The following is a 111,895-nucleotide window of genomic DNA, read 5'->3' on the forward strand; positions in this document are numbered from 1 at the left end:
GGGTTCGACGCCTGCGACTTTCAGCAGTTCTGCGACGACGCGTTCGTGGACGGCGCTGTTCTGGCGGAGGTCTAGCGTGGCGAGGTGGAAGCCGAACGTCTCGACTGCGCGGATCAGGCGGCCGAGCGCGCCGCCGGTCTTCAGCGCCGAGCCGAGGCCGTGCGCTAGCGTGACGAGATCGGCGCGGAAGTCGGTGGGGTTGGCGTAGGCGTGGCCGGAGAGGCGGCCGGGGCGGGGGGCGTGCTTGCCGGTGAGCGCGTCGTGCGTGGCGGACAGGCGAGCGTAGATGCCGGAAAGCGCGCGGCGATAGGGTTCGTCGGCGCGGCTGGCGGCGTTGTCGCCGCTGGCGTCGGCGAGCGCTTGTACGGCGGCATCTGTGGGCGTGTGTTCGGTCGAGATCGAGAGTTCGGCGCCGAGCGCGTGCACTGCGTCGCAATAATAGCCGAGCACGGCTTCGCTTGCCTTCGACAGCGCAGTTCGGAGCGAGTCGGCGGTGACGTAGGGGTTGCCGTCGCGGTCGCCGCCGATCCAGCTGCCGGGACGCAGGAAACTGGGCGTGCGTTCGCCGAGCGCGCGGTCCCAGCGCTGGTAGAGTGCGGGGAGTGCGGGGAGGAAGACGTCGCGCAGATAGCTGAGCGCGTTATCGACCTCGTCGGTGACGTAGAGGCGGTCGCGGCGGAGGACGCGGGTCTGCCAGAGCAGCGCGATCTGGCGGAGGATCGCGTCGTCGACGCTGTCGCCATCGGGCGTGGTGTCCCGGCCGAGATCGCGCAACGCCATCAGCTCGGCGATGCGGTTGCGGTGGTCGATCATGCTCTTGCGGCGGACTTCGGTCGGGTGCGCGGTGAGGACCGGGGCGATCAGCGCGTGATCGAGGAGCGCGCGGATCTGGGTGCGGTCGATGCCTTCGGCTTCGAGCGTGGCGATTGCGGAGGCTAGGTCGGCGCCGTCTTCTGCGGCGATGCCCTGACGGTCTTCGGCGAGGTTGGCGAGCATCGAGAACAGCATGAAGCCGCGGACGAAATCGAGTGTCTCGTCGAGACTGAGCTTTTCGAGGCTTAGATCGACGGCGGTGTTGTCGGCGTCCTTGCCTTCGGAGACGTGGCGGTGGCGCTCGACGGAGGCTTTACGGATCGCTTCTGTGGCTTCGAACAGGCGCTCGCCGCCGTAGGCGCGGATGACGTCTCCGAGGAGTTTGCCGAGGAAGCGGATGTCCGCGTTGTTCGCGATTGCGGGGAGGCTAGCCATGATTCCCTGCTGCGCTGCGGCAGGGATCAGGTCAACCGGGAATGGCAGGCGTTAGGCGTGAAATCGAATGCATTGCGCTGGCGCAGCGTAATATTATTGTTCTCGGGTCTCCCCGCGCGCCGATCGCAGGTTGGCACCTCCTACTCCGTTGTCCCAGCGAAAGCTGGGATCTCGCAGTGTGGCAGGTGTCCCGAACCACGAGAGATACCCCAGCTTTCGCTGGGGCGACGGGCCAGGACGGGCGTACGTCGCGCATCACGGGCATACTTTCAGCTTTCGCGGGGTGACGGCAATTTTCGATGATTTTCGAAGGGCACGCCGCGGACGCTCAGCGCTTCCGCGATTCCGCACGTTCTTCTGACGTCACCGTGCCGTCGTGGTTCAGGTCCATCCTGTCGAACCAGGCGAGCGTGCCTTCGCTCCACTCGATCGCGGTAATGACGCCGTCCTTGTTGCGGTCGAACGCCTTGATGCGCGTGTTGGGCGAAGGGAGTTCGTCCTTGGTGATGCGGTCGTCGCCGTTGCGGTCGAGCGTGCGGAAGCGGCGCTCCATGCTCGCACCGAAATCGAGCCGGGACGTCACCGACGGGGGCACGAAGCCGACTGCGTTGGCGTCGGCCTGTGCGCGCTGCTCATCCTTGTTGCCGCACGCGGACACCAGAATTCCCGTCGCGGCGAGTGCCGCTACCAGTTTCACCTGCATAATTTCTCCCATCGTAGCGAAGCCGATCAGGCTTCGAGCTCGATGTCCCAATAGAGCCAGTCGTGCCAAGTGTCGTGCAGGTAGTTGGGCGGGAAGCTGCGGCCGTGTTCCTGGAGATGCCAGTTGGTCGGGCGGATCGCCTCGATGTGGAGCGGCATCGCCGCCTGTTTTGGCGTGCGCCCGCCTTTCTTCAGATTGCAGGGCGAGCAGGCGGTGACGACGTTCTCCCACGTGGTACGACCGCCTTGCGCGCGGGGGACGACATGGTCGAAGGTGAGATCGCGCAGCTTGCCGCAATATTGACAGGTGAACTTGTCGCGCAGGAACAGGTTGAAGCGGGTAAAGGCGGGAAATTGCGACGGTCGGACGAACTGCTTGAGCGCGATCACCGAGGGCAGCTTCAGCGCGAAATTGGCGCTGCGCACTTCGCGTTCATAGGTGGCGACGATGTCGACGCGGTCGAGGAACACCGCCTTGACCGCGGTTTGCCACGGCCACACGCTGAGCGGATAGTAGGAGAGCGGCGTGTAATCGGCATTGAGCACGAGCGCCGGACAACCATCCGGATGACGCATCAGGTCGGGGTGAAACACGGCTCCTCCCACTCAGGCTTCGCAGAGCGCCCTATGGACGACAGCGATGACAGGTGCATGACAGCACGGCGCGTAGCGGTCGGTCAAGCATGCTGAGCGACGGACCGGTCGTAACGCGGTTCGCGCCGAGCCCGACGGGGCGGTTGCACCTGGGCCACGCGGTGTCGGCGATCCGGGCGCACGACTACGCGCGGGAGCGGGGCGGGCGGTTCCTGCTGCGGATCGAGGACATCGACGGGACGCGAAGTCGGCCTGAGTTCGTCGCGGGGATATTGGAGGATCTGGCGTGGCTCGGGTTGCGGTGGGATTCGCTGCTGTTCCAGTCGGAGCGGCTGGCGACGTACGATGCTGCGCTGGAGGGGTTGAAGGCGCGCGGGCTGGTGTATCCGTGCTTTTGTACGCGGGCAGAGATCGCGGCGAGCGCGTCGGCGCCGCAGGGGGATGTCGGGCCGGTCTATCCGGGGACGTGTCGGGGTTTGTCTGCGGACGCAGTAGCTGCGCGAATCCCTCTCGCGCATTGCTGGCGGCTGGACATGGCGAAAGCGGTGGCAGTTACCGGGCCGCTTGCGTGGCATGATGCGACTGTTGGGACGGTTGTCCCGAATCCACTGGCGCAGGGGGATATCGTGCTGGCGCGGAAGGATGCGCCGGCGAGCTATCATCTGGCGGTGACGCTGGACGATGCGGCGCAGGGCGTGACGGACGTGGTGCGCGGGGTGGACCTGTTCGCGGCGACGGACGTGCACCGGGTGTTGCAAGCTTTGCTGGGGTTGCCGGTGCCGGCGTATCATCATCATCCGCTGGTGGTGGATGCGGCGGGGCGGCGGTTGGCCAAGCGGGATGGGGCGTTGTCGCTGGCGGAGATGCGGGCGGCGGGGGAGGATGGAGTGGCCTTGGCGGCTCGGTTGCGCGGTGGTGGGGTGATGATCGGGGGGCGCTGCCGATCGTGAGCGGCGGAGTCGGAGCAAGATGTGCCGTGAAACGGATTGCAGCCCATCACTCCTTGTTCTCCCGCGAAGGCGGGAGCCCAGTCTGGATCCCGCCTTCGCGGGGAAACATTAGAGTAGGAGGGGGCGGCGCCTGTAACGTGTCACCACCCGGCGAAGGCCGGGACCCAGTTGGGGGACGTTGCCAACTGAACGCTGCGCTTCGTTACTGCGACCTTTCCAACTGGGCTCCGGCCTTCGCCGGGGCGGTGCTCTTGCTTGGAGCGGGTGCGCTACAACTCGATCCCCAGCCTCGGCGCCGCCCACGTCATCGCCGCATACAGCGCGATCGTCAGCACGCACCCCGCCACCAACGACACCCAGAACGGTGCACCGTGGCGGAGCATTGCCGGGATCAGCAGGAACATCGGCAGCGACGGCAGCACGTACCAAAAGGTAGCGCCAGCGTGCGCGGCCATGGTTCGCGGGTCGGGCTTGTCATGCCAGAGCCAGATCATGCCGAGCACCGATACGAGCGGCAGCGAAGCGACGAGCGCACCAAAGCCGGGGTACCGCTTGGCGATCTCCGACGCGGCGGCGATAAGAATGCCCGAGATCAAGGCTTTCAGCGTCAAGTATAACATGCAGCATTTGCGCGCGTCGTGAGGGGATTCGCAACACTGTTCCGGCCATTGCTAGCGAGGGTCGGTGCGCTTACATTCAGACGTATGAACACATTCCTCGTTATCCTCCTGATCGCGGCGATGATCGCGACCGTCGTGGCCCTGGTGCGGGGCGTCGTGTCGTTCCTGCAAGAAGGAACGGCGCAGGTGCGCGATGGCAATGGCCCGAGCGCGGCGTCACTAAAATCGAATCGGATGATGCAGCAGCGGATATTCTTCCAGGCACTGGCAATCCTGATCGTGGTGGTGATCTTGTTCGCAGCCGGGCGGAATTAGCGAAGAGACTGTCTCCACTCATGGGGGCCGGTCACTTCCGCAGTTGGTATGCGTCCGTCATCCTGACGAAAGTCAGGATCCAGAGTAATCGGCGATGCGCTCTGGGCTCTGGATCCTGACTTTCGTCAGGATGACGAGTCTTGGCGTTGGTGGGTAAAAATGGTCAAGCTGAACAAGATCTACACGCGAACGGGCGATGATGGCACGACGGGGCTAGTCGACGGGTCGCGCGTGTCGAAGGCCAGCGCGTTGATGCAAGCGATCGGCGATGTCGACGAGGCGAACTCCGCCATTGGTGTGGCAATAGTGGCGCTTGGCAACGATCCGCTCGCGGTCGTGCTGGAGCGGATCCAAAACGACCTGTTCGATCTTGGCGCCGACCTGGCGACGCCTGCCAGAGAGGGGGCGGGCGATGACGGGTTCGCGCCATCGGAGATGGTGTTGCGGATCGTGCCGGCGCAGGTCGAGCGGCTGGAGCGCGAGATCGATGCGATGAACGTCCACCTTGCCCCGTTGCTGAGTTTCATCATGCCGGGCGGGTCGCCGCAGGCCGCCGCGCTCCATCTGGCACGGGCGATTTCGCGCCGCGCGGAGCGATCCGCGGTCTCAGCGGCGCATGATATGCAACTGAACCCCGCGGCATTATCGTATGTTAACCGGCTATCGGATTTCCTGTTCGTGGCGTCGCGCGCGGTGAACCAAAACAGGGCCGGCGACGTTCTATGGCGACCGGGGGCTACGCGCGCGCAGGCGTGATCGGCGTTCGCGCGTTGCGGTACCGGGCGACGCATTGAAGGATAATCGATGCCGCAGCCCATTCGTCCAGATCTCATCGCTTTTCAGTCGTCGGAGCTAAGTGAGCGTTTCTCCGTCGTACGCGCGCTGACGCTGGCGCTCGCTGCACCGCTTTCGGATGCCGATGCGACGGTGCAGTCGATGCCTGACACATCGCCGACCAAGTGGCATCTGGCGCACACGACGTGGTTCTTCGAGACCTTCGTGTTGCGCGATCACGTCGCCGGCTATGCGCTGCATGACGAGCGGTTCCCGTTCCTGTTCAACAGTTATTACGAGGCCGAGGGGCGGCGTCATGCGCGCGATCGGCGCGGTATGGTGACGCGGCCATCGCTCGACGAAGTGCGGGCGTACCGCGCGCATGTCGACGCGGCGCTGCTCGATGCGTTGGCCGGGCTGTCGGAGGATGCCCAGGCGCTTGTAGCGCTTGGGTGTCATCACGAGGAACAGCACCAAGAATTGCTGGTGACCGACATCCTCCATATGTTTTCGGAGAACCCGCTGGAGCCGGCGATGTGGCCGGCGCCGCGGAAGGTGCCGGTGGAGATGCCGGGGCCGATCGGCTGGATCGCGCACGATAGCGGGATCGTCGAGGTCGGGCATGATGGCGACGGGTTCGCGTTCGATTGTGAGGGACCGCGTCACGCCGCGTTGCTGGCGCCGCATGCGATCGCGGACCGGACCGTGACGAACGGCGAATGGGCGGCGTTCATTGCCGACGGCGGCTATACGGAAGCACGACATTGGCTGGCGGATGGCTGGGCGTGGGTGAAGGCCAAGGGCATCGTCGCGCCGCTCTACTGGGAGCGGGACGGGGCGGGCTGGACGCGGTTCGGGCTTGACGGACGGCGTGCGATCGATCCGGCGGCGCCGGTGACGCATGTGAGCTTATTCGAGGCGGATGCGTATGCGAGCTGGGCTGGCGCACGGTTGCCGACCGAGTTCGAATGGGAGGCGGCGGCGGCGTCGCACGATGCCTCCGGTGGCAACCAGATGGATTTCGCGGGGCCGGTCGAGCCTCGGCCGGCGGCAAACGGTCCGGCGTTCTTCGGTGATGTCTGGGAGTGGACCGGCAGCGCGTACCGGCCGTATCCCGGATTCGTGACTGCGGCGGGTGCTGTGGGGGAGTATAATGGCAAGTTCATGAGTTCGCAGTTTGTTTTGCGGGGTGGGAGTTGTGCTACGCCGCGGGGGCATGTGCGGGCGAGTTACCGGAATTTCTTTTATCCGCATCAGCGGTGGCAATTTACCGGCGTGCGCCTTGCGAAAGATCTTTGATGTTGAAGCCTGAGATCGAGGACGGCGAGCGGACGCTGGCCGATCCGCAATTTCGTGCGGACGTGCTGGAGGGGCTCGCGCGGCGGCCTCGGGCTATTCCGGCACGGTGGTTTTATGATCGGCGTGGGTCGGAGTTGTTCGAGGCGATCACCGACTTGCCAGAATATTATCCGACGCGGACCGAGCGGGCGATCCTTGAGACGGCGTGCGTCGAGGTGGCCGCGATCGCCGGCGCGGGGCGTGCGGTGGTGGAGTTCGGGTCAGGATCTTCGACCAAGACGCCGATCCTGCTCGAGGCGGTGGCGCCGTCCGTCTATGTGCCGATCGATATTTCGGGGGATTTCCTGCGCGAGTCTTCGAAGGTGCTGGGCGAGCAGTTTCCCGATTTGCTGGTGCTGCCGTTCGAGGCCGATTTCATGCGGCCATTGAGCTTGCCGAAGACGATTGCGGACACACCGAAGCTCGGGTTCTTTCCGGGATCGACGATCGGCAACATGATCCCGTTGATGGCGGTCGATCTGTTGCGGGCGATGCGCGCATCGCTGGGTGTGGGCGCGATGCTGTTGATAGGGATGGACCGGATCAAGGGCGAAGACGTGCTGGTGCCGGCGTATGACGATGCGCAGGGCGTGACGGCGGCGTTCAACCTGAACCTGCTGGAGCGGATCAACCGCGAACTGGCGGGCACGATCCCGGTCGAGGCGTTTGCGCACAAGGCGGTGTGGAACGACGATGCGGCTCGGGTGGAGATGCATCTGGAAGCGACGCGCGACGTGGCGTTCGAGGTGGATGGTAGGCCGTTTGAGGTTGCTGCGGGTGACACTATCCACACCGAGAATTCGCATAAATATGGGGCTCGGGATGCTCGGATCTTGCTGAGGTCGGGGGGGTGGACGCCGGTGGCGGAGTGGACCGATCCTGAGGGGTTGTTTGGGGTTTATCTGGCTGAGGCTCAGGTGGAGCGGCCTGCTCCTTAGTTTCTTTCCCTCGGAGGGTGTTGCTTGGGGACGGGCCCCACCCCGACCCTCCCCTGAAGGGGAGGGAGTTTTGGTGCTGTGCGGAAATGGGGTTAGGGACCGCGAAAGATTTAGGAGAGCGACATGGGCGTGACGGGACAGGCGATCGGCGTGATCGGCGCGGGGCAGATGGGCGCGGGGATCGCGCAGGTTTCGGCGCAGGCGGGGTACCGTGTGCTGCTGGCGGACGTGTCGCTGGAGGCGGCCGAGAAGGGCAAGGCCGGGATTGCGAAGGCACTTGGCCGGCTGGTCGAGAAGGAGAAGATCGTAGGCGAGGCGCGCGATGCGGCGCTGGCGTTGATCGAGCCGGTGGCGAGCGTGGCGGCGATGGGCGAGTGCTCCATCGTGGTCGAGGCGGCGACCGAGCGCGAGGCGGTGAAGCGGGCGATCTTCGCGGAGGTCGGCAAGGTGCTGGGGGCGGACGCGATCCTGGCGTCGAACACGTCGTCGATCCCGATCACGCGGCTGGCGCAGGCGGCGCCCGATGCGGCGCGGTTCATGGGGGTGCATTTCTTCAACCCGGTGCCGGTGATGCGGCCGATCGAACTGATCCGGGGGCTGGCGACGTCGGACGCTACGGTGGCGGCGGTCGAGGCGTTTGCGGAGCGGCTCGGCAAACAGGTGGTGCATGCGAACGACGCGCCAGGCTTCATCGTCAACCGCGTGCTGATGCCGATGATCAACGAGGCGTGCTTCGCGCTGGGCGAAGGCGTGGCGAGCGTGCGGGACATCGACCTCGCGTGCCAGCTCGGGCTGAACCATCCGATGGGGCCGCTGACGCTGGCGGACTTCATCGGGCTGGATACGTGCCTGGAGATCACGCGCGTGCTGTTCGAGGGAACGGGCGATCCGAAGTTCCGGCCCGCGCCGGTGCTGGTGAAGTATGTCGAGGCCGGGTGGTTCGGGCGGAAGACGGGCCGCGGGTTTTATGATTATTCGGGCGCGGAGCCTGTACCTACGCGGTGAGGGGATGGGCGCAGCCGTTTCATTGGAAGCGGCTGCAAACCGTCGCAAAATAGCTCATCCTTCCGGTAGTCTTTAAAGCCTGCTGCTTTGCAAAGCGACCATCACGGCTTGGCGGAGGTCTTCGTCCGATACATCCCGCTGAGGCATCATTTCAGCTTCACGGCATGCAGCCCAGTCGTTGTAGAAATAATCAGGTAACCGTCTGGCGTAATGGCAAGGCCGCCGCCGAACGACGTTTTCCACGCGACCGGAAAGTTGCTCTTGGTCAGATCGACGGCAAACGTGGTGGTGGCACTCGAAACGAACAAATGGCTGTCAGACACCACCACGTTACCCGTTAGATTGTCGGTCCCGCCAACGTCGATCGAACTGGCCAACAGGCCAGTCGAGGCATCAATCAGGTCGACGATCGTGCTGGAGGAACGAATCGCGTAAAGCCGATCCCCGCGAACTGCGGGTTGGCCGGTATAGCTGTAGCCCGTGCGCCACAAAGGCTTGTCGTCGTTCAACGAGAATGCGGCAATCGGCAGAGACTTACCGATGGAATAATTATCCGTGAAGGTAAATATATGGCCGTTTCCATCGAGCATTGGTGCGCCGACGTACTCACCAAAATAACTAATCCCATTCTGGGAAAAGAATGGGTTTTCTATGGATTTCACCAAGGTTCCGCTTCGCGTTAATACCGCCAGTGAGCCAGCCTTGAAGAAGTATACATAGTTTTGGTCGACGGCGACGCTTTCACCTTGCATCACATAGCCACCATATTGACCGACGGCCTCCGTACGCCACAGTCTGGCACCGGTAGCGGCGTCCGCGTTGAAGACGACGTTGCCATAGTAGCCCGATGTAAAGAACAGTTCGTTACCTACTGGCGTCGCAACACTGCCGCGACTGCCCTGCGCATCAAAAGTCGGTGTGCTTATATACCCACCTGTGGTCGCGTTGATGACCTGTAAGGGAACAGCGCCTGAACTGTTATTCGACGTAATTGATGCAACCCGGTTGTTGGCATAAGATGGGGCAAATGGCTTGCCTGGGTAATAGCTGCCGTCACCCAGATCAAACACCCAGAGGGAAGACCCGTTCGAAGTCGAAACGGCGTGCGTATAAACGCGCAAGTCTGCATTGACGACATTGAAGAACACGGTGCCCGAGCGGGCCGCAACCTCGCTAGGGACTTTGGACGTGGCAATCGTCCAGGCATCAGTAAAGCTTGCGGTCGCGAAACTGGCCGCAACATAGCCGGTGTGCCCAGGATTGCCTTGTAAGGTGGACCAATTTCCGTCGCTAATGATCGGAGTAGGAGGAAGTGTGGGCGTGGGCGTGGGCGTGGGTGTGGGCGTCGGTGTCGGTGTCGGTGTCGGTGTCGGGGTAGGGGTAGGCGTAGGCGTCGGGGTAGGCGTGACGATTACGGCACCGCCTCCGGCTGGTTGGCCGCCATCGCTACCGCCGCAGGCGCTTGCCAACAACAGTACGGGAAGTGTCGCTAGTGCCGATATTTTCATGTGCCCACCCAGATACGATCAGTATAAATATTTGGCATATTAGTCTTCGTGGAAGAGTTCCGGCAAGCGCATCCTAAAAACATTGTTGACTTCAATGGTGATCATTGCCGATCCGCTACCATGCGGCGATCGACAAGGCAGATGGTTGATGCGGATCGTCGCCTGGTCTCATGATGCACTGGACGATCTGGCGGCGTAACTCGCTTATGTTGCAGCCAATATCTCCAGCGCCGTGCACAGGGCTGCCGCTCGCAACGGTGATGCGGGCGCATTCTCAGCATCGGGCATCGTGCTGGCGTCGTCAGGATCGGTGCCGTTCGGAGCGAAGGCGCGCTGAAACTCATTACGGGCTCCACCTCCTTGTTCTCCCGCGAAGGCGGGAGCCCAGGCTGGGTCCCCGCCTTCGCGGGGAAACAGGCTGCGCTCCTTCGGAGGGCCAGCAATCTGCCACGAACCAGATCGGTTAAATAGCTTGACATCGTCACGCTCGTTTGGTACATAACAGGAACGCTGAAGAATTGCGGGTCGGGCTGGGTGGCTCGGCGGAGAGAGGCCGGGACGGTCGGGGTGGGAGCCTCGGGTGTCGCCGGCCTCTTCGCGTTCTCGCGGGTGCTGGGTCGGGACGGGGGTGCTGTATGGTGAAACAGACAAGGGCGGGGGGGAGCGGTGTCGGTGTCGGTACCGCAAGCGACGAAGGGACGGGCGCTCTGCAGGAGGTGCCGCTTCGATTGCGCGGGATGGACGAGGCCCCGCGCGGAACAATCGCGCCGCTAACGATCCCATCGTCGAGGACTAAATCCCGCAAGATTGAAACGGATGACACCAGATCAGCGAGCTTCGATCCGAGCATTGCTCCGTCAAAGGGCAAGTCGCGCCGCTCCAAGACTACAGCCGGGGATGCGGGTGCCAAGATTGCGGGCGGCAAGATTGCGGGTGGCAAGAACCGGGTCGTGCAGATCAGGCAACCCCGCGCCAAGGAATGGACCGAGAAGACGCAGAAGGCGTTTCTCGACCAACTGGCGCTGACGGGCAACGTGACGACGTCGGTCGCGGTGGTCAATATGTCGGTGGGGGGCGCGTACAACCGACGTGCGCACGATCCAGCGTTTGCCGCGGGGTGGCATGCTGCACTGCTGCGTGGGTACGAGCGGTTGGAGGAATTGCTGTTGGCGACGACGCTTGCGGCGCTCGATCGCGGTGGTGTCGAAGGTGGGGGCGTCGAGGGTGGTGGCGTTGCAGACGGCGCGGACGATCAGGGTGACCAGGATCGGCGCGATGACGGCGCGTCCGACGATGCGGGGAGCGGGGCAGGGCGCGGGGCAGGGCGCGGGCCGGTAGGGCGAAAGTTCCAGAATGCGGCCAAGGTGGTTGCGGGGAACAAGGGACAGGCGGTGCCGGGCGCCGGGCTGATCCAGCTGTCGAGCGTGACCGCGATCCAGTTTGCGCTGGCCATGCTCAATCAGCATCGCGCCGATCAGGTTCGAGGTCGCAAGCGGAACCAGGTCCATCGGGCAACATCGGCCGAGACCGATGTCGCGCTGACCAAGCTGCTGGATTCGCTGGCGCGACGCCGGGCGCGAGAATCGTGATGGGCCATCCGAAGGGCCGCTCGAAGGGCAATGTGACGAGCGGGCAGAAAGGCCTGCGGCGAACGCCCGTACCACGTGGATCGGACTCGACCGATTCAGCGGCGATCGACCGGAACCTGGTGGAGGAACTCGCACACTTGCCGGTGGTACAGCGTGCGCGTGTCGTCCAGAAACTGACGGTCGGCCAACGCAACGAACTGCGCGATTGGTGGCTGCATTGGGCGCATGACGGGCAATATCCGCCGGAGGGCGACTGGCGGATCTGGTTGATCCGTGCGGGCCGCGGCTTCGGCAAGACGCGCGCGGGGGCGGAATGGGTTTGCCAGATCGCGCGCAATGACCCGAACGCGCGGATCGCGCTGGTCGGGGCGACGATCGACGATGTCCGGCGCGTGATGGTGCAGGGTGAAAGCGGGCTGATCGCGGTCGCGCGCGATAACGAGGATCTGGCGTGGCGGGGCGCGGTGGGCGAACTGCATTTTGCGAACGGTGCGCGGGCCTATGCCTATTCGGCGGAAGCCTCCGAAGCGTTGCGGGGACCCGAGCATGGCTGGGCATGGTGCGACGAGCTGGCGAAGTGGCGCTACGGCGATGCGACCTGGGACAATCTGATGATGGGATTGCGGCTGGGCGACAGGCCACGCGTGCTGGTGACGACGACGCCGCGGCCGATCGCACTGATGCGGCGGGTGATGGCGCTGCCGGACCTGGTCGAGACTCACGGGCGGACTGCGGACAATCCGCACCTGCCAGCGAGTTTCGTCGCGGCAGTGACGGCGTCCTATGCGGGGACGCGGTTGGGGCGGCAGGAGCTGGATGGCGAGCTGATCGAGGATGTGGCGGGGGCGCTTTGGACGCGGGAGCTGGTGGAGGATCGGCGGGTGGCTTTTGCGCCGGCTGTGACGCGGGTCGTGGTGGGGGTGGATCCTCCCGCTGGCAGTGTTTCCGGGGGGCCGGGGGATGCTTGTGGGATCGTGGTGGTGGCGCTCGGGGTCGATGGGTTTGCGTATGTGCTGGAGGATGCGAGCGTGTCCGGGGCTAGTCCTGAGGGGTGGGCTCGGGCTGTGGCCGAGTGCGCCGCGCGGCATGGGGCGGACCGGGTGATTGCGGAGGCCAACCAGGGGGGGAAGATGGTGGGGAGCGTCCTTGCCGGGGCGGATCGGGCGATGCCGGTGAAGTTGGTGCATGCTTCGCTGGGGAAGGTGGCGCGGGCTGAGCCGGTGGCGGCTTTGTATGAGTCTGGGCGGGCCTGGCATGTGGGGGCGTTTCCGGACCTGGAGGATGAGCTTTGCGGGCTGATTGCTGGCGGGGGGTATGAGGGGCCGGGGCGGTCGCCGGATCGGGCTGATGCGCTGGTTTGGGCTATGACCGAGGTGATGTTGGGGCCGGTGCGGCGGGTTTCTGTTCGGGTTTTGTAAGGTTTTTGCCCTCGCCCCTTCGGGGAGAGGGAAGGAGGAGCCTTGGCGACGGGAGGGTGAGGGGTGGTTGGGATTGGTGCCCTTAGCCTCACGCCCCTCACCCTCCCACGCGCAAGGGCGCGCGGGCCCCTCCCTCTCCCCGGAGGGGAGAGGGGCAGTTTTCAGGAGATCGGCATGAAATTGTTCGGGTGGAAATCCGGGCGCGATGAGTCGCGGCCGGTGTTGTCGCGGGCGCTTAGCGCGGCGGTTTTTGGGGATGTGCCGCTGGGGTATGAGGCTCAGGTGCGGGCGGGGTATCTGGGGAACGCGGTCGTTCAGCGGGCGGTGAAGCTGGTGGTGGAGTGCGTGGGGTCTGCGCCTTTGCTCGCGTCCGATCCGGCGCTCGTTGCACTGGTGAGTGCGCGGTCTGGGGGGCAGTCTTTGGTCGAGACGGTGGCGGCGCAGATGCTGTTGCATGGGAATGCGTATGTGCAGGTGTTGCGCGACGTGGATGGGGGTGCGGCGGAGTTGTTTGCTTTGCGGCCTGAGCGGGTGGCGGTGGAGGCGGATGCTGGCGGGTGGCCTGCTGCTTATCGGTATCGGGTGGGGGAGCGGGTTACTCGTTTGCACGCGGATCCGGTTCGACCGGAGGTGATCCACCTGAAAAGCTTCAATCCGGTGGATGACCATTATGGGTTGGGGTGTTTGGGGGCGGCTTCGGGGGCGGTGGCGATCCACAATGCGGCGGCGCGGTGGAACAAGGCGCTGTTGGATAACGCGGCACGGCCTTCTGGGGCGCTGATGTACGATCCGAAGGACGGCGCGGCCTTGTCGACGGAGCAGTTCGAGCGGTTGCGGACCGAGTTGGAGGCTTCGTTCTCGGGGGCGGGGAATGCTGGGCGGCCGATGCTGTTGGAGGGGGGCTTGCGGTGGCAGGCCTTGAGCTTGTCGCCGGCGGATATGGATTTCGTGGGGACGAAGGCGGCGGCGGCGCGGGAGATCGCGCTGGCGTTCGGGGTGCCGCCGATGTTGCTCGGGCTGCCGGGGGATAATTCCTACGCGAATTACCGGGAGGCTAATCGGGCGCTTTGGCGGCTGGGGGTTTTGCCGTTGGCGTCTTCGGTTTTGACGGGGATCGCTCAGGGGTTGAGCGGGTGGTTCGAGGGGGCGGTGATTTCGGTCGATTTGAACCGGGTGCCGGCGCTGGCGGAGGATCGGGAGCGGCTTTGGGGGATGGTTAGCGGGGCTGGCTTTCTCAGTGACGGCGAGAAGCGGGCGATGTTGGATATTCAGGAGGTGGCGTGATGGATGGGGCGGTTTTGGCGCAGTTGATGCGGCAGGGGGCTGAGCGGGGTGTGGACCTCGTGACGCTTCGGGCGATCGTGGAGGAAGCGGGGGAGTTGGGGGCGGCTCGGGCTTTGGCGCGGGTGGCGCTGAGTGACGAGCGGGCTCGGGAGGATGTGGCGGAGTTGCGGGAGCTGTTGGCGGCTTGGCGGGATGCGAAGCGGTCGGTTTGGAAGGCTGTTGTCGGATGGATTGTCCGGTTGGCTATGGCGCTGATGTTGGCTGGGCTGGCGGTGAAGCTGGGGTTTGCCGCGTGGTTGAAGTGAGTGTGGCGTTCGCTGGGTATGCGGCGGTGTTCGATGTTGTCGATCGGGCTGGGGATGTGGTGCGGCGGGGGGCGTTCCAGGGCGCGGGCGTGGTGCCTTTGTTGTGGCAGCATCGGGGTGTGGCGGTTGGTGTTTTGTCCGTCGTTGCGGAGGATGCGCGGGGCTTGCGGGTTGAGGGGGTGGTTGAGGATTTCGAATTGGCTCGGCTGGTTCGGGCTGGGGCGGTGGCTGGGTTGTCTGTTGGGTATCGGGCTTTGCGGGTGCGGCAGGGGGGGCGGCGGGAGCTGCTGGAGGTGGCGTTGGTGGAGGTTAGTTGGTGGCTGTTCCGATGCAGGCTTTGGCTCGGGTTGAGGTGGTCGACATCGTGGCGTGAGCGTTTCCTGCGGACGCAGGAAGGGTGAGACGCGTGTGACCCTGGGCTCCTGCGTTCGCAGGAGAACGGTGATTGGCGCGGGTGTCTTGAGCCTCACGCCCCTCACCCTCCCACACGCAAGGGCGTGCGGGCCCCTCCCTCTCCCCGGAGGGGCGAGGGTTCTTTTTGAGTTTCATGAGGCGTCCTGCGGGGCGCCTTTTTTTTGTTTCTGGTGAGGAGATGGGCATGAGTGTTGTTGACCGGCCGGTTTTGGAGGGGGCGGCTCCTTCTGGGGTGAATGCGGCGTTTGCAGGGTTCGTTCGGACCGGCGCTACGTTGGAGATGAAGGCGTTTACCGGGGTGACCGGCGACGCGGGCGGGTTTGCGGTGCCGCGGGAGATCGATGCTCAGATCGATACTTTGCTGAAGGCGGTGTCGCCGATCAGGGCGATTGCCAATGTCGTGAAGGTTGGCTCGGCTGGGTATCGGAAACTGGTTACGACTGGGGGTACGCCTTCGGGTTGGGCGGCGGAGAATGCGGCTCGGCCGGAGACGGCTTCGCCGGTATTCGTCGAGATCGCGCCGCCTACGGGGGAGCTGTATGCCAATCCTTCGGCTAGCCAGGCGATGCTGGATGATGCGGCTTTCGATGTGGAGGAGTGGCTGGCGGGCGAGATCGCGATGGAGTTTGCGAAGGCTGAGGGGGCGGCTTTCGTGTCCGGCTCTGGGGTGTCGCGACCGAAGGGATTTTTGACGTCTGCTACTGCGGCGACTGCGGATGGTGTGCGGGCTTTTGGGACTTTGCAGTATCTCGCATCGGGTACTGCTGGGGACTTTTCGGCTAATCCGCAGGAGCGGTTGATCGATCTGGTTCAGTCTTTGCGGGGGCCTTATCGGCAGGGCGCGAGCTTTGTCATGAATGCGGCGACGCTGGCGCGGATACGGAAGTTCAAGACTACGGATGGGGCGTTCGTTTGGGCGCCTTCGCTGGCGGCTGGGGTGCCGGCTACGTTGCTGGGGTATCCGGTGGTGGAGGCCGAGGACATGCCGGACATTGCGGCGAACGCGCTGGCGATCGCGTTCGGGAATTTCCGCGCGGGGTACATTATCGCCGAGCGGACCGAGACGGGGATCCTGCGCGATCCGTATTCGAACAAGCCTTTCGTGAACTTCTACGCGACGAAGCGGGTCGGTGGGTGTGTGACGAATTCCGAGGCTATCAAGTTGATGAAGTTCTCGGTGGCTTGAGCTTTCGGCCCTCTCCCCTTTGGGGGACAGGGAAGGAGGAGCACTTGCGACGGGAGGGTGAGGGCACGCGCTCTCGGCGGCGGCGTGCCCTCACCCTCCCACGACTTCGTCGCGGGCCCCTCCCTCTCCCCGGAGGGAGAGGGGTAGTTTTTGGAGATCTGGCATGGGTGGGTCGGCGATTTCTGCCGTGGTGATCGCTGAGGTGGTCGTCGCGGCTAGGGCTTTGTTGCGGGTGGAGACGGGGGAGGATTTGGTGCTCTCGCGGTTGGCGCAGACGGCGCTGCTGCTGGGGGAGGCTTTTCTGGGTGCTGCGCGGCGATGAAGGTGAGACAGCAGCGTCAATCAAGATGAGACTCCGTTTGGGGCTGTCGGCGTAGGGCGTAGCCCGGAGCCGACAGCCCCAAACGGAAGCCCTTTCGAAGGGCTTTGGTGGTCGTGACCGGCCTACATCTGGGCTTTTCCTTGGGGGAAGAGCGCAGGTGAGCGGTCGACACGTCAACGATCATCAAACGAGGCTCTTTATGAAACATCGTCAAAGCGACCCGGTGCCCGTGGCAGCGGCCAAGGCCGGTATCAGCCGGGCGACCGCCTATCGACTGCTCAAGGGCGGCAAACTCCCGTCCCAGAAGGCGGAGCCGCGAGGTCGGCGCCGACCAGACCCGCTGGCAGAGATCTTCGACACCGAGATTGTCCCACTTCTCCAGGCGGCTCCCGGCCTGCGGGCCGTTGCCATATTTGAGGAGATGCTTCGCCGGCATTCGGATCTGTCGCCCGGTATCCGGAGGACCCTGGAGCGGCGCATCCGGACATGGCGTGCGCGGCATGGTCAGGACCAGGAAGTCATTTTCCGTCAGACCCACGAGCCCGGCCACATGGGCCTGTCGGACTTCACCGATATGGGCGACCTCGATGTGCCCGTCACGGTCGCCGGCGAGCCGCTCAAGCATCTCCTCTATCACTTCCGGTTGGTCTGGTCGGGTTTCGAGCACGCCCATGTCATCCTCGGCGGCGAGAGCTATGTCGCCTTGGCCGAGGGACTGCAGAACGCCCTGTGGGCGGTAGGCGGCGCGCCACGCCTACACCGCAGTGACAGCCTGTCGGCCGCATTCCGCAATCTCGACGCTGACGCCAGAGTTGACCTGACGCGGCGATATGATGCGCTTTGCGAGCATTATGCGATGGAGCCGACGCGCAACAATCGCGGTGTCGCCCATGAGAACGGCGCTATCGAAAGCCCCCACGGCCATCTCAAATATGCCGTAAACGACGCACTGTTGATGCGCGGATCCGGCGACTTCGACGATTTGACCGCCTATCGCGCCTTCATCGACGAGATCGTCGCGCGCAAGAACCGACGCAACGCGGCTCGTATCGATGCCGAGCGCGCAACGCTGCAGCCGCTCCCGCAGCTTCGCACCGGCGACTATGAGGAGAGCATTGTCCCCGTCACCTCGACCAGCAGCTTCACGCTGAAGAAGGTCTTCTACACGGTCCCGTCGCGCCTCATCGGCCACAGGCTGAGGGTCCGCCTGTATGACGACCGCCTCGATATCTTCCTCGGCGCGACGCGTCTCATGACGCTCCGTCGCGGACGAACGCCCAGCGACGGCAAGCACGGACACGTCGTCGACTACCGGCACGTCATTCACAGCCTGCGGCGCAAACCTATGGCGCTGATGAACCTCGTCTACCGCGACCAGATCTTTCCGCGCGAAGCGTATCGCCGGACATTCGACCGTCTTATCGAACAACTGCCCGAGCGCGTCGCCTGCAAGATCATGGTCGAGTTGCTCTCGCTCGCGCATGAGCGGGGTTGCGAAGCAGAGCTGGCAGATGTTCTGGCAGCGGATCTGGACGCCAGGCGCCTGCCAGACCTCACGCAGCTACGAGCACGCTTCTCACCAGACCCGGCCAGCTTGCCGGTCGTCTCGGTGCAATTGCCCTCGCTTGCCGTCTACGACACTCTGCTGACGGGAGCGGCCGCATGAACCCCGCTGTCGACACCCAGCGCCTCGCATTCATCCTCAACGAACTGCGTCTGCCTGCCATCAAGCAGGCCTGGCTCCAGTTCGCTGAACGCGCCGACAAGGAGGCGTGGCCGGCCACCCGCTTCCTCGCCGCGCTCGCCGAGCATGAGATCGCCGAACGCGACCGGCGACGCATCGAGCGGCACCTGGCAGAAGCACGCCTGCCACCAGGCAAGACCCTCGACACCTTCGACTTCACCAACGTGCCGATGATCTCGAAGGCTCACATCATGGCGCTCTGCGCCGGCGACAGCTGGCTCGAGAAGGGGGCCAACCTCATCATGATTGGCGGACCGGGCGGCGGGAAGAGCCATCTCGCCGCTGCAATCGGCATGGCACTCATCGAGGCGGGCTGGCGCGTCCTGTTCACCCGTACCTCGGATCTCGTCCAGAAACTGCAGATCGCGCGCCGTGAGCTCGCCCTCGAAAGTGCGATCGCCAAGCTCGACAAATATCACCTGCTCGTGCTCGACGATCTCGCCTACGTCACCAAGGACCAGGCCGAAACCTCCGTCCTCTTCGAACTGATTAGCGCCCGCTACGAACGCCGATCAACCCTCATTACCGCCAACCAGCCATTCGGCGACTGGTCGCGCGTATTCCCTGACCCCGCCATGACGCTCGCCGCTGTCGATCGCCTCGTTCATCATTCCACCATCTTCGAGATGAACGTCGAGAGCTACCGACGCCGCGCAGCCCTCCAGCGACAATCAAGCTGAGACACCGTCTGTCGCGGAGCGGCGATCAAGACCAAAGTTGGCCTTGCATTGCCTGTCGCGCCGCGACAATCTCGCTCCCGTCACGGCCGCAGAGTCTCATCCTGATCGCCGCTACTGTCTCATCCAGATCGCCGCTCAATATCTGGGGGCGGCGGTGATCGTGCGGCCGTTCGAGGATGTGGTGACCAGTGCGGCGGGGTGGCGGCGGTTGATGGTTGCGCCCGTTACCGTGATTGCGGGGGTTACGGGGCTGCCTGTGGAGGGGGCTCCGTTCGTGTTGGCGGTCGGGGCTTATGCGGTCGATATCGATGCGGATGGGGTTGGTTGGGTTCGTATCCTGGCCGCGGGGTCTGCGGGGCGGGTGGCGGTGGCGTATTCTGCGGGGCTCGCGCTGAGTTTCGAGGGGGTGCCGGCGCCGATCGCGCAGGGGGTGGCGATGCTCGTCGCGCACCTCTTTGACCACCGGGAGAGCGATGTGGCGCCGCCGGCGGCGGTGGCGGCTTTGTGGCGGCCTTATCGGCGGATGCGGTTGGGCCTTGCGGTGCATTCATGAGTGGGCGGGTCGTTTTGCAGGCGGCTTTGGTGGCTCGGTTGAACGTGGTGCTGGATATCAGCGTGTTCGATGCGCCGCCGGTGCGTGGGGGGCTGCCTTATGCGGTGGTCGACGAGCCGGTGTTGTCGGACTGGAGCACGAAAACCTGGGTTGGGCGGGAGGGGCGCGTTGTTCTGACGCTGTTCGATGGTGGGGAGCGGCCGGTTCGGGTTCGCGCGCTGCTGGCGGCGGCGGAGGAGGGGTTGGAGGCGCTTCCGCCCGATCTTGGCGAGGGGTGGCGGGTGGTTCGGTTGGCGCTGGTTCGGTCTCGCGTGCTGCGGGTCGGGGATCGGTGGCGGGGGACGGCTGAGTTTCTGGTGCGGATGTACCGGGAGAGTTGAGCTTCGGAACTTGAGAGATGCGCCGCGAAGGCGCGGTGCAGGCTGGGTCCCCGCCTTTGCGGGGAAACGTCTTTGGGGGAGATCGATATGGCGGTGGAGAAGGGGAGTGCGTTCCTGCTGAAGGTGGGGAACGGGGCTGTGCCGGTGGTTTACGCCACGGTGGCCGGGCTGCGGACGACGCAGATGTCGGTGAATGGGGAGGCTATCGTTGTTACCACGAAGGATTCTGGTGGGTGGCGGCAGTTGCTGTCTGGGGCTGGGGTTCGGAGTGTTTCGGTGTCCGGCGCTGGGGTTTTTACCGGGTCGGTGGCGGAGTTGCGGGTGAAGGCTAGCGCCTTGACGGGTGTGCTCGATGATTATCGGCTGGCGTTCGAGGGCGGGGATACGATGACGGGGAAGTTCCTGGTGTCTCGGCTGGATTACGCCGGGGATTTCAATGGGGAGCGGTCTTATACGCTTAGCCTGGAGAGTTCCGGGGCTGTTGTCGTGGGTTAGCGGCTTTCCCTCTCCCCTGCGGGGAGAGGGACGGAGGAGCTCTTGCGACGGGAGGGTGAGGGGCTTTTGGGGCGGGTGTTCCGTGCCTCACTCCCCTCTCCCTCCCACGCGCAAGGGCGCGCGGGCCCCTCCCTCTCCCCGGAGGGGCGAGGGTTCTCTTTTCGGAGACTTATCATGGGCGATTTGGCGAATTCTGTTCGGGGGGAGGGGTCTCTTCGGGTTGGGGGGGAGACTCTTGTTCTTCGGCCTAGCTTTGCGGCTCTGGTCGCGGCGGAGAGCGAGTTGGGGCCTTTGTTTGCGCTCGTGGAGCGGGCGGCTGAGGGGAAGCTTGGGATTGGGGAGATGGTGGGGCTGTTCTGGCATTGCCTTCGCGAGTGCCCGGAGGGGGTTACTCGGGAGCGGTTGGGGGAGGCGGTGGTGGAGGCGGGGCTTTCCGCGGTGACGCCGGTTTTGCGGGTGCTGTTGCGGCAGATCCTGGCGGGGAAGTGACGTTTTCTGACAGCGCTGGGCGGTTGGCCGGGTTTGCGGGGGCGGTGTTGGGGTGGGCGCCGGACATGTTCTGGCGGGCTACGCCGGCGGAATTGGCGGGGGTTGTCGGGGCTTTGGTGGGGGACGTGACAGCGCCGCCGGATGCTTCGATGATCGCTCGGTTGAGGGGGGCTTTTCCTGATGGATGATTTTGATGCGGCGTTGGTGAGCGTTCGGGCGGATACGGCTGGGTTCTCGCGTGATGTGGAGGCGATGCGAGGGGAGTTGGAGGGGGTTCTCGGGGCTGGGGCGGAGCGGGCTGCGTTGCGGCTGGAGGCGGGGCTGTTGCGGGCGGTTCGGTCTGGGAAGCTGGGGTTCGAGGAGTTGAAGGGGGTGGCTCTGTCGGCGCTGGATGCGATCGCTTCGGCGGCGTTGAAGGCTGGGGTGCAGTCTGTGTTGAGTGGTGGGGGTTTGAGTGGGGTGCTGGCCGGGTTGGTTGGTGGGTTGCCTGGGCGGGCTACTGGCGGGCCGGTGTCGCCGGGGCGGGCTTATGTTGTGGGCGAGCGGGGGGCGGAGGTTTTCGTGCCGACGACCAGCGGGCGGGTTGAGGTTGGTGCTGGTGGCGGGGTTCGGGAGGTGAGGGTGGCGATCACCGTCAATGCTGCTGGTGGGAGTTCTGCGGGGGTGTTGGCTCAGTCTGGGCGGCAGGTGGCTCGGGCTGTGAAGGCGGCTTTGGCGGTGGAGTGAGCGTATCCCTCGCCCCTCCGGGGAGAGGGAAGGAGGAGCCGTAGGCGACGGGAGGGTGAGGGGCTTTGGGGCGGGGGTTCCTAGCCTCACTCCCCTCTCCCTCCCACGCGCAAGGGCGCGCGGGCCCCTCCCTCTCCCCGTAGGGGCGAGGGAATAGGAGAAATTTATGGCGCATTGGCTTTGCTCTGCTCGGACTGTGCAGGTCGAGGGGCTTGTCTCGCGGTTCGATCCTCGGTTTTGGACGGCGGATTTTCCTCGGCCGATGATGGCTTCGGTGGTGACTACCGGAGCGGATGCGCTGCGGGTGGATGCGGTGTTTTATAAGGCGGACGATCTGGCCGGGGTGATCTGGGAGGCGGTCGATCGCTTCGATCATCCTTTGTTGCAGTATGAGACTTCGCGGGATTTTCGGGGCTGTCGGCTGCGGTTTCGGTGGCGGTCTTCGGGAGTGATGGCGCTGGATGCGATCAATGGGCCGACCCTCACGATCGAGGGGCGGGATGCGGCGGGCGTGGTGCGGTCCTGGTATGTGCGGTTGTGGAATTATGCGGTGGGGACGCCGGAGGATGCGGTCGTTTCGCTGGATTTCGGCGCGATGGTGGGCGGGTTTGAGCTGCCCGAGGATAGCGATCAGGTTTGGGCGGGGGATATCGACCGGATGTTCGTGTCGGTGGTGCCGCCGGACTATTCGGGGGTGGACGTGGCCCTGGCCGCACCGCGCGAGGGGTGGGTCGAGTGGACCGATCTTGTCTGCGAGGGGCCGGGGTCGGTGTTGGCGATCGGCGATGCGGTGGTGCCGGAGCATGGGGTTCGGATCGCGGGTGGGTATGACGACAGCTATAATCTGACGCCGGCGCGGTTGCTGCGCAATGCGCTGCATCTCGGGTATCGGGGGAGCATCACGCATTATTTGGGCATGAGCCATTATTTCCGGCTCGAGGCGCTTGGCGGCGGGTTTTACGTGTCGGCGGCGGAAGGCGTTTTGAACGTTGCTTGTGCGGCGTGGCATCGGGATCTTGCGGCGCGGGCTAAGGCGCTTGGGTTGGATGTGATCTGGTCGCTGAGTTACGAGCTGTTTGACGCGCATTGCTGGAGCGACTGGAAGCAGCGGGCGGCGGACGGGTCGCCAGCGCTGACCGGGTGGGAGCCGCCTTCTACGTTGCTGTCGCCGGCGCATGGCGGGGCGATGGGGTATCTGCAGGCGGTGGCTCGGGCTTTCCTGGGGATCGCGGTCGCGGCTGGGTTGGCGCCGAAGTTTCAGGTGGGCGAGCCTTGGTGGTGGATCATGCCCGATGGGCGGCCTTGCATTTACGACGCGAGCGCGGTGGCGGCGTTTGCGCCGGTGGCGATCGGGAGCATCCTGGGGGTGAAGAACGCCGCGCGGATCGCGACGCTGGATGCGGCTGGGGTTTGCCTCGCGGCGTCGACTGCTGCGCTTGTGGCGGCGGCTCGGGCGGAGGCGCCGGGATGCGTCACGCATCTGCTGACGTATTTGCCGACCGTTCTGGATGCTGCTGCGCCTGAGGCCAAGCGGGCGAACATGCCGGTGGGGTGGGCTAGTCCGGCGTTCGATGTGCTGCAGCTGGAGGATTACGACTGGGTGACGGCGGGGGATTCCGCGTCGTCGGCCGAGGGCGTTGCGGTGGCTTTCGCGCGGCTGGGGTATCCGGTCGAACGGCAGCATTATCTGTCGGGGTTCGTGTTGCGGCCGGACCAGGCTGTGCAGTGGGGGCTGATCGAGGCGGCTGCCGAGGTGGCGCGTGCTCGGGGAGTGGCGGAGACGTTCCTCTGGGCCTTGCCGCAGGTGATGCGGGATGGGTTCGTGCATTTCGATAATTCCGAGGGAGACGAGGTCGTGGATGCGTTCGATGACGTGCTGTTTCCGTTGGAACTGGGGCGCGAGGCTGAGGTGGCGCCTGGGTTCTCGACCGCGATTTTGACGAGTGCCGGGGGGCGGGAGGCTCGGAATGCGGCCTGGGCTGAGGCTCGGACGTCGTATGACGTCGGGCCGGGGCTTCGGAGCGAGGCGGATATTGGGGTGCTGCTCGCGTTTTTTCGGGCGCGGATGGGGGCGGCGCGGGGGTTTCGGTTGCGGGATCCTTTTGATTTCGAGGCTGTGGGCGAGGTTGTCGGGGTTGGCGATGGGGTGGCTCGGCGATTTGCTCTGGTGAAGTCGTACGGTGCGGCTGAGCGGCGGATTACTCGGCCTGTTGCTGGGAGTGTTTCGGTGGCTGTGGGGGGCGTTGGGACTTTGGCGTTTTCCGTGGAGGCTGGAGGGTGGGTGGTGCTGGATGTGGCGCCTGCTCTTGGGGTGGTGGTGACTTCCGGGTTTGCTTTCGATGTGCCGGTTCGGTTTGCCGAGGATCGGTTGAGTGTGGCGAGAGCTACGTTTTTGGCTGGGGTGGCGGCGAGTGTGCCGTTGGTTGAGGTGCGGGAGGCGTGATCTTTCCCTCTCCCCGTCGGGGAGAGGGAGGGAGGAGCCGCTTGGCGACGGAAGGGTGAGGGGGAGTTGGGATTTAGGTCCCTAGCCTCACTCCCCTCACCCTCCCACGCGCAAGGGCGCGCGGCCCCTCCCTCTCCCCGGAGGGGAGAGGGTTTTCCTTGTGAGGAGACCTTCATGTTTCTGGATGCTGAGCTGGCGACGATCGCTCTCTGTTGGCGGATCGAGCGGCGGGATGGGGTGGCGGTGGGGTTGACCGCGCATGATCGGGATCTGGTGGTGGACGGGCTGGTGCACCGGGCGGCGCCGGGGATGACGCCTTCGGCGATCCAGCGGGCCGATGGGCTGGAGGCGGATACCATGGATGTGGCGGGGGCTTTGACGAGCGCCGCGATTGGGGAGCGGGATTTGTTGGCGGGGCGCTGGGATGGGGCTCGGGTGGTGCTGTTTGCGGTGGACTGGACGGATCCGGCTTCTCGGGTCGAGCTGGGCGAGGGGATTATCGGGGCGGTCGAGCTGGGGGATGACGGGTTCACGGCCGAGTTGCGGGGGGCGAGTGCTGCGCTGGATCGGCCGGTTGTCGAGGAGACTTCGCCGGAGTGTCGGGCGGAGCTGGGGGATCGGCGGTGTCGGGTGGCGATGGCGGGGCGGCGTCGGTTTGCTCGGGTTGTTGCGTGCGTGGGGGCGGTGGTGACGCTGGACTCCAGTGCGGAGGGGCTTGGGGGTGGGCTGTTGCGGTGGTTCGGGGGGGGGAATTGTGGGTTGGAGAGCGCTGTCGCTCGGGGTGCCGGGGTGGCGGTTACGTTGCGGGTGGTGCCGGCTTTCGTGGTCGATGTTGGTGCTCTCGTCGAGGTGGTGGAGGGGTGTGACAAGAGTCTTGCCACCTGTGCGGGGCGGTTTGGGAATGCGGTGAACTTTCGCGGCGAGCCGTTTTTGCCGGGGATCGATCTTCTCACCCGGTATCCGGGGGCTTGAGCGCCATCGCGGAGGCTGCCGTCACCGCGGTGGGGACGCGGTTTCGGTTGCATGGGCGGGGGCTGGATGGGCTCGATTGTGTCGGGCTGGTCGCGCTGGCCTTGCGGGCTGGTGGGTATGCCGGGGAGGTTCCGACGGGGTATTCGCTGCGGGGTGGCGATTGGGGTTTGCTCGATCGGGTGCTGGTGCGCGTTGCCGACGCTGAGGCGGGCGACGTGCTGCTGATGGCCGCGGGGCCGGGGCAGGTTCATCTCGGGATCAGAACGGCGGCGGGGTTCGTGCATGCGGATGCCGGCTTGCGGCGCGTGGTGGAGCGGCCGGGTCTGCCACCTTGGCCGATTCTGGGGGTTTGGCGGATGGAGGGGTGACATGGCGACCTTGGTATTGACGGCCGTGGGGAGCGCGGTGGGCGGGCCGATCGGGGGCGCGATCGGCGCTTTGATCGGGCGGTCGGTGGATGCCGCCGTGTTCGCGCCGAAGCGGCGGGAGGGGCCGCGGCTGGTCGAGCTGGCGGTGCAGACTTCGTCTTATGGCGCGCAGATTCCGAAATTGTTCGGCACCATGCGCGTGGCGGGGACGGTGATCTGGGCGACGGATCTGATCGAGAGTCGGGCCTCGTCTCGCAGCGGCAAGGGGCAGCCTAGCGTCTCGACCTATTCTTATGCGGCGTCTTTTGCGGTGCTGTTGTCGGCGCGCGCCATTCTGGGCGTGGGGCGGATCTGGGCTGAGGGGAAGTTGCTGCGGGGGGCGGCGGGGGACTTCAAGACGAGTACCGGGTTTCGGTTGCACCTGGGGGGCGAGGACCAGGCGGTGGATCCCTTGATCGCGTCTGCCGAAGGGACGTCGCCGGCGTATCGGGGGGCCGCTTACGCAGTGTTCGAGATGTTGCAGTTGGCGGATTTCGGGAATCGGATTCCTTCGCTGACGTTCGAGGTGATTGCGGACGAAGGCGTGGTGCTGGTGTCGACGATCGCGAAGGCACTGGCGGGAGAGGTTTCGGGGACGGCTGCGCTGGCGGTGGGCGGGTTTGCGGCGGCTGGCGGGAGCGTTCGGGCGGTGCTGGAGATGTTGGGGCAGGCTGGTGGTGCCTGGTTTGCGCCCTCCGGGGCGGGGCTGGTGATGCGGGATGCGGCGGGGGCTACCGTGTCCTTGGCCGATGAAGGGTTTGCGGTTTCGGGGAAGGGCGTGCGGCGGGCTCGCGCGGTGGCGGCGATCGAGACTGTGCCGCGGACGGTGACGGTCGGGTATTATGATGCGGCGCGGGATTACCAGGCGGGGGTGCAGCGGGCTCGGCGGCCGGGGGCGGGCGTGCGCGACGAGCGGGTCGAGGTGCCGGCGGTGCTGGAGGCGGGGGCGGCGAAGACCGTGGCCGAGGCGATGCTCGCGCGAGCCGAGGCTGGGCGGGTTCGCCGGACGGTCGCCGCCGGGTTTGGAGCGATGGCGATTGCGCCTGGGGCTTGCGTGACGATTGCGGGAGAGGACGGCGTCTGGCGGGTGGCGGACGTCAGTATCGAGGGGATGGTAACGACGCTGGGGCTGGTGCCGCTGGTGACGGCTTCGCTGCCCGCGACCGCGACGAGCGGGCGGGTGTCGGGGGCGGTGGATGCCGTCGTCGGGGCGACGATCCTGCGCGCGTTCGAGGTGCCAGGGGTTGGATGACTCGCCGTTGAGCGCGCCGCGGATGACGGTGGTTGCGGCGGGCACCGGGGCGGCTTGGCGGCAGGCGGCCCTGCTCTACAGTGTGGATGATGGCGTAAGCTGGATGGCGGCCGGGGCGACGGCTGCGCCTGCGGTGCTGGGGACGATCGCGCTCGTGGCGCCGGGCGCGCCGGCGACGCTGATCGATCTGCGGGGGGCGTTCGAGGTGACGCTGGCGCATGCGGACATGGAACTGGGCGATGCGGATGCGGCGGCGCTCGATCGGGGCGCCAACCTGGCGTTGCTGGGCGATGAGCTGGTGCAGTTCGGGCGGGCGGAACCGCTGGGCGGCGCACGCTGGCGGTTGAGCCGGTTGCTGCGCGGACGACGGGGGACCGAGGCGGCGAGCTTGCAGGTGGCCGGGGACCGGTTCGTGCTGATCGAGGCGGGGGCGGCGCGGGCGTTCGACCTGCCATTGTCGGTGCTCGGGCGCGAAGTGCGCGTGATGGCGTCGGGGGTGGGCGATGCGGCGCCGGTCGAAACGCGGTGCGTGATGCACGGGGCGTCCGTCGTTCCGCCTTCGCCGGTGCACCTTGGCTATCGCGACGAGGCGGATGGGAGTGCGACTGTGCGCTGGACGCGACGGAGCAGGGCGGGGTGGCGGTGGATCGACGGGGTCGATGCGCCGCTCGCCGAGGAGAGCGAGGCGTACCGCGTGACGATCACGACCGCTTCGGGGGCGCGCGACGTCGATGTGGTGGCGCCGTCCGTGTCAGTGACCGCGGCCGAGCGTACGGGGGCCGTCGGCGTCGTGGTGCGGCAACGTGGCATGTTCGGCGAGTCGCTGGCGGCGGAACTGATCGTACCGGCATGATTTCGGAACGGGGGAACGAATTATGAGCGACGACACGACACCGCGGCTGGCATTGCCGTTGTTGCAGCCTGGACAGGCGCAGAAGGAAACGACTCACAACGAGGCGCTCGCCCTGCTCGACTTGGCGGTGCAGGCAAGCGTGCTGGCAGTGGGAACCGATGTGCCGCCGGTCGCTCCGGTGGCGGGGGCCGCGTGGATCGTCGGCAACGCGCCGACCGGGGACTGGTCCGGGCAGGCGCAGGCGATCGCAGGATGGACGAGCGGCGGGTGGCGATTCGTCGTGCCGCGCGAGGGGATGACGGCGTGGAGCATCGCCGACGGGCTGGTCGCGCGGTTCGGCGGCGGGGCATGGGCGCTGGGCGTGATCGCCGGGAACCGCGTTTCGATCGGCGGGAACGACGTCGTGGGTGCCAGGCGTGCAGCGGTTCCCGACCCGGTCGGCGGAAGCGTCATCGACATCGAGGCGAGGGCGGCGATTGCGTCGATATTGAGCGGTTTACGGGGTCATGGGCTGATTGCGGGCTAAAACACCCTCAAAACTGTGTCGTTCCGGCAACACCCCCAACTTTTGTTAGCTTGCGTGGAAACAAGGCCGAGGATAGGGAGTTTGCGATGTCCGTGTGACACTCATGAAAGGGGATTTATATGCGGAAGCTTGCCGTCGTTCTGGCACTCGCCTCCACCGCTCTTGCTACTCCCGCCCTCGCCCGCGACAAGTCGTGGTACGTTGGCGTCGAAGGCGGTGCGATGATCGTTGAAGACATCGACTATGATATCGGCGCATTGAACAATGCCGGATCGGTCGATCATGACTATGGTTACGATGTCGACGCCATCATGGGCTACGACTTTGGCGGTTTCCGCCTCGAAACCGAAGTCGGCTACCGCAAGGCAACCGTGGACGGCTATTCGTCGACCACGACCACGCCAGTGTTCGGTGCAACCGGCGTTCGTGGCAACACGGTTGCTGGTAATTTCGACTACGCCGGTGGTTCGTCGTCGGCTCTCAGCTTCATGCTGAACGGCTTGCTGGACTTCGGTCCGGACGATGGCATCCAGGGCTTCATCGGCGGTGGTGTTGGTGTTGCTCGCGTCAAGGCGCAGTACGCTCTCAACACCAATGGCGACTTCCTGAACGACTCGGACACCGTGTTCGCGTACCAGGGTCTTGCCGGTATCCGCGCACCGCTGACCGACCACATCGACGCGACGCTGAAGTATCGTTTCTTCAACGCCGAGAACGTCAAGCTGGTCGACGTTTCGAACCGTCAGTTCGAAGGTCGTTACCGTTCGCACAGCATCCTTGGTGGTGTGACGTACAACTTCGGCGAGCCAGCAGCGCCTCCTCCGCCGCCGCCGGCACCAGCGCCTGAGCCGATCGCTCCGCCGCCGCCGCCAGCTCCGGAAGCAGTCGTCTGCTCGCCTGGTCCGTTCATCGTGTTCTTCGAATGGGACAAGTCGGACATCACGCCAGAGGCAGCGTCGATCCTCGACAACGCCGTCACGCAGTACCAGTCGTGCGGCAACGCACAGGTCATGCTGGCAGGTCACGCCGATAAGTCAGGTGCGGCTTCGTACAACGTCGGCCTGTCGCAGCGCCGCGCAGATGGCGTGAAGGCATATCTGTCTTCGCATGCCATCCCGGACAGCGTCATCTCGACGGAAGCATTCGGCGAGAGCCGTCCGCGCGTCGAGACCGCCGATGGCGTTCGCGAAGTGCAGAACCGTCGCGTGGAAGTCACCTACGGTCCGGGTTCGGGCCAGTAAGACTTCCGCCAGTCGGCCTTACGGTCGGCTACGGAATGAAGATCGGGAGGTCGGCGCGAGCCGGCCTCCCTTTTCTTTTGTCTGGCGGGTGGGATTGTTGCCGATGGCGAGTGCGTTGAAGACGTGCGGAGACTAGCAGCGGCCTGATCTGGCCGATTGCGGTGCTTTGGGAGGGGGCTCTCCCGATCCTGAGCGGTGAGAGAAGTGCCGTAGATTATGAAAGCACGAGGCCGATCAGCGTCGCGCCCAGATCCTTCGCACCACGATCCACGCTATTACCGCAACAACGACCGCAAGGATCAGCGCGCCCGCAACGGCGCCGGCGACCCGGAAGATCCCCCAGAACAACGCCTCGACGAAGCGGCCGACCGCGACCGAAAGGCCGATCATGCAAGAGGCTCGAAACGCGTCACGCCCCATCGGTACCCGGCAAAGGCTTGCGCGCCAAACCCCGTCTTCCTACGCCTGCCTCATGAAGAGTCAGCCGAGCCCTGCGGACATCGTCCCCGACAGCGAACACAAGGGTCTGGTCGGTCGCCTTCCGCCAACCCTACGCGGCTTGGCTCTCCTTGCCCGCCTTGATCGGCCGATCGGCTGGTGGCTGCTGTTCTGGCCCGGCGCCTGGGGCGTCGCGCTCGCCGGCGGCGCGGTCGCGCGCTGGGACCTGATCCTCTGGCTCCTGCTCGGCAGCATCGCAATGCGCGGGGCGGGGTGCGTGTTCAACGACATCGTCGACCGCGATCTCGACGCACAGGTCGCCCGTACCCGCGCCCGGCCTATCCCGAGCGGGCTCGTGTCGATCAAGCTCGCCTGGATCTGGCTCGTCGCGCTCTGCCTGATCGGGCTCGTCGTGCTGCTGCAACTCACACCGTTCGCGGCGATCGTCGCGCTCGCCAGTCTGGCGCCGGTAGCCGCCTATCCCTTCATGAAGCGCATCACCTGGTGGCCGCAGGCGTGGCTCGGCATCGTCTTTTCCTGGGCGCTGCTGGTCGGCTGGAGCGACACCGCAGGCGTACTCGATGCGCCGATGTGGCTGCTTTACGCCGGCTCGATCGCTTGGGTGATCGGCTACGACACGATTTATGCGCTGCAGGACCGCGAGGACGATGCGATGATCGGCATCCGCTCGTCGGCACTCCGCATGGGCGCGCACGTAAAGGCTGGCGTGGGTGGTTTCTACGTCGCGGCCGTCGTTCTGTGGGCCGCGGCATTCTGGCAGGTCCGTCCCGACCCGATCGCTATCGCAGCGCTCGTACCCGTCGCGTTTCACTTCGCGTGGCAGGTCGTAACGCTCAAACCCGACACGCAGGAGGGCGCAGGCACCGCCGCACTTGCCCGTTTCCGGTCGAACCGTTTCGCCGGACTGCTCATGTTCCTCGCCTGCGCGGTTGTCGGGACCAGCCTGCATCCTTAAGTCGCTGCTATGCTGACCTCAGACCAAGCCCGCGACCGCGCCCACGACATCGTCCAGCGCGCGAGGGCGGCAGGCGCCGACGCCGCCGACGCGGTCTTCGCCGCCGACGCCGCGCTCGACGTGTCGATCCGCCTCGGCAAGCTCGAGGATATCGGCCGTTCCGAAAGCGAGGACCTGGGCCTGCGCGTGTTCGTCGGCCAGCGTTCCGCCAGCGTCTCGACCTCCGACCTGTCGACCGCCGCGATGGATGCGCTGGTCGAACGCGCGGTCGCGATGGCGCGTGAAGTCCCCGAAGATCCCTGGGCCGGCCTAGCCCCCGCCGACCGCCTCCTCCACGGCCTCATCCCGATGCTTGGCCTCGACGACGGCGGCGAGGCCAGCCCCGAGCAACTCCGCGATGCCGCGCTCGAAGCGGAAGACGCGGCCCGCGCGGTCCCCGGCGTCTCGAACAGCGAAGGCGGTGGCGCGAGCGCGTCGCGCAGCGTCTGGGCGCTCGCCACCAGCCACGGTTTTGCCGGCGCCTATGCCGCGACCGGCTACGGCGTCTCGGCCAGCGTGCTCGCCGGCGAAGGCGGCGCCATGCAGCGAGACTACGCGCACAGCAGCGCCCGCCTCCGCGCGCATCTCGAAGCGCCAGACGCGATCGGCCGTCGCGCCGGCGAGCAGGCCGTCGCACGACTCAACCCCGGCCGTCTCGTCAGCGGGCCCACCACGATCGTCTACGACCGCCGCGTTGGCGGATCGCTGGTCGGCCACATGCTCGGCGCGATCTCCGGCCAGGCGATCACGCGGAAAACCAGCTTCCTGCTCGACTCGCTCGGCAGCCAGGTTTTCGCGCACGGCATCACCATCCGCGACGATCCGCACCGCCCGCACGGGCTGCGTTCGCGCCCGTTCGACGGCGAGGGCCTGCCGGTGTCGCCGAGCGAGATCATCGAGGACGGCATGCTCGAACGCTGGCTGCTCGACTCGGCGTCTGCGCGACAACTCGGCCTCGAACCCACTGGTCACGCAGCGCGCGGTGTCGGCGGCGGGCCGGGCGTATCGACCAGCAACGTGTTCATGGAACCGGGCCACGTCCCGCTCGAAACGCTGATCGCCGATATCGAATCAGGCGTCTACGTCACCGAGCTGATGGGCGGGGGCGCAAACGGCGTGACCGGCGATTACAGCCGCGGCGCCGCCGGCTTCCGCATCGAGAACGGCCAGATCACCACGCCGGTCGCCGAGTTCACCATCGCCGGCAACGTGAAGGACATGTTCCTCGCGATGACGCCCGCCAACGACCTCGAGTTCCGCTACGGCGTCAACGTGCCGACCCTGCGCGTGGAGGGGATGACGGTGGCGAGTGGCTGACCGGTTTTCCAGTTCTAGGCGATCCCCGGAGCGCTCACCCGAATGGCTGCGCGCGATGGCCGACGCCGTCGCGGGTATCGCATCGGAGGCCGGCGCGATGGCGCACGACCGCTTCGACACCGATTTCCAGCGCTGGGAGAAGACCCCTGGCAGCCCGGTCTGCGAACTCGACATCGCCATCGACCGGATGCTCAAGGCGCGGCTGTCGACCTTGCTCCCTGAGGCGGGATGGCTGTCCGAAGAGACCGCCGACAACGCTGACCGCCTCGCGCATGACCTGCTTTGGGTGGTCGACCCGATCGACGGTACGCGCGACTATATCCGCGCGAGGCCAGGCTGGTGCGTGTCGGTCGCGCTGGTCGATCGCGGCCGCCCGGTGATCGGCATCCTCGATGCCCCCACGCGCGACGAGCACTGGCGCGCCGTCGTAGGCCAGGGCGCGACCCGCAACGGCGTGGCGCTCCAGACCGGCAACCGAACCGACTTTGCCGGAAGCCGCACCCCCGTCGACGCCCTCCCCAAAGCCGACCGCGACCTTGTCATGGTCCACAAGCCCAACTCGATCGCGCTCCGCATAGCCATGGTCGCCGCCGACGAAGCCGACCTCGTCGCCACGCTCCGCTGGGGTAACGAATGGGACATCGCCGCGGCCGTGCTGGTCGCGAGCGAAGCGGGAGCGACGGTGAGCGATGCGCTGGGGGCGCCGCTGGTGTTCAACAAGCCGCGGCCGCAGGCGTTTGGGGTGCTGGCGTGCACTCCGGGTATTCACGCGGCGGCGGTCGAGCGGTTGGCTAACCGCGCGCGCACCGTGCTGGGGTGACGGCGATCATGGGGAAGGAAAGCTGCCGGTCCGCTTCTAGGCGCCGACCGGCGGTATAGCTCCGGAAATTACATGTTGATGGCGCGGACAAGCCGGACGCCCCAATCCTCGTCGGGATTGGTTGTACCGTCACCCAACCGCTCCTGCATCACGGCAACACCGAGGTCGCGCCGCTTCGGTAGCCGATCGCGCTCTGCGGCATTCAGAGCGGCATCGATCTCGCTGAGAGTAAGATCGGTGCAATAAACAGGCGCACCCGGCTGCTGGCGCCAAGAGTCCGCCAGCGTGCCGGCGTTATAGGCATCCAACCCAGTATCGTCGATCAGCGACATGGCGACCTCAAGATCGTGCCCGCGATCCGCGGCAACGGGTATAGCGATGCGGTCCGGTGCCCCTGCGGGCTTCGCCTTGTGGGCGAGGGAGGCTGACCCAATGGCATTCCAGGCCTTGGCGATCGGCCGTCCAAGCTGCTCGGCGACCCAAAGGCTCTCTGCCTGTCCGCTTTCGATGGCATCGATCTTCTCGTCCCGGAACGGGTAGTAGTTCGAGGTGTCGATAACGACCGTTTCTTCAGGAAGGTAGGCGACCAGTGTAGCGACACCGGGGATCCGGTTGAGCGGGATCGAAAGGATAACCGCTTCAACATCGACGAACGCCTCTTCAGTCGTGACGGCACGAGCGCCCGCCGACAAAAGCTCTTTGTCGATAGTTTCAGGGCCTCGTGAATTGGCGACTTTCACAACGTGCCCGGCCTCGCTCAATCGCGTGACCAGGGTCTTCCCGATGTTGCCCGTTCCCAAAATGCCGATTTTCATATGTCGCTCTCTGGATTGTTGCCTCGCCCCCCAAATTATGGGTACACCTTGGTATCGACAAGAACCCACCAAAAGGTGGGTATATCACCAGAAGGTAAGTGCGTGACGGTTCGTGACTGGCAATGTGAGGATCCGAAGCAGCAACTCGTATGGGCGGCTGCTACGAGCGAAGCGCTGCGCGTACTCGAAGGAAAGTGGAAGATCGTTATCATCTTCCAGCTTTTCGCGGCCAAGCAGCCGCTTCGCTTCTCGGAGCTCGAACGCCGGGTTGAGGGCGTCAACCAGAAGATGCTCATTCAGCAACTTAAAGAGTTGGAAAAGGACGGGATCGTCACCCGAACGATCTATCCGCAAGTTCCACCGCGGGTTGAATATGCGCTCGGCGACATGGGGCTAGCCCTCGGCCCGTCTATTGAAAGCCTGATCGACTGGACGTTCATGCGACGAGCGGTTCTCGACAGGATCGGGTGTGAGCCGTTACCTAAATGAACGAATGATCGTTTTAGGACGCGGGAGCGGATGCCCTGAACGGCCAACTTTGGGCGATGCCTACCGATGCCCTGAGAAAACGCGCTTGCCTTTCGTCCGGCTGGTCAGGTGGAAGTGCAGGCACCGGTCGCAGCGATACGTCCTGAGCGGTACGCGCCCGGTCTGCGCTACGGTCAACGCGTCGGATTCCGAGACGAAGCGCGCCTTCCGGCGGCAGACGCTGAGGCGGGTGCGCTTCACTTTCAGTCCTTGTACTTCATCTCCAGGAAGCGCCCCCGCGTCGACAGGTTGTCGAGGTCGCTTTGCGCCAAGCGTGCGGTCATTTCGCCGATTTCCTGTTCGATCAGCTTCAGGCCGTCGACGAGTTCGGCATCGGGCGTGCGGCCGTTGCGCGGGGTGGTGCGGAGCGAGGGCGGGACCTTCTCGTAATCCTTGACGAAGGCGGGGAGTTGTTCGCCGATCAGCTTCCGCACGTCGACCGCTTCCTGCGTGTTCGCGTCGAGCGTTGCCAACTGCGGCGTCAGCGTTTCGAGACGCAGGCCGATCCGGTCGACCAGCGTCATCGCCGGCGCAGGCAAGGCGGGGCGTTGCGCCTCCAGCCAGCGTTCGGTCTGTGCGGGGAGCGCGCGGATGTCGACTGCCGCCAGCCGTTCAGGGGTAGGCGCGCGCTCCGCCGGCCACACCGCGAACAGCACCGTGGCGGCGACCAGCAGCGCCATTACCAGCATCGCGCCGCCGATCCCGAGCGGCAGGATCCAGCCGATCACCATTGCCGCGATCAGGATCGAGACATCGGCGACTGCAATCCGGGTCAGTCGCTTGCCGATCGCCTGTGTCTGCCGCGCCCGCCCCCGCGACGGTGCGCGCGCGATGACGGTGCCCGTCCGGTCGTCGGAAATGCGCGACCAGGAGGCGCGGGCGCTGGCGATGGCGTCGTCGACTTCGCTCACGGCGGTTACATCGCCTCCAGCTTGAACGGGCTGGCGGAAGGTCCGCCGAGTTGGCCCTGCGTCGCGCCTTCAGCGCGCGCGATATAGCCGCGCGACTTGTCGACTTCGTTCGACAGCGCGCCGACCGTGACCTTCATCGAATCGAGTGCTTTCAGCTTGAACACGTCGATCGCGTCCATCGTGTCGTAGATGTTCTGGAACGCGCGTTGCAGCGTCTCCAGCGGGATCGTCGCCGATGCGGCCTGCTCATGGATCTGCGCGGTCTGCGATTTAAGCAGCTTGCCGGTTGAATCGATGATGTTCGCGGTCGTCGTGTTGAGCGCGGTGATCTGTTCGAGCACCAGCTTCTGGTTGGTCAGCGCCTGTGCCACCGTCACCGCGGTCCGCAGCGCCGAGACGGTCGTGGTCGAGGCGCGATCGACGCCCTTCACCAGCTCGACATTGTTCTTCTTGACCAGATCGAGCGCGAGATAGCCCTGCACGGTCACCGCCATCTGCGTCAGCAGATCCTGCGTCCGTTGGCGCGTGTAGAACAGCGCGGTCTCGCGGATCGCCTTCGCCTTGGCGGGATCGCTGTGGTCGAGGTCGTTGGCGACGTCCTCGAGCTTGGCGTCCATCGTCTTCGACAGATGGATCATCTGCTCCAGCCGGCCCATCGCCGCCCACAGGTTCGCGCGCTCGGTATCGATCGCGGCATTGTCCATCAGCAGCTCGTCCTTGCCCGAGCCGAGGCTCTTCAGGATTTGCGCGATGTGCGTCTGCGACGATTTATAGCCGTCGAAATAATTGCGCATCTTGCCACCGAACGGGATGATCCCGAACAGCTTCTGCGGCGCGGTCAGATTGCCCTTCTTGCCGGGATCGAGATCCTCGACGACGCGGCGCAGCTCGGCCAGATCCTTGCCGACGCCGGTCTCCTGATCCATCGCCTTGACCGGGCGATCGAGGAAGCGGTTCGACTGGCCGGCGGCCTCGCGGATTTCCTTCGCGCCCATCGCGGTGATCGCGTCGACGCGCTTGCCGAATTCGGGCGAATTGACGTCCTGCGCAACGAGATCGGTGACGAACCCCGACACGCGCTCCTCCAGCTGCGACTTCACGCCGGCATCGACCGGGACCAGCCCCGACGCTTTAGCAGCGGCGACGGTCGGCACCGGATCGGGCGGGGTCAGCACCAGGCTCGGTTCGTTCGTCAGCGTTTCCGGGGTCGTCGCCATACACGTGTCTCCGTTCGATAGGGCATGGTGGCTGCAACACGCCCGGCGTTCAAGTGGCGTATATAGATAATACACCCCGGTTGCCAACCTTACCTTGAAACTGGGCAGGTCCGTCGACAGCTTGGCAATCACATCACAGGAGTTCCAGTATGCGCGCAGTTGGCTACACCAAGTCGCTCCCGATCGACGATCCGCAGTCGCTGGTCGATCTAGACCTCCCCAAGCCCGAGGCGACCGGCCGCGACCTGCTGGTCGAAGTGAAGGCGGTATCGGTCAACCCCGTCGACACCAAGATCCGTCAGCGTCGCGAAGATCCCGACGGCAAGCCGCAGGTGCTGGGCTGGGACGCCGCCGGCACCGTCGTCGCAATCGGCCCGGATGTGACCGGCTTCGCGGTCGGTGATGACGTGTTCTACGCGGGCGCGATCGACCGGCCCGGTACCAATTCGGAGTATCACCTCGTCGACGAGCGCATCGTCGGCCACAAGCCGCAGTCGCTCGACTGGGCGCAGGCGGCGGCGTTGCCGCTGACCTCGGTCACCGCATGGGAGACGCTGTTCGACCGGCTCGACGTGCGCAAGCCCGTCCCTGGCGCTGCGAACGCGATCCTGATCATCGGCGGGGCAGGCGGGGTCGGCTCGATCACGATCCAGTTGGCGCGGCAGCTCACCGACCTGACCGTGATCGCCACTGCCTCGCGCGACGAGACGCGCGGCTGGGTCGAGGAGCTTGGCGCGCATCACGTGATCGACCACCGCAAGCCGCTCGCCGCGCAGGTCGAGGCGCTCGGGCTCGGCGCGCCGGGGTTCGTGTTCTCGACGACGCATACCGACGAGCACATCGCCGAGATCGGGGAATTGCTGGCGCCGCAGGGTCGGTTGGCGCTGATCGACGATCCGACGACGCTCGATATCGTGCCGCTCAAGCAGAAGTCGATCTCGGTGCACTGGGAGCTGATGTACACGCGCTCGCTGTTCCAGACTGCGGACATGGGCGAGCAGGGGGTGTTGCTCGACGAGGTCGCGCGGCTGGTGGATGCGGGGACTATCCGGACGACGCTGGCGGAGAATTTCGGGCGGATCGACGCGGCGAACCTGCGGCGGGCGCACGAGCGGATCGAGAGCCATACGGCGAAGGGGAAGATCGTGCTCGAGGGGTTCTGAGGCACCCCGTCATGCCGGGCCCTTCGGCTTCGCTCAGGAGAGCCTCGTTCCGGCATCCACCGATCCGCGCAACCGATGGTGGCGAGCGTGCGGAACGGTGGACCCCGGAACAGGTCCGGGGTGACGGAGTGGAGGGTATGGACGGGGGCGTGGGTCCCGGCCTTCGCCGGGGTGGAGAGTAAGTGGGCTTTCCGATCACCGCCCACCTCACGATCCTCCCCCGCAAGGGGGAGGTGGCAGGCTCTCGCCTGACGGAGGGGGAGGCAAGCGACCACGCCGGCTCCGTGTCCTCCCCCTCCGTCACCTTCGGCGACACCTCCCCCTGGCGGGGGAGGATTGCGATATCCCCTCTGGCGCCCCGGCGAACACGCGATACTCTACACCATGCTCCGCCCGCTGATCCTCGCGCTCGCTCTCCTCCCCGCGGCAGCCACGAATCGTTCCCCGCCAGCCGACCCGCTCACCGCGACGATCCACACTGAGGACGCCGACCGCTTCGCCGCGCTGTTCGCCAGGACGAAGGGCAAGCCTACCGCCGCGCAACTGAAACGCGACTATCTCGGCAAGGGCAGTTTCGGGATCGGCGTGTTCACCCCCGGCCGGATCGTCGACGCAGACACCCTCGCGCGCGCCATCGCCGCCAACCCGACCCGCTACGCACAGGCGATCAAGACGTGCCTCCCCGCCGCGAAGGCCGCGACCGCCGATCTCCGCGCGATCTATCTCGGCCTCCACGGCGCGCTGCCCGACGTGAAACTCCCGCAAGTCTATATAGTCTTCGGCGCGAACACATCTGGCGGCACGGCCAAGCCCGGCGCGCAGGTGCTCGGGCTGGAAGTCCTGTGCCGCATGTCGCCGACGCCCGAGAAACTCCGCCAGACGCTGCGGCATTTCTTCGCGCACGAGACGGTGCATTCGTTCCAGCAGGACGCCGGGATGACGCTCGCCCGCGACCCGCTGCTCACTGCGATCCTGGTCGAGGGTGCCGCCGATTTCATCGCGCAACTCGTCACCGGCGAGGAGCCGGACGCCGCACGCGCCGCCTGGGCCACCCCGCGCGAGGCCGAACTGTGGCGCCAGATGCAGGCGGACATCGCACTCACCCGCAGCCTCACCGACAAGGACGACCCGGAAGAAGGCTCGCCCCAGGCCAAGGCCTATGCCCGATGGATCGGCAACTACTCCACGCCGCCCGCCGGCTGGCCGCCCGAACTCGGTTATTGGATGGGCCTGCGGATCTGGCAGCGTTACTACGCCGCGGCACCCGATAAACGCGCCGCGCTGAGGGCGATGCTGGCGGTCCGCGATCCTCGGGCCATTCTCGCCGCCGGAACATACAAGCGCCGCGGAGGTTCCCTCTAAAGGCGACGAAATGCCGCTGCATCTTCCCGCGGCGCAACAATTACGCTATGGCGCGCGCCAACCCCGTTCCTCGATCAAGAGAATACATTCATGAGCCTCCGCAACGTGGCGATCATTGCCCACGTCGATCACGGCAAGACGACGCTGGTCGACCAGCTCTTCCGCCAGTCCGGCACCTTCCGCGACAACCAGCGCATCGAAGAGCGCGCAATGGATTCGAACGACCTCGAAAAGGAGCGCGGGATCACCATTCTCGCCAAGCCGACTTCGGTCGACTGGACTCCTCCCGGCGAGACCGAGAGCATCCGCATCAACATCGTCGACACGCCCGGCCACGCCGATTTCGGCGGCGAAGTCGAGCGCATCCTGTCGATGGTCGACGGCGTCGTCCTGCTGGTCGATTCGTCGGAAGGCGCGATGCCGCAGACCAAGTTCGTCACCGGCAAGGCGCTCGCGCTCGGCCTGAAGCCGATCGTCGTCGTCAACAAGGTCGACCGTAACGACGCGCGCATCCAGGAAGTGCTCGACGAAGTGTTCGACCTGTTCGTGTCGCTCGACGCGAACGACGAGCAGCTCGATTTCCCCGTGCTCTACGCATCGGGCCGCAACGGCTATGCCTCGACCGACATGGACGCGCGCGAAGGCACGCTGATCCCGATGTTCGAGACGATCGTGAAGCATGTCGCGCCGCCAGCCGTGGAAGTGGCCGGCGTGCCGTTCACCTTCCTCGTGACGCTGCTCGATCGCGATCCGTTCCTCGGCCGCATCCTCACCGGCCGCGTGAACTCGGGCACGGTCAAGACCAACCAGCCGATCCACGCGCTCGATAACGACGGCAAGATCATCGAGACCGGTCGCGCGTCCAAGATCATGTCGTTCCGCGGGCTCGAGCGCGTTCCGGTCGACGAAGCCAAGGCTGGCGACATCATCTCGCTCGCAGGTCTTTCGGTCGCCACGGTTGCCGACACGATCGCCGACATCACGGTGACCGAGCCGCTGCACGCGCAGCCGATCGATCCCCCCACGCTGTCGATGCGTTTTGCCGTGAACGATTCGCCGATGGCGGGCCGCGAGGGCACCAAGGTGACCAGCCGGATGATCCGCGAGCGGCTGTTCCGCGAAGCCGAATCGAACGTCGCCGTGAAGGTGACCGAAGCGGCCGACAAGGACAGCTTCGAAGTCGCCGGCCGCGGCGAGCTTCAGCTCGGCGTGCTGATCGAGACGATGCGCCGCGAGGGCTTCGAGCTGGGCATCTCGCGTCCGCGCGTGCTGTTTGGCGAAGACGAGAACGGCAAGAAGACCGAGCCGTACGAGACCGTCATCATCGACGTCGACGAGGAGCATTCGGGCACCGTCGTCGAGAAGATGAACATCCGTAAGGCCGAAATGACCGACATGCGGCCATCGGTCGGTGGCAAGACGCGCATCACCTTCTCGGCCCCTTCGCGTGGGATGATCGGCTATCACGGCGAGTTCCTGTCGGACACGCGCGGCACCGGCATCATGAACCGGCTGTTCGAGAAGTATGACTCGTTCAAGGGCAACATCGAAGGCCGCAAGAACGGCGTGCTGATCTCCAACGGTGCGGGCGAAGCCAATACCTATGCGCTGGGTCCGCTCGAGGAGCGCGGCATCCTGTTCGTCGGCCACGGCGAGACGCTGTACGAGGGCATGATCGTCGGCGAGAACGCCAAGCCGGATGACTTGGAAGTCAATCCGATGAAGACCAAGGCGCTGACCAACTTCCGCGTGAGCGGCAAGGACGATGCCGTTCGCCTGACGCCGCCGAAGAAGATGACGCTCGAGCAGGCGATCGCCTATGTCGACGACGACGAGATGGTCGAAGTGACGCCGAAGTCGATCCGGCTGCGCAAGCGCTACCTGGATGCGAACGACCGCAAGCGCGCTAGTCGCTCCAAGCAGAGCTCGTAAGCTCGGCATGGTGAGGCCGGCCAAGCTTACGAGCTCGGCCGGCCTCGCTAAAGCGAGGTCCGACGACGCGGCTTTGCCGTGTCGCGCTGGGTCGGAATGAAGAAGGGCCGGAGGGAAACCTCCGGCCTTTTTGTTTGCGCGCGAAAGCCCGAAGGCTGCATCTCCAAGCCGGCTGCAACGGGAACAGTCAGGACCCAAACCGATGCACCTCCCCGGCGGAGGCCGGGGTCCAGTTGCAAAGGTCGCAGTAACGCGGCGCTGCCCTTCGTTAGCGACGTTCCCCCAATTGGACCCCGGCCTTCGCCGGGGAGGTGCCTGCTTCTAGGATATGAGGCGTTCGAAAATCCGCTCCCACCGGGAGAGGAAGAGACGCCGAAGGCGGGGGCAAGGTGAGGGCAGGGTACCTCAAACTCGGAAACCGCGCACTCAAGCAGCCGTAATCCGCCCGCCTCGCTGCAACATCTCGCCACTCGTCACGATCACACGATCCCCGAGCTTCACCTGCCCAAAGATCAGCTTCGCAAACGCGGTCGGCACCCCGACGCAGCCATGCGTCGCGTATTTCCCGTTCATCAGCGCGCTGCCATGGATCGAAATCCCGTCATTGGTCAGCCGCAGCATGTACGGCATCGGCGCGCCGTACAGGTTCGACACGTGATGCGCGTCCTTCTGCGTGATCGTGAACACGCCGAGCGGTGTCGGCTTCTCGTCCGCGCCATAGATCACCGCCGCCGTCCCGATCTCGTACCCGGCACGAAAGATCGACAAGGTTTGCGCGACCAGATCGACGGTGATCACGATCGGCCCGTCGGGCACGCCCTCCGTATCCCAGTAATAGGCCCCGTGCCGCAGTGGCTCGGGAACGTTCAGCACCCGCTTCACGACATACGCATCGACCGGTTCCTCGGCGGCGACCGCTACGGGCTTCGGCGCCACCTTCGCAACCGGTGCAGCGACCTGAGCCACCCGAGCAGGCGCCTCGACCGCCCGCACCTTCACCGGCGACCCCGAGAGGGCCAGCCCACCGATCAACACCGCACTCCCGCCGAGCACGGCAAAGGCGATCGCTCGCATCGTCATGGTTTTGCGCATGGCGTCACCCTATCCCATATTCGTGAACGAAGCCCAGACGTGCGCCGTGATCGGACGTCCCGGCGCGGGACCACACAGGTATACCGGGGGTTAACGGCCCGTTCCGCACTGGTTCAGGCCGAATCGTCCAAAGCCTGAAACACGGTCGGACACTTATGCGTTTGTCCCAGGCGGACCGGGCGTAACTAGTAACGGAGTTCGGATGATGAACGGATTTTTGAAGAAGGCTGGGTTGGGTGTGGCCCTGGCCGCAACTGCGCTGACAGCCGCGGTACCGGCTGATGCACAGCGTTGGGGTCGGGGCGGCTATGGGCGCGGTTGGCACGGTCATCGTGGCGGCGGTAATGCGGCTGGTGCAGCCGTGCTCGGTGGTATCCTGGGCTTAGGCGTCGGCGCGGCGATCGCGAGCAGCAACAATCGCAACCGCTATTACGACCGCGGCTATAACAATGGCGGCTATTACGCGCCGCCGCCGGTGGCCTATTACAACCCGCCGGTTCGCACCTACTACCGCGAGGATTATCGTCCGCGGTGCTGGAACGAGTGGCGCGTCGATCCCTATTATGGCGACCGGGTATCGGTGCAGGTCTGCAGCTGACCTGGTTTGACGATCGCATGGAGGCGTCGGGAGCAATCCCGGCGCCTCTTTTGCATCAGGTGCCTTTTTTCTGGCGTGGGGCAGGCGCTTGCCGCTAGACGCGCGACCATGACCGACACGCCCAACACCCCCGAGACCGAAGCCGCCGCCACCCCGGCCGCAACCGGCGACACGCCCCCCGATCGCCTTTCGATCAACCAGCGCAGCCCGTTCTTCCAGCAGGAGCTGCTCGAACGCGGCATCGGCATCCGCTTCAAGGACAAGGTGCGCCACGACGTCGAGGAATATTGCATCTCGGAAGGCTGGATCCGAGTCGCGCTCGGCAAGAAGGTCGACCGCAACGGCAATCCTCTGACGCTGAAGCTGGTCGGCCCGGTCGAGGCCTGGTTCGAGCGGCCGGCAGCGGGCGCGGACACCGACGAGGGCTGAGCCCACGTGCATCTACCCTGACACTTACCTCGTCATCCTGGGCTCGACCCAGGATCTAGAGTTACGGGCGCCACCGTCTGCAACTCTGGATCCTGACTTTCGTCAGGATGACGGGGTGCAGGTTAAGCCTCCACCCCCTCCAACGCCTCGCTAGCCTCCAGCCACTTCGCCTCGCTGGCCTCCAGCTTCCCGTTCACCTCGGCGCGACGCTTGCTGAGATCGCCCATCGACATCCGCGAGAACCGGGGCTCCGCATTCGCCGGATCCACCATCGCGCGGTCGAGCGCATTACGCTCCTTGGTGAACTTCGCGGTCTGCTCCTCGATCTCGCGCAGCGCCTTCCGCAAAGCCGCATCATTGCTCTTCGCATCGGCCGCAGCCTTCTTGCCCGCCTTCTTGTCGGCCTTCGACGCCGCATCGCCCTTGCCGCTGTCGCCCTTCAGGACGAACGCGATGTAATCATCAAGGCTGCCGTCGAATTCCTTCGCCGTCCCATCATCGACCAGCACCAGCCGATCCGCGGTCAGCTCCAGCATATGCCGATCATGGCTGACCAGCACGACAGCCCCGGTGTACGCATTGAGCGCCTGCACCAGAGCCTCGCGCGCATCGACGTCAAGATGGTTGGTCGGCTCATCAAGGATCAGCAGATGCGGCGCATCGCGCGTGATCAACGCCAGCGCCAGACGCGCACGCTCGCCGCCCGACAGCTTGCCGACCTTGGTCGTCGCCTTGTCGCCGGAAAAGCCGAAGCGCCCCAATTGCGCGCGCACGGCGGCCGGCGTCGCGCCCTTCATCAGGTGCGACATATGCTCCATCGGCGAATCGGTCGGATCGAGTTCCTCGACCTGATACTGGGTGAAATACCCGACCTTCATCTTGCCCGACGACGACATCTCGCCGTCCATCGGCGTCAACTGCGCCGCCAGCAGCCGCGCGAGCGTGGTCTTGCCGTTGCCGTTGCGACCGAGCAGCGCGACCCGGTCGTCGGGATCGAGCCGCATGTTGAGCCGCTTCAGGATCGGCACGTCGGCATAGCCAACGGACGCCATGTCGAGCGTGATCAACGGCGGGCGCAGCTCGGTCGGGTTGGGGAAGCCGAACGACAGCGTCGGATCGTTGAAACTCTCGGCGATCGGCTGCATCTTCGACAGCATCTTCTGCCGCGACTGCGCCTGCTTTGCCGTGGAAGCCCGCGCGGAATTCTTGGCGATATATTCCTGGAGCTTCTCGCGCTGCACGTTCTGGTTCGCGCGCGCCGCCTCGATCTGCGCGAGTCGCTCCGCGCGCTGGCGCTCGAACGCGTCGTAGCCGCCGGGGTACAGCGTGATCTTGCCGCCCTGCAGATGCAGGATGTGATCGACCACGTTGTTGAGGAAATCGCGCTCGTGGCTGACCACCACGATCGTCGCCTTGTAGCCCTTGAGGAAGTCCTCCAGCCACATCACGGCTTCGAGATCGAGATGGTTCGAAGGCTCGTCGAGCAGCAGCAGGTCCGGCTGCGAGAACAGCAGGGCGGCAAGCGCTACGCGCATCTTCCAGCCACCCGAAAAGCTGTCGAGCGTCCGCGCCTGCATGTCCTCGTCGAACCCGAGCCCGAGCAAAATCTGCGCGGCGCGTGCGGGCGCGGTATAGGCGTCGATCGCGATCAGCCGCTCGTACACGTCGCCGAGTCGGTCGGGATCTTCGCTCGTCTCGCTCTCGATCATCAGCGCCGCGCGCTCCAGATCGGCTTCGAGGACGGTCTCGAACGGGGTCTTCACGCCGTGCGGGGCTTCCTGCGCGAGGTAGCCGATCCGCGCGCCCTTGGGCATGTCGGCGGAACCGTCGTCGGGCTCGAGCTGCCCTGCGATCACACGCACCATCGTCGATTTGCCCGCGCCGTTGCGCCCGATCAGCCCGACGCGCGAGCCAGGCGGCAACGCAGCCGTGGCGCCATCGAGGATAACGCGTCCGCCCAGGCGCACCGTGATATTGTTCAGATTCAGCATGGCGTGCCGTTAGCAGATGCAGCATGGTTTTGCGAGGGTTGGGGAAGCGGGGCGTGCTTCGGGTTGCTCTGCGAAGGTATCGGACGAACGAACCGACCTTGTTCCCCCGCGGAGGCGGGGGCCCAGGATCACAAACGCGTCCGCCCGAGATCCTGGACCCCCGCTTCCGCGGGGGAACGGGAAAAGGCTTCTTCAGAACCACGACCACCCCGCAATTCCACCACCCCGGCGAAGGCCGGGGCCCAGTTGGAAAGGTGGTCGTAACGAAGCACGGTCCGCAGTTAGCAACGTTGCCCAACTGGGCCCCGGCCTTCGCCGGGGTGGTGGTGTGTGGGGTTTAGGTTTCGTCCGAGACGATCGCGTCAGAGCCTTCGCCGCCGCCAAGCATCGCAGACGCTCGCCCGCCCACGTGAACCCGCACCCCCGAAACCAACCGCGTCTGCACGATCGCCGCACCCGCTATGGCCGAACCAGAGCGCGGCACCCCGCGGTGCACCGTCACCCCGTGCGGCGCATCGACCGGCTCCGCGCCCGAGTCCGCAACGACGTCCCGATTGCCATAATGCACCGAAACGCCAGCAACCTGCGCCGCCACCGGGGTAACGCTACTGCCACCAGAAAAGCCAGCATTCCGAACCCCAGGCTCAACCCCTGCATAGGCCTGCCGAAACGTCAGTGCCCGCTCGAGCGCCCCCTGCCAGCGATAGAACACATGCGCCCCAACCGTCGTGATCCGTGCAAGGCTGGAAGCCCACCACGGCAGGATGCTCGTCGTATGAAACGACGTCGCTGCCCCGACCGGCGCGTACACGCTCCCCCCAAGCGCCGCCGCCGCAACCGCACGCGCGCGATCCCAAGCCCCCGGCTCGCGCGCACGGTTCATCGAGCCGTCGCACGTAAAGCTGAACTGGCACCCGGTCCGCCGCTCGGCTCCCTGATACACGACCCCGCAAACGCTGTTCGGGAAAGCCCGGTCGCGCACCCGGTTCAACACGACCTGCGCCACCGCTCGCTGCCCATCCTCCGACTGCGACCGCGCCTCGTAATACACCGCCGCGGTCAGGCACTCGGCCGCACGGCTCGCGTCATCGACCGAGTTCGACGTGAGGAATGGCGGCGCAACGAACGGCGCCGCAGTCGCAAACGCCGTATCGGGCGCGGCAGTCACGATCTTCGCCGAGATGTCATCCGGCACATGCAGCGCCATCCGGCTCAGCAGCGCGCGCGAGTTCCGTTCCGGCTGGACCCGAGCGATCGCCGACGGCCGATCCACCGGCACGCACGACGTCGCCATCACCAACGCGGGCAGGCTGATCAGCGCGTGGCGATAAAGGCCGTAACCCGACGTCTTCATCCCCCCGCTCTAGGACGTGGGGTTTAGGGACTGGTTAATGGGTGCGCCCGCTAAAGGAGCGCACCCCCGCCATCCCGACGAAAGTCGGGACCTCGATCGGCAAGGACGGATCCTATTACCGGGAGATCCCAGCTTTCGCTGGGATGACGGTTGAGCTTCAGTGAACGAAGCGCGCCACCACATCGCGATATGACCGCGAAACCTTCACGCTTGCCCCGGAATTCAGCACCAGGAAGCATTCGCCGTTCGTATGCGGCTTGACCTGCTTCACCAGATCCAGGTTCACGATCGTCGACCGATGCACCCGCTGGAACCGGCGCGGATCCAATCGCTTCTCCAGATCCTTCATCGTCTCGCGCAGGATCAGCGTGTTATCGCCGGTATAGATGCACATGTAATCGCCGGCCGCATCGATCCGCTCGATCGTGTCGACATCGACGCGGAAGATCTGCCCGCGATCCTTGATGTTGATGAGCTTCTCGAACCGGTTCGCCGACACGGCATCCCCATCCGGCATGTCCGCCGCCGCATCGGGCGCGACATCGGCGAGCACTTCGCGCAACCGATCGACCTCCTCGACCCCGCGCTTCTCGCTCAACCGCTGCCGAACCCGCTCGATCGTGTCGGCGAGCCGCGATTCCTCGACCGGCTTCATCAGGTAATCGACCGCCTGCGCCTCGAACGCACGCAAGGCATGGTCTGAATAGGCGGTGACGAACACGAACAGCGGCGGCTCGACCTCCATCAGGCCCTGCACGACGGAGAACCCGTCGAACCCCGGCATCTGGATGTCGAGGAAGACGAGGTCGGGCTTGTGCGTCTTGATCGCGCGGATGGCCTCGCGGCCGTTCGAGCATTTTTCGATGATCTCGACGTCTTCATGGGCCTGGAGTCGGAGTTCCAGCCCCTGGATCGCCAGCGGCTCGTCGTCGACGAGAATGGTACGGATGGTCATGCGGCCTCTCTGTTCACGTCTTCAAGCTGATACGGAATCTCGATCTCGACCGAGAAGCCGCCAGCGGGCGTGGAGCGGGTTTCGAAACGGTGGTCGGGCCCATATGCCTGAGCCAACCTGTCTCTAATATTAGCGAGCCCCACGCCTGTCGAATGGCTTGAACCGATCCTGCCTTCGATCAAGCCCGGACCGGTATCGGATACGGCGATCTGCACCCGTTCCCCGGCAAGGCGCACTTCGACGCAGATTTCGGCGCCTTCTTCCTGCGGCGTGACGGCGTATTTGATCGCGTTTTCGACGAGCGGTTGGAGCAGTAGCGATGGCAGCCGGGCGCGTTCGGCGCGCGGATCGATGTCGAACTTCGGCCGCATCCGATCCTCGAAGCGCATCTTCTCGATCTCCAGATACAGCTTCAGCTGGTCCACTTCCTGCGCGACGGTGACGTGCGCGGTCGGCTCGTTCGCCAGCGTGTAGCGCAGGAACGACGACAGCCGGCTGAGCATTGCGTTCGCCCGCTCGGTCTGCTTGAGCAGCACCAGCGTCGAGATCGAGTTCAGCGTGTTGAACAGAAAGTGTGGGTTGAGCTGATAGCGCAGCATCGCCAGCTGCGCCGATGACGCCTGGTTCTCGAGATGCTCCATCTGGTCGATCTGCTGCTCGACGATCAGGTAGAAGTTGATCCCGAAATACAGCGCCGACCAGCCGAACAGCACCGTGAACGTGACGTATACCGACCCCAGCAGCCGCGTGAGGGTCACCCCCGGCGTGGCGGTCGCGATGAACGAGAAGGTGAACGCGTCGAGCACCGCATACAGGAAGGTCGCGGCCGCGAGCGTCGCGATCGTCAGGAACATGCCGACCAGCCGGTTCATTCCCCGGTACTGGCCGTACATCGTCGAGAGCAGCAGCGTGATGCAATAGCCGACGATCGCCTCGACGATCACCGGGATCACCCCGTCGAGCGACAGCCCGTTCGAGATCGACACCACACCGCGCAGCAGCAGATACCCGCTCCACCCGACCGCCTGGAGGATCCAGAACGCCCGCGATTTATTCTCGAAGAACGGCCGCGCAGTGAAGGGCAGGCGCCGGGTCTGGCCGGGGGGCGGGGCGGGGGAGGTAGCCATTATGGCCTGCGCTCTTACACGGCGAAACTAGACCACGCAAAACTTGGCGCGCGCAGCCCTACGCTGGCGCAATGCCGACGGTCAAAGTTCGTAGCGGCGGATCATCCGGCCACGGCGTAACGCCTGCGGCCTGTCCGCAGTGACGAAGCGGGCATCGCTTCCGGTGGCGCCGACAATAAAAAATCGCCGCCCCGTTTCCGGGACGGCGATCTTTCTCATCACGATGTCGAAGGCTCAGAAGCCGACGATGAGCGATCCGCTGATCGCACGCGGCGAACCGAAGTTCACGAACGCGCCGGTGCCGGCTTGCGCCAGGCTGCCGCTGAACGAACCAACATAGAACTCGTCGAACAGGTTGCTGACGTTGAGCTGCAAGTACGTCTTCGCGAGCCCTGCGCTTGCCAGCGAGTAACGGATGTCGAGGTCGACGACCGTGTAGCCGCCAAACTTCACCGTGTTGATATCGTTCAGGAAGCGACGACCCGTGTACTTGACCTGTGCGCCAAGATCGAGATCGCCGATGGTGCCCTGAAGACGTCCGCCGGCGAGCCAGTTCGGTGCCGCGCGCTCGTAGTTACCCGCGGTGGCGGCGAACGTCGCTGCCCCGGTGGCGACGTTGTCCTGGATTTCCGACTTGATGTACGAACCGAAGACATACGCCAGAACCTGCGGAACCGGACGAACCGACACGCTGGCATCGAAGCCATACTTCTTCACTTCGCCCAGATTGGTGTCGACCGAGCAATCGCAGTCGAGATCATAAGCCGATACGATGCGGTTCTTGTAGGTCGAGTACCAACCGGTCAGCGCTGCCTGGACGATGCTGCGCTGGTAGCGCAGGCTCAGATCGTAGCTGTTCGACGTTTCGGGCTGCGGCTTGGCTGCAGAGTTGGTCGCAGGAACGTACAGCGAGTTGTACAGCGTGTCCGTGCCGGGAACCGAGAGGTTCTGGGCAAAGCTAGCCGCGACGCTGACAGCCGGGGTGAGGCGGAACGTTGCGCCGACGTTCGGCAGGATCTTGTCGTACTTATACGTCCGCGACTGCGGTGGTGCCGCACCCCGCGGTGCACCGGTTGTCGTCGTCGTGTACGGATTGGCAGCCTGGAAGGCAGCCGCGTTGCCGCCGGCGACGCAGTTAACGTTGCCGCTGAGCGACGTCGTGTAGCAATACTGGTTGAGATCGCGCTTGTAGAACGGTGCGCTCACGCCAAGCAGCAGCGTCAGCTTCTCGTCGATGAACTGCCCGCGATACTCGGCAGCGACCTTGTTCAGGGTCGCGAACGACTTGCGGTCACGCTTTTGCACGACGTTGCCGGCGCCATCGGTCAGCGGATTGTTGACGGGGAACACGTCGGACGGCTCGCCGCCAATATCCAGCGCACCGGTTTCACCGGTCTGGCGATGGCGGGCGCGGTCATACGTATACGACAGGCGGACACGGTTGTTAGGATCCAGGTCGTACGCAAGGTTGGCAACGCCAGTATAGCGATTGGTCTGCGTCTGGCTTGGCTGCAGGACGGTCACCCGGCCGGTGGGGCTGATGATGCCGTCACCGTTGAGATCCGCATTATAGTACGGGATCGGTGCGCTGGTGTTGCCGATCGCCGACGGGAAATAGCCGGTGAAGCTCTGGCCGTTCTGCGTGAATGCGCTTTCGCGGGCCGACACGGTGCCGCCGCCGTTTGCCTTCACATACTGATACGCGCCGTCGAGCGACAGGGTCAGACCTTCGGCCAGCGTGTAGCGCGAATTGATGCGCGCATTGCCGTTGTTCGACGGATTGTACCGACGCTCGAACGACGTGCCGCACGTGTTCGGCGTGCCGTTCAAGCTGACGTTGCAGGGAATGCCGCCGGGAATGTCGTAGAACCGCACCGACTTGTCGGTACCGAACGAAGCGGCGTTCAGCGGCGAACCGCCGAAGTTGTTGCGGTTGACGTTGTAGTTGCCTGCCAGCGAGATGAAGTCGCCGTTGCTGCCGATGTCCTGGCGGATCTTGGCGTTGTACTGCGACTTCTGGACGACGCCGTAGTTCGCGAACGCTGCTTCGTTGTGCGCGTTCGATGCGGCGAACCAGGCCTTGGTGCCGTGGCCGGTTATGTCGCCGGTCTGGATCAGGCCGAAAATGCGCGTGTAGGGGCGGTCGCCGGCGCCGTCGGCAACGATGTTGCCATAGCTGGCGACTACCATGCCGCTCAGCACGTCGCTGGGGTTCAGCGTATTGATGTTGACGGTGCCACCGACTGCCGAGGCGGTCGGGCTGTCGACGTCGGTCGCGCCTAGGTTGACGTTGACGTTGGCAATCAGTTCGGGGTCGACCTGCTGATTCGTATAGATGGCGTAGTTGCCAGAATCGTTCAGCGGGATGCCGTCGAACGTCTGCGAGATGCGCGACGAATCGAAACCACGGATCGTGAACGAACCGCCTGACGAACCCCATGGATCGTTGTTCGTGAAACTGACACCGGGGACGAGGTTGATAATCTCGTTGACCGACTGGCCAGGGCGCTGGCGCTGGATCAGTTCGCTGGTGATGACGACCTTGGGCTTCGGCGAGTCGGGAATCTCGACGCCGCCGACAGCCCTATCCTTTTTGCCGCTGACGACGATCTCGCTGGATTCGTCGAACGACTGTGAGCCGGTCGACTGAGCGAAGGCCGCGGCTGGAAGCATGAGCGCGGCGAATGCAACGCCGCAAGCAAGCATGGTACGCATCTGAATAATGTCCCCTTAGAGCCCGTAGCTCTGGATGTCGGCTGTCCACCGCACATCCGTGCCCCTGCACGCCGGATATTTCGGTTATGTTACATTGGCGAGTCGCGAATTGTCACAGAGTCACTCGGTGATGGTGCGTTGCAAAAAAGCCACGCAATCGAACCGTTTCCGGTGGGCTGGAACCAACGCCGGCGACGGGCGTGAGCGTGCCTAGCTGGCGGCGACGATCTCGGCCCATTCGGCTTCGGTGATGACGCGGATACCGAGATCTGTGGCCTTTTTGAGCTTGGCCCCCGCGCCGGGACCAGCGATCACGAGGCCGGTCTTGCTCGACACCGATGCCGCGACGCGTGCGCCGAGCGCTTCGGCTTGTGCTTTGGCTTCGTCGCGGCTGAGCGTCTCCAGACTGCCGGTAAAGACCAGGATCTGCCCGGTTACCGGCGATTCGCGGGTTTCGTGGATGACGTCGGCGGGTTTTACTTCGCGCAGCAGGTCGAACACGACTCGGCGATTGTGCGGCTCGGCACAGAAGCCGACGAGTGCGCTCGCGACTTCCGGACCGATCCCGGCGGTCTCGATCGCGCCGACCAGAAGCTTGTCGCGGCGGAGGACGAATTTGCGTTCTGGTTCGCCGATCACCGGCTCGATCCGGCTGCGCAGGAATACCGCGTGGCGTAACACCGTACCCAGCGCCTTTGCCGACACATAGCGTCGCGCGAGGTCACGCGCGGTAATCTCGCCGACGTGGCGGATGCCGAGCGAGAACAGGAAGCGGTCGAGCGGGATCGTCCGCTTGGTCTCGATCGCCGCGATGACCTTCGCCGCCCAGACGCGCCCGTCCTTTTTCCGCGCGGCGAGCTGCTCCTCGGTGAGGCGGAAGATGTCGGCGGGCGACTCGATCAGGCCGTCGCGGAAGAACGCCTCGATCAGCGTCTGGCCGAGCCCGCCGATGTCGAACGCATGGCGCGAGGCGAAGTGAATCAGCCGTTCGACGCGCTGCGCCGGGCAGATCAGCCCGCCGGTGCAGCGATAGACGACTTCGCCTTCCTCGCGCTCGGCGGCGGACCCGCATTCAGGGCAGGTATGCGGGAAGACGTATGCGTCGCGCTCGGCGTCTGGCGTCAAATTCTCGACGATCTGCGGGATCACGTCGCCGGCGCGCTGGACCAGCACGCGGTCGCCCGGTCGCACGCCGAGTCGCTCGATCTCGTCGGCATTGTGCAGCGTCGCGTTGGTCACGACGACGCCGCCTACCGTGACCGGCGAGAGCCGCGCGACCGGAGTCATCGCACCGGTTCGCCCGACCTGGATGTCGATCTTTTCCAGCACCGTCTGCGCGCGCTCGGCGGGGAATTTGTGCGCGATCGCCCAGCGTGGCGCCTTGGCGACCTGGCCGAGCCGGCCCTGCCAGTCGAGCCGATCGACCTTGTAGACGACGCCGTCGATGTCGAACGGCAGGTCGGCGCGCTCGGCTTCGATCCGCCGATACACGTCGAGCGCCGCCGCCGTCCCCTCGACCCGCGCGAACCCTTCGGCGATCGGAAAGCCCCAGCCGCGCAGGGTATCCACGACCTCCGCCTGGGTCTCGCCCGGCACGACGCTGGCCTCGCCCCAGCCATGCGCGAGGAACCGGAGCGTTCGGCTCGCGGTGACGCTCGCGTCCTTCTGGCGCAGCGACCCGGCGGCGGCGTTGCGCGGGTTGGCGAACTGTCGCGCGTCCTTGCCGGTTTCTTCGGCCTCGGCGAGCAGGCGCGCGTTCAATGCGGCGAAGTCGTCCTTCGCCATGTAGACCTCGCCCCGGACCTCGAAAACTGCGGGCACTCCTGCCGATTGTTCTTGGCGGGAGAACAAGGTTTCGGGAATATCGCTGATGGTTCGGACGTTGGCGGTGACGTCTTCGCCGACCTGCCCATCGCCCCGCGTCAACGCCTGCACCAGCCGCCCGTCCTCATATCGCAGCGAACACGACAGCCCGTCGATCTTCGGCTCCGCGGTCAGCGCCACCGGCTCGTCCTCCGCCAGCTTCAGGAACCGGCGCACGCGCGCGACGAACTCCTCGACCTCCTCGTCCGCGAACGCATTGTCGAGGCTCATCATAGCCTTCGCATGCGCGACCTTGGCCAGATGCCCCGCAGGTGCCGCCCCCACGGTACGGCTCGGGGAATCGCTCCGCACCGCCGCCGGAAACGCCGCTTCGATCGCCGCATTGCGCCGCACCAGCGCGTCGTACTCGGCGTCGCTGATCTCGGGCGCATCGTCGGTATGATAGCGCGCATTATGATACGCGATCTGCGCGGCGAGCGCCTCCAGTTCGGCGGCGGCTTCGGTCTCGGTCGCGGGAAGATCAATCGGCATGGCGACGGGTTAGGGGAGGGGGCCGCGTTCCGACAAGACCTTGTGTATAGGTCAGTGAACATTTGGCCGACTTAAGCTTTGAGGTTCCAAGACAATCATCCGGGAACCGTGATCATGACAGACACCAGCCGACGCGATATCTTCAAGGGCGCCGCCGTCGCGGGTCTCGCCGCCGCGGCATCACCGGCTTTCGCCCAAGGCCAGGAGCGAAGCCAGGCGAAACTCGTCGATCCGCAGACGCGCTTTACGTCGGCACCCTTCCCGGAGCAGCGCCAGAAATGGCCGGCGTTGCAGCGTGACATGCGTCCCGTCCCCGACAGTGGCGAGGCGAGCTATCGCGGTTCGGGGCGCCTCGCCGGCCGCAAGGCGCTCGTCACCGGTGGCGACTCGGGGATCGGTCGCGCGGCTGTCATCGCGTTCTCGCGCGAAGGGGCCGACGTTGCGATCAACTATTATCCGACCGAGGAACCCGACGCGCAGGATGTGGCCAAGCTGCTCCGTGCCGAGGGGCGCAAGGTCGTGCTGATTCCAGGCGACCTGACCGATGCAAAATTCTGCAACGAGCTGGTCGCGCGCGCCAATCGTGAACTCGGCGGGCTGGACATCCTGGTCAACAACGCCGCGTACCAGCAGTCGAAGGCGTCGATCGCCGAGATCAGCTTCGAACAGTTCGACCGGACGATGAAGACCAACGTCTATGCGATGTTCCACCTGTGCAAGGCGGCAATCCCGCTGATGAAGCCGGGCGCATCGATCATCAACACGGGGTCGGTCAATTCCGTCGATCCGGGCGAGGAACTGCTCGACTATGCGACGACCAAGGGTGCGATCCTGATCTTCACCAAGGGGCTGGCGAAGCAGCTCGGCAAGAAGGGCATCCGCGTCAACATGGTCGCACCTGGGCCGGTGTGGACGCCGCTGCAGGTTGCGGGCGGGCAGCTGCCGGGCAAGATGGGCGAGTTCGGGCAGGACACGCCGCTCGGTCGCGCGGGACAGCCTGCCGAACTTGCGTCGCTCTACGTGACGCTGGCGGAGACGGGGACGAGCTTTACGAGTGGTAGCGTGTTCGCGGCGACTGGCGGCAGCGGGGTGCTGTAACGCGCCCGACAGCATTCCTGCCTGCCCGGCAACTCGCTCCACCCCGGCGAAGGCCGGGGCCCAATTGGCAAGGCCGTTGTAACGCGTGACCGCGTTCACCAATTGCTGTTTCCCAATTGGGCCCCGGCCTCCGCCGAGGTGGAGTGGGGCGAGGGTGCGATGAAGACGGCAGCTACACTGTTCGTGATGCTCTGCTCGGTGCCGGCCACGGTGCATTACGCGCACGTCTCCCGCGCCGGCCCCCGCGATCGGCTATGATTGGCACGACGTTCCTCGGCGGACAACCAAGTCCAGCAATCGCCATAGCCGCGCTTCGACGCCAGCGCAGCCGGGCTCGACGATATGATCCACGCCGCGATCCGCGAAGACGGCGCGTTCGGCAGCCGTGCGCTTCATGGCCTGCGGAGAGTCGGCGGCGGCTGCATCGTCGTGCCGGTGCTGAAGATCTGGGTCATCCGCGGCAGGCGATGCCCTGAGGTCAGCCTTTCGCGGCACTGTTCTCCCGCGAAGGCGGGAGTCCAGGGTTACGGGCGCTGTGGGTGGTATCCTGGGCTCCCGTCTCCGCGGGAGAACAATATCGGTGGTAAATCGACCTGAGTATGAGCGCGCTAAGCCCGCTCCAACAACCGCTCCGCCTGCGCCCGCGCCTCGTCCGTGATCTGCGCCCCCGACAGCATCCGCGCGATCTCCTCGCGCCGCTCCTCCTCCGACAAAGCGCGCACGCCCGTCCGCGTGACCGTCCCGTCGCTGCTCTTGGCGATCAGCAGATGCTTCGCCCCTCGCGCCGCGACCTGTGGGCTGTGAGTCACCACCAGCAACTGCGTGCTCAGCGCCAGCCGCGCGAGCCGTTCGCCGATCGCGCTCGCCACCGCGCCGCCGACGCCGCGGTCGATCTCGTCGAACACCATCGTCGACGCGCCGCCTTCCTCCGCCAACGCCACCTTCAGCGCGAGGATGAAGCGCGACAACTCACCACCCGATGCGATCTTGGTGAGCGCCGCAAAAGGCGCCCCCGGATTGGTCGAGATCTCGAACTCGACCCGATCTTTGCCCGCCGAAGACCAGCCTTCTTCGCCGAGCGCGGCGACCACGGTCTGGAACCGTGCCGCATCCAGCTTCAGCGGCGCGAGTTCACCCGCGACCGCCACGTCGAGGCGCTTGGCTGCGGCCAGCCGCCGCTTCGTCAACGCATCGGACGCCGTATCATACGCCTTCCGCGCCGCCGCCACCCGCGCCTCGATCTTCGCAATCCCGCCTTCACCCGCATCCAGCCGCTCAAGCCGCGCCCGCATGTCGTCCGCCAGCGCCGCCAGATCATCCGGCTGCACGCGGTGCTTGCGTGCCATCGCCCGCAGCTCGAACAACCGCGCCTCGTCATCCTCCAGCGCGCGCGGATCATACGCCATCTCGGCCCGTGCATCGCGCAGGCTCTCTTCGGCCACCGATGCTTCGATCACCGCGCGATCGACCGCTGCCAGCGCGTTACCGAGCGCGACATGATCCTCCGCGATCCGCTCCAGCACGCGCGCGGCCTGGCGCAGCTTCGCCATGCCGCCGTCCTTGCCCTCCAGGAAATCGTCGATCGCCGCCAGATCGTCGGCGATCTTCTCCGCGCGCTGCATCGAGCGCCGTGTGTCGGCCAGCGTCTCCTCCTCGCCGGCGACAGGCGCGAGCGCAGTCAGTTCGGCGACGGTATGCTCAAGCCACTCACGGTCGCGCGCCGCCGTCTCGATATCCGCGCGGGCGGCGGCGAGTTCGGCTTCGGCCGCGCGGAACCCGGCATACGCCTTGCCGGTAGCGCCCGGCTCGGTCCGCCCGAAAATGTCGAGCAAAGCCCGATGCCCGCGTGCGTTCAGCAGCCCGCGCTCGTCATGTTGCCCGTGGATCTCGACCAGATGCGGCGCCATCTCGCGCAGCAGGCCCGCGGATGCCGGCTGGTCGTTGACGAACCCGCGACTGCCGCCGTCCGCCTTGACGATCCGCTTCACGATCAGCGGCTCGCCGCGCTCGATCTCCAGCCCGTTCTCGTCGAACAGCAGCGCGAGCGGCGATTCGGGGGCAGGGGCATCGAACGTCGCAGTCACCACGGCCTGGGCAGCGCCATGCCGGACCAGCCCGCTGTCGCCGCGCCCGCCGAGCGCGAGGCCCAGCGCGTCGAGCAGGATCGACTTGCCCGCGCCGGTCTCGCCGGTCAGCACGCCGAGCCCTTCGCCGAATCCCAGATCCAGCGCCTCGATCAGCACCACGTCGCGAATGGAAAGTTCGGTCAGCATAGGATGTCCGCCATAGACGAACGGATGCGCAATGCGATCCCCCTATGTTCCAACCGAACCCTTAGCTCCCGGTGTTCGACGGCTGGCCAGCCGAACGCGGCTTGTCGGGCGTACGCACCGAAGGGCCGGTCGGCGTCGAACCCGGCTCGTCCAGCTCGACCATCACCGACGGCGTACCCTTGGTCCCCACCGGCACGACCATCTCGCCCGCGGGCAATGGCGGCACGGCCGGCACCTGATGCTTCTTCAACAGATCGTACGCATGCTGATACCAGTCGGTGCCGGGGTAGTTGCGACCCAGCACTGCGCCGGCCTTCTCCGCCTCGACGGGCACGCCGAGCGCCAGATACGTCTCGGTCAGCCGCATCAGCGCCTCGGGCGTGTGCGTGGTCTGCTGAAACTTGTCGATCACCGTGCGGAACCGGCCGTTCGCCGCGAGCCACTGGCCGCGCGTCTCGTAGAACCGCCCGATCTCCATCTCCTTGCCGGCGAGATGGTCGTTGACCAGATCGATCTTCAGCCGCGCATCCGACGCATAGCGCGTGTTCGGATAGCGGCGCATCAGCTCGCCGAGCGAATCGAGCGCTTGGCGGGTGATCTTCTGGTCGCGCGTCACGTCGGTGATCTGCTCGTAATAACCGAGTGCGATCAGATAATAGGCGTAGGGCGCGTCGCGGTTGCCCGGATGGACGGCGAGGAAGCGCTGCGCCGAACTGATCGACGCGGTGTAATCGCGCGCGAGATAATAGCTGAACGCCGACATGATCTGCGCACGGCGCGCCCAGATCGAATAGGGATGCTGGCGCTCGACCTCGTCGAACAGCTGGGCTGCCTCCTTGTAGCGGCCCTGGTCAAGCCGCTGCTTGGCGGTCGAGTACAGCGTACCCACGTCGCGCGCGACATAAGGCAGATCGCCCTTGGAAGCGCGACCGCTCGCACAACCGGCAATGGGGAGCGCAAGCGCGGCGATGAGCGTGACCGCGAGGGCACGAGACTGGGTGATACGCATCGGCATGATCCTTAGCGTAAGCGGATAGCCGCGAACAATCCTTTTCGCCGGACCGCGCTTGCCCCTTCACGCCGCCCGGATCGCACGGCAATAGTCATGCGTTCGCGTTACGCCATTCAGTCGAGGATCATGTCATGCCGGCCACATTGTTGCACACCCACCGCGTCGAAAAGCCATGGGGTCGCGACACGCTCTGGCCCGGTTTCGAAGACCCCGCCGCAGGATCGCCGCCGATCGGCGAAGTCTGGTTCCAGGAGCCCGGCGACACCACGCCGGACCTGCTGATCAAATATCTGTTCACGTCGCAGAAGCTGTCGGTGCAGGTTCATCCCAACGACGAGCAGGCGCACGAGCGCGGCCTGCCGCGCGGCAAGGACGAGTGCTGGACGATCCTGGCGGCCGAACCCGATTCGACGATCGCGGTCGGCACCAAGGAGCCGATCTCGAAGGACGACCTCCGCCATTCGGCGATCGACGGCACGATCGAGGACAAGCTCGACTGGAAGCCGGTGAAGCCTGGCGACTTCATGTATTGCGCGTCGGACACGATCCACGCGATCGGCGGCGGCGTGACGGTGATCGAGGTTCAGCAGAATTCGGAGACCACCTATCGCCTGTACGATTACGGCAGCGACCGCGAACTGCATCTGAAGGACGGCATCGACGTCGCCGATCCGACTCCGTACGTCCCCGTCGCGCCGCCGATCGAGATCGAGACCGGCCGGACGATCATGGTCGAGGGGCCGAAGTTCGTGCTCGAGCGCTGGAAGGGCGGCGACCACGTCGTCAACCTGCCCGAGGGTACGACCGGCTGGGTGATTCCGATTGCCGGTTCGGGCGAAGTCGCCGGCGTCGCGTTCAAGGCGGGCGAATGCGCGACGATGACGGGGAGCGAGACGGTCTCGACCAGCGCGGATGCGGATCTGTTGTTCGCGTATCCGCTGGCAAAGCGGATCTGAGCGAAGGGTAGATCGAATGGGGAGGGGCGCTTCCTCCCCTCCTTGTGCTCCCGCGAAGGCGGGAGCCCAGACTGGGTCCCCGCCTTCGCGGGGAAACAGGGTATCGTTAGGCAAACGCCCTCCCCAATCGCGACCACCCCGGCGAAGGCCGGGGCCCAAATGGGAAGGTGGAAATAACGGCGGACTGCACTTCGTTAGCGACGTCCCCCAATTGGGCCCCGGCCTCCGCCGGGGTGGTGTGTTTCAGCACCGGAATGTGTGAGAAGGCCGTTGGTCATCTCATTCCCCATTAACGCAACCGGCCTATACCCCGCGCAATGCTCCGCGTTCTCACTCTTTCCACCCTGTTCCCCGACGCCACCCGCCCGAACTTCGGTGGTTTCGTCGAGCGCCAGACGCTCGGCCTCGCGGCGCATCCCGACGTGGACCTGAAAGTCGTCGCACCGATCGGCCTCCCGCCCGGCCTCCTTCGCCACGTCCGTCATTATGCGCCCCTCGCGAAACTGCCGCACCGCGAAAGCTGGAAGGGCGTCGACGTCCACCGTCCCCGCTTTACCGCGCTCCCGTTCACGCAAGGGCGCCACCACGCCACAGCGCTGGCACGCGCGCTTGTGCCGGTGCTCGACGCGGTCCGCGCCGATTTCGCGTTCGACGTGATCGACGTATCGTATTTCTTCCCCGAAGGCCCCGCCGCGGTCGCACTCGGCAAGCGCTACGGCGTCCCCGTCTCGATCAAGGCGCGCGGCTCCGACGTCCATTATTGGGGCGAAGCGCCCGCGACCGCAGCGCAGGTTCGCGACGCAGGGCAGGGCGCCGCCGGCCTGCTCGCGGTCAGCGCGGCGATGAAGACCTACATGGTGGCGCTAGGCATGCCGGCCGATCGGATCTCGGTGCATCATACCGGCGTCGATCAGGACCGGTTCCGCCCCGCCGCCGACCGTGCATCGGCAAAGGCCAAACTCGGTGTGCTCGGCCCCCTTGTCATCGCGATCGGCGGGCTCTTGCCGCGCAAGGGACACGATGTCGTTGTCGAGGCGGTTGCGGCGCTGCCCGGAGTCTCGCTCCTGATCGCGGGGCATGGCCCCGCCCGTGCCGACCTGGAGGCCTTGATCGCTCGGCTCGGCGTAGGCGACCGCATTCGCCTGCTCGGCGCGTTGCCGCATGCCGATCTTCCGGCGCTGATCGCCGCGGCGGATGTCAGCGCGTTGGCGTCGGAGTCCGAAGGCCTCGCCAACGTCTGGGTCGAGTCGCTCGCCTGTGGTACGCCAGTCGTCGTCACCGATGCCGGGGGCGCACGCGAGGTCGTGACCTCACCCGAGGCCGGCCGCGTGACGCTCGGCGATCCGCTGGCGTTTGCGGCGGCGATCGGCGATCTGCTGGCCAATCCGCCCGCTCAGGCTGAAACACGCGCAATGGCGGCCGGTTTCACGTGGGAGAGAAACACCGCGACGCTGTACGCGCACCTCGCGGCGCTCGTCGCGGATCACCCTTCGAGAGGGTAGAGCGCGGCGACGATCCAGCGACCTTCGCCGCGCAACACCGCCCACGCACGAGCGGCGGCGCGACTGTCCATCGCCTCGATCCCGAACCCGCGCTTCTCGACCGCGCGCTTGAACGCGAGGGGGGGCTGGCGCAGCGTCGAACCGGTTCCAAGCAACAGGAACTCCGGCGGCGGATCGAGCGCGAGCAGCGCCGCCACGTCCGCCTCGGCAAGCGCCTCGAACGCCGGTGGCTCCCAGCCGTCCGCTCGCTCGGGACTGATCGACAACGCGGTGTAATACCCATCGTCGACCTTGAACCCAGCCCGACCGATCGCCGAGATCATCGGCCCATCGGTCTTCTCGCGGTCCATCCTCATTTAACGCTCGACCTTCGGACCAACCCGCTCGGCGCCGTCCTGAACGCCACCCTTGCGCGGTGCAGGATCGGCACGCAGGCCCAGCGTGATCAGCAGCGACGACGACACGTAGATCGACGAATACGTCCCCACGACGATACCCAGGATCATCGCAGCGGTGAACCCGCGCAGCACGTGGCCGCCGAGTATCAGCATCGCGACCAGCGCGAGCAGGATCGTCACCGAGGTCATCACGGTCCGGGGAAGCGTCTCGTTCACCGACAGGTCGATGATCTCGCGCATGTCCATCTTGCGGTACCGGCGCATGTTCTCGCGGATGCGGTCATCGATCACGATCTTGTCGTTGATCGAATAGGAGATGATCGTCAGCACCGCCGCGACGATGTTCAGGTCGACCTCGAAATAATTCCGCATCAGCGCGAAGAAGCCGAGCGTCATCAGCAGATCGTGGACGATCGCGACGATGGTCGAGACGCCGAACTGCCACTCGAACCGCACCACTGCGAACAGCGCGATGCCCAGGATAGACAGGCCGACCGCGAGAAGCCCCTTGGTGATCAGCTCGTCGGAGACCTTGCCCGAGATCGTGTCGTATTTTGAGAAGGTCGAGCCCGGGAATTTCGCCGCGATGTCGTCCGAAACCTTCTTCACCAGTCGGTTGGTTGCGCCTTCGTCACCGCTTTCCGGCAATGGCAGTCGGATCGACAGAGTCTTCGGATCGCTGAACGACTGGATCGAGGCCTCGCCGACGCCGAGTCGGTCGACCTCGGTCCGGACTGCCTCGATCGAAGGCGGCGTTGCGAAGTTCTGTTCGATCAGTACGCCGCCGACGAAATCGACGCCCATGTTCAGGCCACGGAATGCGACAAGGCCGACCGCGAGAAGTGAGAGGATCAAGGTCAGCCCGAACGCCCATTTACGGAGCGAAACGAACTTCAGGTTCGTGTTATCGGGTACGAGTTTCAGCAGGCGCATGGTTATCTCCCGCCTCAAATATTGATCGTGGTGGGGCGGTTCTTCCGCAGCCACAGCGCGACCATCATCCGGGTGAACAGGACGGCGGTGAACACCGACGTGCAGATCCCGATCAGCAGCACGACCGCAAAGCCCTTCACCGGACCCGAGCCGAGCATCAACATGATCACGCCGGTGATGGCGTGCGTCACGTTGGCCTCGAAGATCGTGCGCGATGCTTCCTTGTAGCCGAGTTCGACCGACTGGACGACGCTGCGTCCGCGTCGCCGCTCTTCGCGAATACGCTCGTTGATCAGCACGTTGGCATCCACCGCGGTACCGATCGTCAACACGAACCCGGCGATACCGGGCAACGTCAGCGTCGCGTTCAGCATCGCCATGACAGCGACGATGACCAGGATGTTGATGACCACCGCGAGGTTCGCATACAGGCCGAACCGTCCGTAAGTGACGAACATGAACACGATCACTGCGAGCGCCGCGATGATCGAGGCCAGTACGCCGGCGCGGATCGAATCCTTGCCGAGATCGGGGCTGACGGTGCTCTCGGCGATCGTCTTCAGTGCGACCGGCAACTTGCCCGAGCGCAGCGTGATCGCCAGCGCGTTCGCCGACTCGACCGTGAAATTACCCGAGATCGACGCGCGGCCACCAAGGATCGGCTCGTTGATGTTCGGCGCGGAGATCACCGAATTGTCGAGGATGATTGCAAACGGCTTGCCGGTGTTCTCGGTCGTCACCTTGGCAAAGCGACGCCCGCCGACCGCGTTGAACGTGATCGCCACCTGCGGCGCGTTGGTCTGCGGCTCGAACTCCTGGCGCGCATCGGCGAGCTGGTCGCCCGAGATGATCACCGAGCGCTTGACCGCAATGAACGGCACGCCCTGCGGATTGCCGGGGTAGGGGAGGACCTGGCTGCCGATCGGCGCGATGCCCTTGACCAGATCGGCCGGGTTCGCGGTCTCGTCGACCAGCTTGAATTCGAGCTTGGCGGTCTTGCCGAGCAGATCCTTCAGCGCCTGCGGGTTCTTCAACCCTGGAACCTGGACGACGATTCGAGTCGCGCCCTGGCGAACGATCGTCGGTTCCTTGGTGCCGAGTTCATCGATCCGGCGACGGACGACTTCGGTCGCATCGTTCATCGCCGTGTCGATCGCCTGGGTCAGGCCAGCCTCGGTCGGCTTAAGCACGAAGCGGCTCGTGTCGACGACGTTGATGTCCCATTCGCGCTGGCCGCTCATCCCGGCGCCACCGCCGGTGATCGCCAGCAGGCGCTCGCGGGCCGCATCGACCTGGCTTGGATCACGCAGCAGGAAGGTCAGCTGGCCGCCCCGCGTCGAAATGTCGCCGATCTCGATCCGCGGAGTCCCGTTCCGCATCGTGCCCGCCACGCTGTCGCGCATCGCCTCGATCCGCGTCGCGGCGAGGTCGGCAGTATCCGCCTCGAGCAGCAGATAGCTGCCGCCGGCAAGATCCAGCCCGAGATTGACGCGGGAATGCGGGATCCACCCCCATTTGCTCGTGGTGCTCTCGGGGAGGAAACTCGGGACCGCCAGCAGGCACAGTGCCGCCAGCAACCCGATGATCGACCCGATTTTCCAGCGCGGGAAGTCGAGCATCAGTCGTTTGCCGGCTTCGTGTTCGGGCTGGTGATGTCGGTCAGCGTCGACTTGACGACCCGCACGCGGACGTTCGGCGCGATCTCGACCTCGACGACATTATCCTCGACCTTGGTTACCTTGCCGAGAATCCCGCCCGACGTGACGACGCTGTCGTTCTTCTTCACGGCCGCGACCGACGCCTGCAGCGCCTTCATCCGCTTTTGCTGCGGGCGGATCATCAGGAAGTAGAACACGACGAACACGAGGAAGAGCGGCGCGAGGCTCAGGAACGAGGCGATCCCGCCCCCGGCCGTGGCGGCGCCGTCTGCGGCCTGGGCGTATGCTGGTGAGATGAACATGGAGTTCCGTATCTGTGAAGGGTGGCTCGGTTCGCGCGCCGCGCGGCCGGTCGCATTGGTCCGCCCGCTATCATCGCTTGGGGTCCCGTGCAACTGACGCAGGCGCGGACGGTTCGTGTAGGGACTACGATGAAACCGGGACGAAACAGGAGAGACGCGATGATTCTGGTGATGGGACATATCAAGCTGGCCGCAGGCGAAGGCGCGAAGATCGCCGATATTCTGATCGCGCACATGGCCGCGTGCGCCGTCGAGGACGGCTGCGAGTTCTACAATCTCGCGCTCGATCTGGTCGATCCCGACACGATCCGCATCTCCGAACGCTGGGCCAGCCCGGAAGCGATCGCCGCGCACGGCCAGGCCGAACACCAGAAGGCATTCGGCCGCGCGCTCGGCGGGTTCACCATCGAGCAGATCAGCGTGAAGGCGTATGAGGGCAGCTTCTGGCGCACGCTCATGGGCGACTGAAGCAATCTTCGCGAGGAAGCGGCGTTGCGACTTGCATCGCGCGCCGACCCTGCGTAGAGCGCGCGGCTCGGGCTGCTATGCGGCCCGTTCGGTCGGAGCGTAGCGCAGCCCGGTAGCGCACCACACTGGGGGTGTGGGGGTCGCAGGTTCGAATCCTGTCGCTCCGACCATTTTCTTACATCGTTGTTCGGCGGACTCGTACGGATCGCGTACGAGGTCATTGTGCTATTAGCTGTCATCCCCGCGCAGGCGGGGACCCATAAACTCGAACGTTGCCTGTAACCAAGCAACGCCAGCCCGTATGGATCCCCGCCTGCGTGGGGATGACTGAACTTGGAATAGGGCCGACTCTGACGCCGGCCCCGTCCAGCGACCTTACGCCGTCTCGCTCACCGTCGCTGCATGGCCCACGGCCACCGCGCTCAAATTCACGATCCCCCGCGCGGTCACGCTCGGCACCATCATCTGCAGCGGCTTGGCGAGCCCCAGCAGCATCGGCCCCAGCGGCAGCGACTCGGTCGACGCCGACAGCAGCGACACCGCGATGTTCGCCGCATCGATGTTCGGCATCACCAGCAAATTCGCCGAGCCCGTAAGCGGGCTGTCCGCGACCAACCGCCGCCGCAGCGCCTCCGACAGCGCCGCATCACCGTGCATTTCGCCGTCGAATTCGAACCCAGGTGCGAACTCCTTCAGCAACGCATGCCCGGCGCGCATCTTCTGTGCCGACGGCGAGCGCGACGCGCCAAAGCTCGAATGCGACAGCAACGCCGCCTTCGGCTCGATCGCGAACGCGCGGACTGCTTCGGCCGCCAGCATCGTCATCTCGGCGATCTGCTCGGCGGTCGGGTCGACCGTCACGTGCGTATCGCAGAAGAACAGGCTCCCGGTGCGCAGGATCACCGCCGACATCGCATACAGCCGCGAGACGCCCGGCATCCGCGGGATCAGCGGCATGATGTACGTCATCTGCGTCCACCAGTCGCCGATCCCGCCGCACAGTGCCGCATCGACGCGCCCCTCGCGCAGCAGCATCGCCGCCGCCACGCTCGGCCGCGTGCGCAGCGCACGCTCGGCGCTGTCGGGCGGCGTGCCACGACGACCGACCAGCGCATTGTAGCCGGCGAGCAACGGATCGAACACGTCGCGATCGGTACCCGGATCGAGCACTTCGACATCGGTGCCGATCGCCATCCGCAACCCGCTCGACTGGATCTTCTCGGCGATCACCTCGCGCCGCCCGATCAGCACCGGCCGCCCGATGCCCTCGTCGATCACCGTCTGCACCGCGCGCAGCGTCCGGTCGTCCTCGCCCTCGCCATACGCGATCGAGCGCCCCGCCTGCTTGGCGCGCGCGAAGATCGGCCGCATCAGCTGGCCCGAGCGATACACGAACACTTCGAGGTCACGCAGGTACGCGTCGAAATCCTCGATCGGTCGCGTTGCCACGCCCGAATCCATCGCCGCCTTCGCCACTGCGGGCGCGACATGCAGGATCAGCCGCGGATCGAACGGCTTCGGGATGATGTAGGTCGGCCCAAACACCGGAGTCGCGCCGCCGTACGCGGTGACCACCACGTCGGAAGCTGTCGCCCGCGCGAGCGCCGCGATCGCATCGACCGCCGCGACCTTCATCGCCTCGTTGATCTCGGTCGCGCCGACGTCCAGCGCCCCGCGAAAAATGAACGGGAAGCACAGCACGTTGTTGACCTGGTTCGGGAAATCCGAACGCCCGGTCGCGATGATCGCATCGGGACGGGTCGCATGCACCAGCGCCGGCTGGATCTCGGGCTCCGGATTCGCCAGCGCCAGGATCAGCGGATCCGGCGCGAGCAGATGCAGCCATTCCTGCTTCAGCACGCGCGGCGCCGACAGGCCGAGGAAGATGTCCGCCCCTTCCAGCACGTCCGGCAAGGTCCGCGCATTGGTCTCACGGGCATAACGCGCCATGTTCGGCGGCATCACGTCGCCGCGATCCTTGTGCACGACGCCCTTGATGTCGGTCAGCGTCACGTTCTCGGGGTTGAGCCCCATCGACACGAGCAAATCGACCGTCGCCAGCGCCGCCGCGCCCGCACCCGACGTCACCAGCTTCATCTGGTCGAGCCGCTTGCCGCGCAGTTCGAGCACGTTGCGGACCGCGGCGGCACACACGATCGCAGTGCCGTGCTGGTCGTCGTGGAACACCGGGATGTTCATGACCTCGCGCAGCTTCGTCTCGATCTCGAAGCATTCGGGTGCCTTGATGTCCTCGAGATTGATCCCTCCGAACGTCGGCTCGAGCACGCGGACCGCCTCGATGAACGCCTGCGGGTCGAGCTGGTCGATCTCGATGTCGAAGCAGTCGATCCCGGCGAATTTCTTGAAGAGCACCGCCTTGCCCTCCATCACCGGCTTCGACGCGAGCGCACCAATCGCGCCCAAGCCCAGCACCGCGGTCCCGTTGGTGATGACCGCGACCAGATTGCCGCGCGCCGTATAATCGCGCGCCTTGTCCGGATTCGCGGCGATCTCCTCGCACGCAGCGGCTACGCCCGGCGAGTAAGCGAGCGCGAGATCGCGCTGCGTCGCCATCCGCTTGGTCGCCTCGACCGAGAGTTTGCCCGGCTTGGGATAGCGGTGATAATCGAGCGCGGCTTTGCGGAAATCGTCTTCCATGGTCTTCCTAACCTGTCGGCCGCGGCGGCGACCGGGTGGATCCAGAGCGCACGGGCAGACCCGCGGCATCGAATGTTCAAGGGAGCGCATAGCCTTAGGGGCACCGATCCGCCAACCCCGCGCGGACGTAGCGTCGGTTTGGTAGGGCGGGTCTGACGTAAACCACCCGCCACCCACACTGACGCCACCCCGGCGAAGGCCGGGGCCCAGTTGGAACGTCGGACATAACGAAGCGCTGCCCTCCGTCAGCGCCGTCTCCCAACTGGACCCCGGCCTCCGCCGGGGAGGTGAAGTCTAGGGCGAACCCTCACGATCCTCCCCTGCCAGGGGGAGGTGGCACCGAAGGTGACGGAGGGGGAGGCAAGCGGTCACCTCCCGTTCCGTGTCCTCCCCCTCCGTCTGGCAAGTGCCAGCCACCTCCCCCTTGCGGGGGAGGATCGTGGGGGGTCGCAAATCCGCAAATTCCCCTGTCCTACAACGAACCAATATGGTTCGCTCCGCCCCTCAACAGGGCGGGACCACCATAATGACCATCGACCACCTAATCGACGCCGTCATCGACCGCGAAGGCGGCTACACCAACCACCCCGCAGACCGAGGCGGTCCCACCCGCTACGGCATCACGCAAGGAGTAGCCCGCGCCAACGGTTACACCGGAGACATGCGCGCCTTCCCCCGCGAACAGGCGGAAAGCATCTACCGCCGCCTCTACTGGACCCGCCCCGCCTTCGACCAGGTCGCCCCGCGCGCGCCCAGAATTGCCGAAGAACTCTTCGACACCGGCGTCAACATGGGGCCCAGCGTGGCCGCCACCTTCCTCCAACGCGCGCTCAACGCGCTCAACCGAGGCGCCACCGACTACCCCGACATGATTCTCGACGGCCGCATCGGCCCCGCCACGCTCACCGCGCTCGACGCCTTCCTCGCCCGCCGCAAACCCGGTGGCGAAACCGTGCTCCTCAAAGCGATCGAGGCACTGCAAGGCGAACGCTACGTCGCCCTCGCCGAGACCCGCCCTGCCAACGAAGCCTTCCTCTACGGCTGGCTCGCGAACCGCACCTGACTCGCGAAACGAAACGCTCCCAGCGTGTGAACTTTCTGCACTTCCAGCCTGAAGGAGACAGTCGATGACCCCGCAACCCCTTGATCCAGCACCAGACCCGTGGATCACCCGAGCCCGCCCGACTTTCCTCTACGTGATGTACGTTTTGCTGCTCGGCGCGATCCCCGCAGGCCTGATCGCCGCCGTCCGCCCGCAAACGGCGCAGGCGATCGCGGCGGGGATGGCGGCGTATTTGAACGCGATCCCCGAACCCCTCTACGCGCTCTTTGGCACCGGCTACCTCGGCTACACGGTGGCGAGGGAATGGGGGAAGGGGCGCTAACCTCCTTCCGTCATCCTGACGAAAGTCAGGATCCAGAGCCAAAAGCGTAGGCGCCCGTTGCCCTGGATCCTGACTTTCGTCAGGATGACGGCGGGAGGAGAAGCGCGCGGACCAACCGTAGACGCGTCCGTAAGCGGCGGCGTATCTTTCCGCCCGTTGCACCCCCAAAACCAAACCCTACATCGCTGGCATGAGCAACGACCCCCACGCCATGCCGGTCTGGCACGGCACCACGATCCTCTCGGTCCGCCGCGGCGGCAAGGTCGTCGTCATCGGCGACGGCCAGGTCTCGATGGGCCAGACCGTCATGAAACCCAACGCGCGCAAAGTCCGCCGCCTCGGCGACGGCAGCGTCATCGGTGGTTTCGCCGGCGCCACCGCGGACGCGTTCACCCTGTTCGAACGCCTCGAACGCAAGCTCGAAGCGCACCAGGGCCAGCTCCTCCGCGCCGCGGTCGAACTCGCCAAGGACTGGCGCACCGACAAATTCCTCCGCAACCTCGAAGCGATGATGATCGTCGCCGACAAGGACGTGACGCTGATCCTCACCGGCAACGGCGACGTCCTCGAACCCGAAAACGGCGTCGCCGCGATCGGCTCTGGCGGCAACTACGCCTTGGCCGCTGCCCGAGCACTGGTCGAATACGAAACTGACGCCGAAGTCCTGTGCCGCAAGGCGATGCACATCGCGTCCGAACTCTGCGTCTACACCAACGACCGCCTCACGGTCGAAACGATGGATTCGACCACGTAATTCCTTCTCCCCCTCCCGCAAGCGGGAGGGGGCAGGGGGTGGGCGCCCGCTCACCTCCAGCGCCAACCTTCGAGGGAAGCGCGAGCCCACCCCCAACCCCTCCCGCCTGCGGGAGGGGAGCGAGAAAACCATGAACGACCAGCTCACCCCGAAGGCAATCGTCGCCGCGCTCGACGCCCACATCATCGGCCAGGCCGCCGCCAAGCGCGCGGTCGCGGTCGCGATGCGCAACCGCTGGCGCCGCCAGCAACTCAGCGAAGACCTCCGCGACGAGGTCACGCCCAAGAACATCCTGATGATCGGACCGACCGGCTGCGGCAAGACCGAGATCAGCCGCCGTCTGGCCAAGCTCGCTGACGCCCCGTTCGTGAAGGTCGAGGCGACAAAGTTCACCGAGGTCGGCTATGTCGGCCGCGACGTCGAACAGATCGCTCGCGACCTCGTCGAGGAAGCCATCCGCCTCGAAAAGGAACGCCGCCGCGTCGCCGTCAAGGACAAGGCAGAGGAGGCGGCGATGGGCCGCCTGCTCGACGCGCTGGTCGGCAAGGACTCGAGCATCGCGACGCGCGAAAGCTTCAAGCAGCGTTTCCTCGACGGCCATCTCAACACCGCCGAAGTCGAGATCGAGGTCGAGCAGGCGCCGACCACGCCATTCGAGATCCCCGGCGGCGCGCCGCAGATGATCAACCTCGGCGAGATGATGAAGTCGTTCGGCGGCGGTCCGCAGTTGAAGCGCCGCAAGCTCACCGTCCACGCGGCATGGGATAAGCTCGTCGAGGAAGAGGCCGACAAGCGTCTCGACCAGGACGAGGTCAGCCGCGTCGCTCTGGCGGATGCGGAAGCCAACGGCATCGTCTTCCTCGACGAGATCGACAAGATCGCCGTCTCGGACGGCCGTGGCGGTTCGATCAGCCGCGAAGGCGTCCAGCGCGACCTGCTCCCCTTGATCGAAGGCACGACGGTCGCGACGAAGTACGGCCCGATGAAGACCGACCATATCCTCTTCATCGCCAGCGGCGCGTTCCACGTCGCCAAGCCGAGCGACCTGCTCCCCGAATTGCAGGGGCGTCTGCCGATCCGCGTCGAGCTCAAGGGCCTCACCGAAGCCGATTTTGTCGCGATCCTGTCGGACACCAAGGCGTCGCTGCCGCTCCAGTACAAGGCACTGATCGCCACCGAAGGCGTCGGTATCGAGTTCACCGAAGACGGCATCGCCGCAATCGCGCGCATCGCCGCCGAAGTGAATTCGGAGATCGAGAACATCGGCGCCCGCCGCCTCCAGACGGTAATGGAAAAGCTGCTGGAGGAGGTGAGCTACAACGCGGAGGACCGCAGCGGCTCGAACCTCGTCATCGATGGCGCGTACGTCGATAGCCAGCTGAAGGAAATCGCCCGCAACACCGACCTGAGCCGGTTCGTGCTGTGATCATAGGGCGGGGGGCACCACTCCCCGTTCGTGCTGAGCGAAGTCGAAGCACCTGAGTCTCATGCCCTTCGACTTCGCTCAGGGCGAACGGAGTGGGGGGTATTTAGGAGAAAACCATGGACGTGACCGAAGCCATAGCCGCTCGCCGCTCCGTCCGAGGCTTCCGCGACACCCCCGTCGACCCGACCCTGCTCCACGACCTCGCCATAAAAGCATCCCGGGCCGCAACCGGCGGGAACCTCCAGCCCTGGCACATCGCCATCGTCCAGGGCGAACCCATGACCCGGCTCAAGGCCATCATGGCCGAAAAGATCGCCACCGGCGCGACCGAAACACCAAGATACGACATCTACCCAAAAGACCTAGTCGCCCCCTACCGAGACCGCCGCTACGCCGTCGGCGAAGCGATGTACGCGCACATCGGCATCCCGCGCGACGACAAGGCCGCCCGCCGGGAATGGTTCGCCCGCAACTTCCAGTTCTTCGGCGCCCCAGCCGCGTATTTCTGCATGGTCGACAGACGCATGGGCCCGCCCCAATGGTCGGACCTCGGCATGTACCTGCAAAATCTGATGCTGCTGGCGGTCGAAGCCGGTCTCGCCACCTGCCCGCAGGAATGCTGGGCGATGTATCCCGAAACCATCGGGAGGTTCCTGGACATCCCCGAAGACCGCATGCTCTTCTGCGGCATGGCGATCGGCTACGAGGACAAGGCAGCCGCCGCCAACGCCCTGCGCTCGGAGCGCGCAGACGAAGCGGAATGGCTGACGACCGTCAGCTGATTCAAGCTATCGCCTCTAACCAGAAGCCACCCCGGCGAACGCCGGGGTGGTGGCGTATGCGGCATTGTTCACCCGCGAAGGCGGGTGCCCAGACCGGGTCCCCGCCTTCGCGAGGAAACAAGGATTAGAGGATTACCGTAACCGGCTTGGCGCCCTTGATCCCAGCCAGGATCATAGCCTCCCAAACCGCAGGATCACCCGCCGCGGCCATCGCCTTGTCGGGCTCGCGCAACGTCTTCAGCACGGCCAGCGCATCGGGCAGGTAATCCGTCCATGCCGCATCGATCAACCGCGACGCCGACTCGGAATCACCGCCAGCATTTGCGCTGATCCGCTGACCGGCCAGAACTCGCGCGACGCGTTCGGCGACAGGTGTAGTGGAAACGTCCATGAGCATTCTCCTCGCGAGCCAGCCTATAGCAAACCCGCGAGGCGAACGAATGCTCCTTAGCGTGCCGAGCTAGGACCCGCGCCGCGGCTCGGACCACGGCCGCCGCCGGCTGGACGCCCGCCACCCTGGCCGCCACCCTGACCGCCGGGACGACCGCCACCCTGGGGACGACCGCCGCCGCCACCTTGGCCGCCACCCTGGCCGCCCTGGCCACCACGGCTGGCACCCGCGTAGTTACGACCGGTTGTCCCGGTCGCCCTGGGCGAATGCGTCGCGCGCGGACGTGCCGGATCGCGCGGACGATCGATCCGGACCTCGGGGTCGGCACCCATCGTCTTGATGCGCGTCTGCTTGATCTGGTTCGACAGGTTGACGAAATCCTCCGGCAACGCGCGGACCTGGACCTTCTGGCGCGTGATCCGCTCGATGTCGCGCAGATAGGCCTTCTCGTCATCCGCGCAGAACGCGACGGCGATGCCGCTCGCGCCCGCACGCGCGGTACGGCCGATGCGGTGGACATACTGCTCGGCCACGTTCGGCAGCTCGAAGTTGATGACGTGCGAAACGCCCGAGACGTCGATGCCGCGCGCGGCGATGTCGGTCGCGATCAGGACCTTGACCTTGCCCTGCTTGAACTCGCCGAGTGCCCGCTCGCGCTGGCCCTGGCTCTTGTTGCCGTGGATCGCGTTCGACGCGATGCCGTTGCCGGCGAGCAGCTTCACGACGCGGTCGGCGCCATGCTTGGTGCGCGTGAAGACCAGCGCACGGTCGATCGCCGGATCGGCCAGCGTGATCGTCAGCAGCGCCTGCTTCTCCGACTGGTTGCAGAAGGTGACATACTGGTCGACGCGCTCCGCGGTCGTTGCAGCCGGCTTCACCGACACCGTCTTCGGGTCGAGCAGGAACTGCGACGCCAACTCACGGATCGCAACAGGCATCGTCGCCGAGAAGAACAGCGTCTGGCGCTTCTTCGGCAGCATGCGGACGATCTTCTTCAGCGCGTGGATGAAGCCCAGATCCATCATCTGGTCGGCTTCGTCGAGCACTAGGATCTCGATCATCGACAGGTTCACGAAGCCCTGCTCGATCAGATCGATCAGGCGGCCCGGCGTGGCGACGAGGATGTCGACGCCGCGGCTCATGTCCTGGCGGTTCTTGTTGATGCTGGTGCCGCCGAACACGGTCGTCACCGACATCTTGCTGAACTGGCCATAGGCGCGCGCGCTGTCGGCGATCTGGCTGGCGAGTTCGCGGGTCGGTGCGAGCACCAGCATGCGGCAATGCGTCGGCAGGACGCGCTTCTGGTTTTCGGTCAGGCGCTGGATCGACGGCAGCACGAACGCCGCGGTCTTGCCGGTGCCGGTCTGCGCGATGCCGAGCAGATCGCCGCCCTCAAGCAGGATCGGGATCGACTGCGCCTGGATCGGCGTAGGCTCGGTATAGCCCTTGGCTTCGAGCGCACGGACGAGCGGCTCGGCGAGGCCGAGGTTTGCAAATGACATGTAGAGTCTCTCAAATGTGCCGGGCTCGCGAATCCACACAAGGACGCGCGAGGGACGGTGGTGTTTTGACACCCCGCGTGAAAAGGGAAGCCCGTTGGAAACGACCGAGGCGGAGCTAAGACCGTTAAAGGTCCAATCACGCTGCATTACGCCTCGATGACCGCCATTTGGCGTATCGCGGTCGAAAAGTCAACCTTCGGCGTCTTTCGCGCTGGCGGCGTCAGCTCCGGATCTGGCCGAGATGCAGATAGCGTTCGTTGAACTCCGCCGCGTCGCGCAGGCGAGACCAGTCCTTGACGCTTACCCGCCGCTTCTTGCGCGCGATCAGGCCGTCGACTTCCAGTGATTTGAGTACCCGGTTGACGTGAACCGGCGTCAGGCCGAGGGCATCGCCCAATTGCTCCTGCGTCATTGGCAACTCATACGCCATCGCATCGCCGAGCGTCGATTTGTGGAACCGCACGGAGAATTCGCAGAGCAGATGCGCGAGCCGGCTACGCGCGTTGCGCCGCCCGATATTGAGCAGCCATTCCCGGTGGATCGACGATTCAACCAGTGCATCGATCCATAGTACCTGGGCCGCTGCCGGGCACGTCTCGATCAATACGCGAAGCGCGGCGATCGGCATTTCGGCGAGCGTCAGTCTCGTCAGCGCCTGGATGTCGTGATCCGACTCGTCCAGGAACAGGTTCTGCATATCGACGAACTCGCCGGGCATCAGGATCGACACGATCTCGCGTTCGCCATCCGGCGTCAGCTTCTGCCGGTACGCAAGCCCCTCGAGAATGAACGCGCAACGTGTCGGCCGCTGACCCTCACGCAGCATGTACGTCGATGCGTCGATCGTCCGAACCTTGAACGGCAACGCCGCGATCTGAGCGCGATCGTCCGCACCCATCGCCATCCGCGACTCGAACTTCCGTAACACCATTTCAGTCACGGTGGAGATATCCACGTGCACTCTCCGCATCCAGTGCAGGAGCACTCGTTTCTCGCTGTCACCCTCTCTGGAATAGCGCGTTGCAACATTACGCACCTTATCCCAGGATGGACCACGCCGACGAAACCCATGTTATGATGATCATTCGCGCTGTCGCCAGAATGTGGCAGCAACGGGGGGCGACTATCGGCTAGCTGGGCCGGCTAGCTGGGCCGGCTAGCTGGGTTCGTCGGTCGTCACGGTAACCGTCAGCAGAACGCTGCCTCCCTCGTCCCGCACCGCGACGCCGAACCGAGCACCGTCGCGTGCGATTCCCGGATGATCGCTGAGATAATCGCCCGCGAAGATCACCGCCTGGACGCGGGCCACTTCGTCATCTGCGAGGTTCGTACCGTCGTCGTCGTCGCTGACGTGCTTATGGTTCTCGATGTCGAAGAAGTATCTGGGCATGCTCTACTTCCTCAACCGTTACGCGAACCCTTTTCTAGCAGGCCTGCAATCGCTCCGCCCTTACCAAAATCAGGTTTGGCGTGCGCGGGATGCTCGACTTGGACTCTGTCCCGGGCGTAGGATGCCTACAAACATAAAGAGGATCCGCTCCATGAAACTGGCCAGCCTGAAGCATCCCGACGCCACCCGAGGGCGAGACGGCAAGCTCGTCGTCGTCTCCAACGACCTCGCCTGGTATGCCGATGCGAGTCACATTGCGCCCACCCTGCAGGCTGCGCTCGACGACTGGGACCGGCTTTCGATCGACCTGCAGAACCTGTCGACCGATCTCGAACACGAGATGATCCCGATGCGGCGCTTCCACGAGCATGACGCCGAATCGCCCCTGCCGCGTGCGTATCAATGGGCGGACGGCTCTGCGTACGTGAATCATGTTGCGCTCGTGCGACAGGCGCGCGCGGCGGAAATGCCCGACAGCTTCTGGCACGATCCGCTGATGTACCAGGGGGGATCCGACGGATTCCTGGGGCCGCGCGATCCGATCCCGCTCGCGGACGAGGCCTGGGGTTGCGACATGGAAGGCGAGGTCGTCGTCGTGACCGGCGACGTGCCGATGGGCGCGACTCGCGACGAGGCGCTGGCGGCGATCCTGCTGGTCGGGCTGACCAACGACGTGAGCTTGCGCAACCTGATCCCCGGGGAACTCGGCAAGGGCTTCGGCTTTTTCCAGTCGAAACCGGCCAGCGCGTTCTCGCCGGTATTCGTCACGCCCGACGCGCTGGGTGACTGGTGGAAGGACGGCAAGCTGCACCGCAAGCTGATGGTCGACCTCAACGGCCAGCCGCTCGGTCGCGCCGAGGCCGGCGAGGACATGACGTTCGATTTCGGTACGCTGGTCGCACACGCCGCCAAGACGCGAAAGCTGGGCGCGGGGACGATCGTCGGATCGGGCACCGTCTCGAACCGCGGCCCCGATGGCGGACCGGGCAAATCCGTTGCCGACGGCGGCGTCGGGTACTCGTGTCTCGCCGAAGTGCGGACGATCGAAACCATTCAGGGCGGCAAGCCCGTCACGCCGTTCCTCAAGAAGGGCGACGTCGTCCGCATCTGGGCGGAAGACGACAAGCGCCATCCGATCTTCGGCGTGATCGAACAGACCGTCGCATAGGTGGAGCAATCCCCTCCGTCATGCCGGACTTGTTCCGGCATCCACCGTTCCGCTTGATCGGCAGCTGATGAGCGCGCGGCACGGTGGACCCCGGAACAAGTCCGGGGTGACGAAGGGATTCGGCGAAAATCCCCTCGCAATCGCCGTTGAAATTTAATAACAAGCTTCGGTAAGAGTGTTCCGCGGTCACAGCGGCCTCATGGAGATGGAATGACGATGGCAAGCGAGCATCCGCGCGCCAATTTGCAGCCGCTTACGTTGCACATACCGGAGCCAAAGTTCCGCCCCGGCGACGCGGTGGACTTCGCCGAAGTCGACGTGCCGCCCGCTGGCGAAGCACGCCGCCCCGACACCGCCGACAAGGCCTCCGACTTCACCGATCTGGCATACACGCTCGTCCGCGTGCTCGACGACGACGGCAATGCGGTCGGCCCGTGGGATCCCAAGCTTTCGCCCGACGTGATGCGTCGCATGTTGCGCAGCATGGCGCTGCTCCGCGCGTTCGACGAACGCATGTTTCGCGCGCAACGTCAGGGCAAGACCAGCTTCTACATGAAGGCGCTCGGCGAGGAGGCGGTCGCGGTCGCGGCGGCCTATGCGCTCGATTACGAGGACATGTGCTTTCCTTCGTACCGCCAGCAGGGGCTGCTGATCGCGCGGGGGTGGAGCCTCGTCGACATGATGAACCAGATCTATTCGAACACGGCCGATAGGCTCGGCGGCAAGCAGCTGCCGATCATGTATTCGGTCAAGGAAGCCGGGTTCTTCTCGATCTCGGGCAATCTCACGACGCAATATCCGCAAGCCGTCGGCTGGGCGATGGCGTCCGCCGCCAAGGGCGACACGCGAATCGCGGCGACCTGGTGCGGCGAGGGCTCGACCGCAGAGGGCGATTTCCACTCGGCCTGCACGTTCGCCGCGGTCTACCGAGCGCCGGTGATCTTCAACGTCGTCAACAACCAGTGGGCGATTTCGAGCTTCTCCGGGTTCGCAGGCGCCGAGGCGACCACGTTCGCCGCGCGTGCAGTCGGCTATGGTATCGCCGGACTGAGAGTCGACGGCAACGACGCGCTCGCAGTCTACGCCGCCACCGAATGGGCCGCCGAGAGAGCGCGCACCAACCAGGGCCCGACGCTGATCGAGCATTTCACCTACCGCGCGGAAGGCCATTCGACCTCAGACGATCCCGGCCAGTATCGCAGCGAAGGTGAACCCAACGCCTGGCCGCTCGGCGACCCGATCAAGCGCCTGAAGGACCACCTCATCACGATCGGCGAATGGGACGAAGAGCGCCATGTCGCGCAGGACAAGGAACTCGCCGAGCAGGTAAAGGCCGCGCAAAAGGAAGCCGAGAAGAACGGCATCCTCGGCCACGGCCTGCACCAGCCGCTCGAATCGCTGTTCGACGGCGTGTTCGAGGAACTGCCGTGGCATTTGAAGGAGCAGCGCCAGCAGATGCTCGACGAGGAGTCCGCGAGCGGCCGCCCGTGGGATCACAAGGCATGAGCAGTCTCTCTCCTTACTTCCGTCACCCCGGACTGGTTCCGGGGTCCACGGCCCCGCGAACTCGCCGGCCATTGATTGTGCGGAACGGTGGATGCCGGAACGAGTCCGGCATGACGGAGTGTGTGCTGTGAGCGATGTGATCGAACAAAACGCGGAGGCTGAGGGCGCGGCACCCGGCGAAACCACCCGCATGAACATGATTCAGGCGATCAACTCCGCCATGGACATCATGATGGAGCGCGACCCCGACGTGATCGTCATGGGCGAGGACGTCGGCTATTTCGGCGGCGTCTTCCGCGCGACTGCGGGGCTCCAGGCCAAGCACGGCAAGACGCGCGTGTTCGACACGCCGATCACCGAATGCGGCATCATCGGCGTCGCGGTCGGGATGGGCGCGTACGGCCTGCGCCCGGTCCCCGAGATCCAGTTCGCGGACTATATCTACCCCGCGCTCGACCAGCTCGTCTCCGAAGCCGCGCGCCTGCGGTACCGCTCGGCCGGCGAGTTCACCTCGCCGATCACGGTGCGCTCGCCGTTCGGCGGCGGCATCTTCGGTGGCCAGACGCACAGCCAGTCGCCCGAGGGGCTTTTCACGCACATGTCGGGGATCAAGACGGTGATCCCGTCGACGCCCTATGACGCGAAGGGCCTGTTGATCGCCGCGATCGAGGACAATGATCCTACGCTCTTCTTCGAACCAAAGCGCATCTATAACGGCCCGTTCGACGGATACTGGGATCGCCCGTCGCAGAACTGGTCGAAGCACCCCGCGGGCGAAGTCCCGACCGGCTACTACAAGATCGAACTCGGCAAGGCGAAGATCGTCCGCGCTGGCGAGGCGCTCACGATCCTCGCCTATGGCACGATGGTCCATGTCTGCACGGCCGTGGTCGCCGAGGCGGGCATCGATGCCGAGATCGTCGACCTGCGCACGCTCGTGCCGCTCGACATCGAGACGATCGAGGCGTCGGTGAAGAAGACCGGGCGCTGCATGATCGTCCACGAGGCGACGCGCACCAGCGGGTTCGGCGCGGAGCTGTCGGCGCTCGTGCAGGAACGCTGTTTCTACCACCTCGAAGCCCCCATCGAACGCGTGACCGGGTTCGACACGCCGTACCCGCACAGCCTCGAATGGGCTTATTTCCCGGGGCCGGTCCGCATCGGCGAAGCCCTGAAAAAGATCATGAAGGACGCATAATGGCCCGCTTCACCTTCAAGCTGCCGGACATCGGCGAAGGCATCTCCGAGGCCGAGATCGTCGCATGGCACGTCGCCATCGACGACCGCGTCGAGGAGGATTCGCCGATCGCCGACATGATGACCGACAAGGCCACCGTCGAGATGGAATCGCCGGTGTCGGGCGTGGTCGTCGAACTCGCGGGCGAAGTCGGCGACCAGGTGTCGATCGGCGCTGCGCTGGTTGTGATCGAGACGGATGCGGTGGATGTTGCCGACGAGGTGGTCGCCGCGCCGCTGACCTCGGCCCAGGCCGAAACCGCCGAACAATACGAAGCCGAGAACCCGGGCGTCGAAGAGGTGGTCGAGGCAACTCCCTCTCCCCTCCGGGGAGAGGGTCGGGGTGAGGGGCAGCCCCAGGCGGAAACGTCGGCAACTGCCTCAACCCCTCACCCCAGCCCTCTCCCCGCAGGGGAGAGGGAGCAGAAGACGCACGCCGTTCCTACGGCTGAGGCGGAGCAGAAGGCCCACGCGCTCGCATCCCCCGCAGTCCGCGCCCGCGCGCGCGACCTCGGCATCGACCTAGCATCGGTAAAAACCGAATCCGACCGAGTCCGCCACGCCGACCTCGACGCCTACCTTCGCTACGGCTCCGGCGAAGGTTACCACCCCCCGCACGCATCACGCGCCCGCGAAGACCAGCCCATCAAGGTCATCGGCATGCGCCGCCGCATCGCCGAGAACATGGCCGCGTCGAAGCGCGCGATCCCGCACTTCACCTATGTCGACGAGATCGACGTCACCGCTCTCGAAGCGATGCGCGCCGACCTAAACGCCAATCGCGGCGGTCGCCCCAAGCTGACGATGCTCCCGCTGATGATCGTCGCGATCTGCAAGACGATCCCCGACTTCCCGATGCTCAACGCGCGATATGATGACGAGGCCGGCGTGGTCACCCGTCACGGCGCCATCCACCTCGGCATGGCCGCGCAGACCGACGCGGGGCTCACCGTCCCCGTGATCCGCGACGCGCAGGACCGCAACGTCTGGCAACTCGCAACCGAGATCACTCGCCTCGCCGAAGCCGCCCGCGCCGGAAAGCTCGCCCCCAGCGAAATGGGTGGCGGCACGATCACCGTCACCTCGCTCGGCCCGCTCGGCGGCATCGCCACCACGCCGGTCATCAACCGCCCCGAAGTCGCGATCATCGGCCCGAACAAGATCGTCGAGCGCCCCGTCTTCAAGGGTGACGAAATCGTTCGCGCCAAGCTGATGAACCTGTCGATAAGCTGCGACCACCGCGTCGTCGACGGCTGGGACGCGGCTAGCTTCGTGCAGGGCCTGAAGAAGTACCTCGAAACCCCTGTCCTGCTCTTCGCCGACTAAGTCCGAAAACGCTCCTCCCCCTCCCTGAAAGGGAGGGGGCCGGGGGTGGGTCGGTCGGCTCGAGCCGCACCGATCTGAACCCCACTAAACCCACCCGGAACTCGTCCAGGGAAAAACTCAAACGATCTCGAACAACCCCGCCGCGCCCATCCCGCCCGCGGTGCACATCGACACCACGACATAGCGCACGCCGCGCTTGCGCCCCTCGATCAGCGCATGGCCGACCAGCCGCGAGCCGGTCATCCCAAACGGATGCCCCACCGCGATCGCGCCTCCGTTGACGTTATACTTCTCCGGATCGATCCCCAGGAAATCGCGACAATAAAGGCACTGTGACGCGAACGCCTCGTTCAGCTCCCAAAGCCCGATATCACCCACCGACAGACCAGCGCGCTCAAGCAGTTTCGGTATCGCGAAGATCGGCCCGATACCCATTTCCGCCGGGTTGCACCCCGCCGCCTGGAAACCGCGATAAATACCAAGGATGTCCTTCCCTTCCGCCTCTGCAGTCCGGCGGTCCATCAGCAGCTGCGCGGAGGCACCATCCGACAACTGGCTGGCATTGCCCGCGGTCACGCTCGATCCCGGCGCGGAGAACTCGCCGCCCGGCCACACCGTCTTCAACCCGCGCAAACCCTCCAGCGTCGTGCCCGCGCGAATACCCTCGTCCTGCGACAAGGTGACGCTCTCGACCCCGGCATGTGCGCCCTGCTTGTCGTACAGCGCCTTCTCGACGGTAATCGGCACGATCTCCTCGGCAAACGCCCCGCTGGCGAGCCCGGCCGCCGCACGCTGCTGGCTCATCGCGGCGTATTCGTCCTGCGCTTCGCGGGTGATGCCGTATTTCTCCGCGACGATCTCGGCGGTCTCGATCATCGGTATATACGCCGCCGGCTCCTTGGCCACGACGCTCGCGTTGACGAAGCGCGGTGCGTCCTTCGTCACGGTGTAGCTGATCGACTCCATCCCGCCCGCGAGCGCCACGTCCGCCTCGTCGCAGATGATCGTCCGCGCCGCGAGCGCCACCGCGGTCAGCCCCGACCCGCACTTCCGGTCGAGCGTGAACGCCGGCACCGACTCCGGCAGGCCGCCCGCGAAGATCGCCATTCGCCCGGCGTTGCCGCCTTGCGTCCCCCATTGGTTGCCGACGCCCCAGAACACCTCGTCGATCCGGGCGGGATCGATCCCGGCGCGTTCAACGACTGCATTCATCACGTGCCCCGCCAGCACCGGGGCCTCGGTCGCATTGAACGCGCCACGGTACGCCTTGCCGATAGCGGTACGGGCTGTAGAGACGATGGCAGCTTCACGCATGCTGGAACCTTTCGAGGATTGGGTATGGATCCGATCTAGGCGCTTACTGTTCTATAGGAAAGGGTTGGGGACCCAATCCTGAAATCCTCCCCCGCCAGGGGGAGGTGGCACCGAAGGTGACGGAGGGGGAGGACACGAAACGATGTGCCGCCTACCTCCCCCTCCGTCTGGCAAGTGCCAGCCACCTCCCCCTAGCGGGGGAGGATTCGTGACTCCTCGATCCAAACCGGCGTCAGGGAACGCGCGCGAGCCATCCCCCGGTGAATCCCGCACGGTCCAGCCCGCGGCGGATATGCGGGTTTCGCCGCATCGTGTTCCAGACCATCCCGGTTCGCCAGTTCTCGATCATCGCGACGATCGGCCCCTGGTCGATGCCGAGATAATCGACGTCGACCCAGCCGACGCCGGGCACGATCCGGCCATGCTTTAGCGGCTCGCCGATCTCGGTCAGCGTCGGATTGAACGCGTCGAAGAAACCGTATTTGCCGTAAATCCCCTTGCCGTACCGGTCGTGCATCGCCGTGATCGCGGGAATGACGATGTCGGGCGCGAAGACGATCGATCCGGCGGCGGCGGTCGGCGCGATCGTGCCGTCGTCACGCGCGCCGGGTCCGCGTTCGGAGTAACTGAAGAACTCGCGGGGGCGACCCGCGATCGTCGCCTTGAAATCGCCCGGTCCGTCGCACGCGGTCAAGCCCCAGACGTCGGGGCCATAGCCTGCGAACTGCCGTCCGTTCATCCCCCCATTCGCGATCGCATAGTCGCGCTGCGCGATCGTTGCGCGCCGGCTGTTCTCGAAATAATCGATGTCCTTGGTCGCGATGTACGCGTCGCGAATGCCGCGGAAGTCGACCCAGACATGGCTGTACTGGTGCACGAACATCGGCGGATAGTGCAGATGATCGCCACTCCATGAGGGCTCGAACTTCGCGGTCAGCGCGCCCCAGGTCGAGGGCGGTAGCGGATGCGTCGGCGATCCGAGCGCGAGCAGATACATCAGCATCCCCTCGTTATAGATGTTCCAGTCGCTCGCGATGAAGCCGCTCTCGGGGTGCCAGCCCATCGACAGGAACGGCGCACGCGGCGTGATCCAGGTCCAGTCGACCGCACCATAGATCTGGTCCGCCAGCGCACGGATCCGCTGTTCCTCGAGGTGATCGCCATCGAACCAGCTCTGCGCGAACAGCATCCCGCCGAGCAGCAGCGCGGTATCGATGGTCGACAGCTCGGCGCGCGCGAACCGCTGGCCCTTGGTGATGCCGAGGAAGTGGTAGAAGAATCCCTTGTATCCGCTGTTGCCGGTCGGCTCGGGGCCCATCGGGGCGATCGCGAAGAACTCCAGCGTCGCCAGCGTCCGCTTGCGCGCCTGCTCACGCGTGATCCAGCCGTTGACGACGCCGATCGGATACGCGGTCAGCGCGAACCCGACCGCGGCGATCGAGGAGAAGGACGGCGTCGGCCAGCGATCGAGGGCGAGCCCGGTGACCGGGTCGGTCGTGTCCCAGAAATACAGGAACGCACGTTCCTGCAGGTTATCGATCAGCGGGTTGGCGGACGGCGGCGGTTCGGGCGGCGTCGTGCCGGTAACGCTCTCGATCGCCTTGACCAGCGGCCGTCCGACCGATGTGCACCCTGCGGTAAGTCCACCGAGCGAGATCGCCCCGGTGCCGAGAAACTGCCGTCGATCGAGCATCCGAACTCCTGGTCGAGGGTCACCGCCATTGACCATGGAAGGCAGGCGGGGCGGCCAGAATGGCCGCCCCGATAAACGCATCAGAACCTATAACCCACCCTGAACTGGATGCGACGCGGGAGGGTTAGTGTGCTCGTGCCGATCCGAGCAGGCTCGAGCGGATCGGTTGCCTGGCCAGTGGCGGGGTCGATCGTGTTATTGAATGACGCGTCGAACCCCTCGAAGTTCTTGTTGTTGAACGCGTTGAGCAGGTCGACCGCAGCCTCGAACTGATCCTCCTTGCCGAGCACGCTGAAGCGCTTGGCGAGCGTCAGATTGACCTCGCAATAGGCGAACACGCCCTTGATGCAGTTCTTCCGCGGGTAGCGCGCGGTGAAGCGGTTGAAGCCCGAGTCCGCGCCGTTGGTCGCGTCAGTGACCTGGAACGCCTGCCCGCTGCCCAGCGTGTTGAGCATCGAGAACTGGAACCCGAGAGGCAGGTCGAGCGTGCCCGAGACCACTACGCGGTGGCGCTCGTCGCCCGCACGTGGGCGCCAGCCGTAATCGTCAGGCGTCACCGCATCGAGGCTGAACAGGTCGCCGCCATTCTGCTCGCCCTTCGAGAAGGTGTAGGCGATGTTGACGCCCCAGCCCGACGACTTGGTATAGTTCTTGTCGAGCGTGAAGTAGATCGCCTTGTACCGCGTATCGAGCCCGTCGAAGCCGATGATCGCGTTCGCGTAGCCGAACCGTTGCAGCGGGGCGGTGTCGCAGCAGCCGCCGAGCCCGTTCAGCGTCCGGGTTGCGAACAGGTTGGTATAGCCGTTGCGGCCGCGGATATACGACCCAGTCAGTGCCGCCTGGAAGATCCCGATCTTCTGGCGGATGCCGATGCTCGCCTGGTCGTTGACCGGTGGGCGCGCGTCGTTCTTCACCGCGAACAGCTCGGGGAGCCCCTGCGTCGAGCTGGCGGCGAGTGCCAGCAACCCGTCGCGCGTCAGATAGGCGGGGTTCCACTGCACGGTCGGCAGGCCCTGACGCGGCGCGCCGTTCGCCGAGAAGCGGAACACGCCGATCGGGTTGATCGTGCGGCTCAATTCGTCGACCGTGTTGTTGAAATTGTTGCGATCGTAATAGCGCCCGATCCCGCCGAAGATCACGGTCGTCTGGTCGTCGTTCAGGTCATACGAAAACCCGAACCGGGGTGCGATCGCGCCGGCGAACGGGCTGCGGTTGCTGCCGTCGGTGATGTAGTTTTCGGGATCGAAATACGCCGTCTTGGGCAGGGCGCGCAGTGCGGCGGCGGCGTCGGCGGGGGTGCGATATTCGTTGTTGAAGCCGTTCGTCTCGTAATCCCAGCGTACGCCGACGTTAAGCTGGAGCTTGCTGGTCACGTCCCAGTCGTCCTGCACATACAGGCCGATCTGCGTGTTCGAGGCGAGGATCTTGCCGCTGCCGAGGCCCAGTCGTGCTTCGGCCGGCGATGCGAAGGTCAGCCCGTTCTGAGGCTCGCGACGATAGGTGTAGCGCGGCTGGATGAACGACTGGTTGTCGAACTCGATGTCGGTGATCTCGACGCGCGCGCCCGCCTTGAACGAATGGTTCTGAAGGCCCGTATAGGTGACGTCGTCGCGCAGCGTGTAGCCCTGCTGGACCTCGCGACGGGTCGAATCCTTGCCGCCGAAGATGATCACGCCGTCATAGTCGTAGGTCGGCAGATCGGGGTTGAGCGACGTCGGATTGAACGTGTAGCTCAGATAGTTGGCATTGAACTCGTTGATGAAATTGCTGCCGGTATAGGTCCATTTATAGAGGTATGTGTCGACGACGTTGATCTTGTTCTCGGCGTTCTCGTACGACACGTTGCCGCCGAAATTCTGGATGTCGGTTTCCTGGCGACGGCTGAACGACAGGTCCATCACCTGGTTGCTGTCGGGTGTCAGCGTCAGCTTGCCGAAGTAGAAATCGCCGCGGAACGGACTGACGAAGGCGCCTTCGAAATCGCTCAGCCGACGCCCCGAATTGGCCTCGAAATCGGCGACTGCCGCGGGCGAGCCGGTGCTGTCGACGTTGAACGCGCGGTCCTGGTCGTTGCCTTCGTACGTCGCGAAGAAGAACAGCTTGTCCTTGATGATCGGGCCGCCAAGCGACACGCCGTATTGCTTGCGCTTGAAGGCGGGTTCGGCGCGATTGTTGACCTTGTCGAGGTACGATTTCTCGCTGAGGCTCTTGTCGGTATATTGGCCGAACGCCTCGCCGTGGAACTCGTTGGTGCCCGATTTGGTGACCGCGGTGATGATCGCCGCGCCGGCCTGCTCGTACTCCGCCTTGTAGTTCTGCGTCAGGACGCGGAATTCCTGCACGGCCAGCTGGCCGAACGGATTGCCGCGGCTGTTCTGCTGGCCGGCGACACCGCCCTCGCGCAGCTTGTTCTTCAGGCTGACGCCGTCGATGAACACGTTGACCTGGCTCGCGGTCGACGCGCCCGACTGGAAGCCCTTGTTGGTCTCGCTGTCGTTATACTTCACGCCCGGCGCGAGCGCCGCGAACGACAGGAAATTGCGATCTGTCTGCGGCAGGTTGCGGATCTGCTGCTGGCTGACGTTGGTCGCGACTTCGCTGGTCTTGGTTTCCACCAGCCGGCCGCCGGTGACGACGATCTCCTGGCCGTCGCCGGTAGTCGGGGTCGCGTCGGCAGTTGCATCACCGGCGGGCGCCGCAGTCGTCGCAGGGGCAAGCGTCGCGTCGAGCGTCGCCGACTGGCCGATCGAGACGATGATCCGCTGTACGGAAACGTCGCCATTGGGGCCGGTCACGGTGATCGTGTATTGCGCCGGTCGCAGTCCGTTGAGGATATAGCTCCCGTTCGCGGCCGATACGGTGCGGAAACTCTGATTGGTGCCGGCATTCACCGCCACCACGGTCGCGCCCGCAACCGCTGCACCCGCCGGATCGCGCACCTGCCCGCGGATCGCCGCAGTCGTCGTCTGCGCGGTCGCTGGCACCGTCAGGATCGATGCCGACCCCAGGATCGTGCTCGTCGCAAGCACAGCGCGCAACGCTGCGGTCATCCCCGCGGTCATCCCCGCTGTCATCATCGTCTTCATGCCGAAATTCCCCTGCTTGCAAGGCGGGGCGGGGCATGGGCGCCGTGCACGATCGTACCGGTCCATTTGGCCTTCGGGCCGTCGGACGGTGCATCGTCGCGTCGATCGCGATCCCATGATCCTCTCCCGCACGCCGCTCCCGATGGAGACGGCTCCGGCGGCACGCTTGATCGCGTGTCGCGCCGGTTCAGCCGCCCTACGCCCCGTCTGGGCATCCTGCCAATGGTCGCGCGGTACGGGGAAGTCGTTGTGCGTCGGATGGTGACTTTATCGCCACAGTCCATGTTTCAGCCGAAATATCCACCCTGTCTCGGGTGGATGATGTTTCCCGGGCTTACTTCATCAGCACGAGTTCTTCTGCCATCGTCGGATGCAGTGCGACCGTGGCGTCGAAATCGGCCTTGGTAAGGCCGGCCTTCACCGCCACGGCGGCGGATTGCAGGATTTCGGGGCAGTCGGGGCCGATCATGTGGATGCCGACCACCCGGTCGGTCTCGCCGTCGCATACCATCTTGTAGAGCGAGCGCTCGTTGCGGCCGGCCAGTACGTTCTTCATCGGCCGGAAGTCGGACGTATAGACCTTCACCGAGCCGAGCGCCTGCTTGGCCTGCGACTCGGTCATGCCGACGCCGGCCATCGGCGGGTGGCTGAACACCGCGGCGGGGACGTTGGCGTAATCGACCCGCGTCGGCTTGCCGCCGAAGAACGTGTCCGCGAACGCCTGCCCCTCGCGGATCGCGACCGGGGTCAGCTGGATACGGTTGGTGACGTCGCCGACCGCGAAGATCGAGTCGCAACTTGACCGATTGTCCTCGTCGACGATTACCGCGCCCGCCGCGTCCATCTCGACGCCGGCGCTTTCGAGCCCCAAACCCTTGGTATTCGGCAGGCGGCCGGTCGCGAACATCACCAGGTCGACGGTGATCGGATCATGCCCGCTCATGCTGACCGTCAGGCACCCGTTGTCGTCCTTCTCGATGCTCTCGAACGCGGCGTTGAAGCGGAAATCGATGCCCTTGCTCATCGAGATCTGGAGCAGGCGGTCGCGAATCGATTCGTCATAGCCGCGCAGGATCACGTCGGTGCGGTTGACCAAAGTCACATGCGACCCGAACTGGTGGAATATCCCGGCGAACTCGTTGGCGATATAGCCCGCGCCCGCGATCAGCACGCGCTTGGGCACGTCGTCGAGGTGGAAAACCTCGTTCGAGGTGATGCCGTGTTCCGCACCGGGGAACTCGGGCACCAGCGGATGCGCGCCGACCGCAATCAGGATCTTCGCCGCGGTCTTCACGGTGCCGTCGGCGAGCGTGACTTCGTTGGGCCCGGACACGACCGCGCGCTGGTGAATGATATCGACATGGTTGTTCTGGAGCGTGGTCGTGTAGGCGCCGTTGATCCGGTCGACTTCTTCCATCACGTTGTCGCGCAAGGTAGGCCAGCTGAACGCGCAATCGTCGGGCACCTGCCAGCCGAAGCGCTTGGCGTCCTTCAGATCCTCGGCGAAATGCGCGCCGTAGATCAGCAGCTTCTTCGGGACACAGCCGCGGATGACGCAGGTCCCGCCGACCCGATACTCCTCGGCGACCGCGACGCGTGCGCCGTGGGCGGCGGCGACGCGCGAGGCTCGCGTGCCGCCCGAGCCTGCGCCGATGACGAAGAGGTCATAGTCGAATTTAGGGTCGGTCACGCGTCATCCTTCATCGTCACCCCGGACTTGTTCCGGGGCCCACCGTGCCACCGGCTTGCCTGCCACTTGGGGCACGGTGGATGCCGGAACAAGCCCGGCATGACGATGAGTGTGAACGGTTTGCTCTATCGCTGGCCCGCCTTGCGCATCGGCATCGCGTCGATCGTGGTTTCTAGGGCAGCGGCGGGGAAGGGCTTGGCACTGCGCAGTTTCTCGCCGCCGTCCTTGCCGATCAGGATCGCGGCGAAGGCGGCTGGCAGGCGGTATCTGCGGCGAACCTGCGCAGCAGTGTCGGCGGCGCCGCGGACCTGATCGCCAACGACTTCGACGATCGTGAGGTCGCGCGCGTCCGCCCTGGTCTTCCAGACCGCGAGGATGCGGCGTTGTTCGGCGAAAGCTGGGTCTCCGGCGGCCGGCGCCGCAACGATCAACACGCGCCGCTCCCACTTCATCTGCGCGATGGTCGGGGAGGCGGCGAGCGCGACGGAGAGGAGGATGGGCATAGGAGGATAACGCCGGAGGCAGGCTTGCGCTCCCCCACACCACCACCACCCCGGCGAAGGCCGGGGCCCAATTGGAAAGGTGGTCGCTTATTGAACCGAGGTTCGCCCAAATGGGCCCCGGCCTTCGCCGGGGTGGTGCAGCTTCTGAACGCGGGTAAGCGATTGAAAGGGGGAGGACGTCCCTCCCCAAACCTCACCCAAACGCCCGCTTGATCAAATCATCCGTCGAAGGATCGAACGTCTGTCCGCCCTTCTCCGCCGCCTTCGCCATTTCCTTCCCCAGCTCCACCCCGAACTGATCGAACGAGTTGATCCCCAGTAGCACGCCGTTCACGAACACCCGGTGCTCATAAAATGCGATCAGCGCCCCCAGCGTCCGCGCATCCAGATCGTCGAGCAGCAGCGTCGAAGACGGCCGATCGCCCGAATAGCTCCGCGCTGGATCCTCGACCTGCTTGCCCGCCATCAACGCCGCCCCTTGCGCGAACGCATTCAGCAACAGCGCGCGGTGATGCTCGTCGGGCAGCGTATCGCCCGGCTCGATCGCCGCGACGAACTCGACCGGCACCAGATGCGTACCCTGGTGGAGCAACTGGAACACCGCGTGCTGCGCCTCGGTGCCGACCCCACCCCAGGTGATCGCCGCCGACGGCCGCCCAAGCGGCTCGCCCTCGACCGTCACCGACTTGCCGTTCGACTCCATCTCCAGCTGCTGGAGATAGCTCGGCAGCAACCGCAACCGCTCGTCATACGCGAACGTTGCCCGCGTCTCGGCACCGCGAACCTGCGTGTAATACAGGTCGGCAAACGCCGCGAGCGCAGGCGCGTTCTCGTGCAGCGCGGCGAGGCGGAAATGCCGGTCCATCTCAGCGGCCCCCTCCAGCAACTCCTCGAACCTGTCCCAGCCCAGCCCAATCGCCGCCGGAAACCCGATCGTCGACCACAAAGAATACCGCCCGCCGACGCTTTCGGAGAACGGCAGGATGCGCGTCTCGTCGACGCCCCATTCCATCGCCTTTTCGGGCGCCGCGGTCAGCGCGATCACGCGGCCATACGGATCGTCGACATTATGCTCGGTCATCCACTGAAGGACCGACTCGGCGTTCATCAGCGTCTCGGTCGTGGTGAAGGTCTTCGACGCGACCACCAGCAACGTCGCCGCCGGATCGAACTTCGCAAACATGTCCTCCAGCGCAACGCCGTCGACATTGGCGACAATGCCGACGTCGTAGCGCTTGTCGTCACGCCCCAGCGCATCGACCAGCAATTGCGGCCCCAGCGCCGACCCACCGATCCCGACGTGCAGGATATGCCGCACCGGGCCGAGCGCTTCGGCCTCGATCGCATCGATCAGCGTCCGCATCCGCGCGTGGCTCGCCTGCGCGATCGCGACGCTCTCGGGCTTGCCCTCGCCGCGCTCGGCGGTGTGCTCGACCGCGCGGCCCTCGGTCACGTTGACGATCTCGCCCGAGAACATCGCCTGGCGCTTGCCGGCCAGATCCTGCGCCTTCGCCATCTCCTCAAACGCCGTCACCAGGTCCGTCGTCAGATGCGTCTTCGACCAGTCGAAGTGGATGCCCGCGACGTCGAGGCTCAGCTTCGAGAGTCGCTCCGAGTCCTGCGCGAACAGGTCGGTCAGCTTGGTGGCGGGCAGGGCTTCGATCTTGGACCAGTCGGCGGTCATGCTACTTCTCCGAATAGACGTGCGCGCCGGTCATGCTGCAAGCGCGAGACCGCGACAACGTCTCATTCGGCCAACCGTATCCTGCATACGCTTGACGCCGCGCTTCGGGTCGGCAAACCGGAAACATGGCAAAATCCGTGACGACGAAACCCCAGCGCTCCGAAACGAACGAGACGTTCCGCTTCCTGCTGAAGCTCGCGCTGGTCGTGCTGATCCTGCGCAGCTTCATCTTCGCGCCGTTCAGCATCCCGTCCGAATCGATGCTCCCCCGCCTGCTGATCGGCGACTATCTCTTCGTGTCGAAATGGAACTACGGCTACTCGCGCTGGTCGCTGCCCGCCGGCATCCCGCTGATCCCCGGCCGCATCTTCGGCAGCACGCCCACGCGCGGTGACGTCGTCGTCTTCCGCGCACCCGAAGTGCTCGACCACGACGTCATCAAGCGCGTGATCGGCCTGCCCGGCGAGACCATCCAGATGCGGCAGGGCACCGTGTACCTCAACGGAAAAGCGATCCCGAAACTTCGCATCGCCGACTTCACGATCCCGCTGACCGCCAATTTCGACGCCGAGAAATGCGGCGCGCCGTTCGTCGACGTCGTCGCCAACGTCCAGATCTGCCGCTATCCCCGCTTCCGCGAGACGTTGCCCGGCGGTCGCAGCTACGAGGTACTAGACCAGGCCCAACTCCCCGACCGGGACGATACCGGGCTCTACACGATCCCCGCCGGCCACATCTTCGTGATGGGCGACAACCGCGACGACAGCGGCGACAGCCGTTTCCCCGCGCCGCAAGGCATGGGCTACGTCCCGCTCGAAAACGTCGAGGGCAAGGCAGTCGTCAACTTCTTCTCCACCGACGGCGACGCCGAATGGCTGAAGCCCTGGACCTGGGTCAGTGCCGCGCGCTGGAGCCGCATCGGGGAAGGCTTTTGAGTGATCTCGCCGGCTGGCTGAAGACGCTCTTCGGCCGCGTTCCGACCGACCTCGCCCCCTACGAACGCGCGCTGACGCACGGCAGCCAGGCCGCGGCGAACTACGAGCGACTCGAGTTCCTCGGCGACCGCGTTCTCGGCCTCATCGTCGCCGAGTGGCTGTACGAACTGTTCGCGACCGACCCCGAAGGCTCGCTGTCGAAGCGCCTCAACGCGCTCGTCACCGGCCCCGTCTGCGCCGAAGTCGCCCGCGAACTCGGCGTCCGCGCGCACCTGAAACTCGGCAAGCAAGCCCGCGACGACGGCGCCAGCGACAGCGACAACGTGCTCGGTGACGTGATGGAAGCGCTGATCGGCGCCTGGTACCGCGAAGCCGGCCTCGACGCCGCCCGCGCATTCGTCCGCGGCGCCTGGGGGGACAGGGTGCAGGCCGGCGCAAAAGCCCCACAACACCCCAAATCCGCACTCCAGGAATGGGCCGCCGCGCACAACCGCAAGCCCCCCGAATACACCATCGTCGAACGCACCGGCCCCGGCCACGCCCCCAAATTCACGATGCTCGTCTCGGTCGGCAAACTCGCCGAAGCAACCGCAACAGGCTCCAGCAAACAAGAAGCCGAGACCGCAGCCGCCAAGGCGCTCCTAGAGAAGCTCGGCTGAGAAGGATGGTTCACGCGGAGACGCGGAGGCGCTGCGAGTGGAACTCAGGTCCTGCCCCAAACGACGCCGAGTTAATCGGCGGCGCATGATCGCAGCGGGCACGAGCCCCAGTCACACCATCTCCGCGCCTCCGCGTCTCCGCGTCTCCGCGTGAACCATTTCTCCCTCTCGGACTGCACGACGCGAAGACGGGTGAGGGGGTAGTTTCGCGGGAATGACGCGAGGAGGTTTTGTCTGTATGACTGACCTCGAATATCCCGATGAAAAGAGCCTAAGTGACCGAACCTACCACGCCTGAATTCCCAGCCCCCGCGCACGACGCCCCCCAGAGCGCCCCAAAGCATTGCGGCCTAGTCGCGATCGTCGGCGCCCCCAACGCCGGCAAGTCGACGCTCGTCAACGCACTCGTCGGCCAGAAGGTCGCGATCGTCAGCCCCAAGGCGCAGACCACGCGCGCCAAGCTGATGGGCGTCGCGATCGAAGGCGACACGCAGATCCTGCTCGTCGACACCCCCGGCATCTTCGAGCCCAAGCGCCGCTTCGACCGCGCGATGGTCGCCGCCGCCTGGGGTGGCGCGGAAGGCTCCGACATCATCGCGCTCGTGGTCGATGCGAAGGGCGGTATCGGCGGTAAGGTCACCACGATCGTCGAGTCGCTGGTCGGCCGTACCGAGCCGATCTGGCTGATCCTCAACAAGGTCGATCTCGCCGACAAGACCAAGCTGCTGATCCACGCGGAAAAGCTGAACGCATTGCTCCCCTTCGCGGAGACGTTCTTCATCAGCGCCGGCACCGGCGACGGCCTCGCGCACTTCAAGACGCAGCTGGCAAAAGCGATGCCCGAAGGTCCGTGGCATTACCCCGAGGACCAGGTCTCCGACTCGACCGAACGCGCACTCGCGTCCGAGGTCACGCGCGAGCAGCTATATCTCCAGCTCCACGCGGAGCTGCCCTATGCGAGCACGATCGAGACCGAGCAATATATCGAACGCCAGGATGGCTCGCTTGAGATCCACCAGCAGATCCTCGTCGAACGCCCGACGCAACGCGCGATCGTCCTCGGCAAGGGCGGCGTCCGCATCAAGGAAATCGGCGCCCGCTCACGCATCGAACTCTCCTCGATCACCGGCAAGCCCGTCCATCTCTACCTGCACGTGAAGGTGAAGCCCGGCTGGGACGAAGACCGCGAAGTCTACCGCGACATGGGCCTCGACTGGGTGGACTGATCCCGAAAAAATGCTCCACCCCGGCGAAGGCCGGGGCCCAATTGGGGGCCGTTCGTAACGGCGGGCAGCGCATTGTTTCTTCGACCACTCCACTTGGGCCCCGGCCTTCGCCGGGGTGGAGTAAGCGTCAGTCAAAAAGAATGTTCCCCCGCGAAGGCGGGGGCCCAGCCTGGGCTCCCGCCTTCGCGGGAGAACATTCTTAGGACAAAACCTCATCCACCCAAGCCGGCACCAACACCCCAGCCGCCCCGATCCGCGTCTCCTCGAAGAACACGCTCCCCGTCGAAGGATCGAGGTTCAACTCCAGCGTAGCGGCCCCATGATACGCCGCGGTCTGCACGAATCCCGCCGCCGGATACACCGCCCCCGAAGTCCCGATCGACACGAACAGGTCCGCCTTCGCCAAAGCCGCCTCGATCCGCTCCATCCGGTACGGCATCTCCCCAAAGAACACGATGTCCGGCCGAAGCGCCGCCGACCCACACGCGCTGCACACCGACCCCTCGGGCAAAGCCCCCGTCCAAGCCTCCCGCGCTCCACAAACGGCACACAGCGCCGACAACAACTCCCCATGCATATGCAGCATCCGCGTCGCCCCCGCCCGCTCATGCAGGTCATCGACATTCTGCGTAACGATCAGCAACTCGCCATCCCAAGCCGCATCCAACCGCGCCAGCGCCCGGTGTGCGGCATTAGGCTCCACCCCCGCCAAAGCCGCCCGCCGCAGATCATAAAACCGGTGCACCAACTCCGGATCCGCCGCGAGCGCCTCGGGCGTACACACGTCTTCGACCCGGTGACCTTCCCACAATCCGCCCGGCCCCCGAAACGTGGCGATCCCGCTCTCCGCCGAAATGCCCGCGCCCGTCAAAACGACGATGTTTTTGATGTCATGCATGGCCAGAGCATAGGCAGCCCGGCTCGAGACTGGAAGTAACCGCCCGCCGGCGTCCGGCGTACGGACACATTGGCGTCGGCGTGATCGTGTGGGAAGACGGGCCGATGAGCACCAACACCGCAAAGTTTATGGTCCTGCTCGTAGGCAGCATCCTCTATTGGCAGGTCGTATCGCGCATCACCGGCGCAAAGGAGCCTTGGGACGCGGACAGCTACTGGTATGTCTGGTATCCCGTGTCGTTCGGATTGGCGGCGATTACGGGCGCCATCCTGACGCGGGGCGGTTGGGCGGCAGGCGTCGTTCTTTCGTTCGCGCAACTCCCGGTCATATGGTGGAATACCGGGACCGCCGCATTCTGGGCGATCGGCCTGACGATGGTGTGCATTTTGGGCGTTCCGCTGGTCGTCGTGTCGGCGCTGGCTGCTCGATTGGCCGCCCGCGCTCGGGCAGTCTGACGCGCCACTGCAGCGCCCGACGGACGTCATCCGTCGCCGGCCGCCGCGCACCGCGTCTTCATAAATCGCTCGAACGCGGCTAAGACGCGCGCATCCCCGCATCCGCAAAGGCGCTGCATGACCGTCATCACCGAAGCCGACCTGATCGAAAGCGTCGCCGACGCACTCCAGTTCATCAGCTACTACCACCCGATGGATTACATCCGCGCCCTGGGCGTCGCGTACGAGGCCGAGAAATCGCCCGCCGCCAAGGATGCGATCGCGCAGATCCTCACCAACAGCCGGATGTGCGCGGAGGGCCATCGCCCGATCTGTCAGGATACCGGCATCGTCACGGTCTTCGTCAAATGGGGGCAGAACTGCCGGCTCGAGTCGACCCGCAGCCTGCAGGAGGTCGTCGATGAAGGCGTGCGCAAAGCCTATCTCAACCCCGAGAACAAGCTGCGTGCGTCGATCCTCGCCGACCCGGCCTTCACGCGCCGCAACACCAAGAACAACACGCCGAGCGTGATGCATGTCGAGATGGTGCCCGGCAACACCGTCTCGATCGACGTCGCGGCGAAGGGCGGCGGCAGCGAGAACAAGTCGAAGTTCAAGATGATGAACCCGAGCGATTCGATCGTCGACTGGGTGCTCGAGATGATCCCGCAGATGGGGGCTGGCTGGTGCCCGCCGGGGATGCTCGGGATCGGCATCGGCGGCACCGCGGAGAAGTCGATGATCCTCGCCAAGGAGTCGCTGATGGGTTCGATCGATATGGCGCAGCTGAAGGCGCGGGGCCCCAAGAACGACATCGAGGCGCTGCGGATCGAGATCTATGACAAGGTCAACGCGCTCGGCATCGGCGCGCAGGGGCTAGGCGGGCTGTCCACGATCCTCGACGTGAAGATCTTCGACTGGCCGACGCACGCCGCGTCGAAGCCGGTGGCGATGATCCCGAACTGTGCCGCCACCCGCCACGCGCATTTCGTGCTCGATGGTTCGGGGCCGGTGTATCTCGAACCTCCGAAGCTGGAGGAATGGCCCGACGTCAACTGGACGCCCGACAAGGCCGCGATCCGCGTCGATCTTGACACGCTGACGCCCGAGGTCGTGCAGACGTGGAAGCATGGCGACCGCCTGCTGCTCAACGGCAAGATGCTGACCGGGCGCGATGCGGCGCACAAGCGGATCAAGGACATGCTCGATGCGGGCGAGCCGCTGCCCGTCGATTTCAAGGGTCGCGTGATCTACTATGTCGGCCCGGTCGATCCGGTCGGCGAGGAAGTCGTCGGGCCTGCGGGGCCCACGACGGCAACGCGAATGGACAAATTCACGCGGATGATGCTCGATCAGGGCCTGCTGGCCATGGTTGGCAAGGCGGAACGCGGGGGCGATGCGACCAAGGCGATCGCCGAGGCGAAGTCCGCCTATCTGATGGCGGTGGGCGGCGCGGCCTATCTCGTCGCGCGCGCGATCAAGGGATCGAAGGTGGTCGGGTTCGCGGATCTAGGGATGGAAGCGATCTACGAGTTCGAGGTCAGCGACTTTCCCGTGACCGTCGCGGTCGATTCCGCGGGCGAGAATGTCCACCAGCTCGCGCCGCTCGTTTGGCGCGAGAAGATCGCCCGCGAAGGCTTGCTGACGCCCGCATGATGACACGCGGACGCAGAAGGGGGCAGGGGCCCGTCCGGTGGGTCGTGTCCGTCCTCCTTCTGCTTGCCGTCGCGGTCGTCTACGCGCCGCAGTTGCTCGCGTTTCCGTACAAGCAGCGGATCGGCACCGTCACCGTCTATGCCGAGCATCCGATCGATCCGCGGATCGGCAGCGAACTCTCGCGGGCCGAGGGATTGCTGCACGCCAGTCCGATCTACACTGGCCTGCTCGATCGGTCCCTGTTCCTCACGGACGGCGGCTGGCGCTGGCGGCTCCTGGCGATCCAGTCGCCCGGCGCCTTCGCATTTCGCCGGCCGTTCAGCTCGGCGATCGTCTTCAACCGCAGCGACGTCGCCGCCGATCGCGTGACGAACGATCGCGCGATCGGCGGCACCCGCACGCTGTCCGGCGTGATCGCGCACGAGACAACGCATATCATGATCGCCAACCACCTTGGCGAACTGCGCAGTGCGATGCTTCCGACGTGGCAGCAGGAGGGGTATGCGGATCATGTCGCGCGCGAGAGCAGCCTGATGGACGCCGATGCCGCCCGTCTTCGCAAGACCGATCCGGGTGCGACGCCCTTGGTATATTACGACGCCCGCCGACGGGTTGCGGCGGCGTTGGACGCCAATGGCGGATCGGTCGACGCGCTGTTCGCGGGGCGCTGAACGAACCTTTTCGGAACGCAGCCCGGCCAGTCCCGTTGATGACACGACCTTATCGGAGCGCCCTACCATGCCCAAGACCGCAATCGCCCTCGTGGCAGCCTTCGCCCTCGCGACTTCCGCCTCGGCCCAGACCAGCGCACCGCAATCCGCGTCGCCGCAAGATGGTCTGGGCGGGCTGGGTGGACTTGGTGGACTTGGTGGCCTGGGTGGCTTGCTCGGTAGTGCGTTGCCGAGCGTCGGATCGATCGGCGCCGGCAATGCCGCTGGCCTGCTCGGCTATTGCCTGAAGAACAATCTGCTGGGGCAGGGTGGCGCGCTTGGCGCGCTGACCGGCGGACGAAATGGCGCGCCACGAGCGGGCAGTTCGACGAATGCGCCAGCCACCGGCGCGCAGTCGATCCTCCAGCGTCTGACCGGGCAGCAGGGCGTACGAACGTCGCGGGGCTACGCAGCGGGCCAAGAAGGCGAGGTGCAGGCTCCGAACGGGCAGGCGTTCTCGCTCGACGATCTGGGCGGTCAGGTGAAGACGCGGATGTGCAGCATCGTGCTCAATCGGGCGAAGGCGTTCCTGTAGGCGCGGAGGCTTCCGCAGTCGGTATCTCTGCCTGAGGTAGGGGGTGTCGCATGTGCCCCTGAAACCAACATGTTTCCCCGCGAAGGCGGGGATCCAGACTGGACTCCCGCCTTCGCGGGAGAACAAGGACGCCGGCTGCCCGTTCGATCTGTCGCGGAGAGCCGGTTTTAGGGAGGGCCAAGTATTCTCGCATCTTGGATAGCTTCCGGGGAGCTACGCCGCAAAACAAGACCGACCGATTATTTAGCGCGGTGATTGCCGAACCGGTTCGGCATTAAACAGTGCTGGCGGTGGCGGAGTGGGCGTACGTCTCGAACGCAGCATGGCGACACACCCCGCAACCCGCACAAACGAAAAGAGGCTGCCGGATCGTCTCCCGACGACCCGACAGCCTCCTGACATGGTCAGCGGCCGGAGAGCTCCAGCCCGGAGGACCATGCGTACCGCTTATCCTGTGAACCACGTGTTGACTGGGAGAGGATACTCCCCACGCGGATCGGCGGAGTTAGCGGTGCGTCCCCCGAACGAACCGAACCGAACTCACTGCTGAACCATGAGACATCGGATCACCTCCTTTCGCTTGTTGAAACAACGCGGCCAAGCCTGACCGCAACGCGAATGTGTGCCGACCGCGCCCGCGATACAAGCCTTGTTTTGTAGAAGTTTTCAGCCGATCCTGTGCGACTGCCAGTTCGTCGATATCACCCGCGACAATCCTCGGTGACGCGCTCGATCTCGGCCCAGGCGGGCACGACGAGCGGCGGAAGTCCGGCTTGCTGGACGACGAACCGCCCGCGACTGAACCCCATCGCCTCAAGCAACGAATCGTTCGGCATCAGCGCGGCCGCGACATAAGGCGGCGTGCCCCCGGTCGGCTGAACGGACACGGCGCGCGTCACGCTCGATGTGCGGATCGTCAGCGGCGTCGGCGTACTTCCAGCGCGCGACAGATAGACCTGACGCGCCGCGGTATCGCAGCGCAACGTCAGCGAGGCGTCGGCATTCGCCGGCCCGAACAACGCGATCGAACCGCGCGCATCGCGGCGATAGACCCACGTCCCCGGCGAATACGGCCAGTCGCGCCAGTCGGCGGCGATCGGAACCGGGCGCGGGGCTGGAGCAGGGGGCGGAGCCACCGTGCGCGGCGGCGGCGGCGCTTCGGCACGCGGCGGCGGGACGCAGCCTGCGATCGAGGCAAGCGTCGCCAGACCGGCAAGACGCGCCAGGACGATGGGATTGGCAAGCGATCGCAAGCCGATGAGGTAAGGGAACCGAGTGCGCATCGCATCGCTATGCGGCACGCCCGGCGGTCGCTCAAGTACGACGAAGCGCGCTAGGCGGGAACCGCCGCACGGTGGTACCGGTTCAGCGACGGAAGACTTTGGAGAATGCCCGTGTCCGATACCCCCGCCACCCCGACCCAGTTGCTCGTCCAGGCGAACATCTCCGGCACGATGAAGGTCGAGAGCCGCGACGGCGACCATGTCGGTTCGGTTCACGCCTTCATGGTGCACAAGGGCACCGGCCGCGTCACCCACGCGGTCCTCAGCCTTGGCGGCTTCCTCGGCATGGGCAAGAGCTTCTACCCGCTGCCGTTCGCGCTGCTCCAGTTCGACGCGGTCCGCGACCTCTACGTCGTCACGATCGACAAGCGCGTGCTGGAAGGCGGCCCAAGCTGGGCGAACAACGCGCCGGTGTTCGACCAGGCCTATGCCGATCGCGTCGCGAGCTATTACGGGTCGAGTAGCGAAGACCTCGTCGTCGGCTAAGCAGCATCTCGTCGGCGCGCGTCGATCATCCGCACCGGACGACCTTCGCGGTCATCGTGACCGCGAACCACCCATCCGCATCTTCTGGCTCTTGCCGTAGCGCGTCTTTCGCGTGCCCGGCTTGCCCTCGTTTGAGCGCCCCATGGTCGGCGCCTTCTGCTCGTCGACCGGCAGGCCCAGTTCCTCGTTCTCCAGCTGCCGGATCTCGTCGCGGAGGCGCCCGGCGGTCTCGAACTCGAGGTCGCTCGCAGCCTTGCGCATCTGCTTTTCGAGATCCTCGATGTACGCGCGGAGGTTGTGGCCGACCATGTGCGGGCGGTCTTCGTCGATCGGGATCGTCACCTGATCCTTGCTCGCGACGTGCGCGATGATGTCGCCGATGTTGCGGCGGATCGTCGTTGGCGTGATGCCGTGTTCGGTGTTGTACGCGACCTGCTTCTCTCGGCGGCGCGACGTCTCGTTCATCGCGCGCTCCATCGAGCCGGTGATGCGATCGGCGTAGAGGATCACGCGGCCGTCGACGTTGCGCGCCGCGCGGCCGATCGTCTGGATCAGCGAGGTTTCGGAGCGCAGGAAGCCCTCCTTGTCCGCATCGAGAATCGCGACCAGCCCGCATTCGGGGATATCGAGCCCCTCACGCAACAGGTTGATGCCGATCAGCACGTCGTACACGCCAAGCCGCAGGTCGCGGATCAGCTCGATGCGTTCGAGCGTCTCGACGTCGCTGTGCATGTAGCGGACTTTGATCCCCGCCTCATGCATATATTCGGTTAGGTCCTCCGCCATCCGCTTGGTCAGCGTGGTGACGAGCGTGCGGTAGCCTAACGCGGTGGTTTTGCCGACTTCGACGATCAGGTCCTGGACCTGTTCCTCGACCGGCTTGATCTCGACCGGCGGATCGATCAGCCCGGTGGGGCGAATGACCTGCTCGGCGAACACGCCGCCGGTCTGCTCCATTTCCCAACTGCCCGGCGTGGCCGAGACATAGGTCGTCGGCGGCCGCATCGCGTCCCATTCGTTGAAGCGCAGCGGGCGGTTGTCGATCGCGCTCGGCAGGCGGAAACCATATTCGGCGAGCGTCAGTTTTCGCCGGTGATCGCCGCGCGACATGCCGTTGATCTGGCCGATCGTGACATGGCTCTCATCGACGAACAGCAGCGCGTTGTCGGGGAGATATTCGAAAAGCGTGGGCGGCGGCTCGCCCGGCATACGCCCGGTGAGGAAGCGGCTGTAATTCTCGATCCCCGCGCAACTGCCGGTGGCGGCGATCATCTCAAGGTCGAAGTTGGTGCGCTGCTCCAGGCGCTGCGCTTCCAGCAACTTGCCTTCGAGCACCAGCTCCTTCAGCCGCTCGGCCAGCTCGTGCTTGATCGCCTCGCCCGCCTGTTTGAGCGTCGGGCCGGGCGTCACGTAATGCGAGTTCGCGTACACACGCACCGAGTTCAGCGACGCGATCTTCTTGCCGGTCAGCGGATCGAATTCGGTGATCTCCTCGATATCGTCGCCGAAGAACGAGATGCGCCACGCGCTGTCCTCGTAATGCGACGGGAAGATTTCGAGTGTGTCGCCCTTCACGCGGAAATTGCCGCGCTGGAACGCCACGTCGTTGCGCTTGTACTGGAGCGCGACGAGCTTCCGCACGATCTCGCGCTGGTCGACCGTCGTGCCCTTTTTCAAGTCGAAGATCATCGCCGAATAGGTCTCGACCGAGCCGATGCCGTACAGGCACGATACCGAGGCTACGATGATGACGTCATCGCGTTCGAGCAGTGCGCGCGTCGCCGAATGCCGCATCCGATCAATCGACTCGTTGGTCGACGATTCCTTCTCGATGTAGGTGTCCGAGCGTGCGACATACGCCTCGGGTTGATAATAATCGTAATAGCTGACGAAATATTCGACCGCGTTGTCGGGGAAAAACGACTTCATTTCGCCGTAGAGCTGCGCCGCCAGGATCTTGTTCGGGGCGAGGATCAAGGCGGGGCGCTGAACCGCCTCGATCACCTTGGCCATCGTGAAGGTCTTGCCCGAGCCGGTGACGCCGAGCAGCACCTGATCCTTCTCGCCGTCGCCGATTGCGGAGACGAGTTCCCGAATCGCGGTCGGCTGGTCGCCGGCGGGTTCATACTCGCTGACGAGCTTGAAGGCCTTGCCGCCTTCGACCTTGTTCGGGCGCGCGGTGGGGCGGTGCGGGACGAAGGTGTCGCCGGTTTCGGGCTCGGCGAGACTGGTGCGGATCTGAATGGCCATCGAGGGGGAATATGGGGAACATACGGTGAGTCGGCAACGCCCAGGAATAACGCGGATCGCCACCTCGCGTTCTCCTGCGAACGCAGGAGCCAGGGTAACGAGCGGTGGTCCTCGTGATCCTGGGCTCCTGCGTTCGCAGGAGAACGGGGGGACAAGGCGGCTGTTTGGGGCCGGCCAAGTTTCGCTGTTGTTGACCCATACCGCACACATCCATAATGCGACCGCTTCGCAAGCCATCGATCCGCCAGCGCGAGTCCCCGCGCGGCCGAAGGAAAAGACGCATGACCGCCCCGACCGTCGAAGCAACGCGCGGACCCGCGCTGATCCCAGAGACTCCCGCGTTCCTCAACGCCAAAGTGCTGTGGGTCCGCCACTGGAATGAACATCTGTTCAGCTTCGCGATCGAGCGGCCGGCAAGCTTCCGCTTCCGATCGGGCGAGTTCGTGATGATCGGCCTGCCGCAGGAAGGCGGCAAGCCCATCATGCGCGCCTATTCGATCGCGTCGCCGCATTATTCTGAGGAGCTGGAGTTCCTGTCGATCAAGGTCGAGGACGGCCCGCTGACATCGAAGCTCCAGCTGATCCAGCCGGGCGACGAAGTGTATCTCGGCAAGAAGCCTACGGGTACTTTGGTGCTCGACGCGCTGCTGCCGGGAAAGCGGTTGTTCATGTTCTCGACCGGCACCGGCCTCGCGCCGTTCCTCAGCCTGATGCGCGATCCCGACGTGTATGCCGCGTACGAGCAGGTGATCGTCGTGCACAGCGTGCGCCGCGTCAGCGATCTGGCGTATCATGACGAGATGGTCGGGCTGCTGGCGGAGGACCCGCTGATCGCCGAGGAGGCGCAGACGCAGTTCCATTACATCCCGACCGTGACGCGCGAGCCGTTCCGCACCACGCGGCGGATCGGCGCGCTGATCGAGGACGCATCGCTGTTCGGCCACCCGGTGCGCGGTGAGCAGAAGCTCAACCCCGAGACCGATCGTGCGATGCTGTGCGGCTCGACCGAAATGATCAAGGAATTCGCGGTGATGCTCGAGGCTAACGGCTTCGAGGAGGGCGCGAATTCGAAGCCGGGTACGTTCGTGATCGAGCGCGCGTTCGTCGGCTAATTCGCGTAACTGGCTGTTCCCTCGCGAAGGCGGGGGCCCAGGCCCGTACGCTCCCGAAATTCGACGCTATTGAGTCCCTGGACCCCCGCGTTCGCGGGGGAACGGTAAAGGCGATTGTCTCCGTCGCTGAACCCCCGATAAACCTCTCCATAAAATAGGAGAGGCCAATGATCGGCTACGCGACGCTCGGCACCAACGATATTGATACCGCGCTCACGCAGATTAGCGCGAGCAGGTCGATCAGGTCTGCGCCAAGGCGATCGAACTGGGCGGCACGGACGAGGGCGCACCGGGCTCGCGCGGCCCCGAACAGATGAGTTTCTACGGCGCCTATTTCCGCGATCCGGACGGCAGCAAGCTCTGCGTCTTCAAGATGGGGTGAGCCGGCCCTCGTCATGCCGGGCTTGTTCCGGCATCCACTGTTCCGCATACTCAATGTGCTCGAGTTTGCGGGCCGGTGGACCCCGGAACAAGGGGTGACGGAGAGTTTAGCGCATTGAGCGAACCGCTTGCGTATCGAGGCACTTTAGCAACGCCTCCCTAGCCACGGGCGTAACCGCCGCCGGCTTCGCATATCCCGTAACCTCCACCGCCCGCCCGATCGCCACCGGCGCGAACCCGGTCTGCCCGGTACACCGCATCGCCGCCGCCAGCAGTTTCGGCGGCGTATCATACCCCTCGAACGACAGCCGGAACGTCCCCCAGTGGATCGGGATCGCGTGTGCCGCGCCCAACCGTCGATAGACCTCAACTGCATCCACCGGCCCGATATGGCTGCCCGACTCCATCTGTCCCTCGACGAACCGGAATGCACCGATCGGGATCAGCGCCAGCCGGATCGGCCCCAGCGCGGCCGCTTCGGCAGGCCATTGGCCATCGCCCATCCCGGTATCGCCCGCAAAGAGCACATTCCCGCCCGGCAAGGTCACGACGAAGCTCGACCACAGCGCGCGATTGCGATCGGTGAACCAGCGGCTGCCCCAATGATGATTCCGCGTCACGACGACGCCGACGCCGGGCTTGATCGTCACCCGCTGGCTCCAGTCGAGCGCGGTCGCCGCCGCACCGGTCTGGTCGATCACGCTGTCATTGCCCAAGCTCGTGACGATTCGCGGCCTATAACGCTGCCAGAGGCGCTTCAGCGTCGCCTTGTCGAGATGATCGTAATGATTGTGGCTGACGAGCACGAGATCGATCTTCGGCAGCGCGTCGAACGCGATCCCCGGTTCAGCGATCCGGCGCGGCCCGGTGCCGAGCGGCCCGGCATTCTCGGCCCAGACCGGATCAGTGAGGATGTTGAGCCCGTGCGTCTGGACCAGCACGCTGGCATGGCCGACCCATGTCACGACCATCCGTTCGCCCTCGACGCGGGCGGGCGGCGCGACGCGGTTCACGGCGACCGTCTTTGGCCAAGCGGGTCGACCATCGCTGCAGGTAAAATAGCGCCAGAAGAAGCTCGCGCGACCGCCGCCCGCGGGCTGGATCTGCTGCGTGTCCGCGTCGTTGTCGGGATTGGCAAAGTGCGCGCCGTCGAAATGGCCGCTCGCCGGCCCACGGTAGTAGATACGGTCGAGAAAGCGCGGGACGATCGTCACCGCCAGCGCAACGACCACGATCGCCAACACCAGCACGCCTCCGACGATCTTCCCTACGCGCACGTCGTTCCCCTATCCGTTGCTGATCCGTAACGCATCGTTTCTATCATCGTTCAGGCCGCTTGGCGCGACGTCGGAACCCCGATAGCCTCGTGCCAAAGGGGATTCGGAAAATGCGTAGACTTATCATCGGGCTATTGCTTGCGACCTCGGTCCCGATCGCGGCGGGAGCGAAGACCGTCGCGGTCGAGGAACAGTCGATCGACCAGCTTCAGGCGATGATGGCGTCCGGCAAGGCGAGCAGCGTCGACCTGGTTCGCGCCTATCTCGCACGGATCGCGGCGATGGATCGCAAGGGGCCGGCACTGCGCAGCATCATCGCGCTCAATCCCGATGCGCTGGCGCAGGCGAAGTCACTCGATGCCGAACGCAAGGCCGGACGCGTGCGCGGACCGCTCCACGGCGTGCCGGTGCTGATCAAGGACAATGTCGAGACCGCCGACGCGATGCCGACGACTGCGGGCAGCTTGGCGCTGAAGGACAACCTCACGCGCCGCGACGCGCCCGTGGTCGCGCAGCTCCGGGCGGCGGGGGCGGTGATCCTGGGGAAAACCAACCTCAGCGAATGGGCGAACATCCGCTCGACCCGGTCGATGAGCGGCTGGAGCGCGGTCGGCGGACTGGTCCGGAATCCCTATGCGCTGGATCGAACCGCGTGCGGTTCGTCGAGCGGGTCAGGCGCGGCAGTCGCGGCGAGCTTCGCGGCGGGAGCGATCGGGACGGAGACCGATGGCTCGGTGGTGTGTCCGTCGTCGGTCAACGGGCTGGTCGGGTTGAAGCCCACGCTCGGCCTCGTCAGCCGCACGCACGTCGTCCCGATCAGCCACAGCCAGGATACGCCGGGGCCGATGGCGCGCAGCGTGCGCGATGTCGCGACGATGTTTTCGGCAATGATTGCGGCTGATCCTGCAGATCCTGCGACCGCGGGGGCGGGGGCGCACAGGCGCGACTATGCGGGGGCGCTGTCGACCAGCGCGCTGTCGGGCTTGCGCGTCGGCGTGATCCGGCCGGCGATGACCGCGGACGTCGCGGCGCGCTATCAGGCGGCACTCGACGTGCTGAAGGGTGCGGGGGCGGTGCTGGTCGAGGTGAAGCCGCCAAAGCTCGACGGGCTCGGCGAAGCGGAACTGCTGGTGCTCCAGACCGAGTTGAAGGCCGATCTCGACACCTATCTCGCGACCACCCCCGCGGCTGTCCGCACGCGCACGCTCGATCAGGTCATCGCGTTCAACACGGCGAACGCGACAACGGAGATGCCTTTCTTCGCGCAGGAGACGTTCGAGGCGGCGGCGAAGACCAAGGGGCTGACCGACCCGGCGTACAAGGCGGCGCGCGCGAAATCGCTGCGGATGGCGGGCGCGGAGGGGATCGACGCGATGCTCAAGGCGGCGGGGGCGACGGTGCTGGTCCAGCCAACTTATGGCCCGGCGTGGCTCAGCGAACCGGTGTACGGCGATCAATATGGCGGCCCGAGTTCGAGCGAACTGCCGGCCGTCGCAGGGTATCCGAACCTGACGGTGCCGATGGGGCTGGTGCGTGGTCTGCCGGTCGGGCTGTCGTTCATCGCGACAAAGTACGGCGACGCGGCGGTGCTGGGCGCCGGTTATGCCTATGAGCAAAGGGCGAAGGCTCGCGTGGCACCGCGATATCTTCCAACTGCCGAGGTTGGTCCTGGCCTAGAAGCAGCCCGCTAACCGCACGATCCTCCCCCGCCAGGGGGAGGTGGCACCGCAGGTGACGGAGGGGGAGGTCAGGGAGAACCGCTGTTGCGTGTCCTCCTCCTCCGTCTGGCAAGCGCCAGCCACCTCCCCCAGGCGGGGGAGGATCGTCAGGCTCGAACCGCCCGCTTCGCGAAATTCCACTGCCACAGCATCAGCAACGGCACGACCACCGTCTCCATCACCAGCCCGAGCACATGCCCCTGCGACGGCACGCCCACCGCGAGCAGCGAGATCCCCCGCGAAAGCCCGCCGACAACGATCAGCCCGCCGAGCAACCGAAACCGCAGCCCCTTCCGCTCGATATCCGGAATGCAACTCACGAACCCCAATCCGGTCGCGAAGAAGATGCCCGATATATACCGGAAATGGCTATCCAGATCGCGCGGCACTTCGGTCAGGTGGCCGAACGGCGCCGGCCCGTGCAGCACGCCCTGGCCCCCGACGATCAACGGCAACAGGCATGCGGCCGCGATCACGGCTTGCAACAGGCGCTTCTCGATCACGGCAGGTCTCGCAGCAATTCCGGCCTGATCCGGAAAGCCTGCAATGACATCCGGACCTCGAAGATAAAGGATACGAGCGCGGCGATCAGCAGGATCATTGCGAGGATGAAGCACAAGGCAACCGCCGTACCGAAATGCAGCTTGGCAAGTTCGGCGATGAACAGCAGCGCGATCAGCACGCAAGTCATGATCGCACTCGACACCGCGAGGAACAGCGCCGCGTTGATGATCGTCATCCGGCGGTCGAGCAGCCGCAACTCCCAGCCGTAGCGGGTTCGATCGGCCGCCGAAAAATTGGGGTGCAGCAGTTCCAGCTTCCGCGCGCGGTCGATAACGCGCGACAGGCGCCCGGCCAGCACGTTGAGCAACTGGCCGATGCCCGCCAGCATGAAGACCGGAGCAAGCGAAAGCTGGATCGTCTGGGCGATCGTCGAGATGGCGGGGATCGTCGGCATGGCGGCACCATGTGGGAAATCGCGCCGGATAGGAAGGACGCGGACGTCACAAAACTGTTCGATGGTCGCAGCCTCGGCGCCCAGCATCTGGTATCTATGCGCCTGGAAAGCCGCAGTTTTTCGTTACCAAGATTATGGCTGCCCCCGGTATTCCGGTCAGATCCGAATATACCGGTAATACCAGACCTCATGGCCCTGCCGACGCGCCTTGCGCTCGTACCGCGTCTCGGGCCAGTCGTTCGGCCGGGTCAGGAAGTCGTGCGGAGTTTTCGCCTGCCATTCGAAATCACGGCGGGCGTTCATGATCATCATCGACCAGCGGCAATAGGTCGGGTCATCGGTGCCGAGCCGGAACTCCGCGCCGGGCTTGAGCTTGGCGGCGATCGTGTCGAGCGGTCCGTGGTTGACCATGCGGCGCTTGGCGTGGCGCGCCTTCCGCCATGGGTCGGGATGCAGCAGGTACAGCCGGTCGAGGCTGGCATCGGGCAGGCGTTCGATCACCTCCAGCGCATCGCCCATGTGCAGCCGCACGTTGGTCAGTTCGCCGTCACGGATGTGTGCGAGTGCACCGACCACGCCGTTGAGGAACGGCTCGCAGCCGATGAACCCGACGTCCGGGTTCATTGCGGCCTGGCCGGCGAGATGCTCGCCCGCGCCGAAGCCGATCTCGACGTGCAGGGGACGATCGTCGCCGAACAGCGTGATCGCATCGATCGGGCCTTCCTCGGGCACGGACAGGTCGGCGAGCGTCTCCTCGACGAGCGCGGCTTGGCCCAGGCGCAGCTTATGGCCCTGGCGACGGCCATAGAGGCGGCGGATAACAGAAGGATCGTTCATCGCCGCGCGCTCTAGCGGGCGATTACGCTGGAGCAAAGCGCGACGCGAGCCGTTACCCGCTCGTAATGGTCGACACCGCTTCCAATCCGCCCGGCGAAGACGTCGAGGACCTCAAGGCCGCCGATGCGCAGGACCTGCACAAGGCCGTGCGCGAAGCGGGCGAGGCGGAACTCGATCGCCCGGTGTCGTCGCTGTTTTTTTCCGGACTCGCGGCCGGCATGGCGATATCCAGTTCGCTGATCACGGAGGGCGCGCTGCACCAGGCGCTGCCCGATACGCCGTGGCGGACGATCGTCGTGTCGCTCGGCTATCCGATCGGTTTCCTGGTCGTGATCCTCGGGCGGATGCAGTTGTTCACCGAGAGCACCATCAGCGCGATGCTGCCGCTGGTGACCAAACCGTCGGGCTGGGCGCTGAAGCGGACGCTGCGGTTGTGGGGCGTGGTGCTCGTCGCCAATCTGATCGGAACGGCAATTACCGGCGGTGCGATCGCGGCAGGCGTGCTCGGCAACAGCGAACTGCGCGGCGCGATGATCGAGGTGTCGATGCGGATCACCGAGCTTTCGGCGTGGGCGACGTTCGTCAACGCCATCCCCGCCGGGTTCATGATCGCGATCCTCGCCTGGTCGCTGCCCAATGCGCGGCAACAGGCGTTCATGGTGATCTTCGCGATCACCTATGTCGTGGCGATCGGCGGGTTCAGCCATTCGATCGTCGGCTCGGACGAGGCATTCCTGCTGCTGTTCTCGGGCCATACCGGAGTCTGGCAGACGTTGGCGGAATTGATCCTGCCGGCGGTGCTCGGCAACTTGCTGGGCGGTGCGGGGTTGTTCGCCTTGCTCGCGCATGCACAGGTGCGCGGCGAAATGGACGGACAGGGCGAAACGTGATGGGCAAGACCAAGCAAGCCGTGAAAGCCGTCGAGAAGGCGGACCGCAAGGTGACGCACAAGGCCGCCGAGTACCGCGACGAACCGCTGGTCAAAGCGACCGGTTTCCTTGCCGAGATCGGTGACCAGCCGCAGCTTGTGGCGACGTCGATCGGAACGGTCGTGATCGGCCTGATCGCGCGAAAACCGGACGTGGTGCGTGGCGGCGTGCGGATGCTGGCGGCGCATGCGGCGGCGACGTTCGTCAAGTCGGCGATCAAGGCGTCGATCGACCGTACGCGCCCCGAAAGGGCGATCGAGGACGGTAAGTCGCGGTTCGAGCCGGGCAAAAGCGACGATCACGACCAGAGGTCGTTCCCGTCCGGCCATACCGCGGGTGCGGTGGCGGTCGCTCGTGCCGCGTCGCGCGATATCGGCGGGGCTGGAACACCCGCCGCGTTGATCACCAGTGTGGTTGCCGTCGCGCAACCGATGAACGGCAAACACTATCTGTCCGACCTCGTAGTCGGCGCCGCGGTCGGCTGGATCGCCGAGGCGATGGTCAGCGCGGTGTTCGACCGGATCGCGCCGATGATCGAAAGCGTCGCCGTGGAAAAGCCGCTTCTGCTTGGCGCGCCTGTAGCTAATGCTTGATTAGCCTTGGCTTTTTTGTCGATGGCGACGTTGGATGGAACCGTTACGAGGCCGTGACGGTTTGCGACCTCGTCATAACAGGGGAATTTGCATCATGAAGAAACTCGCCATCGCCACGCTGATCGCCGCCATCGCCCTCCCGCTCGCCGCGTGCGGCGGCAAGGGCGACGACACGCTGGGCAGCCAGGTCGAGAAGGCGGCGGACAACCGCGCCGATGCGCTCGAAGCGACCGCCGACAACCTCGAAGATCAGGCCGAGGCCGTTCGCGACAACGCCGAGCAGCAGTCGGACGCGATCGACGATGCCGACGTGAACGCGCAGGCGATGCCGCAGGCGCAGAAGGATGCACTGGTCAACGGCGGCGAGAAGCTTCGTTGATCATCTAGGCGCACGCCAGCGCCCGCGTCTTGGCTGCCTTCCGGTACACGTCGGAGGGCGGCTTCGATGTTTGAAACGGATCGGGCAAGCCCGGTCGATGCGACGACAGGGAACACGGTAATGATCGACAGGCGTCGACTGGAAATGGGGGGCTTCATCACCTTCCTGGTGGCGATCACGATCGGGTTATGCGTGGTCGTGTCGTCGTTCGCGGCGGCCTTGCTGTGGAGTGCGCTGGCGGCGATCCTGTTCCAGTCGCTGTATCAGTGGCTGCTCAAGCGCTGGCCCGAGCGCCGCAATCTGGCGGCCGCGCTGACCTTGCTGATCATCTTCGTCGCGGTGATCGTGCCGGCGCTGTTCATCGGTAGTCTGATGGTCGACCAGTCCGCCTCGGTCTACGCCAAGCTGCAAAGTGGCCAGATCAACTTCGGCGCGTATTTCCAGCAGATCCATGACGCGCTGCCGAACCGGATTCAGGGGGCGCTCGACAAGGCCGGGCTGAACAGCTTCGAACAGGCGCAGTCACGCGTGTCGACCATCCTCGGCAACAGCGTCCGGTCGATCGCGGGGCAGGCCTTGTCGATCGGTCGCAATGCGGCCGCGTTCCTGCTGTCGTTCGGTGTCGGGCTGTACGTGACGTTCTTCCTGTTGCGCGACGGCGACAAGGTCGGACCGGCGATCCGCCGTGCGCTGCCGTTCGAGCATTCGGTGGCGGAAAAGCTGGTCGACAAGTTCGCTGCGGTGGTGCGCGCGACGATCAAGGGATCGGTGATCGTCGGGCTCGTACAGGGTGCGCTCGGAGGCCTGACATTCTGGATCGTCGGCGTGCCGGCCGCCTTGCTTTGGGGCTTGCTGATGGCGCTGACGTCGCTGCTGCCGGCGCTCGGACCCGCGCTCGTGTGGGTGCCTGTGGCGGTGTACCTGCTGGCGACGGGTGCGATCTGGCAGGGCATTGTCGTGATCGTCTCAGGCGTGGTGGTGATCGGTCTGGCCGACAACATCCTGCGGCCGATCCTGGTCGGGCGCGATACGGGCATTCCGGATTACATCGTGCTGGTGACGACGCTGGGCGGCATTGAGGTGGTCGGGTTGAGCGGGATCGTCGTAGGGCCGTTGGTCGCTGCCCTGTTCCTGACGGCGTGGCAGCTCCTGACCGAGCAGCGGCATGCTCAGGTTTCCAACCCCGTTCGTCCTGAGTAGCTGCCGAGCTTTTCGAAGCAGCGTTTTCGATATGAGCCTTGTCCTCGAGTAACCCTCTCCCCTCGGGGAGAGGGAGGGGCCCGCACGGCAAAGCCGGGTGGGAGGGTGAGGGGGAGTGAGGCTCGGATACTCCCCAAAAGCCCCTCACCCTTCCGTCGCCAAGCGGCTCCTCCCTCCCTCTCCCCGGCGGGGAGAGGGACCAGCAGGCTCAAGCAACAAAAAAGCCTCCCGCGGACCGGTCCGCGGGAGGCTTTTTCACAACCACAAAGGCGTCGCAATCAGGCTACGGCAGCCTTCAGCGCGTCGACCAGGTCGGTCTTCTCCCAAGTGAACGTGTCACCCTCGGGCTCGCGACCGAAGTGACCGTACGCTGCGGTCTTCTTATAGATTGGCGCGTTGAGCTTGAGGTGCTCGCGAATGCCCTTCGGCGTCAGGCGCACGAGCTTCGGCAGGACTGCCTCGAGCGTCGCTTCCTCGACGGTGCCGGTGCCGTGCGTGTCGACATAGACCGACAGCGGCTCGGCGATGCCGATCGCGTAGCTCAGCTGGATCGTGCAGCGACGCGCGAGGCCCGCAGCGACGACGTTCTTCGCGAGATAGCGCGCGACATACGCTGCCGAGCGATCGACCTTGGTCGGATCCTTGCCCGAGAACGCGCCGCCGCCATGAGGCGCCGCGCCGCCGTAGGTGTCGACGATGATCTTACGACCCGTCACGCCTGCGTCGCCGTCGGGGCCGCCGATCTCGAACTGGCCGGTCGGATTGATGTAGATCTTGGTCTCGTCGGTGATGAAGCCGTCGGGCAGCACGTCCTTGAACACGCCCATGACGTAATCGCGCAGCACCGCGTACTTCGCGGGATCGGCGTTGTCGCCCTTCTCGCAATAGCCGGGTGCGTGCTGCGTCGAGACGACGAGGGCGGTCGCGCCGACCGGCACTTCGTTCTCGTACGACAGCGTCACCTGGCTCTTCGCGTCGGGCTCGAGGAACGGCGCGGCGCCCGAATGGCGGTCTTCGGCCATCTTGGCGAGAATCTTGTGGCTGTAATACAGCGTCGCAGGCATCAGGCCGGGCGTCTCGTCGGTCGCGTAACCGAACATGATGCCCTGGTCGCCTGCGCCCTCGTCCTTGTTGCCGCTCTCGTCGACACCCATCGCGATGTGCGCGGACTGGCCGTGGAGGTTGTTCTCGAAGCGGAACGTCTCCCAGTGGAAGCCCGACTGCGCGTAGCCGATTTCCTTGACGGTGTTGCGGACAGCTGCCTCGATCTCTTCGAGCACGCCGTCGGCCCACTGGCCGTTCTCGTAGATGCCCTTGCCGCGGATTTCGCCGGCGAGGACGACGAGCTGCGTGGTTGTCAGCGTCTCGCAGGCGATACGAGCCTCGGGATCCTTGGCGAGGAACAGGTCGACGATCGTGTCGCTGATCTGGTCGGCGACCTTGTCGGGATGGCCCTCGGAGACTGATTCGGAGGTGAAGAGAAAGGACTTGCGCATGAAACCTCTTCGCAAAGGCTCGCCCAGGAAGTCCGGGGAGCGACATATAAGGAAAGCTTTATATGTCCTTCTAGCGTTCGCGACGGCGCAGGGCAACTGCGGTTGCAAGCATGAGCACTGCAACGATTGCCGCCATCGCATTGCCGACGCGCGAGAATAGCGTGGGGGGTAGGGCGGAAGGCATAGGCTGCTCGATCGCGCCTGCCGTCTCGTGCGGAACTGTCGCGACGAGGCGGCCATCGGCGGCGATGATCGCGGAAATGCCCGTGGGGGTCGCGCGGACGATCGGCAAACCTTCCTCGATCGCGCGCATCCGGGCCTGGGCGAGATGTTGCGGCGGGCCCCATTTGCCGAACCATGCGTCGCTCGACGGGTTGAAGAGCAGGCGTGGGCGGTGTGTCGGGTCGACGGTGTGACCGGAGAAGATGATCTCGTAGCAGATCT

The 111,895-nt window shown here is 65.3% G+C and carries 105 protein-coding genes, 1 tRNA gene and 2 pseudogenes (2 of these 108 running past the window's edge); 65 read left to right on the top strand and 43 right to left on the bottom strand.

Features of this window, described 5'->3' with window-relative positions; all coding sequences use genetic code 11:
* From ppc to AC1MLZ_RS14060, 3 genes are all read right to left on the bottom strand, one after another.
* Nucleotides 1–1,248, bottom strand: partial view of a phosphoenolpyruvate carboxylase gene (ppc, locus tag AC1MLZ_RS14050; protein ID WP_480959012.1) — the beginning only. Its footprint begins 1,428 nt before the window's first position; 1,248 of the gene's 2,676 nt are visible here — the first part of the coding sequence; its start codon is at nt 1,246–1,248; the stop codon falls past the left edge of the window.
* Between the two features lie 328 nt (nt 1,249–1,576).
* Entirely contained in the window at nt 1,577–1,951 is a 375-nt protein-coding gene (locus AC1MLZ_RS14055) for an EF-hand domain-containing protein (RefSeq protein ID WP_480959013.1), read from the bottom strand.
* Between the two features lie 26 nt (nt 1,952–1,977).
* Nucleotides 1,978–2,544: an HNH endonuclease gene (locus tag AC1MLZ_RS14060; protein WP_056052248.1), complete on the bottom strand. Its 567-nt coding sequence runs from the start codon at nt 2,542–2,544 to the stop codon at nt 1,978–1,980.
* 89 nt (nt 2,545–2,633) lie between these two features.
* Here AC1MLZ_RS14060 and gluQRS point away from each other — a divergent pair, with 89 nt between their 5' ends.
* Nucleotides 2,634–3,494, top strand: coding sequence for a tRNA glutamyl-Q(34) synthetase GluQRS (gluQRS, locus tag AC1MLZ_RS14065; RefSeq protein WP_480959014.1), 861 nt, complete (start codon nt 2,634–2,636; stop codon nt 3,492–3,494).
* A gap of 269 nt (nt 3,495–3,763) precedes the next feature.
* Here the strand turns inward: gluQRS and AC1MLZ_RS14070 are convergent, their stop codons facing one another.
* On the bottom strand, nt 3,764–4,114 hold the full coding sequence (locus AC1MLZ_RS14070) for a DUF3147 family protein (RefSeq protein WP_480959015.1): 351 nt from the start codon (nt 4,112–4,114) through the stop codon (nt 3,764–3,766).
* Between the two features lie 84 nt (nt 4,115–4,198).
* Here AC1MLZ_RS14070 and AC1MLZ_RS14075 point away from each other — a divergent pair, with 84 nt between their 5' ends.
* The 5 genes from AC1MLZ_RS14075 (at nt 4,199) to AC1MLZ_RS14095 (ending at nt 8,484) form a co-directional block, all read left to right on the top strand.
* Nucleotides 4,199–4,429, top strand: coding sequence for a twin transmembrane helix small protein (locus tag AC1MLZ_RS14075; protein WP_056052241.1), 231 nt, complete (start codon nt 4,199–4,201; stop codon nt 4,427–4,429).
* A 159-nt stretch (nt 4,430–4,588) separates the two neighbouring features.
* Nucleotides 4,589–5,185 carry a cob(I)yrinic acid a,c-diamide adenosyltransferase gene (locus tag AC1MLZ_RS14080; protein ID WP_480959016.1) on the top strand — a complete coding sequence of 199 codons (597 nt, stop codon included), beginning with the start codon at nt 4,589–4,591 and terminating at the stop codon, nt 5,183–5,185.
* 48 nt (nt 5,186–5,233) lie between these two features.
* Nucleotides 5,234–6,502: an ergothioneine biosynthesis protein EgtB gene (gene egtB / locus AC1MLZ_RS14085; protein ID WP_480959017.1), complete on the top strand. Its 1,269-nt coding sequence runs from the start codon at nt 5,234–5,236 to the stop codon at nt 6,500–6,502.
* Nucleotides 6,502–7,479, top strand: a complete 978-nt coding sequence (gene egtD / locus AC1MLZ_RS14090) for an L-histidine N(alpha)-methyltransferase (RefSeq protein WP_480959018.1) — start codon at nt 6,502–6,504, stop codon at nt 7,477–7,479. Before egtB ends, egtD begins: the two co-directional genes overlap by 1 nt.
* A gap of 123 nt (nt 7,480–7,602) precedes the next feature.
* Entirely contained in the window at nt 7,603–8,484 is an 882-nt protein-coding gene (locus AC1MLZ_RS14095) for a 3-hydroxyacyl-CoA dehydrogenase NAD-binding domain-containing protein (RefSeq protein ID WP_480959019.1), read from the top strand.
* Between the two features lie 146 nt (nt 8,485–8,630).
* Here AC1MLZ_RS14095 and AC1MLZ_RS14100 read toward each other — a convergent pair whose 3' ends face one another.
* Nucleotides 8,631–9,632, bottom strand: coding sequence for an outer membrane protein assembly factor BamB family protein (locus AC1MLZ_RS14100; protein WP_480959020.1), 1,002 nt, complete (start codon nt 9,630–9,632; stop codon nt 8,631–8,633).
* Nucleotides 9,633–10,942: 1,310 nt separating this feature from the next.
* Between AC1MLZ_RS14100 and AC1MLZ_RS14105 the strand changes: the two genes are divergently transcribed.
* From AC1MLZ_RS14105 to AC1MLZ_RS14210, 22 genes and pseudogenes are all read left to right on the top strand, one after another.
* Nucleotides 10,943–11,581, top strand: coding sequence for a hypothetical protein (locus tag AC1MLZ_RS14105; protein WP_480959021.1), 639 nt, complete (start codon nt 10,943–10,945; stop codon nt 11,579–11,581).
* Entirely contained in the window at nt 11,581–12,999 is a 1,419-nt protein-coding gene (locus AC1MLZ_RS14110; RefSeq protein ID WP_480959022.1) for a DNA-packaging protein, read from the top strand. The genes AC1MLZ_RS14105 and AC1MLZ_RS14110 overlap by 1 nt, the downstream gene beginning before the upstream one ends.
* A 174-nt stretch (nt 13,000–13,173) precedes the next feature.
* The gene (locus AC1MLZ_RS14115; RefSeq protein ID WP_480959023.1) at nt 13,174–14,283 is read left to right on the top strand and encodes a phage portal protein; all 1,110 of its coding nucleotides are present in this window, start codon (nt 13,174–13,176) and stop codon (nt 14,281–14,283) included.
* Nucleotides 14,283–14,588 carry a DUF6127 family protein gene (locus AC1MLZ_RS14120; RefSeq protein WP_480959024.1) on the top strand — a complete coding sequence of 102 codons (306 nt, stop codon included), beginning with the start codon at nt 14,283–14,285 and terminating at the stop codon, nt 14,586–14,588. The genes AC1MLZ_RS14115 and AC1MLZ_RS14120 overlap by 1 nt, the downstream gene beginning before the upstream one ends.
* Complete coding sequence (locus AC1MLZ_RS14125; protein WP_480959025.1) at nt 14,510–14,989, top strand: HK97 family phage prohead protease; 480 nt, start codon at nt 14,510–14,512, stop codon at nt 14,987–14,989. Before AC1MLZ_RS14120 ends, AC1MLZ_RS14125 begins: the two co-directional genes overlap by 79 nt.
* Before the next feature lie 197 nt (nt 14,990–15,186).
* Nucleotides 15,187–16,188 carry a phage major capsid protein gene (locus tag AC1MLZ_RS14130; RefSeq protein WP_480959026.1) on the top strand — a complete coding sequence of 334 codons (1,002 nt, stop codon included), beginning with the start codon at nt 15,187–15,189 and terminating at the stop codon, nt 16,186–16,188.
* Between the two features lie 163 nt (nt 16,189–16,351).
* Complete coding sequence (locus AC1MLZ_RS14135; protein ID WP_480959027.1) at nt 16,352–16,510, top strand: hypothetical protein; 159 nt, start codon at nt 16,352–16,354, stop codon at nt 16,508–16,510.
* Nucleotides 16,511–16,667: 157 nt separating this feature from the next.
* Complete coding sequence (gene istA / locus AC1MLZ_RS14140) at nt 16,668–18,176, top strand: IS21 family transposase (RefSeq protein ID WP_151989758.1); 1,509 nt, start codon at nt 16,668–16,670, stop codon at nt 18,174–18,176.
* Nucleotides 18,173–18,928: pseudogene (istB, locus tag AC1MLZ_RS14145) on the top strand (IS21-like element helper ATPase IstB); the annotation flags it as partial. The gene istA and the pseudogene istB, both read left to right, overlap by 4 nt.
* A gap of 43 nt (nt 18,929–18,971) precedes the next feature.
* Nucleotides 18,972–19,487, top strand: coding sequence for a head-tail connector protein (locus AC1MLZ_RS14150; protein WP_480959028.1), 516 nt, complete (start codon nt 18,972–18,974; stop codon nt 19,485–19,487).
* Nucleotides 19,488–19,516: 29 nt separating this feature from the next.
* On the top strand, nt 19,517–19,867 hold the full coding sequence (locus tag AC1MLZ_RS14155) for a DUF3168 domain-containing protein (RefSeq protein ID WP_480959029.1): 351 nt from the start codon (nt 19,517–19,519) through the stop codon (nt 19,865–19,867).
* An 87-nt stretch (nt 19,868–19,954) separates the two neighbouring features.
* Complete coding sequence (locus tag AC1MLZ_RS14160; RefSeq protein ID WP_056060976.1) at nt 19,955–20,362, top strand: phage tail tube protein; 408 nt, start codon at nt 19,955–19,957, stop codon at nt 20,360–20,362.
* A 174-nt stretch (nt 20,363–20,536) separates the two neighbouring features.
* The gene (locus AC1MLZ_RS14165; RefSeq protein ID WP_480959030.1) at nt 20,537–20,851 is read left to right on the top strand and encodes a gene transfer agent family protein; all 315 of its coding nucleotides are present in this window, start codon (nt 20,537–20,539) and stop codon (nt 20,849–20,851) included.
* A 65-nt stretch (nt 20,852–20,916) separates the two neighbouring features.
* Nucleotides 20,917–21,039 (top strand): phage tail assembly chaperone, encoded by a 123-nt coding sequence (locus AC1MLZ_RS14170; RefSeq protein ID WP_480961564.1) that lies wholly within the window; start codon nt 20,917–20,919, stop codon nt 21,037–21,039.
* Nucleotides 21,032–21,577, top strand: a complete 546-nt coding sequence (locus tag AC1MLZ_RS14175) for a tail tape measure protein (protein WP_480959031.1) — start codon at nt 21,032–21,034, stop codon at nt 21,575–21,577. The genes AC1MLZ_RS14170 and AC1MLZ_RS14175 overlap by 8 nt, the downstream gene beginning before the upstream one ends.
* A gap of 166 nt (nt 21,578–21,743) precedes the next feature.
* On the top strand, nt 21,744–24,020 hold the full coding sequence (locus AC1MLZ_RS14180; RefSeq protein WP_480959032.1) for a DUF2460 domain-containing protein: 2,277 nt from the start codon (nt 21,744–21,746) through the stop codon (nt 24,018–24,020).
* Between the two features lie 174 nt (nt 24,021–24,194).
* A complete protein-coding gene (locus AC1MLZ_RS14185) occupies nt 24,195–24,992 on the top strand; it encodes a DUF2163 domain-containing protein (RefSeq protein ID WP_480959033.1) in 798 nt (265 codons plus the stop codon).
* Entirely contained in the window at nt 24,989–25,360 is a 372-nt protein-coding gene (locus tag AC1MLZ_RS14190; protein ID WP_480959034.1) for an NlpC/P60 family protein, read from the top strand. The genes AC1MLZ_RS14185 and AC1MLZ_RS14190 overlap by 4 nt, the downstream gene beginning before the upstream one ends.
* A 1-nt stretch (nt 25,361) precedes the next feature.
* Entirely contained in the window at nt 25,362–26,651 is a 1,290-nt protein-coding gene (locus AC1MLZ_RS14195; protein ID WP_480959035.1) for a phage tail protein, read from the top strand.
* A complete protein-coding gene (locus AC1MLZ_RS14200; RefSeq protein ID WP_480959036.1) occupies nt 26,644–27,504 on the top strand; it encodes a GTA baseplate fiber-binding domain-containing protein in 861 nt (286 codons plus the stop codon). The genes AC1MLZ_RS14195 and AC1MLZ_RS14200 overlap by 8 nt, the downstream gene beginning before the upstream one ends.
* 22 nt (nt 27,505–27,526) lie before the next feature.
* A complete protein-coding gene (locus tag AC1MLZ_RS14205) occupies nt 27,527–28,030 on the top strand; it encodes a DUF2793 domain-containing protein (protein ID WP_480959037.1) in 504 nt (167 codons plus the stop codon).
* Between the two features lie 119 nt (nt 28,031–28,149).
* The gene (locus tag AC1MLZ_RS14210) at nt 28,150–29,271 is read left to right on the top strand and encodes an OmpA family protein (RefSeq protein WP_480959038.1); all 1,122 of its coding nucleotides are present in this window, start codon (nt 28,150–28,152) and stop codon (nt 29,269–29,271) included.
* Nucleotides 29,272–29,505: 234 nt separating this feature from the next.
* On the opposite strand, the gene AC1MLZ_RS14215 is transcribed toward AC1MLZ_RS14210, so the two are convergent.
* Nucleotides 29,506–29,661: a hypothetical protein gene (locus AC1MLZ_RS14215; RefSeq protein WP_480959039.1), complete on the bottom strand. Its 156-nt coding sequence runs from the start codon at nt 29,659–29,661 to the stop codon at nt 29,506–29,508.
* A gap of 82 nt (nt 29,662–29,743) precedes the next feature.
* On the opposite strand from AC1MLZ_RS14215, the gene ubiA reads away from it, so the two are divergent.
* Genes ubiA through AC1MLZ_RS14230 form a run of 3 tightly spaced genes read left to right on the top strand, consistent with a single transcriptional unit; the run spans nt 29,744 to nt 32,861 of the window.
* Nucleotides 29,744–30,685, top strand: a complete 942-nt coding sequence (ubiA, locus tag AC1MLZ_RS14220; protein WP_480959040.1) for a 4-hydroxybenzoate octaprenyltransferase — start codon at nt 29,744–29,746, stop codon at nt 30,683–30,685.
* Between the two features lie 9 nt (nt 30,686–30,694).
* Complete coding sequence (locus tag AC1MLZ_RS14225; protein WP_480959041.1) at nt 30,695–32,041, top strand: TldD/PmbA family protein; 1,347 nt, start codon at nt 30,695–30,697, stop codon at nt 32,039–32,041.
* A 55-nt stretch (nt 32,042–32,096) separates the two neighbouring features.
* On the top strand, nt 32,097–32,861 hold the full coding sequence (locus tag AC1MLZ_RS14230; RefSeq protein WP_480959042.1) for a 3'(2'),5'-bisphosphate nucleotidase CysQ: 765 nt from the start codon (nt 32,097–32,099) through the stop codon (nt 32,859–32,861).
* Nucleotides 32,862–32,929: 68 nt separating this feature from the next.
* Here AC1MLZ_RS14230 and AC1MLZ_RS14235 read toward each other — a convergent pair whose 3' ends face one another.
* Nucleotides 32,930–33,676, bottom strand: a complete 747-nt coding sequence (locus tag AC1MLZ_RS14235) for an NADPH-dependent F420 reductase (protein ID WP_480959043.1) — start codon at nt 33,674–33,676, stop codon at nt 32,930–32,932.
* A 102-nt stretch (nt 33,677–33,778) separates the two neighbouring features.
* On the opposite strand from AC1MLZ_RS14235, the gene AC1MLZ_RS14240 reads away from it, so the two are divergent.
* Nucleotides 33,779–34,165: a winged helix-turn-helix transcriptional regulator gene (locus AC1MLZ_RS14240; RefSeq protein ID WP_480959044.1), complete on the top strand. Its 387-nt coding sequence runs from the start codon at nt 33,779–33,781 to the stop codon at nt 34,163–34,165.
* A 242-nt stretch (nt 34,166–34,407) separates the two neighbouring features.
* On the opposite strand, the gene AC1MLZ_RS14245 is transcribed toward AC1MLZ_RS14240, so the two are convergent.
* Nucleotides 34,408–35,115, bottom strand: coding sequence for a hypothetical protein (locus AC1MLZ_RS14245; protein WP_480959045.1), 708 nt, complete (start codon nt 35,113–35,115; stop codon nt 34,408–34,410).
* 5 nt (nt 35,116–35,120) lie between these two features.
* A complete protein-coding gene (locus tag AC1MLZ_RS14250; RefSeq protein ID WP_480959046.1) occupies nt 35,121–36,332 on the bottom strand; it encodes a toxic anion resistance protein in 1,212 nt (403 codons plus the stop codon).
* Nucleotides 36,333–36,481: 149 nt separating this feature from the next.
* Here AC1MLZ_RS14250 and AC1MLZ_RS14255 point away from each other — a divergent pair, with 149 nt between their 5' ends.
* From AC1MLZ_RS14255 to typA, 3 genes are all read left to right on the top strand, one after another.
* The gene (locus AC1MLZ_RS14255; protein ID WP_480959047.1) at nt 36,482–37,495 is read left to right on the top strand and encodes a zinc-binding alcohol dehydrogenase family protein; all 1,014 of its coding nucleotides are present in this window, start codon (nt 36,482–36,484) and stop codon (nt 37,493–37,495) included.
* Nucleotides 37,496–37,831: 336 nt separating this feature from the next.
* Nucleotides 37,832–38,857 (top strand): DUF2268 domain-containing putative Zn-dependent protease, encoded by a 1,026-nt coding sequence (locus tag AC1MLZ_RS14260; RefSeq protein ID WP_480959048.1) that lies wholly within the window; start codon nt 37,832–37,834, stop codon nt 38,855–38,857.
* A 90-nt stretch (nt 38,858–38,947) separates the two neighbouring features.
* A complete protein-coding gene (typA, locus tag AC1MLZ_RS14265; protein WP_480959049.1) occupies nt 38,948–40,789 on the top strand; it encodes a translational GTPase TypA in 1,842 nt (613 codons plus the stop codon).
* 426 nt (nt 40,790–41,215) lie between these two features.
* On the opposite strand, the gene AC1MLZ_RS14270 is transcribed toward typA, so the two are convergent.
* Nucleotides 41,216–41,881, bottom strand: a complete 666-nt coding sequence (locus AC1MLZ_RS14270; protein WP_480959050.1) for a L,D-transpeptidase family protein — start codon at nt 41,879–41,881, stop codon at nt 41,216–41,218.
* 205 nt (nt 41,882–42,086) lie between these two features.
* Between AC1MLZ_RS14270 and AC1MLZ_RS14275 the strand changes: the two genes are divergently transcribed.
* Both AC1MLZ_RS14275 and AC1MLZ_RS14280 read left to right on the top strand, forming a co-directional pair.
* Nucleotides 42,087–42,479, top strand: a complete 393-nt coding sequence (locus AC1MLZ_RS14275) for a hypothetical protein (protein ID WP_480959051.1) — start codon at nt 42,087–42,089, stop codon at nt 42,477–42,479.
* 108 nt (nt 42,480–42,587) lie between these two features.
* On the top strand, nt 42,588–42,908 hold the full coding sequence (locus tag AC1MLZ_RS14280; protein WP_480954994.1) for a DUF3297 family protein: 321 nt from the start codon (nt 42,588–42,590) through the stop codon (nt 42,906–42,908).
* A gap of 122 nt (nt 42,909–43,030) precedes the next feature.
* Here the strand turns inward: AC1MLZ_RS14280 and AC1MLZ_RS14285 are convergent, their stop codons facing one another.
* The 7 genes from AC1MLZ_RS14285 to ligA form a co-directional block, all read right to left on the bottom strand.
* On the bottom strand, nt 43,031–44,899 hold the full coding sequence (locus tag AC1MLZ_RS14285; protein ID WP_480959052.1) for an ABC-F family ATP-binding cassette domain-containing protein: 1,869 nt from the start codon (nt 44,897–44,899) through the stop codon (nt 43,031–43,033).
* Nucleotides 44,900–45,236: 337 nt separating this feature from the next.
* Nucleotides 45,237–46,253 (bottom strand): cell wall hydrolase, encoded by a 1,017-nt coding sequence (locus AC1MLZ_RS14290; protein ID WP_480959053.1) that lies wholly within the window; start codon nt 46,251–46,253, stop codon nt 45,237–45,239.
* Nucleotides 46,254–46,410: 157 nt separating this feature from the next.
* A complete protein-coding gene (locus AC1MLZ_RS14295; protein ID WP_031393111.1) occupies nt 46,411–47,208 on the bottom strand; it encodes a LytR/AlgR family response regulator transcription factor in 798 nt (265 codons plus the stop codon).
* Nucleotides 47,205–48,335: a sensor histidine kinase gene (locus tag AC1MLZ_RS14300; RefSeq protein ID WP_480959054.1), complete on the bottom strand. Its 1,131-nt coding sequence runs from the start codon at nt 48,333–48,335 to the stop codon at nt 47,205–47,207. The genes AC1MLZ_RS14295 and AC1MLZ_RS14300 overlap by 4 nt, the downstream gene beginning before the upstream one ends.
* An 81-nt stretch (nt 48,336–48,416) precedes the next feature.
* Nucleotides 48,417–48,554 (bottom strand): hypothetical protein, encoded by a 138-nt coding sequence (locus tag AC1MLZ_RS14305; RefSeq protein ID WP_480959055.1) that lies wholly within the window; start codon nt 48,552–48,554, stop codon nt 48,417–48,419.
* A gap of 15 nt (nt 48,555–48,569) precedes the next feature.
* Nucleotides 48,570–51,050, bottom strand: a complete 2,481-nt coding sequence (locus AC1MLZ_RS14310) for a TonB-dependent receptor (protein ID WP_480959056.1) — start codon at nt 51,048–51,050, stop codon at nt 48,570–48,572.
* A gap of 210 nt (nt 51,051–51,260) precedes the next feature.
* On the bottom strand, nt 51,261–53,405 hold the full coding sequence (gene ligA / locus AC1MLZ_RS14315; protein WP_480959057.1) for an NAD-dependent DNA ligase LigA: 2,145 nt from the start codon (nt 53,403–53,405) through the stop codon (nt 51,261–51,263).
* Nucleotides 53,406–53,519: 114 nt separating this feature from the next.
* Between ligA and AC1MLZ_RS14320 the strand changes: the two genes are divergently transcribed.
* Entirely contained in the window at nt 53,520–54,503 is a 984-nt protein-coding gene (locus AC1MLZ_RS14320; RefSeq protein ID WP_480959058.1) for an SDR family oxidoreductase, read from the top strand.
* A gap of 608 nt (nt 54,504–55,111) precedes the next feature.
* Here the strand turns inward: AC1MLZ_RS14320 and recN are convergent.
* Both recN and AC1MLZ_RS14330 read right to left on the bottom strand, forming a co-directional pair.
* On the bottom strand, nt 55,112–56,776 hold the full coding sequence (recN, locus tag AC1MLZ_RS14325; protein ID WP_480959059.1) for a DNA repair protein RecN: 1,665 nt from the start codon (nt 56,774–56,776) through the stop codon (nt 55,112–55,114).
* Nucleotides 56,777–56,837: 61 nt separating this feature from the next.
* Nucleotides 56,838–57,785 carry an outer membrane protein assembly factor BamD gene (locus AC1MLZ_RS14330; RefSeq protein WP_480959060.1) on the bottom strand — a complete coding sequence of 316 codons (948 nt, stop codon included), beginning with the start codon at nt 57,783–57,785 and terminating at the stop codon, nt 56,838–56,840.
* A gap of 134 nt (nt 57,786–57,919) precedes the next feature.
* On the opposite strand from AC1MLZ_RS14330, the gene AC1MLZ_RS14335 reads away from it, so the two are divergent.
* Nucleotides 57,920–58,744, top strand: coding sequence for a class I mannose-6-phosphate isomerase (locus tag AC1MLZ_RS14335; protein WP_480959061.1), 825 nt, complete (start codon nt 57,920–57,922; stop codon nt 58,742–58,744).
* Between the two features lie 317 nt (nt 58,745–59,061).
* Nucleotides 59,062–60,246 (top strand): glycosyltransferase, encoded by a 1,185-nt coding sequence (locus AC1MLZ_RS14340; RefSeq protein ID WP_480959062.1) that lies wholly within the window; start codon nt 59,062–59,064, stop codon nt 60,244–60,246.
* On the opposite strand, the gene AC1MLZ_RS14345 is transcribed toward AC1MLZ_RS14340, so the two are convergent.
* The 4 genes from AC1MLZ_RS14345 to yajC are packed head-to-tail and all read right to left on the bottom strand — an operon-like array spanning nt 60,228 to nt 63,537.
* Nucleotides 60,228–60,602 carry an Mth938-like domain-containing protein gene (locus AC1MLZ_RS14345; RefSeq protein WP_480959063.1) on the bottom strand — a complete coding sequence of 125 codons (375 nt, stop codon included), beginning with the start codon at nt 60,600–60,602 and terminating at the stop codon, nt 60,228–60,230. The genes AC1MLZ_RS14340 and AC1MLZ_RS14345 overlap by 19 nt on opposite strands.
* Nucleotides 60,603–61,577 (bottom strand): protein translocase subunit SecF, encoded by a 975-nt coding sequence (gene secF / locus AC1MLZ_RS14350; RefSeq protein WP_480959064.1) that lies wholly within the window; start codon nt 61,575–61,577, stop codon nt 60,603–60,605.
* 14 nt (nt 61,578–61,591) lie between these two features.
* Nucleotides 61,592–63,196 carry a protein translocase subunit SecD gene (gene secD / locus AC1MLZ_RS14355; RefSeq protein WP_480959065.1) on the bottom strand — a complete coding sequence of 535 codons (1,605 nt, stop codon included), beginning with the start codon at nt 63,194–63,196 and terminating at the stop codon, nt 61,592–61,594.
* On the bottom strand, nt 63,196–63,537 hold the full coding sequence (yajC, locus tag AC1MLZ_RS14360; protein ID WP_176500282.1) for a preprotein translocase subunit YajC: 342 nt from the start codon (nt 63,535–63,537) through the stop codon (nt 63,196–63,198). The genes secD and yajC overlap by 1 nt, the downstream gene beginning before the upstream one ends.
* A gap of 159 nt (nt 63,538–63,696) precedes the next feature.
* Here yajC and AC1MLZ_RS14365 point away from each other — a divergent pair, with 159 nt between their 5' ends.
* Both AC1MLZ_RS14365 and AC1MLZ_RS14370 read left to right on the top strand, forming a co-directional pair.
* Nucleotides 63,697–64,005: a putative quinol monooxygenase gene (locus tag AC1MLZ_RS14365; RefSeq protein ID WP_480959066.1), complete on the top strand. Its 309-nt coding sequence runs from the start codon at nt 63,697–63,699 to the stop codon at nt 64,003–64,005.
* Nucleotides 64,006–64,098: 93 nt separating this feature from the next.
* Nucleotides 64,099–64,175: transfer RNA gene (locus AC1MLZ_RS14370), tRNA-Pro, on the top strand.
* A gap of 205 nt (nt 64,176–64,380) precedes the next feature.
* Here AC1MLZ_RS14370 and AC1MLZ_RS14375 read toward each other — a convergent pair.
* A complete protein-coding gene (locus AC1MLZ_RS14375; RefSeq protein ID WP_480959067.1) occupies nt 64,381–66,663 on the bottom strand; it encodes an NADP-dependent malic enzyme in 2,283 nt (760 codons plus the stop codon).
* Between the two features lie 526 nt (nt 66,664–67,189).
* On the opposite strand from AC1MLZ_RS14375, the gene AC1MLZ_RS14380 reads away from it, so the two are divergent.
* The 5 genes and pseudogenes from AC1MLZ_RS14380 to AC1MLZ_RS14400 all read left to right on the top strand — a co-directional run bounded on the left by AC1MLZ_RS14380 (nt 67,190) and on the right by AC1MLZ_RS14400 (nt 71,010).
* Entirely contained in the window at nt 67,190–67,726 is a 537-nt protein-coding gene (locus tag AC1MLZ_RS14380) for a glycoside hydrolase family 108 protein (protein WP_480959068.1), read from the top strand.
* A gap of 88 nt (nt 67,727–67,814) precedes the next feature.
* Nucleotides 67,815–68,048: pseudogene (locus tag AC1MLZ_RS14385) on the top strand (3TM-type holin); the annotation flags it as partial.
* A 211-nt stretch (nt 68,049–68,259) separates the two neighbouring features.
* The gene (hslV, locus tag AC1MLZ_RS14390; RefSeq protein ID WP_480961565.1) at nt 68,260–68,802 is read left to right on the top strand and encodes an ATP-dependent protease subunit HslV; all 543 of its coding nucleotides are present in this window, start codon (nt 68,260–68,262) and stop codon (nt 68,800–68,802) included.
* A gap of 130 nt (nt 68,803–68,932) precedes the next feature.
* Complete coding sequence (gene hslU / locus AC1MLZ_RS14395; RefSeq protein ID WP_480959069.1) at nt 68,933–70,228, top strand: ATP-dependent protease ATPase subunit HslU; 1,296 nt, start codon at nt 68,933–68,935, stop codon at nt 70,226–70,228.
* 116 nt (nt 70,229–70,344) lie between these two features.
* Nucleotides 70,345–71,010, top strand: a complete 666-nt coding sequence (locus tag AC1MLZ_RS14400; RefSeq protein WP_480959070.1) for a nitroreductase — start codon at nt 70,345–70,347, stop codon at nt 71,008–71,010.
* A 124-nt stretch (nt 71,011–71,134) separates the two neighbouring features.
* Here AC1MLZ_RS14400 and AC1MLZ_RS14405 read toward each other — a convergent pair whose 3' ends face one another.
* The 4 genes from AC1MLZ_RS14405 to AC1MLZ_RS14420 all read right to left on the bottom strand — a co-directional run bounded on the left by AC1MLZ_RS14405 (nt 71,135) and on the right by AC1MLZ_RS14420 (nt 74,293).
* On the bottom strand, nt 71,135–71,401 hold the full coding sequence (locus AC1MLZ_RS14405) for a hypothetical protein (protein ID WP_480959071.1): 267 nt from the start codon (nt 71,399–71,401) through the stop codon (nt 71,135–71,137).
* A gap of 56 nt (nt 71,402–71,457) precedes the next feature.
* Nucleotides 71,458–72,903: a DEAD/DEAH box helicase gene (locus AC1MLZ_RS14410; RefSeq protein WP_480959072.1), complete on the bottom strand. Its 1,446-nt coding sequence runs from the start codon at nt 72,901–72,903 to the stop codon at nt 71,458–71,460.
* 220 nt (nt 72,904–73,123) lie between these two features.
* Nucleotides 73,124–73,858 carry a Crp/Fnr family transcriptional regulator gene (locus AC1MLZ_RS14415; RefSeq protein WP_480959073.1) on the bottom strand — a complete coding sequence of 245 codons (735 nt, stop codon included), beginning with the start codon at nt 73,856–73,858 and terminating at the stop codon, nt 73,124–73,126.
* A gap of 201 nt (nt 73,859–74,059) precedes the next feature.
* Complete coding sequence (locus tag AC1MLZ_RS14420; RefSeq protein WP_480959074.1) at nt 74,060–74,293, bottom strand: DUF6894 family protein; 234 nt, start codon at nt 74,291–74,293, stop codon at nt 74,060–74,062.
* A gap of 151 nt (nt 74,294–74,444) precedes the next feature.
* Here AC1MLZ_RS14420 and AC1MLZ_RS14425 point away from each other — a divergent pair, with 151 nt between their 5' ends.
* The 4 genes from AC1MLZ_RS14425 to AC1MLZ_RS14440 all read left to right on the top strand — a co-directional run bounded on the left by AC1MLZ_RS14425 (nt 74,445) and on the right by AC1MLZ_RS14440 (nt 79,529).
* Nucleotides 74,445–75,461 carry a fumarylacetoacetate hydrolase family protein gene (locus tag AC1MLZ_RS14425; RefSeq protein WP_480959075.1) on the top strand — a complete coding sequence of 339 codons (1,017 nt, stop codon included), beginning with the start codon at nt 74,445–74,447 and terminating at the stop codon, nt 75,459–75,461.
* Between the two features lie 216 nt (nt 75,462–75,677).
* On the top strand, nt 75,678–76,967 hold the full coding sequence (locus AC1MLZ_RS14430; protein WP_480961566.1) for a thiamine pyrophosphate-dependent enzyme: 1,290 nt from the start codon (nt 75,678–75,680) through the stop codon (nt 76,965–76,967).
* A gap of 190 nt (nt 76,968–77,157) precedes the next feature.
* Complete coding sequence (locus tag AC1MLZ_RS14435) at nt 77,158–78,165, top strand: alpha-ketoacid dehydrogenase subunit beta (RefSeq protein WP_480961567.1); 1,008 nt, start codon at nt 77,158–77,160, stop codon at nt 78,163–78,165.
* Complete coding sequence (locus tag AC1MLZ_RS14440; protein WP_480959076.1) at nt 78,165–79,529, top strand: dihydrolipoamide acetyltransferase family protein; 1,365 nt, start codon at nt 78,165–78,167, stop codon at nt 79,527–79,529. Before AC1MLZ_RS14435 ends, AC1MLZ_RS14440 begins: the two co-directional genes overlap by 1 nt.
* Nucleotides 79,530–79,646: 117 nt before the next feature.
* Here AC1MLZ_RS14440 and AC1MLZ_RS14445 read toward each other — a convergent pair whose 3' ends face one another.
* The 6 genes from AC1MLZ_RS14445 to pgi form a co-directional block, all read right to left on the bottom strand.
* Nucleotides 79,647–80,843, bottom strand: a complete 1,197-nt coding sequence (locus tag AC1MLZ_RS14445; RefSeq protein WP_480959077.1) for a thiolase family protein — start codon at nt 80,841–80,843, stop codon at nt 79,647–79,649.
* A 232-nt stretch (nt 80,844–81,075) separates the two neighbouring features.
* Nucleotides 81,076–82,536: a glucoamylase family protein gene (locus AC1MLZ_RS14450; RefSeq protein WP_480959078.1), complete on the bottom strand. Its 1,461-nt coding sequence runs from the start codon at nt 82,534–82,536 to the stop codon at nt 81,076–81,078.
* Between the two features lie 80 nt (nt 82,537–82,616).
* Nucleotides 82,617–85,622, bottom strand: a complete 3,006-nt coding sequence (locus tag AC1MLZ_RS14455) for a TonB-dependent receptor (RefSeq protein WP_480959079.1) — start codon at nt 85,620–85,622, stop codon at nt 82,617–82,619.
* Between the two features lie 334 nt (nt 85,623–85,956).
* Nucleotides 85,957–87,312, bottom strand: a complete 1,356-nt coding sequence (gene gorA, locus AC1MLZ_RS14460; RefSeq protein WP_480959080.1) for a glutathione-disulfide reductase — start codon at nt 87,310–87,312, stop codon at nt 85,957–85,959.
* A 125-nt stretch (nt 87,313–87,437) separates the two neighbouring features.
* Complete coding sequence (locus tag AC1MLZ_RS14465; RefSeq protein ID WP_480959081.1) at nt 87,438–87,815, bottom strand: DUF4174 domain-containing protein; 378 nt, start codon at nt 87,813–87,815, stop codon at nt 87,438–87,440.
* Between the two features lie 193 nt (nt 87,816–88,008).
* Nucleotides 88,009–89,499, bottom strand: coding sequence for a glucose-6-phosphate isomerase (gene pgi / locus AC1MLZ_RS14470; protein WP_480959082.1), 1,491 nt, complete (start codon nt 89,497–89,499; stop codon nt 88,009–88,011).
* A 125-nt stretch (nt 89,500–89,624) separates the two neighbouring features.
* Between pgi and lepB the strand changes: the two genes are divergently transcribed.
* From lepB to era, 3 genes are all read left to right on the top strand, one after another.
* The gene (gene lepB / locus AC1MLZ_RS14475) at nt 89,625–90,434 is read left to right on the top strand and encodes a signal peptidase I (protein ID WP_480959083.1); all 810 of its coding nucleotides are present in this window, start codon (nt 89,625–89,627) and stop codon (nt 90,432–90,434) included.
* Entirely contained in the window at nt 90,431–91,093 is a 663-nt protein-coding gene (rnc, locus tag AC1MLZ_RS14480; RefSeq protein WP_480959084.1) for a ribonuclease III, read from the top strand. Before lepB ends, rnc begins: the two co-directional genes overlap by 4 nt.
* 359 nt (nt 91,094–91,452) lie before the next feature.
* Entirely contained in the window at nt 91,453–92,319 is an 867-nt protein-coding gene (era, locus tag AC1MLZ_RS14485; protein WP_480961568.1) for a GTPase Era, read from the top strand.
* Between the two features lie 199 nt (nt 92,320–92,518).
* Here era and AC1MLZ_RS14490 read toward each other — a convergent pair whose 3' ends face one another.
* Nucleotides 92,519–93,217: an NAD-dependent deacylase gene (locus AC1MLZ_RS14490; RefSeq protein WP_480959085.1), complete on the bottom strand. Its 699-nt coding sequence runs from the start codon at nt 93,215–93,217 to the stop codon at nt 92,519–92,521.
* Between the two features lie 104 nt (nt 93,218–93,321).
* Between AC1MLZ_RS14490 and AC1MLZ_RS14495 the strand changes: the two genes are divergently transcribed.
* The 4 genes from AC1MLZ_RS14495 (at nt 93,322) to AC1MLZ_RS14510 (ending at nt 96,552) form a co-directional block, all read left to right on the top strand.
* Complete coding sequence (locus AC1MLZ_RS14495; RefSeq protein ID WP_480959086.1) at nt 93,322–93,672, top strand: hypothetical protein; 351 nt, start codon at nt 93,322–93,324, stop codon at nt 93,670–93,672.
* 117 nt (nt 93,673–93,789) lie between these two features.
* On the top strand, nt 93,790–95,307 hold the full coding sequence (locus AC1MLZ_RS14500) for a fumarate hydratase (RefSeq protein WP_480959087.1): 1,518 nt from the start codon (nt 93,790–93,792) through the stop codon (nt 95,305–95,307).
* Nucleotides 95,308–95,351: 44 nt separating this feature from the next.
* Nucleotides 95,352–95,978 (top strand): hypothetical protein, encoded by a 627-nt coding sequence (locus AC1MLZ_RS14505; protein WP_480959088.1) that lies wholly within the window; start codon nt 95,352–95,354, stop codon nt 95,976–95,978.
* 67 nt (nt 95,979–96,045) lie between these two features.
* Nucleotides 96,046–96,552 carry a DUF2501 domain-containing protein gene (locus AC1MLZ_RS14510; RefSeq protein ID WP_480959089.1) on the top strand — a complete coding sequence of 169 codons (507 nt, stop codon included), beginning with the start codon at nt 96,046–96,048 and terminating at the stop codon, nt 96,550–96,552.
* A gap of 701 nt (nt 96,553–97,253) precedes the next feature.
* Here AC1MLZ_RS14510 and AC1MLZ_RS14515 read toward each other — a convergent pair.
* On the bottom strand, nt 97,254–97,835 hold the full coding sequence (locus AC1MLZ_RS14515; protein WP_480959090.1) for a hypothetical protein: 582 nt from the start codon (nt 97,833–97,835) through the stop codon (nt 97,254–97,256).
* A 171-nt stretch (nt 97,836–98,006) separates the two neighbouring features.
* Here AC1MLZ_RS14515 and AC1MLZ_RS14520 point away from each other — a divergent pair, with 171 nt between their 5' ends.
* The gene (locus tag AC1MLZ_RS14520; protein WP_480961569.1) at nt 98,007–98,321 is read left to right on the top strand and encodes a PRC-barrel domain-containing protein; all 315 of its coding nucleotides are present in this window, start codon (nt 98,007–98,009) and stop codon (nt 98,319–98,321) included.
* A 51-nt stretch (nt 98,322–98,372) separates the two neighbouring features.
* Here the strand turns inward: AC1MLZ_RS14520 and uvrB are convergent, their stop codons facing one another.
* Nucleotides 98,373–100,571 carry an excinuclease ABC subunit UvrB gene (gene uvrB / locus AC1MLZ_RS14525; protein WP_480959091.1) on the bottom strand — a complete coding sequence of 733 codons (2,199 nt, stop codon included), beginning with the start codon at nt 100,569–100,571 and terminating at the stop codon, nt 98,373–98,375.
* Nucleotides 100,572–100,852: 281 nt separating this feature from the next.
* Between uvrB and AC1MLZ_RS14530 the strand changes: the two genes are divergently transcribed.
* Entirely contained in the window at nt 100,853–101,683 is an 831-nt protein-coding gene (locus AC1MLZ_RS14530) for a ferredoxin--NADP reductase (protein ID WP_480959092.1), read from the top strand.
* A gap of 488 nt (nt 101,684–102,171) precedes the next feature.
* Here the strand turns inward: AC1MLZ_RS14530 and AC1MLZ_RS14535 are convergent, their stop codons facing one another.
* Complete coding sequence (locus tag AC1MLZ_RS14535; RefSeq protein ID WP_480959093.1) at nt 102,172–103,341, bottom strand: MBL fold metallo-hydrolase; 1,170 nt, start codon at nt 103,339–103,341, stop codon at nt 102,172–102,174.
* A gap of 110 nt (nt 103,342–103,451) precedes the next feature.
* Between AC1MLZ_RS14535 and AC1MLZ_RS14540 the strand changes: the two genes are divergently transcribed.
* Nucleotides 103,452–105,032: an amidase gene (locus tag AC1MLZ_RS14540; protein WP_480959094.1), complete on the top strand. Its 1,581-nt coding sequence runs from the start codon at nt 103,452–103,454 to the stop codon at nt 105,030–105,032.
* Between the two features lie 134 nt (nt 105,033–105,166).
* Here the strand turns inward: AC1MLZ_RS14540 and AC1MLZ_RS14545 are convergent, their stop codons facing one another.
* The 3 genes from AC1MLZ_RS14545 to trmB form a co-directional block, all read right to left on the bottom strand.
* Nucleotides 105,167–105,562, bottom strand: a complete 396-nt coding sequence (locus AC1MLZ_RS14545; protein WP_480959095.1) for a DUF4345 domain-containing protein — start codon at nt 105,560–105,562, stop codon at nt 105,167–105,169.
* Nucleotides 105,559–106,017: a DUF2721 domain-containing protein gene (locus AC1MLZ_RS14550; RefSeq protein ID WP_480959096.1), complete on the bottom strand. Its 459-nt coding sequence runs from the start codon at nt 106,015–106,017 to the stop codon at nt 105,559–105,561. The genes AC1MLZ_RS14545 and AC1MLZ_RS14550 overlap by 4 nt, the downstream gene beginning before the upstream one ends.
* 156 nt (nt 106,018–106,173) lie before the next feature.
* Complete coding sequence (gene trmB, locus AC1MLZ_RS14555; protein ID WP_480959097.1) at nt 106,174–106,854, bottom strand: tRNA (guanosine(46)-N7)-methyltransferase TrmB; 681 nt, start codon at nt 106,852–106,854, stop codon at nt 106,174–106,176.
* A gap of 65 nt (nt 106,855–106,919) precedes the next feature.
* On the opposite strand from trmB, the gene AC1MLZ_RS14560 reads away from it, so the two are divergent.
* The 4 genes from AC1MLZ_RS14560 (at nt 106,920) to AC1MLZ_RS14575 (ending at nt 109,955) form a co-directional block, all read left to right on the top strand.
* Nucleotides 106,920–107,744: a formate/nitrite transporter family protein gene (locus tag AC1MLZ_RS14560; protein WP_480959098.1), complete on the top strand. Its 825-nt coding sequence runs from the start codon at nt 106,920–106,922 to the stop codon at nt 107,742–107,744.
* On the top strand, nt 107,744–108,376 hold the full coding sequence (locus AC1MLZ_RS14565) for a phosphatase PAP2 family protein (protein ID WP_480959099.1): 633 nt from the start codon (nt 107,744–107,746) through the stop codon (nt 108,374–108,376). Before AC1MLZ_RS14560 ends, AC1MLZ_RS14565 begins: the two co-directional genes overlap by 1 nt.
* 94 nt (nt 108,377–108,470) lie before the next feature.
* A complete protein-coding gene (locus AC1MLZ_RS14570) occupies nt 108,471–108,755 on the top strand; it encodes a hypothetical protein (protein ID WP_480959100.1) in 285 nt (94 codons plus the stop codon).
* 120 nt (nt 108,756–108,875) lie between these two features.
* Entirely contained in the window at nt 108,876–109,955 is a 1,080-nt protein-coding gene (locus tag AC1MLZ_RS14575; RefSeq protein ID WP_480959101.1) for an AI-2E family transporter, read from the top strand.
* A 278-nt stretch (nt 109,956–110,233) separates the two neighbouring features.
* On the opposite strand, the gene metK is transcribed toward AC1MLZ_RS14575, so the two are convergent.
* Together metK and lnt are read right to left on the bottom strand one after the other, a co-directional pair.
* The gene (metK, locus tag AC1MLZ_RS14580; RefSeq protein ID WP_480959102.1) at nt 110,234–111,451 is read right to left on the bottom strand and encodes a methionine adenosyltransferase; all 1,218 of its coding nucleotides are present in this window, start codon (nt 111,449–111,451) and stop codon (nt 110,234–110,236) included.
* 70 nt (nt 111,452–111,521) lie between these two features.
* Nucleotides 111,522–111,895: the end of an apolipoprotein N-acyltransferase gene (gene lnt / locus AC1MLZ_RS14585; protein ID WP_480959103.1), read on the bottom strand. It continues 1,159 nt past the right edge of the window; the window shows 374 of its 1,533 coding nt (coding positions 1,160–1,533); the start codon falls outside the window, past its right edge; the stop codon is at nt 111,522–111,524.

It is taken from the genome of Sphingomonas sp. PEI4, assembly GCF_056679955.1.

Bases quoted from the DNA above. Each gene is read 5' to 3' on its own strand.
- AC1MLZ_RS14055 (WP_480959013.1), bottom strand. From the start codon at position 1,951: ATGCAGGTGAAACTGGTAGCGGCACTCGCCGCGACGGGAATTCTGGTG.
- gluQRS (WP_480959014.1), top strand. From the start codon at position 2,634: ATGCTGAGCGACGGACCGGTCGTAACGCGGTTCGCGCCGAGCCCGACG.
- AC1MLZ_RS14070 (WP_480959015.1), bottom strand. From the start codon at position 4,114: ATGTTATACTTGACGCTGAAAGCCTTGATCTCGGGCATTCTTATCGCC.
- AC1MLZ_RS14075 (WP_056052241.1), top strand. From the start codon at position 4,199: ATGAACACATTCCTCGTTATCCTCCTGATCGCGGCGATGATCGCGACC.
- AC1MLZ_RS14080 (WP_480959016.1), top strand. From the start codon at position 4,589: ATGGTCAAGCTGAACAAGATCTACACGCGAACGGGCGATGATGGCACG.
- egtB (WP_480959017.1), top strand. From the start codon at position 5,234: ATGCCGCAGCCCATTCGTCCAGATCTCATCGCTTTTCAGTCGTCGGAG.
- egtD (WP_480959018.1), top strand. From the start codon at position 6,502: ATGTTGAAGCCTGAGATCGAGGACGGCGAGCGGACGCTGGCCGATCCG.
- AC1MLZ_RS14095 (WP_480959019.1), top strand. From the start codon at position 7,603: ATGGGCGTGACGGGACAGGCGATCGGCGTGATCGGCGCGGGGCAGATG.
- AC1MLZ_RS14110 (WP_480959022.1), top strand. From the start codon at position 11,581: ATGGGCCATCCGAAGGGCCGCTCGAAGGGCAATGTGACGAGCGGGCAG.
- AC1MLZ_RS14115 (WP_480959023.1), top strand. From the start codon at position 13,174: ATGAAATTGTTCGGGTGGAAATCCGGGCGCGATGAGTCGCGGCCGGTG.
- AC1MLZ_RS14120 (WP_480959024.1), top strand. From the start codon at position 14,283: ATGGATGGGGCGGTTTTGGCGCAGTTGATGCGGCAGGGGGCTGAGCGG.
- AC1MLZ_RS14125 (WP_480959025.1), top strand. From the start codon at position 14,510: ATGGATTGTCCGGTTGGCTATGGCGCTGATGTTGGCTGGGCTGGCGGT.
- AC1MLZ_RS14130 (WP_480959026.1), top strand. From the start codon at position 15,187: ATGAGTGTTGTTGACCGGCCGGTTTTGGAGGGGGCGGCTCCTTCTGGG.
- AC1MLZ_RS14135 (WP_480959027.1), top strand. From the start codon at position 16,352: ATGGGTGGGTCGGCGATTTCTGCCGTGGTGATCGCTGAGGTGGTCGTC.
- AC1MLZ_RS14160 (WP_056060976.1), top strand. From the start codon at position 19,955: ATGGCGGTGGAGAAGGGGAGTGCGTTCCTGCTGAAGGTGGGGAACGGG.
- AC1MLZ_RS14165 (WP_480959030.1), top strand. From the start codon at position 20,537: ATGGGCGATTTGGCGAATTCTGTTCGGGGGGAGGGGTCTCTTCGGGTT.
- AC1MLZ_RS14170 (WP_480961564.1), top strand. From the start codon at position 20,917: ATGTTCTGGCGGGCTACGCCGGCGGAATTGGCGGGGGTTGTCGGGGCT.
- AC1MLZ_RS14175 (WP_480959031.1), top strand. From the start codon at position 21,032: ATGGATGATTTTGATGCGGCGTTGGTGAGCGTTCGGGCGGATACGGCT.
- AC1MLZ_RS14180 (WP_480959032.1), top strand. From the start codon at position 21,744: ATGGCGCATTGGCTTTGCTCTGCTCGGACTGTGCAGGTCGAGGGGCTT.
- AC1MLZ_RS14185 (WP_480959033.1), top strand. From the start codon at position 24,195: ATGTTTCTGGATGCTGAGCTGGCGACGATCGCTCTCTGTTGGCGGATC.
- AC1MLZ_RS14195 (WP_480959035.1), top strand. From the start codon at position 25,362: ATGGCGACCTTGGTATTGACGGCCGTGGGGAGCGCGGTGGGCGGGCCG.
- AC1MLZ_RS14205 (WP_480959037.1), top strand. From the start codon at position 27,527: ATGAGCGACGACACGACACCGCGGCTGGCATTGCCGTTGTTGCAGCCT.
- AC1MLZ_RS14210 (WP_480959038.1), top strand. From the start codon at position 28,150: ATGCGGAAGCTTGCCGTCGTTCTGGCACTCGCCTCCACCGCTCTTGCT.
- AC1MLZ_RS14215 (WP_480959039.1), bottom strand. From the start codon at position 29,661: ATGATCGGCCTTTCGGTCGCGGTCGGCCGCTTCGTCGAGGCGTTGTTC.
- ubiA (WP_480959040.1), top strand. From the start codon at position 29,744: ATGAAGAGTCAGCCGAGCCCTGCGGACATCGTCCCCGACAGCGAACAC.
- AC1MLZ_RS14225 (WP_480959041.1), top strand. From the start codon at position 30,695: ATGCTGACCTCAGACCAAGCCCGCGACCGCGCCCACGACATCGTCCAG.
- AC1MLZ_RS14230 (WP_480959042.1), top strand. From the start codon at position 32,097: ATGGCCGACGCCGTCGCGGGTATCGCATCGGAGGCCGGCGCGATGGCG.
- AC1MLZ_RS14235 (WP_480959043.1), bottom strand. From the start codon at position 33,676: ATGAAAATCGGCATTTTGGGAACGGGCAACATCGGGAAGACCCTGGTC.
- AC1MLZ_RS14250 (WP_480959046.1), bottom strand. From the start codon at position 36,332: ATGGCGACGACCCCGGAAACGCTGACGAACGAACCGAGCCTGGTGCTG.
- AC1MLZ_RS14255 (WP_480959047.1), top strand. From the start codon at position 36,482: ATGCGCGCAGTTGGCTACACCAAGTCGCTCCCGATCGACGATCCGCAG.
- typA (WP_480959049.1), top strand. From the start codon at position 38,948: ATGAGCCTCCGCAACGTGGCGATCATTGCCCACGTCGATCACGGCAAG.
- AC1MLZ_RS14270 (WP_480959050.1), bottom strand. From the start codon at position 41,881: ATGCGCAAAACCATGACGATGCGAGCGATCGCCTTTGCCGTGCTCGGC.
- AC1MLZ_RS14275 (WP_480959051.1), top strand. From the start codon at position 42,087: ATGAACGGATTTTTGAAGAAGGCTGGGTTGGGTGTGGCCCTGGCCGCA.
- AC1MLZ_RS14280 (WP_480954994.1), top strand. From the start codon at position 42,588: ATGACCGACACGCCCAACACCCCCGAGACCGAAGCCGCCGCCACCCCG.
- AC1MLZ_RS14285 (WP_480959052.1), bottom strand. From the start codon at position 44,899: ATGCTGAATCTGAACAATATCACGGTGCGCCTGGGCGGACGCGTTATC.
- AC1MLZ_RS14290 (WP_480959053.1), bottom strand. From the start codon at position 46,253: ATGAAGACGTCGGGTTACGGCCTTTATCGCCACGCGCTGATCAGCCTG.
- AC1MLZ_RS14295 (WP_031393111.1), bottom strand. From the start codon at position 47,208: ATGACCATCCGTACCATTCTCGTCGACGACGAGCCGCTGGCGATCCAG.
- AC1MLZ_RS14300 (WP_480959054.1), bottom strand. From the start codon at position 48,335: ATGGCTACCTCCCCCGCCCCGCCCCCCGGCCAGACCCGGCGCCTGCCC.
- AC1MLZ_RS14305 (WP_480959055.1), bottom strand. From the start codon at position 48,554: ATGAGAAAGATCGCCGTCCCGGAAACGGGGCGGCGATTTTTTATTGTC.
- AC1MLZ_RS14310 (WP_480959056.1), bottom strand. From the start codon at position 51,050: ATGCGTACCATGCTTGCTTGCGGCGTTGCATTCGCCGCGCTCATGCTT.
- ligA (WP_480959057.1), bottom strand. From the start codon at position 53,405: ATGCCGATTGATCTTCCCGCGACCGAGACCGAAGCCGCCGCCGAACTG.
- AC1MLZ_RS14320 (WP_480959058.1), top strand. From the start codon at position 53,520: ATGACAGACACCAGCCGACGCGATATCTTCAAGGGCGCCGCCGTCGCG.
- recN (WP_480959059.1), bottom strand. From the start codon at position 56,776: ATGCTGACCGAACTTTCCATTCGCGACGTGGTGCTGATCGAGGCGCTG.
- AC1MLZ_RS14330 (WP_480959060.1), bottom strand. From the start codon at position 57,785: ATGCGTATCACCCAGTCTCGTGCCCTCGCGGTCACGCTCATCGCCGCG.
- AC1MLZ_RS14335 (WP_480959061.1), top strand. From the start codon at position 57,920: ATGCCGGCCACATTGTTGCACACCCACCGCGTCGAAAAGCCATGGGGT.
- AC1MLZ_RS14340 (WP_480959062.1), top strand. From the start codon at position 59,062: ATGCTCCGCGTTCTCACTCTTTCCACCCTGTTCCCCGACGCCACCCGC.
- AC1MLZ_RS14345 (WP_480959063.1), bottom strand. From the start codon at position 60,602: ATGAGGATGGACCGCGAGAAGACCGATGGGCCGATGATCTCGGCGATC.
- secF (WP_480959064.1), bottom strand. From the start codon at position 61,577: ATGCGCCTGCTGAAACTCGTACCCGATAACACGAACCTGAAGTTCGTT.
- secD (WP_480959065.1), bottom strand. From the start codon at position 63,196: ATGCTCGACTTCCCGCGCTGGAAAATCGGGTCGATCATCGGGTTGCTG.
- yajC (WP_176500282.1), bottom strand. From the start codon at position 63,537: ATGTTCATCTCACCAGCATACGCCCAGGCCGCAGACGGCGCCGCCACG.
- AC1MLZ_RS14365 (WP_480959066.1), top strand. From the start codon at position 63,697: ATGATTCTGGTGATGGGACATATCAAGCTGGCCGCAGGCGAAGGCGCG.
- AC1MLZ_RS14375 (WP_480959067.1), bottom strand. From the start codon at position 66,663: ATGGAAGACGATTTCCGCAAAGCCGCGCTCGATTATCACCGCTATCCC.
- AC1MLZ_RS14380 (WP_480959068.1), top strand. From the start codon at position 67,190: ATGACCATCGACCACCTAATCGACGCCGTCATCGACCGCGAAGGCGGC.
- hslV (WP_480961565.1), top strand. From the start codon at position 68,260: ATGCCGGTCTGGCACGGCACCACGATCCTCTCGGTCCGCCGCGGCGGC.
- hslU (WP_480959069.1), top strand. From the start codon at position 68,933: ATGAACGACCAGCTCACCCCGAAGGCAATCGTCGCCGCGCTCGACGCC.
- AC1MLZ_RS14400 (WP_480959070.1), top strand. From the start codon at position 70,345: ATGGACGTGACCGAAGCCATAGCCGCTCGCCGCTCCGTCCGAGGCTTC.
- AC1MLZ_RS14405 (WP_480959071.1), bottom strand. From the start codon at position 71,401: ATGGACGTTTCCACTACACCTGTCGCCGAACGCGTCGCGCGAGTTCTG.
- AC1MLZ_RS14410 (WP_480959072.1), bottom strand. From the start codon at position 72,903: ATGTCATTTGCAAACCTCGGCCTCGCCGAGCCGCTCGTCCGTGCGCTC.
- AC1MLZ_RS14420 (WP_480959074.1), bottom strand. From the start codon at position 74,293: ATGCCCAGATACTTCTTCGACATCGAGAACCATAAGCACGTCAGCGAC.
- AC1MLZ_RS14425 (WP_480959075.1), top strand. From the start codon at position 74,445: ATGAAACTGGCCAGCCTGAAGCATCCCGACGCCACCCGAGGGCGAGAC.
- AC1MLZ_RS14430 (WP_480961566.1), top strand. From the start codon at position 75,678: ATGGCAAGCGAGCATCCGCGCGCCAATTTGCAGCCGCTTACGTTGCAC.
- AC1MLZ_RS14435 (WP_480961567.1), top strand. From the start codon at position 77,158: ATGAACATGATTCAGGCGATCAACTCCGCCATGGACATCATGATGGAG.
- AC1MLZ_RS14440 (WP_480959076.1), top strand. From the start codon at position 78,165: ATGGCCCGCTTCACCTTCAAGCTGCCGGACATCGGCGAAGGCATCTCC.
- AC1MLZ_RS14445 (WP_480959077.1), bottom strand. From the start codon at position 80,843: ATGCGTGAAGCTGCCATCGTCTCTACAGCCCGTACCGCTATCGGCAAG.
- AC1MLZ_RS14450 (WP_480959078.1), bottom strand. From the start codon at position 82,536: ATGCTCGATCGACGGCAGTTTCTCGGCACCGGGGCGATCTCGCTCGGT.
- AC1MLZ_RS14455 (WP_480959079.1), bottom strand. From the start codon at position 85,622: ATGAAGACGATGATGACAGCGGGGATGACCGCGGGGATGACCGCAGCG.
- AC1MLZ_RS14465 (WP_480959081.1), bottom strand. From the start codon at position 87,815: ATGCCCATCCTCCTCTCCGTCGCGCTCGCCGCCTCCCCGACCATCGCG.
- pgi (WP_480959082.1), bottom strand. From the start codon at position 89,499: ATGACCGCCGACTGGTCCAAGATCGAAGCCCTGCCCGCCACCAAGCTG.
- lepB (WP_480959083.1), top strand. From the start codon at position 89,625: ATGGCAAAATCCGTGACGACGAAACCCCAGCGCTCCGAAACGAACGAG.
- AC1MLZ_RS14490 (WP_480959085.1), bottom strand. From the start codon at position 93,217: ATGCATGACATCAAAAACATCGTCGTTTTGACGGGCGCGGGCATTTCG.
- AC1MLZ_RS14495 (WP_480959086.1), top strand. From the start codon at position 93,322: ATGAGCACCAACACCGCAAAGTTTATGGTCCTGCTCGTAGGCAGCATC.
- AC1MLZ_RS14500 (WP_480959087.1), top strand. From the start codon at position 93,790: ATGACCGTCATCACCGAAGCCGACCTGATCGAAAGCGTCGCCGACGCA.
- AC1MLZ_RS14510 (WP_480959089.1), top strand. From the start codon at position 96,046: ATGCCCAAGACCGCAATCGCCCTCGTGGCAGCCTTCGCCCTCGCGACT.
- AC1MLZ_RS14515 (WP_480959090.1), bottom strand. From the start codon at position 97,835: ATGCGCACTCGGTTCCCTTACCTCATCGGCTTGCGATCGCTTGCCAAT.
- AC1MLZ_RS14520 (WP_480961569.1), top strand. From the start codon at position 98,007: ATGAAGGTCGAGAGCCGCGACGGCGACCATGTCGGTTCGGTTCACGCC.
- uvrB (WP_480959091.1), bottom strand. From the start codon at position 100,571: ATGGCCATTCAGATCCGCACCAGTCTCGCCGAGCCCGAAACCGGCGAC.
- AC1MLZ_RS14530 (WP_480959092.1), top strand. From the start codon at position 100,853: ATGACCGCCCCGACCGTCGAAGCAACGCGCGGACCCGCGCTGATCCCA.
- AC1MLZ_RS14540 (WP_480959094.1), top strand. From the start codon at position 103,452: ATGCGTAGACTTATCATCGGGCTATTGCTTGCGACCTCGGTCCCGATC.
- AC1MLZ_RS14550 (WP_480959096.1), bottom strand. From the start codon at position 106,017: ATGCCGACGATCCCCGCCATCTCGACGATCGCCCAGACGATCCAGCTT.
- trmB (WP_480959097.1), bottom strand. From the start codon at position 106,854: ATGAACGATCCTTCTGTTATCCGCCGCCTCTATGGCCGTCGCCAGGGC.
- AC1MLZ_RS14560 (WP_480959098.1), top strand. From the start codon at position 106,920: ATGGTCGACACCGCTTCCAATCCGCCCGGCGAAGACGTCGAGGACCTC.
- AC1MLZ_RS14565 (WP_480959099.1), top strand. From the start codon at position 107,744: ATGGGCAAGACCAAGCAAGCCGTGAAAGCCGTCGAGAAGGCGGACCGC.
- AC1MLZ_RS14570 (WP_480959100.1), top strand. From the start codon at position 108,471: ATGAAGAAACTCGCCATCGCCACGCTGATCGCCGCCATCGCCCTCCCG.
- AC1MLZ_RS14575 (WP_480959101.1), top strand. From the start codon at position 108,876: ATGATCGACAGGCGTCGACTGGAAATGGGGGGCTTCATCACCTTCCTG.
- metK (WP_480959102.1), bottom strand. From the start codon at position 111,451: ATGCGCAAGTCCTTTCTCTTCACCTCCGAATCAGTCTCCGAGGGCCAT.